Source organism: Ureibacillus sp. GCM10028918 (assembly GCF_042666115.1).
In the GTDB taxonomy this organism is placed as follows: Bacteria; Bacillota; Bacilli; order Bacillales_A; family Planococcaceae; genus Ureibacillus.
Genome location: NZ_JBHTFK010000040.1, coordinates 1 through 115343, shown reverse-complemented (window position 1 = coordinate 115343; position 115343 = coordinate 1). Strand labels below are relative to the sequence as shown.

The window sequence follows — 115343 nt, the reverse complement described above, 5'->3', positions numbered from 1 at the left end:
TAGCCACTGCCTTCATCGCTGGCGCGGTGTCCCCACCCACCTGTACGAACCAGTTTACTTTTTCCATCTGTCCCAAATACAATTGACCCTGTACCTGAAATTAATAATGCACCAGGATGATTTTCTACTAAGCCAATTAGGGTAGATTGAACATCATTCTCAATAATTAGTTTTTCAATATGAAAAGGTGTACTTTGTAAGCTTTGATTAATAATATGTGTAACTGTTTCTAAGTCAGATTTCGTATCGATGCCAGCCATAGCAAATACAGCTACATGGATCGGTTCAAGTTGTGTAGAAAGGTAAGCAGAATGGAGTATGTTACTAAGCAATTCGATAACGGCATTAACGCCTATTGTTTGATAATTAGATCCGGATGTTGATTTTTCAAAAAGGCACTGCCCTTGAATTGACCGTAACGTTAATGTAGTTTTTGTCGCTCCGCCGTCTACTGCTAAAATGATTGATTCTTTCATTCCTTCGTCCATCCTTCAAGATATTCATTAAGTTGTTCTTCACTCTTATAGATTTTATCATTTTTCTCTTTAATCCATTGAGCTAATAATGGTGTGACTTTTTCAGATTGAAGAAGAGAGTTAAGCATCGTTTCAGGCGCGGGCCCACCTTTTAGTGTCCGTATTTTGATAAAAAACTCAGGTTTTAGAGCATTATAAAAATGTTGTTTTGAAATCTTTAAGGGTTTACCGGTTTCTTCAATGGATTTTTCATTTACAAGCTCCCAAGTCAGGCTCTCAAGGGATTCTTTTTTGTCGGCAAGAAGTGTTTTAATGCTACTGCTTACAATGCGATGAGACTGTCTAAAGGATATCCCTTCTGAACGTACCAGGGAATCTGCAAGCTCTGTCACATTGGCAAAGCTGTTTTGTGCACGCTTTAGAAGTTTTTCTTTATTTACATTCATTGTGACCACTAAACTTCCAAATAGTTTATAAATCCCGCCCAACCTTTCCATAGCACGCCATAGATAAGGCTGCATATCGTCTTCTGTATCGACAATATCTCCATATGGCGTATTATGAATCATTTGTAATACAGTTTGGGAATCCCCTATGACTGAAGATAGTAAAGAACGTGTATGCTCGATGGACACCGGATTTCTCTTTTGTGGCATGATTGAACTAATTTGAACATATGGACTTGCTAAAATAAAGGCATCGAATTCTTGCGTTGCCCACTGAAGAAAGTCCTGTGATGTACGCCCAAGATTTAGGGCGGCAAGTTGTATAACACTGGCCGCTTCTGCGATGTAATCAGCCCCAGCAACAGCATCCCAAGCGTTCTCAATCACGCCATCAAATGCGAGAAGCTCCTTCATGCGTTCACGGTTAATGTTAAATCCAGTTGTGGTTAATGCCGCAGCTCCCATACTACTTTGGTTAATCGTATAAAAGGCCGCTTGCATTCTTTTAAAGTCTCTTGTTAATTGATCTATGACTGCTTTTAAATAATGAGCAAAGGTTGTGGGTTGGGCTTGTTGTGTATGCGTATACCCAATCATGATGGTATGAGTATGTTCTTTGGCAAAGAGAATAAGCGAGGAACGTAATTGCAGTAATTCATCCATTAAGGATAATAATTTTTTTCGTAATGTCATTCGGTAAATCGCAATCCCCATATCGTTTCGACTACGTCCGATGTGTAAATTTCCAGCGATATCACCAGCTAATTCAATCAGATTATGTTCAATGCGAAAAAATAAGTCTTCAAATTGAGGATGATAATCTTGTTGTTCAAAGTAATTTAAATCTAAATTTGCAATCGCTTGCCCAATTTCCTTGGCTTCTTTTTCTCCCACAAGTTTCTGTTCTTCAAGCATTTTTAAATGGGCAATGTGTATTTGTACCATTGATCTTAGAAAATGCTTCTTTGCCTCGTCATAGGAGGGTTGAAGAACCATTTGACGGTAAGTATTGGATGGAAAATGGTTTCCCTCTTGTGCATTTATTCGGCTTTTATAATCTTGAAACATAAAAACACGCCTTTCGCAAAAACATATAGCTCTTGCTTATAAGTAATGAAAGGCCGATTCAACCCGAAAGCTTCATCGACCTTAATGCTGTATATTACTATTAAATGTTAGGCGGCATTTTTCCTTTGGGCTAGGACAGTTGGCAGAACCATTCCAATTAAAACTAGTACAATTCCGAATAACTGCAGTATTGTCAGTTTTTCATGTAATATTATTACCGAAGCAATAATTGCTACAGGTAATTCCATCGCACTTAAAATAGAGGATAGGGCGCCACCGACCTTTGGAACGGCTATGGAGAGTAATAAGATTGGTAAGATAATTCCAAAAGTCCCCAAGATAACCCCGAATATCCACAAGTTTGTTTTAAATAATGTACCATCCCAAATAATCTCAGGTGATAAAAAGATTGAAATCATGATCAATGCTACAAGAGACATTAGGAAAGTACGTGTAACGTTAGACATTCCTTCTATTTGTCTAGAATTGATTTGAATAAATATCGCGAAGCTTGTAGCTGCCAGTAATCCATAAACCCATCCTTGCCATGGAATTGTTGAAAGATCTGTGTCAAGTACACCTGCTGCTAAAACTGTTCCACCGAGTAAAAAGACTAGTGACAATGCTTCGTAACGGTTGGGTAGACGTTTGTGGATGATACAGTCAATTAATAGTCCAATCCAAGTAAATTGGAAAAATAGAACTACACCAAGTGATGCAGTTACATAGTTTAAAGCCAGTCCATAAACCATCCCTGTTGTAGCAGTAATGGCACCAGCTGAAACAATCGTGATGATGCCGGATTTATTTAATTTCGGTATTTTTCTTTGTGTAAAAAGAAATAAAACCAATGCTAATAAAAAACCAATAATATATTGACTTGATACGGCTTCGTTAGAAGTGAACCCTTGACCCATTGCTACTTTAATAATGGTAGATAATAGGCCATAACTACTCGAAGCAATGACGATCAGTAATGGATATAAAAGTTGTAAATTCATGTTGTAATACCTGCATTTCTATTTAATTAATTTCACCATATGAAAAAATGGTTCATTGATAATTGTCCAGGGCTCTGTAACAACATAACCCAGACGCTCATATAATTTTTGAGCCTTCACCTTTTGTGTCTCTACATTTAGGGCAATTTTCGAATAACCTTCTAGTTGCGCGACCTTCTCAGCAAATTCTAAAAGTGCGGTCCCGATACCTAAACCTCGAGCGTTTTCATGTACACAAATCGTATCTACATAAAACTCATCAGGATAAGCTTCCATATCAATAGAAGTGATGGGAGCGTTTTTTTGTTCCAGCCAGCGTTGTAAGCTAGCATCTAACTCTGCACCAACTTGTCCGTCATACAAGACTAGTATGCCTAAAATACCCTTCGTTACTTCACTTTCCGCTACATAGGTATATAAGTAAGAATGTCGATTGTCAGTTCTTCTAAAAAGTGCCTCAAGAGTTGAAATAACTTGAGATGTTTCATTTTCACCAGTTAAACGGTTTGCAATATCCCCGATAGCTTCATAAATTAGAGGAGCTGTTTTAGGGGCATCCTCTAATATAGCCTTTCTTATGTAAAATGTCATGAGTCATCTTTCCTTTCACAAAAATTATAACAAATTCTTGAAGGAAAATATGTCCTTTTCACCTGTCTGAATAGTTTTAAATTTTAAGATTTCGTAAATTTTATGTTACGCTGAGTTAAGTAAATATTCGGAGGCCTAACAACTCATGAGTGAGTATAATAAAGATTTCGTATTAGTATACGGTGACGCTTTTGTTGATTATATAGCTAATGATAGAACCAATACATCTTTTACAACATTCCTAGGTGGAGCAACAGTAAATGTTGCAGCCGGAATTAGTAGAATCGGTGCTCCATCATCTTTAATAACGATTACAGGTGATGATGAGACCTCACAATTTGTTCGAGATGAACTTAATACAGAAGGTGTTAATATGGATTTCGCGATTATTACACCTGAAAAACGTGTGAGCGGCGTATACGTTCATTTAACGGAGGAATGTGAGCGTATTTTCAAAGATTACGTTGATGAGGCGCCAGATTTACAAGTAGCGCCCGAACAACTAAATGAAGAAGCATTTAAAAAAGCTTCTGTATTTAATGTGTGTTCAGGAACAATGTTTCATCCTACAGCACTTGCAACAACTAGAAAAGCTGTAGAAATGGCAAAGGATAAAGGGGCGGTCATCGCGATTGATGCCAATATCCGTCCATTACGTTGGAGCAGTGAAGAAAACTGTCGTGAAACAATTACAACATTTTTTGAAGATGCACATATTTTGAAATTAACTGATGAGGAACTGTTCTTCCTAACAGAAACAGATAGCATTCAAGAGGGAATTGAAAAGTTAAATCAGTATCTGGTCCCCATTATCCTAATCACTGTAGGGGCAGATGGTGCCTATGCAGTATTAAATGGAGAAGTGATCCACGTACCGACTCGTAAGGTAGAAGCAGTTGACACCACTGGAGCAGGGGATGCATTTATGGCTGGAGTGTTACGTTTTGTTCACTTTAATGGATTACCAACAACACATGATGAATTAGTGAAATGCGTAAGCTTCGGAAACCGATTAGGTGGCTTCGCAGCGACAAAACCTGGTGCCTTAACAGCTTTACCTTATTATGATGAAGTAAAAGAATGGATTTAAATCTAGAACCGACAGCAAATGCTGTCGGTTCTTTTATTTAGCGAGGAGATAGATACATTTTAATTATCCTGATTATTTAAGCTTATATAAAGTTGATTATTTTCAAGCACCTGGGCGAAGTATACATCCTTAATATCGATCTGTTTCTCTTTCAATTTATGCATAACCCATTCCTCGGTTAGTTCTAATTCCTCCAAATTTTTTCTTAATATTTTTCCGCTTCTAATAATTTCTGTAGGTAAATGTGGTGGAAGTGAGAGGTCTGCTTTTGCATCCTGTTTTGTTGCATTTGCGAAGGTTGGCTTCTTTAAAACACTTAGCTCCCCATTTGTTTCGAATACAGCATAATGGACTTCATTAAAAGAAAAAATACCTTGTTCACGTAATAACATACCTAGTTCATCTGTATGGATACGAGCCTTTTTCATTCCCTTTTTTATGACAGTTCCATTTTGTATTAGGATCGTCGGTCTATCATCAACTAATGCTCTAATTTTCGAGAAATTCAAGGTAAGAAAACTAATTAAAAGAGTAAGGAGAGTCCACCAAATTAGTGCAATAAATCCATCCCAAAAATCAGTTTCATGCTCTGTTGAAACCTCTGCTGCAATGGAACCGATTGTTATACCGGTAATATAGTGGAAAAAGGTTAATTGACTCAGTTGTTTTTTTCCAATAATTCGAGCTAGCACCAGAATGGTAAAGAAGGATAGTGTTGACCTTAAAAGCGTTTCCCAAAAATGAATAGTACTAAATCCGTCCATCAAAAAAATGCTCCTTTCGCTAATGCTTTTAGCATGAACGGAAGGAAGGAACTGTATGCAAACGAAAGAATATGGAAAATAAAAAAACTGTCCCTCAAGGGTTAGATTTGTCTCTAGCCTTTGGGGTACAGTTCTATAAATTTATACATTTGATAAGCCATAAATGGAATGAATGAGATGAGGGTTCGTAACAAAGCCTTCTTTTATTCTTACTTCATGCATTTTATTTTTGTAGGAAAACTTAAAAATACCATTATCAAAATCCGTCCCGATTTCTTTAAAGAAGATTCCTTCAATGGATACCGATTTCGGGCATGTGAAGACAATTTTATAGTTCTCCAAATCTTGGAGTACATATGCACGTACACCTTTTTCCAATGTTCCATACCCTTCATCAGCAATCGGGCGTTTTACGGCGACAATATGGAAATCGGCGAATGGCACTTCTTTAAGTAAAACATTTAAAAATGAGCCCTTTGTAATTTCTTCCCAGCGGCTTTGTGCACTTTGCCCAACGATTATTTGAGTTATATTTTTTTCTCGGGCAATCTCGGCAACTACTTTTTGAATTGGTTGCTTCTCGTTATCGCGAACAATAAATTCTTCGACTTCCAGTTCTCTAGAAAGCTCTGTCCAACTTTCAATATAGCCGGATTTTTCAGCGTCAAAGGCATCAATTGGTTTAGAATCAACCGTTAATATATAAAGTGGACAATCTAATAACGTCGCAAGTTTATGCCCTCTACGAATAAGACGCTCACCATTAAGTCCGTAATATACACAAACTAAAATACTTTCATCCATTCTTTTCGCATGCTTCATTGAAGTTTGCTCCTCTTATATAAGTTTGTTATTGTATATAACAATTATTTTTAAGCAAAAAACTGTATAAATAAGCAAAAGTAAATGCGCTTTAAGTGCATCTAATCCTTTCCTATTGTATACTTATTATTGTAATATTAAATCTTTGTTTAAGTAAAAACTTTAAAATTAATATTTTTGTAAAATAGTTGCGATTTTTGAAATCAACCTACCCTTTATGACACACTATTATGAAGTGAGTCATTTTGTAAGTCAAGGGGATAGAATGAATTCTTATAATTTTAAATTTGTGCTAGGTTACAAAATTAGGAGGTATTAGCTTGTGACAATTGAAATTGCCATCATACTAACTCCGTTTATTATGGCAGCATTAATTCCCGTATTTTATAGGCGACTTCAAAAGAGATTTATAGGTTGGGTCGTTCTGGTAATTCCCGTTAGTTTGTTCCTTATTCTGACTACATATATCCCTCGTATAGCAAATGGCGAAACATTCTCCCATACCTATGAGTGGATCCCCTCGTTTAATATAAATTTCACGACGTATATTGATGGTTTAAGCTTGATATTTAGTTTGTTAATAACCGGTGTCGGAAGTTTAGTGATATTGTATTCCATTTTTTATTTATCAATGAAAGAATCACTTCATCATTTCTATTGTTATTTACTACTCTTTATGGGAGCAATGCTTGGCGTTGTATTCTCAGATAATTTAATGATTCTCTATGCGTTTTGGGAGTTAACGAGTGTTTCATCCTTCCTCTTGATCGCATTTTGGCATCACCGAAAAGCATCTAGAGCAGGTGCCCGTAAATCTATGACGATAACGGTATCAGGTGGCGTAGCCATGCTGGTAGGCTTTTTAATGCTTTACGTCATGTCTGGAACATTCAGTATAAGAGAGATTATAGGAACTGTTGATCAGATTAGTGAACAGGCCTTATTTATTCCTGCACTTGTATTAATCCTATTCGGTGCATTTACTAAATCTGCACAGTTTCCGTTTCACATTTGGCTTCCCGATGCAATGGAAGCACCGACACCTGTCAGTGCCTACCTACACTCCGCAACAATGGTGAAGGCCGGTATTTATTTAGTCGCACGGTTTACACCTGTGTTTGGTGGAGAGATGGTTTGGTTCTGGGCGGTTACGGGAGTTGGGTTAATTACGCTGTTTTGGGGATCGTTTAATGCGGTTCGCCAATACGATTTAAAAGCGATATTAGCTTACTCTACAGTTAGTCAGCTTGGTTTGATTATGAGCTTATTAGGGTTAGGTTCCGTTGCAGTCCATTTAGGTTACTCAACAAGCGCTGTAATCTATACACAAGCCACTTTTGCCGCACTATTCCATTTAATTAATCACTCTACTTTTAAAGGTGCACTATTTATGATGGTCGGAATTGTCGATCATGAGATAGGAACACGTGATATTAGGCGTTTAGGTGGGTTAATGTCCATTTTGCCCTTTACATTTACAGTCGCTTTAATTGGCTGCTTTTCCATGGCAGGGTTACCGCCTTTTAATGGCTTTTTAAGTAAAGAAATGTTCTTTACGGCTACAGTAAAAATTACAGAATTAGATCTCTTCTCTATTGATAGCATCGGCGTATTTATTCCGATAATCGCTTGGGTGGCAAGTATTTTTACATTTGTTTACTGCGTTATTATTGTAAGTAAAACGTTCTTAGGCAAGATTAAGCCAGACATATCAGAGAAGAACCCACATGAAGCTCCAATAGGGATGTTAATTTCTCCATTTGTTCTAATCGGACTAGTAATTACAATTTTCTTTTTCCCAAATATCTTGGGTGAATATATTTTAAGACCCGCAATGGCCAGTGTATATCCTACATTCCCGGTTGATGAAATGACGCCACATATCTATGCTTGGCATGGATTTAATATAGAGTTGTATATGACGATTGGCGTTATTGTTTTGGGACTGTTCTTATATCGATTTATGAAATACTGGATAAAGATTTACCGTATTTTCCCTCAATATTTAACTCTCAATGCGTTTTATGAAAGAGCCATTAATTCGGGTGAGAATATGTCGGAAAGTATAACAAAACGATATATGAATGGTAATTTAGTGCATTACTTTATCTATTTATATGTCAGCTTTGTTGTAATTGTTGCGGGCACCTTCTTGCTATTGGAGGCATTCGCCTGGAATCCAGGCTTAGATGCACCTGTTGAAAACTATGAATTACTCTTGGTATTTGTCATGATTTTCGCCAGCTTCGCATTACTATTTGCGAAATCCCGTATTACGGCTGTTTTATTAAATGGCGTATTGGGCTATGGCATTGCGTTCTTTTTCGTGATATTCAGGGCACCAGATTTAGCCCTTACGCAACTAGTCGTTGAATCTGTCACAACTGCATTATATTTAATTTGCTTCAAATATCTAGCAGAGTTAAAACCGGAGCCGTCTTCTAAACGCGTAAAACTATGTAATGGGCTTATTTCCATTCTGGTAGGATCTACAGTGACGCTGATTGGATTAGCTGTGATCAACTACGAGAAGTTTGAATCTATTTCTGCTTATTTTGAAGATTCATATAAGCTGGCCGGAGGTAAAAATATAGTCAACACGATCCTTGGGGACTTCCGTGCTTTTGACACCATGCTGGAAGTAGTTGTTCTCTTTATAGCTGGGTTAGGGGTTTATACGCTTATTAAGCTAAAAGCAGCAAAGAAGGGGGATGCAGACACTTGAAGATTAATGATGTCATTTTAAGAACTGTCGTTAAGGGTGTAGTTTTCATTATTTTAACCCTCGGTGTATACCTCTTCTTCTCTGGACATAATGCACCAGGCGGCGGCTTTATAGGAGGGCTAGTTCTAGGTTCAGGAATTGTCCTTCTTTATATAACGTATGATCTTGAAACAGTTCATAAGAAAATGCCTTTTGACTTTAAAAAAGTAGCTGGATTAGGTGTGCTTTTAGCGACAGGTTCAGCGATAGGCGCTATCTTTTTCGATGCACCGTTTTTATCGCAAACGGATGCATACTTTACTTTTCCAGTAATAGGCGAAAAACATTTAACAACGGTTACAATTTTTGAAGCAGGCGTTGCATTAACAGTGATCGGCACGCTTGTAACGATAATTTTGAGTATAAGTGAGGATGAATAGTATGGAATCTTTAATGATGATATTAATCGGTGTTCTCGTTACAGTGGGCACCTATCTAGTCCTCTCTCGAAATTTAATACGCGTTATTTTAGGGACGGCTGTATTGTCCCATGCGGTTCATTTACTTATCTTGACTATGGGCGGCTTGAAAAAAGGTGTTGTCCCACTACTAAGTCAATCTGAAGGACCTTTTACCGATGCTTTGCCACAGGCGTTGATTTTAACAGCCATTGTAATTAGCTTTGCTACAACAGCATTTCTACTCGTTTTGGCATATCGAACATACAAAACGAACGGTTCTGATGATTTACAGGAATTGAGAGGAGTGTCTGATGAATAACTTACTCGTTTTACCGCTAATTATTCCAATCATTACTGCAGTCATTCTCGTTTTTTTGCGTGAACAGATTGTCCTGCAACGCATTATTAGTTTGATTACGATGATTTTTATAAGTGTTATTTCGTTTCTCATACTAAATCTTGTGCAAACAGAAGGTATTATCCGATTAGATTTCAGCGGATGGCTGCCCCCGTTCGGGATCCTGTTTGTAGCAGATTCATTTTCAATGATATTAGTTTTAACGGCCAGTATCATCACGTCTATTTGTCTATTATATGCGTTCTCAACGATAGGCCCTCGACACGAAAAGATGTTCTTTTACCCATTTGTTCTATTTTTAATAGCCGGTGTTAATGGATCATTTTTAACAGGGGATATTTTTAATCTATTTGTTTGTTTCGAAGTAATGCTATTAGCTTCCTATGTTTTAGTAGCCCTGGGCGGGAAAAAGAGACAGCTGCGAGAATCGCTAAAATATGTGCTCATTAATGTAGTGGCATCTTGGATGTTCTTAATCGCTCTTGCGTTTTTATACGGCACCGTGAAGACATTAAATATGGCACATATCGCCGTGCGAGTAGCTGAAGCTGGTCAAGATCCGTTACTAACAACAGTCGCTATATTGTTGTTAATGGTATTTAGTTTAAAAGCAGGGTTGCTGCTATTCTTCTGGCTGCCCGGGTCATATAGTGTGCCGCCAACGGTTGTGCAAGCTCTATTTGCAGCTCTATTAACAAAGGTAGGAATCTATGCACTCATTCGTACCTTCACGCTGATGTTCCCGCTGAATCAGGATGTAACGCATACGATTATCGGTGTTATGGCGGGTATTACAATCATGGCAGGCTGCATGGGGGCACTAGCAGGGCGTGATATTTATACAATTGCTACATATAACGTCATCATCGGTGTCGGGTTTATCTTAATAGGTTTAGCAGTAGGGACAGAGACTTCTATTACAGGGGCCATCTATTATTTAGTCCATGATATGCTCGCGAAAGCACTTCTGTTTTTATTAGTCGGTATGGTGTTCTATGTTAGCGGTGAGTCTGTTGTAAAGAAAATGAATGGACTAATCCAAAACTATCCCGTATTCGGTTGGATTTATTTCCTAGTCATGCTGGCACTTGCAGGAATTCCACCTCTTAGTGGATTTATGGGTAAAGTGTTAATCGGACAGGGAGCCATAGAATCTGGTTCTTATATATTACTAGCACTAAGTTTTGCTTCAAGCATTATCGTTCTATATTCGTTATTAAGAATTTTCCTCGCATCCTTCTTTGGGGAAACGACGATTAGTTTCGAAGATCGAAAGCCAATTCCAAAAGGGGCATACGTTGCTTTCGTTTTGCTGGCCCTATCCATTGTTTACGTGGGAGTTGGAGCAGAGTCTATTGCCATTTATGTAAAGGATGCAGCAAAAACACTAATGAATCCATCAATCTATATTGATGCCATACTAAAGGGGTGAGGTAATTGTTCGCACAGTTTTTATTGAATTTATTTCTTGCACTTTTGTGGCTGCTATTAGTGGATGAACCAGTCCCGCAACTAACAACATTCTTTACTGGATTCGTTGTCGGAATTGGAATCCTATATGTGATGCATCGATTTTTTGGAACGCAATTTTATCTTCGAAAGGTTATGAAAATTTTATATCTAATCCTATTGTTTATAAAAGAGCTACTGTCGTCCAGCTACATGGTTATTAAACAAGTGCTGACACCAAATCTTCAAATTACACCTGGTATCTTTACTTATAAAACAAGCTTAAAGGGAGAGTGGGAGGTTACTGCTTTAGCTTTGCTTCTGACGCTCACACCGGGCTCTGTGGTAATGGAAGTGTCTGAAAGTGGAGACGTCTTTTATATACATGCAATGGATTTAGAGGAGTCAAAAGAATCGATTATTCGGTCAATGGGGAAATTTGAAAAAGCAATTTTGGAGGTGACCGATAGATGAAAGAAACCATCTTATTATTGGCACTCACGTTTTTTATGATTGCCATTGCTTTGTTGCTATATCGTGTAATTGTCGGACCATCTATGCCAGATCGTGCAATCGCATTGGATACCATCGGAGTAAACTTAATTTCCGCAATAGCAATCGTTTCCATCGTTTTATCCACAAAAGCGTTTTTAGAGGCCATATTAATCTTGGGGATATTGGCCTTTATCGGAACAATCGCCTTTTCGAAGTATATTGAAAGGGGGGTTATCGTTGACCGCAAAAGAGATTCTTGAGTGGGTAGCTGTGTTTCTAGTGCTATTTGGCTCCATCATTAGTGTAATTAGTGCGTTTGGACTGATTAAATTGCCAGATGTGTATACAAGATCACATGCAGCAACGAAAAGCTCGACATTGGCTGTTTTGGCCTGCTTATTAGGTGCCTTCATCTACTTTTGGAGCCATGATGGATATGTAAGTATCCGACTCATTTTGGGGATAATATTTGTCTTTATCACGGCTCCTGTGGCTGGACATCTCGTATGTCGAGCGGCGTATCGTTCCCGGGTGCCCTTAGCGGAAAACTCGGGTGAGGATGAGTTGAAGTCCGTGTTATTTGATGGCGATCTAGCTGCTGTCACAATATCGGAAGAAGAATCCAAGGATAGGTAGTTATCCACAATTTTTAAGGGAATTCTTGAAAAGAATAGATACGCTAGTCTAAGCATCAACATTCACTTTTACTTTAAAAAGTGAATGTTTTTTTGTTTGTGGATAACTTTTTAGGTATTTTGAGGTGAATTGAAAATTTTTGATGTGGACAAGTACAGCTTCTTGGGATAAAGCTGTGGAGAAAGTCTAGAATGTGGATAGTCTGCTGAGGAATTGTGGATAAGATTTTTGGAGGGGGAAGAAAGATGGATGAATGAATTTCTTAAGTGGATAGTTAACTGGAATGGAATTGACAATTTAGACTAAATGAAATATAGTACATTACATCAGTAATGTACTAACTATCAAAGGGAATAATGCAACTCGAAAGGAAGAGCTTTTATGGATTTCAGCAATGATTCCACTACACCAATCTATATTCAAATCGCTGAATGGATTGAAAATGAGATATTGGCGGATGGCATACAAGAAATGGGAAAGGTGTATTCTCAATACCAGCTTGCGGAGCTTTTTAACATCAACCCAGCAACAGCTGGAAAGGGGTTAACAATTCTGCTTGAAAATGAAATCCTATATAAAAAACGTGGACTAGGAATGTTCGTCCAGGGAGGGGCAAAAGAATTGATACTAGCAAAACGAAGGGATGAAAAGCTGTCAAAACTTGCGAAAGAAATCGTACAGGAAGCAAAACGGTTATTTGTTTCAGATGAGGAGCTTATCGATTTAATAAAAAAGGTTCAAAAGGAGGGGTGATATCATGAGGGAAATAGTTTGCAGTCAAATTGAAAAAAGTTACCGCAATAATAGAGCGGTAAACAAACTATCTTGTTCAATTGAAGGTGGAAAAATAATTGGTTTAATCGGACGCAATGGTGCTGGGAAGTCAACATGGCTAAAGCTTTTAGCGGGTCACTTAAAACCAAGTGATGGGGAGATTCGAATTTTTGGTGAAAATCCTTTTAACAATTTGAAAGTAGCTTCAAACTTGATTTTAATAGAGGACACAATGACATTTCCATCCTTTTTGAACCTTGGGGAGTTATTTAAAATGGCAAGTGAATTTTATCTTAATTGGCAAGGAGAACTTGCTAAGAGGTTGCTAGCTTACGCGGACATTCCACTAAATAGCTATCACCATCTTCTATCAAAAGGTCAAGCATCAACATTTAATCTAATTTATGGTCTTGCTGCTAGATGTGCAATTACATTACTAGATGAACCGATGAATGGGATGGATGAGGGAATTCGTTCAGATATGTACCGTGCTATTTTAAAGGAGTATATTGCATATCCTCGTACAATTATCATTTCTAGTCATTATCTACAAGAGATTGAACATTTACTGGAGGAAATTATGCTGATTGATGGCGGGGAAATAGTGCTGCATTCATCTCTTGAAGAAGTAAATCAAATGCTGGTGCGTCTAACTGGAGAGGTAAATGCTATAAAAGAAATGACTGGTTATCAAGATATGCTCTATGAAAGACAGAGTGCTATAAGTTATGAAGCAATTATTGAAAGGAATAAGCTCGATCTAACATATGCTGAGCAGACAAATGTTCTTATCCAATCTCTATCCGCTAGTGAAGTATGTAGACTTTTAACTAATAAATCGAAGGGTGGAATTGACGATGTCTTTAAGTCATAAAACAATCTCGCAAGTTGTTTTAATGCAAACTAAATGGAAGATTAAGACTTATAGTCATTGCCTGATTCACCTATTGATTCTACAAATTTTAATGTGCTTCTTTAATTATGGTAGTGGTAGCGGCATGTCTAAAAGGGGTAATGAGACATTTACTGTACAGACAAATTTCTATAGTTTGGATGTATTTTTAATGGCTGCTTGTTTATGGGCATTTATTATAGCCTTTTTATTACAAACAAAGGGTATTCGGCAGGTTGATCTATCTATTGTAACAAATCGAGCAACGGGTAGTATTGCAAATGCTCTGGTTCTAATTATTTATAGTTTTCTCGCTACAATCGTAATCTATATGTCACTTTATATAATAGTAGCATTCATCCAGCTATTTAAGGGGATTTACATGTATCCTGATGTAAGTTTGTTTAATTTCATGTATTTCTTTATATCGTTTTTCATGATATTACTTGCGGCTTCAAGCGGCTATTTTATGTCGTCGCTTTTTAATCTCTCAATGACTATAGGTGGTTTCTTTGTGCTGATCCTTGGGTATTTCATTTTCCGCGTTTTAGATGAACAACTATTAACGCTTTTATATTTTTATCTTGAAGCAGGCTACTTATCATTTACAGTAAAGGCACTGATATCAGCTATACTCTTGTTTGTCCTACCAGTTGTATTTCTTAATTGGAAAGAGGTGGTTAGAAGATGACTTTATTATTAATACTAGTAATTTTGGTTTTTGTTTTCTTTTCTCTCTTTCTATCTGTCTCAAAAGGAAAGAAAATAAGAAAGAATTTCTGGACAGTAAAAAGAATAGGTATAGTAATCATAGTTTATATTGGGCTAGGTTTAATGGCCTTAACGTATTTATCTTTAGCTAGCAGCGATGAATACAACATTGTGTCCACAGCGGAAGTACAGGAAATTATTAAAGATGAAAGACAGTTCTATAATTATATTGCTGAAAAGCGGGAAGTTAAGTTTAATGAAAAATATCTAGTGGATGATTGGTCCATGGAATTGTCATCAGACGAGGTAACCTTTATAAGAGAATCAGAAGATACGTATGGGCGAGTTTTTGTCTTAATTGATTGGCGAGATGATGCAACTTCAAATAAGATCTATGCAAAAACCTATCAAATTCCGCATATCAATAGTGGAATCGATTTAACAAAAGAAATTACAGAAGATCAATTTGAATTTACCGGTGATCAATTTATTGTGAAGAAGCCATCTCCATCTGCTCAACAGTTTACTTTCAATAGCATCAGCGCAAAAATCGAAATGCTTGAATGGAATATTCCAACACTGTATTCAGACGAGTACGTAGTTGACAATTCTGTAACAGGTTCTACGTTTCTTCACTTGAATGTTCCAAATCATGTTACTATTATTGATGAGGGTGAGCTTCGGTTTTACCCATAATCTTTAAATGAATTGAGCGAGTGCTTTGAAAAAACTGTTTAAATTTTGCCTTTTTATAATAGCAATCTACTTATTTTTATATATAAACAACCATTGGATCGTCACGACTGAGCATGTTTATGAATCAGAGAAGGTTCCAGAAAGCTTTGATGGCTTTCGCATTACACAAGTCTCTGATTTACATGATGCCTTGTTTGGGAACCAGCAAGAAAAACTGGTGAAAAAAGTGGAGGCAACTAATCCGGATGCGATTTTTATTACGGGGGATGTCATTGACAGCAATCGCTATAATTTAGAACAGAGCCTACAAGCAGTCAGGCCATTGGTGGAAATCGCTGATGTTTACTATGTGATTGGGAATCATGAGGTGGCCACTAACAAAGTTCAAGAAATATATAATGCCCTGAAGGCAATCGGTGTTCATGTTATGCCGAATACGTCAACAACCATAGAGCGAGAAGGGGAACAAATTTCAATTATTGGAATTGAAGACCCCCTTAATGGCCATGAAACACAGGATATGTTAAGTACCGCTTTGGAAGATGTGAACCAAGAGAATCTAACAGTTCTTTTAGCCCACCGACCTGAAAAATTCAATACGTATGTCGCAAATAATATGAATCTTGTATTCTCTGGTCATGCCCATGGGGGGCAAATTCGGCTGCCTTTCGTTGGAGGGCTTGTGGCACCTGGACAAGGATTTTTGCCGAAATATACGGCTGGAACTTTTGAAGATGGGGAAACAACCATGAATGTTAGCCGAGGTTTAGGGAATAGTACAGTGCCTTTCCGGATATTTAATCTACCGCAACTTGTGGTCTTCGAGCTAAAATCGAAATAAGGGGGATGGATTCATGTTTATGTATCCGGTTGATGAAGAAATTAATTTAAGACTCGTTACCGAACGAGATGCGGAAGAAATATTTCAAATGATCGATTCCTCTCGTACACATTTACGTGAGTGGCTCGGCTGGTTAGATTATTCAACGAAAGTTCAAGATACGTTGGTCAACATCAAAAACAATCTAATTCAATTTCTATCAAATGAAGGATTGGACACGGCCATTGTTTTTAAAGGGAAAATTGTTGGGAAAATTGGTTTTAATAAAATCAATAAAGCGAACAAAACTGCCTATGTTGGTTATATGCTGGATGAAGCGTTTCAAGGAAAAGGAATTATGACAAGAGCGACTAAAGCAATTGTCAAAATAGCCTTTGAAGAATATGGGTTAAATAAAGTTGAGATTCATGTAGCTACAGAAAATATCAAAAGTCGCAATATCCCTAAAAGACTAGGTTTTAAAGAAGAAGGAACCATTCGCAGTGCCGAATGGCTATATGACCATTACGTAGACCATGTTGTATATGGCATGTTACGCGACGAGTGGAAGTAAAAAGAGGAGCCGTCATATATATCAGACGGCTCCTTTTGTTTCTATTTGTATTTTGTTTTGTGATAAAAGCCCAAAAGAGCGTACTATGAAACAAAGCGGGTCTTCAAAAGGTCGATGAAAGCCCCAAAGAGCGTAGTATGAATGAAAAGTTGCCTTCATTCATTCATTTTCATGTAACTAACACACCCTTTATAATTGGTGATATACCCAAAAAAAGTCCTTACAACTACTTTACAACCAACTTCTTCATTTCCTTCAATAACTCCACAGAAGAAATACATTTTTCCCCGCCACCTTGAACGAAAGCATCATTTCCGCCACCTTTTCCATTAATTAATGGTAGAAGGGCACCAGAAATCTCTTTCATGCTTTTATCAACCTGATTACCGCGGGCAGCGATAAATTGAAGTTTATCTTCGTTTTCTGCTGCTAGAAGACAAATTCCACCATCCAACTGTGAAACAACTGCGCGGCCAAGCCTTTGCAGAGCTTGTACGGTGCGATTTTCAAATGACGCGGCCACAATTCCAGCTTCACTCGCTGCAACAAGTTCCTTTGCTTCATACTCAAGTAATTGATTTTGTGCTTCTTCTAAAGCCTTTTCCATCGCCTTTGTATCATTAAAAATTTTGCGTAATGCTTCCGCGGCAGATTCTTCGGGTACACTCAATTGACGGGCCACGTCAGATAATACATTTTTCCGCATCGCTAGTTGTTGTAACACTCGGTTCCCGCAGACAAAGGAAACTCGTGTATTCTTTTTCATTTTTTCCGTACCCATTATTTTAATGGAACTTACTTGGCCAGTTGATGTGGGATGGGTTCCACCACACCCGTTATAATCATATTGCGGAATAATAACAAGTCGGATATCTCCATCCATGGAAATGTCTTTTCGCAAAGGATAATTAGACAATTCCTCTTTTGACACCCACTTTGTTTCTACAGGTCGATTTTCTAATACAATTTCATTTGCTCGTTTTTCTACTGCTCCTAGTTGTTCGTCGGTAATCTGGGCAGTGGCGATATCAATCGTGACAAGCTCAGTCCCTAAATGGAAGCTAACTGTAGGGATATCAAATAACTCCACGAAAGCCGCCGTTAAAATATGCTGACCACAATGCTGCTGCATAAAGTCAAAGCGGCGTTCCCAATTGATGTGGCCGGTTACTTCACCTTCAAGAGCCTCAATGTTTCCTTCAACATAATGCCGAATTTCATCTTCTACTTTTTCTACATCCACTACACAAAGATCTTCAATCATTCCAGTATCATGGGGCTGTCCACCGCCAGTTGGGTAAAATGCCGTATTTGAAAGTACAACATATGGTCGTGTATCTTCTTTAGCTGTGCGTACAACTTGTGCTGTAAATTGTCGCATCATTACATCTTGGTAATAAAATATTTCCCTCATAAAACAATTTCTCCTTTAAAACGAACCATTTTCCCTTATTGTTGCATATTCGTTAAAATGTGTCACTTGTATCGAAAAATTTATCTTCAATTAGAGATTTAACTATATCCATAGTAAAAATCATATTGTAAACTAAAATAGCGAAAAAATATCAAATATATATTGTTTTTGCATAATTTAGACAATATTTAAACGATAAAATATACATAAGTAGGAGTTATTTAAATGAAAAAATATGTCATTTTATTTACTGTTGCGATTTGTTTGGTGGTTCTTTCTGCTTGTTCAAATGATGAAGAAAGTACAGAACCAGATCGTATTAAAGTTGGAATCATGTTATCGGATGCAGGGTTAGGAGACCAATCATTCTCTGACATGGGATTCTCAGGTCTCGAACAAGCAAGGGATGATTTAGGAATTTCCTTTGATTATCGTGAATTACAAGATACGGGAACCTATGAACAAGGGCTGGAAGAATTGGTTGAGCAAGGAAACGATTTAGTTATCGGACTAGGTTTTTCAATTCAAGAAGCATTAGAAACCGTTGCTAAAAAATACCCGGATGTCTCTTTCTTAATAATTGACTCCCAATCGGAATTACCGAATGTTTATAATATTACTTTTAAGGAAGATGAAGGTTCATTTTTAGTTGGATTAGTAGCTGGTATGAAAACGAAAAGTAATGTTGTTGGATTTGTTGGTGGAGAAGACGTAGAGCTAATTCACAAATTTGAAGATGGATTTGCGGCAGGGGTGAAGGCAGTGAATCCGGAAGCGAAAATTTTATCTAGATATTCCGGAACTTTTGGTGACGATAAGCTAGGAGAAAGTATCGCCAAAGAAATGATTACTGCAGGAGCTGACTATATCTATCCTGCAGCTGGATTTACTGGAGTAGGGGTTATTCTGGAATCTCAAAGGGCCGGGACATATTCCTTTGGTGTTGACAGTGACCAGTTTTATTTAGCGGAAGGGTCAGTTGTGTCATCCATGGTTAAGCAGGTGGACGTTGCCATCTATGATACGGTAAAGGAATTAGTTGAAAAAGGCTCTATTAGTGAAAGAGATAAACAACTTGGCTTAAAGGAAAATGGAGTTGCCATTGCACCTATTCGAGTAATTAGCCTATCACCGAAAGAGCAGGATATGCTTGATCAGTACATTGAAGAAATCTCTAACGGAAAAGCTGCAATACTAGAATAGAGGGTGAAGAAGATGAAGTTAAAGCAAAAAATATTACTACTATCAATTATTCCTTTACTCCTCTCTACTGGGATTATTGGGTTTAATATAAGTCAATTATTTACGTTGCAGTCTTCAACGGAAGAAATAGTGAATTCGCTAATTTCAGTAGAAGAGTTAAATAGCTCGGCCCAGAGCTTACAAAAGTCATTGGATAGTTATGCTTTTAATATTTCCGAAAGCAATAAAAATAACATTGAACAAGATTTACAATCAGTGAAAGCTAATTATGATGAACTGGCACCATTTCTAATAAGTAAAGAACAAAAAGAATTTGGTGAAAAGATTGCACGTAAGTACGACCAAATTCTTAATGAATCTACACCAGCAGTAGAGGCGAATAACCAAGCTGAAATTAAGAGACAATCATTCAGAATAAAAGGGTTAGTCAATGATGTAATTGAGTTGAAAAGGAATATTTCCGCACAGTATAAACAAATGCAAAAACAAATACAAAGCAATATTACTTCCATCATCAATATCTCGGTTGTCTCAATTGCCATTCTGTTAATAGGAAGTATTGTCACAGCTTTCCTGCTAACTAATCGTATTGTTGGTCGTATTGAACAAGTGACGCGTAATGCCGAAGAAATTGCAAATGGCAATTTAGCGCTTGAACTTGAAGAGGCAAAAACAAAAGACGAGGTTGGTTCCCTACAGCAGGCATTTAAAAAGATGTCCGATACTTTAAGGGAATTTTTGTCCCATGTCCAAGATAGTTCAAGCCAAGTTGCGGCATCGGCCGAAGAATTAATGGCAAGTGCAGATGAAACAATGAAAGGTGCCGAATTAATTTCGGATTCAATTCAACAGGTTTCAGGTGGCGCAGAAAAGCAGTCCTTTATGTCAGTTGAATCTGTTCAATCCGCAGAAAAAAGTAAAGCTTATGTGGATGAAATCTCTATAAATGCAAACTTAGCCCAAGAATTATCCGTTTCAACAGGCAAGAAAACGGAACAAGGGTCAAATTATGTAGGAGTAACGGTTTCTCAAATGGAAAGAATTAATGAATCCGTTGAGGAAACAGATCATGCATTATCGATCTTGAACAATCAAACAAAGGAAATTGTTAAAGTCCTTTCCCAGATTACTGAGGTTGCGGATCAGACAAACCTTCTTTCATTAAACGCGTCGATTGAAGCAGCAAGAGCTGGAGAGGCAGGAAAAGGATTTGCTGTTGTAGCTGACGAAGTCAAAAAACTAGCCGATCAAACAAGACTACTGGTAGCCAATATTACAGGAATTGCAAAACAGATTGATGTAGATACTGAAAAAACGGTCACTTCTATAAATGATGTGAAGGAACGTGTTCAAAAAGGATTGGAAATCGCCTTTGATACACAAACTACTTTTGGTGAAATCCAAGAGGCGGTGGGACAAGTGCAAACACAGGTAGTGAATATCACGTCCATTTCAAATCAAATTGAAGTAGAGGTTTCAAAAGTATCGACACATGCGAAGGAAATGTCAGATGTTTCAAAACTAACTTCCGACAACTCAGCATCCGTAGCCGCTACTTCAGAGGAGCAGTTAGCCTCAATGGAAGAAATCTCTGGTGCAGCAGTTTCACTGGCAAATCTTGCGGAAGAGCTACAATTGCGATTGTCTAAATTTACAATTTAGTAAATGTATGTGTATTATAAAACTGTATACAATAACGTAATTTGCAAGAGAAGCATAAGGGAGTTTGATATATGGAGATTACACAATTTTCGATTGATGAAATTAAAGATCCAACAAACATTATTGAAGGAAAACGTTTTGAATTTCTTTTGGATATTGAAGTAGATGAAGAGGATGAGTTATATACAGAAGCAGGTATAGAGATTCGTGTCCTAGTCGGTCAAAAAACAGAAGATGAAATCTTTATCTTAAATTATTTCCTAATCGATAAAGGAGATAATTCCTATTTAGATTTCGAACTTGAAGAAGATGAAGAAGCAATGATTTTAAGCTTCTGCAAGGAAGAGTTAACGAAAGAAAATAACATATAATTTTAAGAGAGGTGCAACTAAAGGTTGTGCCTTTTTTCTATGGAGTTTTCAGGGGAGTATTAAAAATACAAATAGCCTAGCTACCAAAGTGGGCACCAGGCTATCTCACGTATAAAGGGAGCTAATGCCAGGAATGTTAGCTCTTAGCTCGTAAACAATCATACTTTATTTCTGCTGAAAATAGGGTAGTTTTACAAAGTCTTAATAATAATTAACAAAATTAATAATTGATTAAAGTGGATTTAAATTAGATATTAATGTTAATTCAAAAGTGTGCTGCATAGGGGGAAGGTACATATGTGGAAGGATATATTGATATGAGATCAACTGAATAAAAATAAAATCCTATAAAACACAGGAATAAATAAAATAAGGGAGATAAATATTAAAAAAAGCATTTCTCACCTTATTAATAATTAATAGAAGGAAAGAAATACTCTTTAAACGATATTTATCTAGTTATTTTAAGAACTATTCAGAGAACACGATATGCCATTCAGCACGTTTTTCTAAGAATTCTTGTGCTAATGCTTGTGCACCTTCCAAACTGTGGCTAGCAGCCCATCCACACTGCACTTCATTACAAGCAGGTACTGAAGTCGCTTCTAAAACGTCGTTTAATGTTTTTTCAAGTATATCTAATACTTCATCATAATTATTATGATTAATAAAAGATAAATAAAAGCCTGTTTGACAACCCATCGGTGATAAATCAACTACTTTTGAAGAGTGGTTACGAATACGATCAGCCATTAAGTGTTCTAAAGAGTGGAGCGATGGCATTTCCATGTGTCCTTTATTTGGTTGTTTAAAACGAATATCGTATTTCGTTACAACATCCCCTTTTTCTCCTTCTTTAACACCCGCTAGTCGTACATACGGTGCAACAACTTTTGTATGATCCAAATCGAAGCTTTCTACATTTGTTTTTTCTTTTGTCATATTAATCTCCTCCTAAATAAATTGCATAGAACGAATAAATGAAAGAATACGTTCGTTCTCTGTATTATTGAAAAACTGATCTGTATTTCCATTGAAAACGATTTCCCCGTTTTCCAAGAATAAAATACGGTCAGCCACGACACGTGCAAAGTTTAAATTATGCGTTACGATAATCATGGATTTATCTTCTTCTGCTAAACCTTTTAGCACCTTCAAAACTTCGCCTTCTAATTCCGGATCAAGCGCACTCGTAGGTTCATCAAATAACAGAAATTTAGGTTCCATTGCTAAAGCACGTGCGATGGCTACCCGTTGTTGTTGTCCACCTGATAATTGTGAAGGGAAGCTATCCTTTTTTTGAAGAAGTCCAACTTTATCAAGTAATTTTTCAGCAATTGGATAGATTTTATTTTTGCCTTTTTTTAGGACCGTAATTGGACCCTCTACGACATTTTCAATCACGGTCTTATGCGGGAATAAATTAAAGGATTGGAAAACCATCGCTGTACTCTGCCGAATTAATAGTTTTTCCTTTTGATTTAGCTTTTTAGAGAAATCTACTTTCAAGGTATCTATTTCTAGTATACCAGTTTGAGGTATCTCCAATAAATTGCTGCATCTTAAAAGTGTCGATTTTCCAGATCCTGATGGCCCTAGAATAACAGTTGTTGCTCCTTTTTCAAATTGTACATTGATATTTTTGAGCACATGATGTTCATTGAAATATTTGTTCATTTCTTTAAAAGCAACGATATTGTCCACTTCCTTTCTAGATATACTTAGAAGCTGATTTTTCAAGTTTATTTTGTATCGTTGTCAATACTGTAATGAATAGTAAATAAATAACTGCAACTAATGAATAGATTGCTAATGGTTCATAGGTAACTGCTGTAATTTGTTGTCCAATCATGAACATTTCCGCTATCGTAATACTCGCAGCTAAAGATGTACCTTTTACTAAATCGATAAAATTATTAGTAAGAGGTGGAAGAGAAATTCGCATTGTCTGTGGGGCAATTACTCTACTAAGCATTTGCCAATAAGTCATTCCAAGCGATTCTGCAGCTTCCCATTGACCTTTTGGGATTGATAAAATTGATGCTCGAATCGATTCAGAAGCATATGCACCGAAATTTAGCGAGAATGCAATTATGGCAGCCGCCCAAGAATCTAAGGAAAGACCTGCTTTTGGTAATCCATAGAAAACGATGAATAATTGTACGAGTAAAGGTGTTCCTCTAAAAATCCAAACATATGTACCAAAAATAAATTTTAAAATTTTAAAGTTTGATAGTTTCACGAGGGCCGTGATTATAGCAATAACTAATGCAATGGCGAACGAAATAAGAGACAATGGGATTGTTACTGTTAGTCCAGCCTTTAAAAGTGGCCAAAACGATTCTAATACAATTTCAAGTTCGCGGCTCATTTCTGTCATCCTTTCTAAACAAAAATCAATCGGCGGAGTAGATGCCGATTGATCCCGTCCTCTTATTGAGAAATAACATTTTCGCCAAAGTATTTTTCAGAGATTGCTGCAAAAGTACCATCTTCCGTACGTTTTGTAATGATATCATTTAAAGCTTCGCGAAATTCTTCATTATTTTTATTTAAAATTAAAGCAATATCCATAGCGCTTGTTTCGCCATCAATCAATTTTATCGGGGCATCAGGTTGTGTTTGTAAGTACGTTAGGAATGTCACGCGATCATGAATTGTACCATCTGCACGTTTTTGTAATACTAACTCAATTGAATTTGTTAGGTTTTCTGTTGGTACAATTTCAGCACCTAAATCACGTGCATCTTGTGCAAAATTACTTGTAACAGTTTGAGCTGCTGATTTTCCGGCAAAGTCTTCTAAACTATTGATACCAGAATCTTTAAGTACAGCTAATGTTCCAATAGACTTCATATAAGGAATTGTAAAATCATATTTTTCTTTACGTTCATCGGTAATTGAAATGTTGTTGATAACAAAATCATATTTATCCACATCAAGACCAGCGATTAAAGAATCCCATTTAACTTCAACATATTCTGCCTCAACACCTAGATCTTCTGCAATCTTAGCTGCAATTTCGTACTCAAATCCAGTTAATTCACCAGTTTTTTCATGATAGCTGAATGGTGGGAATGTACCTTCAAGGCCAATTGTAATAGTGCCTGATTCTTGAATTTGTTCTAATTTGTTTGTAGTTTCCTCTGTATCTGATTTCGCATTAGTTGTAGATTCCTCAGTACTTCCACATGCTGCTAATCCTACAACTAAAAACGTTAATAGAATCACTGATAACCATTTCTTCAACTTAATTTCCTCCTATGTAAAAACCTAGTTTGTTAATATGTTTTATATAATATTACATGGGTTATTAAATTACAATAATATTTTGAAAAAATCTAATATTCACCCAATAATCATTTGACTAAGAGTTATCTTTTAAACTATTTCGGATTTATTTTTTTTATCAACTAATTAATTAAATGAGGTATTTCATCTTGAAAACTTTCCCGTAAATAAGCTATCAATTCCTGGTGGCGAGAGGGAATGAATATGAATTTGGAGTACAACTTGGAAGCATTAGGCATCATCGCAAACTAGTTTTTGTTGTAACTGGAGACAGTAGTCTTTTGCTTTAATCTTAGCTTTATATTTGTATTTTTTATTTACCGCACCGCTAAAATTGTATATAATTTCCAAGTGGTAAAAGCGAAGTAGGAGGGAATCATGAATAATCAAAAGAGACTTAAACCTATAGGTGCAGCCAAACATTTTGTAGATAAATATTTTCCAAATTGCGAAGGTGCACTACTAGCTGGAAGTGTTGTAAGAGGAGAAGCCACGGATACTTCTGACCTTGATATTGTAATATTTGATGATAAAATTTTAACCTCTTTTAGACAATCAATTATAGATTTTGAATGGGCGATTGAGGTTTTTGTACATAATTTAACTTCGTATAAACATTTTTTCGAAGCCGACTATAAAAGGGCAAGACCTTCTTTACCAAGAATGGTATCAGAAGGTTTCATCATTAAAGACCTTGGGGTTATTCAAGAGATTAAAAGGGAAGCGAATAATATTTTAAGCGAAGGACCCGAAAAATGGTCAACGGAGGTAATAGAATTCAAAAGATATTTTATAACGGACGCTCTGGAAGATTTTATCGGGTCAACTAACAGGGCAGAGGAGCTTATGATTGCCAATACCTTGACTAATCTTATCCAGGAGTTTGTATTAAGGAGTAATGGCCGTTGGGTGGGTTCTTCAAAATGGGTTATTCGTGAATTAAATAACTTTAATGTAGATTTCACTAGTCAATATATTGATGCCTTTGACAATTATTACAAGCATGAGGATAAATTAAAAATTATTGAATTGGTAGATCAAATTTTACTCCCATACGGCGGACGTTTATTTGACGGATTTAGATTAGATTCGAATTAGAGGAGTATGGTTTTGATAAAGAGGTGACTTACTATGGAAAAGTATTGTACTAGACAAAGGCTTATTTTACTTTGTATGGTGGTAATTTTCCGATAAAGGAGTTTACAAAGGAGATAGGAATAGAGCCGACTCAAAGCTATAGAAAGGGAGAGGAATTTACACAGGGTAAAAACAAACACATCAGATACGAAACAGCTTGGGAATAAAGTACTGATACTGTACTAACGGATCATCCGGAGGAACCCATTAACAAGATTGTAGACATCTTATTTAATTCAGAAGAAATTATCAATTTATATAGAGAGAAGTACAATTTAAAATGTCGTATTATGACGGTTATTTACTTTAATCAGTATCAAACGCATGGACTTGGTATTAATTAGTATGAATTTGATATTTATAATGAAAATATTAATGAGTAGCTTCATAAAAACATCTTTGCAAAATTAACCTATAAAAAACAAAAAAATTTTAGAAAAATAAATAACATAAAAGCTATGATTTAAAGTGATTAAATTTTGCACTTAAAAATCTCTCATGACAAAGCTTCCATCGTTCATATTTTCCACTTTTCCTCCATATAATTTTCAAATAATTATAAATATAATATTCCTGTGATATACAAATTTATGGTAAAACTGTTATAATACTGATAAGAAAATGTATTGTCTGTATTATAACATGATGTATTTTGTCTTAGGGGGATGGGAAATGCCAATTTTAAAGGGGTTAAAGATTCTCGATTTTTCTTCATTATTGCCAGGTGCTTTTACGACTATGATGTTTGCAGATTATGGAGCGGATGTAATCCATATTGAATCTTCCCGAAGAGTAAATATGATGCGAATTATGCCACCATATAATGAGGATAAGGAGTCCTATATTCATCAACATTTAAACCGTTCTAAGAAATCGCTTACACTTAATTTGAAAACACCCGAAGCCCTCGAAATCGTGAAATCCTTAATTCAGGAATATGATATAGTCATTGAAGGGTTTCGACCAGGGGTAATGGAGCGTCTGGGTCTTGATTATGAGTCTTTAAGGGCAGTAAATCCTAAACTTATTTATTGTTCCATCACAGGCTATGGACAGACCGGTCCCTATCAACAACGTCCTGGGCATGATAACAACTACCTTTCAATTGCGGGGGTCCTTGATCATTCACGTTTTAAGGGTAAAAAGCCGGTTGCTATGGGGATACAAATTGCCGATATTGCCGGTGGGACATTGCATGCAGCAGTAGGGGTGCTAGCTGCAGCTCTACACCGCGAACAAACAGGTGAAGGGAAATATATTGATGTTGCCATGACAGATGCAGCATTTACTTTCAATGCTTTATATGGAACTTCCTTTTTAACAAGTGGACAATTGCCGAAGCCGGAGGAAGAAATCTTAAACGGAGGAACCTTTTATGATTATTATCAAACAAAGGATGGACGTTATTTCTCTGTCGGAAGCTTAGAGCCGCAATTTAGAAAACTATTGTGTGAGGCGCTCGATATACCGGAGTTAATTCAAAGTACATTCAATGATTCATCCTATACGCAAAAGCGGTTTAAAGAAGCCATTAAAGATGCGTTTCTAACTAAGAATTTTGACGAATGGCTCGATATTATCCAAGATTTCGAGGGCTGTGTTGAACCTGTTTTAACATTTGAAGAAGCTTGTAATCATCCACAAATTCAAGCACGCCATATGGTTGTTGACGTTCCTGAACCTAACGGAAATATTCAGAAGCAAATCGGGGCAGCCATTAAATTTGATCAAATGGAACCTGTATATAACTTTGTTGGCGCTAAGTTAGGTGAACATACACATGAAATCTTAACAACTATCGGGTATTCCGAGGAACAAATTAATTCGTTAAAAGAAAGTGGAATTTTAGAGTAATTAGTGCAAGAAAGGGGCTGTCCAGAAATTAAGTAAGTGTCTGGACAGCCAGATTTTTTCCTGTGGTTGCCACAACAAAGTGTCTTTATCCCCATCGAAATTGTGAGGTCTTATATTGGCCTTTACGTCTCCTTTTTTTGAAACTTTTTCATAATATAATACGTATGTTCATAGTAAGGTGGAAAAATTAAGGAAATCTTCATATATTTTTTAATTTATTCTTAACAATTTCTTGTTATGATAGTGAGTAGATTGATTTTAACGGGGTGATGAGATGAACAGAATGATTTATATTGTGCTAACAAAAACAAAGACGGTATTATCAAAGGCAATCCAAATCTATACACAGCATGATTATAATCATGTCTCTATCTCCTTTGATTCAGAGTTAAAAGAGATGTATAGCTTTGGACGAAAAAATGTGAATAATCCCTGGATTGGTGGTTTTGTGCATGAGAATCCATCTTCAACCCTGCTTAGAGAATCTAATTGCGTGATCCTTGCTTGTCCTGTAACAGAGCATCAATATGCGCTTCTGAAAAAAAGAATCGGTTATTATAAACAAAACAAAAATGAGTATAAGTATAATTTCATAGGGTTATTTGGTGTTGCTTGCCGTGTGAAAATAAAAAGAGAGAGAGCTTTTTTCTGCTCTCAATTCATTGCAACTTTGTTTGAAGAAGCGGGCATATCCCTATACGGAAAAAGCCCCTATTTTATGCAGCCCAATGATTTTGTCCACCTACCATACTTAACTTTTATCTACAAGGGCAAGGTGGAAAGTTTTATCGGTTATACTAGTGAAGAGAAACAAAAGAAAAAAAGACTTGCTTCTATACATGCCATTGCACTATCAGCTATTTACATGGGCAGAAACAAAGTCTCTTAAATCATCAAAATGAACATCTATTACTAAATATTTTTTGTATACCTCTATTAACTTTTCAAAAAGTTCATAGTGCTGTGTTACAAAAAGCGATTTTAGGATGTTGCACATATGCTTAGATGTCATATGAACAATTTCAAAATAAGTGCTTTGTTCTTCTTGGTAGTTCTGTAACCAGACCTCAATGGACTGTACAACGTGTTGAGGCGAGTTATGGACAATATAGGCAATATCTCGTTGGACAGTAGCTTCAATTTTAAAGATTGCATCTTGGTCAAATTGTTCCCGATTAAAATATCCATAAAGACTCGTGCATGATGCAATTTCATGTTGCTTAAGCAGTTCAATGACCTCATCAAATTTACTATTTTGTACAAGTGCATCGATAAGGATGAAAAAGATTTGTTCTAAGTAGTTTTTGTCGTAACGTTTTACAAACGTATTCGGTTCTGGCTTTAAATTCGGTAAGACATCACTGTATTCCAAGAATAACTCGATGGCATGATTGATCAAACGATCATTCGCAATTAAATAATTGCCATATTCAATAACCCTTGCACTATCATTATGCTCTGCGGCTGTAATTGCTTGAATATAAGATAAAAGTGTATATTCCTTTTCAGACAGAGCCCACTTTCCTTTTCCCCATGAAGTAATAATTTCTTCAATGAGAGAATCTACTTTTCGAAAATGACGTTTTCCGCCATTAAAGTGAGAGATTAAATTAAATATATGAAGTTCTTTTAAATGGTACGAACGAATATTTTCCTGATCAAGAAATGAAATCAGCTGATTTGTAATGATGACAGATTGATTTAAAGTAGAGCAGCTTTCTAATAACACTTTGAAATGCTTTATTAAATCGTTGGCATTATGAATATCTTCCAAAGAGGTTTGCATAAAAAGAGAATAAATTTTCTTGATAAACAAGACATCCCAAAATGTATAATGATCATTAAGAATCGTATGTAAGAAATATTTATTACCAACCTGATAGAGGTAAATCTGCCGTAGCCCGCCAACTGATTTTGCCTTAGTTATTTTATATTCCTTTCCAAAAACGAGTCCCATAAGACTATCAAACTCTAATCGATTATGTATAGTGATGTAATCCCAAATAACTTTCTTACTTATTTTGGAGGAAAAAAATGCTTCTAAACGATCATTCGCATTATCAAGATCTATTGTTGTCTCCTGTAAGGTAGCATGCAAAAATAAATCCACATTTCCCCAGTACTCTTTGGCTATTGTGAAGATAAGATTTTGAGCTCTCGTTTTCGTTACCAGTAGTAAATGAATTGGAAGCAAAGCGCCAAAAATATCATGATGAAATTCTTCACTTTGGGAAAGCTTAAAAATAGCATCCTCAAGAGGTTGTCCAATTATGCCTCTAGATTCATTACGTAATTGTTCATCAACTTTTAGCATAGCAATCTTCCTTCCAAAGAGAAATCATACTCAAAATATATCAAATAATTCTTACTCATTGTGCAAAAAGGTGAAAATTACAAAATTTATCAAGTTGTTACTATCTTTATATGAGGAAAAAACGTCTAGGTAAGGAGATGAACTCCTTCTTAGACGTCTTTTTACTTTTTGGAATTCCCTTTTAATGTGAATGCTGAAAGAATCGTTGCTATATAAACAATAGCAGTAAATATAATACTTCCAATCTGCAACTCGCCTGTATTCGAGTAGCTTCTTATTAAGCTTATAGTAAATAGGACTGAGATGAAAAGACAGATATAGAAATGCCTTTTATTATTACGTTTTTTCATGGAAAACCCCATTTAAATTTATTTACTTTGATGGTAACAGAGTAGTAGAAGAGTTAGCAATCGTTTCGTCCTTACTTAGAGAAATGAACTATAAAAATCTCTTGGCTGTGAATAAGTACAACTAAGACTGATTGTGATCTTAACGTATAGGTGAATATGAGTTTTCAGGGATATCGGTGAAATACGCACATTTTCTCGTTTCTACTTAGGGCGAATTGTATTTTCTGATATTTCATCTCAACAGAGAAAGAGGTAAAATAGGATTAAAATAGCCGTATACACGGAAAGGATAGTAAACGATGACCTACTTATCTATGATATTCTTCCAAATCGTTGCGCCAATATTAGTATTATTAGTGGTTGGTGTAGGGTTACAGAAAAAATTCCAATTTAATTTAAAAGCCATGTCGCAGTTGCTTACCTATTGTTTTATGCCAATAGCGGTTTTTCTTAATATTTATGAAACCTCCATTGAGTTAACCATACTTGGACAGGTAGCATTATTTATTACAATCTTTATCGGGAGCCAGATGATATTAAGTCACTATATTGCCAAGCTTCTTGGGCTCGAGAGAAGTGAAACAGCCGTCTTTAAAAACAGTGTCGTCCTGATAAACTCAGGGAATTACGGGATTCCGGTAGCCCAAATGGTATTTGCTACGCAACCAATAGGGGTTGCGATTCAAGTAATCCTCGTAATTTTTCAAAATATGACGACCTATACATATGGCCTCTACAATTTGATATCTGCAACCAAATCGGGTAAAGACATTTTCAGAGATTTTTTAAAAATGCCGATTGTCCATGCTCTTGTTTTAGGTGTCCTACTGAATATATTCAATATTGAAATTCCACAATTTGTCCGGATACCTCTAGATCATATTTCAGATGGGTTTGTCGCAATGGCACTGATTACGCTGGGGGCGCAGCTTGCTCAGATTGAATTGAGGACAATGTTAAATAAAACAATCCTGATCAGTTGCTTTACGCGATTAATCATTGGACCAGCAATAGCTTTAGTCACAATCTATTTACTAGGAATTGATGGGGTAGTGGCTCAGTCACTGCTAATAGCAAGCTCATTCCCAACTTCCAGAAACAGTTCAAGTCTTGCACTCGAGTATGATATAGAGTCGAACACAGCTGCCCAAACAGTTTTGTTCTCTACAATCGTTAGCTGTTTAACGGTAACGTTTGTAATCTATTTATCAACTGTTTTGTTTGGCTAGTTAATAGATAGTGATGTGAATCTAGGATAATCAAGATTCAGTTTGCAAAGAGGTATATATAATAAAGCGGGCATAGCATACTTTGCCTACAGTATAAAAGGTTGTTCCTTTAATGGAACAGCCTTTTATATTTGGCGGAGGCTTGTAAATTTCAGTGCTTAAACAGCATAATGCTGCGTAATTGAGAAAATTAAATAATTATAACTTTAGACTTATAAAACGTTTTTTGTTCTACCAATAAAGTTTGAATGTTCAAAAAAATGTTTACAACAACAAATAAGGGTGATATCATTTCGTTAAAGTAGTTATAAATATTACATTTTGTCTATAAGTTGTAATTTTTACTACATTATATCCGTTGGTGAAACCGCTAACATTAATATAAATAAAGAATTTAAGTTTTACATTATATAAAAACAAGGGAGTGTATGAATTGAGTTATACAGCACCACGTTTATCGCAAGATATTATTTTAAGAGCCAAAAAATTAAACTCAACACTTATTTCAGATGCGTTGGGTTGTACTGGTTCTATGGATTATAAAGTTAAGCCAGTTTCATCAGGGATGAAAGTAGTTGGAACTGCTCTAACAGTAGAGATGAGAGCAGGCGATAATCTATTCCTGCATCAAGGAATCTACTGCGGAGGAGAGGGTTATGTGCTTGTCGCAGATGGAAAAGGACATACCGAAAATGCTTATCTTGGGGAATTAATGGCTGGGGCAGCAAAAGCAATCGGTCTTGAGGGAATCATCATTGATGGGCTTGTCCGTGATAAAGAAATGCTAAGTGAAATTGGTTTACCGATTTTTGCAAAAGGATTCATTCCTAATGGACCATTTAAGGATGGTCCAGGTGCGATTAATATACCAATATCCTGTGCAGGAGTGACGGTCTGTCCAGGTGACCTAATTGTCGGCGATGAAGATGGGGTAGTTGTAGTGCCGAAAGAGAAAATTGAAAACACACTTGAGAAAGCTGAAGCAAAGTTGGTATATGAGGAAAAACGTATGCAGACAATTGCTAACTATGAAGATAACCGAAAAAAAGGATCTACAGATGATATCAATATAGCTCCAGAATGGCTTGCTGAAAAAATTAAAAAATTTGGATTTTAGAGTAGGAGAAGTGGATATGAATTTAGGGTTTATTGGATTTGGGGAGGCTGCCTTTGAATTAGCTTCCGGTTTAAATGAGCAAGGATTACAAAATAAGATAGCGTATGATCCACTTTTGAATGTTCCCGAATATAGCGAGCTTATCCAAAATCGGGCAAAAGCATCCAACGTTAAAATGGTAGATTCGACAGAAGAGGTATTTAAAGAAGTTGATGCTGTCATTGTTGCAGTACCTGCAGACAAGGCGCTTGGAGTAAGTCAACAATTAATGGCAAATGTTAATAGTAACAGTATATATATAGATGTTTCAGCAGCAAACCCAAATATCAAAAAGCAGATAGCATTTAATATATGCACTTCAGGTGGGAAATTTGTAGATGCTGCTATGATGGGGCCATTGCCAGTTTATAAACATAAAGTACCTATTCTTGCGAGTGGGGATGGAACAGATATTTTTATCGAAATGATGTCTGTTTATGGCATGAATATCGAGAAGGTAAGTGAAATACCTGGTGAAGCTACAGCTGCAAAATTAATTCGAAGTATTTATATGAAAGGAATAGTCGGCCTGTATATTGAACTGTTAGAAGCTGCTCACCATTTTAATGTTGAAAACCTTGTAATTGATTCACTAAGTGAAACAATTAATGGAAGGACATTTGAAGAAACAATGAATCGTCTCGTGACGGGAACTGCACTTCATGCAACTCGACGTTCCATTGAACTTGGCGGCACAATTGATATGTTAGAATCAGCTGATATTGATTCGTCGATGTCGAAAGCAGCGAAAGCCAAAATCGAAAAGCTTGCTTTATTAAATTTAAAAGAGAAGTATCATGGTGAAAAGCCAGAACATTGGCTGCAGGTAATAGAAGCGTTTAAAGTTACAAATTAAAAATAAGCAGTCAATATTGCTGTGTAATAGTCTTAAAATCTTCAAAAAGAGGGTGTATGTATGGGTGTTGGGATTTGGGCGTTATTAGTATTTATAGGGATAATTGTTTTTTGGAACCTCGTTCTTAAACGTAACATAGCAGAGGCAATGTTAGCAGGTTTCATCGCAACTTCTTTGTTTGGGGGAGCGGAGTTTTTCGAACTAATTTGGAATGGACTTGTATTTGCTGCTACAAATGAAGTTTTATATGCATCTGTGGCGTTTGTGTTTATGGCGTATGTCATTGATCATACTGCTATCATTACAAGTCTAGTGAAAATTTTAAACTCATTGCTTGGTCGTCTTCCTGGTGGTGCTGCATACGTAGATACAATCGCATCGGCTGTAATGGGAACGCTTGCAGGATCGAACTCTGGCAATACTGCTACTACAGGTTCCATTACAGCACCATGGATGGTGCAGTCCAGTTTTACAAGGGAAAGAACAGCTACTATTGTAGCCGGCAATGGTGGTCTCGGTGCAGCATTACCTCCTAGTTCTTCGATGTTCATCATGCTTGGATTCGCACCTATAGCAGCTGTTGTTTCTGAGGGTGACTTGTATGTAGCCTTGTTTATTTCAGGAGTTTATCAAGTTATTTATCGTGTGTTCCTTATCATGTATTTCGTTAAACGGGATAATATCAAACCGATTTCACCAGAGTTTATTCAACCGCTGAAAAAAGCCTTAAAGACAGGGTGGAAATCAACATTAATCTTCTTTGGAGCTTTAATACCGATTGTTGTCACGATTGGTCCCCTTGCAGATAGTTTTATGTATAACCCAAATATTGGGGAAGAAGCAATGGACAGTATCTCACTTATCACGTGGATACCGATTTTAATCATCTTGATAAGTATACTGGTTGGGTGGAAGAGTTTGCCTAAATCAGCATCTGGTTGGTCAGATTTTTTAAATAAAGCAATTCCTCGCTTCTCAACAATCGGTGCATTGCTTGTTTTCGCTTACGCATCTAGCCAAGTACTGACCGATCTCGGACTTCCTAGTGATTTAACAACTTTAATGGAGTCTATCGCAATTTCTAAATGGTTAATGGTACTGTTTATTTCGCTTCTTGTTGCACTTGTTGCGGGTCCTTTGTCATCAACAGCTACTTTAACAGCTATTGGAATAGTTGCTTTCACAGCGATGGTGTCAGCGGGCGTGGATCCATTGCTTGCAGTGGTCGCAATTCTTGTTTTTGCATCCACAGAAGGGGCATCACCGCCTGCTTCCGGATCGATATTTATTGCTGCCTCGCTTGCAGGTGCAAGTCCTGAAAAGACATTTGCGCCGTTAGTAGTATACTATGTTGTTCCTATCTTATTGATTGGCTTTTTAATTGCAATGGGAATATTACCGGTATTTGTATAAAGGAGAGTGGGAAATTTGAGAAATATAATCGCATTTTTATTTAAAACATGTCTAATGTTGTTTATTGTCGGTGGAACATGCCTTGTCCTTGGTCAGTTGGCTGGTCTCCTGTTCCAAAAAGGGGATTGGATTATAAAATCTTGGGAATTATTTGCGAATCCAACATTCATAATCAGTGCGATAGCAGGTATTTTCGGATTCATTCTCGGTTATTTTCCTAAAGAAAAAGCGAATGAAGAGACAGTATATTCTTCAGATGAGGTCAGTGAGGAACTAGAACTAGTTCGCTAAAATAAAGCAAGCAGACGTTTTTAACTGGTCTGTCTGCTCTTCTTTTTCATATAAGATTAAGTGGAAGGGCTGAGATTATGTGAAAAAAGGAAGATCAATTAATAAATATTTTATTTTTACATGCACTGTACTCTTTATGGTGAGTATTGCTGGAAGCACACCTCTTATCCCGATTTATGGGGATGAACTTGGGGCAAATCATGTAAGGGTTGCTTTATAGTTTATAAGTTGACCAGATTGTGGATTCGCTTTCATTGGTAACGGTTTTTTCTACCGTTTGGATACCTGGTATCTTTTATGTGTGAGGGGTAATAAGATTGATTCATCCAGATAAGTTTCCTTTTTACAAGAAAGTGAAATCGTGATAATATTTTCTCAAATGAATTAAGGTGGAAAATTTACCACGTGATCACATGTCTGGAGAGATATCATGGAAAATCCGATCGTAAAATTACAGCAAAAGATTGGAGAATTAACAGAAACACAACGGAAAGTTGCAGATTATATTATTAAACATCCACTGGATGTAGCCTTTTTGACAGTAGATCAACTTGCAGGTGTAGTAAAAACAAGTACAACAACGATAATGAGGCTAACGTTTAACCTCGGCTACTCGGGTTACACTGAATTTCAAAAAGGACTGCAGGAAAACTTAAGAAACCAGGCTGCTCCACAGACTAGACTTGAAGCCAATATTAAAGGAATTGAACAGGACGATCTTTGGGGTAGATATGTAGAAAAGCAGATTAATAATATACAAAATACTATTGATATGATATCACAAGAGGACCTCGAGAAAGCACAGAAAGCGATTTTGTCGGCAAAGCGGATTATTTGTACCAGTGTAAGGAGTGGGTTGCCAGTTGCGCAGTACTTAACGCATGGACTAAATCGACTTTTTGGCAATACGAGCCTTGTAGTGGCTGATGTAAGTGATTGGATAGATAATGTTGTGAATATGGATGAAAATGATTTAGTCATCGCAATAAGCTTCCCTCGCTATGCTCGAAGAATTATTGATTTTGCACAAACAGCAAAAAAAAATGGTGTAAAAATTATTTCCATTACTGACAGTTATTCATCACCACTTGCTTCCCATTCAGACTTAGTTTTGCCATGTAATTCAAGTAGTATCGCTTTTCATAATTCTGCCGTATCATCAATGTTTCTTGCTGATTATATCATCAGTGCCCTTGCAATTAATTATCCCGAACAAACCAAAGAGCGTCTTGATAAGGTTAGTGCAATATTGACAGATATTAATTATCACTCAGTGAATTAACTTTATCTTGAAGAAAATAGTAGGACAGACTGGTTATATGCTAAGCCAGTCTGTTTTTTTATTTAAAATTTTATTTTTTTTAATAAGGTTTAAAACCCCAGTCAGAACATACATACGTGCGAGTCACTTCCTGAACAAGCAACTAGTAATCCCATATAACAATATTCCTATTAGCATTCCAAGTGTAATTAAAATTTCATATAATTTTCATAAGTATCCAAAAATTCAAATTAGCTATACATAGTAAAATAGAACTAAATCTATTTTAATCTATTTTTTGTACATTTTAGATTGTTTTACTCTAAATAATTGTTACTTTGCTATTTAAAATAATAATAATTATATATTGTGCTATACTATGATATTAGTCACAAACTCACTATATAGAGGAGTATCAAAAGTAACCTAATGAATAAACAAAAGAGAATAAAAAGTCTTAAATTTACCGGAACATTGAAAACGAAGTTATGGACATCGTTTTTATTGATCCTATTTATACCGGCAATTATTGTCGGAGGATTTGCTTTTAATTTTGCAAAAGGTGTAGTTAGAGAAGACATGGCGCACACTGCGAATATTTCGGTTGAGCATCTAAATCGTACAATCGATAATTTTATTGAACCGAGAATTAGAGATATTGAAGTACTTGCGGACAGCATTAATGCTTCTGAGGTTCAAGTACAAGAGAACTCGAATATAGGCGTTAGCGAGAATGTAACGAATCAACTTGCTAACTACGCAAATACCAATTTAGATTCAGAGCTAGTATTTATTGGAACAGAAAAGGGTGTCTATATTAATGTTCCTTCTACTTTTGAAAATCCACCAGACTTTGATCCAACAACTCGTTTTTGGTACCAAGAAGCAATGGAGAATGAAGGAAAAGCTATTATCACGGCACCCTATATTTCATCATCTACTGGGAGCTTAGTTGTTTCAATCGCTAAAACTACAAAAGATGGACAAGGTGTAGTTGCTGCAAACGTTAGTTTAGAGGCGCTAAAAAAACTAGCAGCGGAAGTCACTATTGGTAATACAGGATATGCCTACGTATTAGATGAAGAACATAAATTTATATATCATCCTTCTAAAGAAATCGGTTCTGTAGCACCAGACAATGCGCAAAATAATAACTTATACAAGAGTGATTCAGGAACATTCAACTATTTGTATGAGGGTAAAGAGAAAAAGGATATGTTCTTTACAACAAATGAGTTAACTGGATGGAAAATAGCTGGAACAATGGTTTCAAATGATGTTGACGAAAATGCAATGCCAATCCTTATTAATACAATTATTGTTCTAATTATTAGTTTAATAGTAAGTAGTATTGTAATCATATTTGTCATTCGTTCAATAACAAAACCGATTAATTCATTAATTCATTCTGCAAATAAAGTTGCTGATGGCGACTTTACAGAACAGATACAAGTTCAAAATGATGATGAAATCGGTAAACTTGGCAACAGTTTCAATAGTATGGTAAACACGTTAACTGGCATTATTGCCAGATTGAAACAAACAATTGATCACTTAGCATCTTCGTCTGAGCAATTAGGAGCAAGTTCTAATCAAACAACTTATGCAACTGAACAAGTGTCTTCAGCCATCCAGGAAATTGCGAGCGGAGTCGAAAAATCTTCAGAAAAACTTGAGGAAAATGAGAAATCGCTAGAAAAAATACTTCAAAGTATCTCTAGAGTATCCGAAAAATCTAAGGGTGTAACGGAACTTGCGAGAGAATCATCAACTGAGGCCGAATTAGGTAGAAAATCAGTAGAGGCGAATCTAGACCAAATGAAATATATTAATGAGTCGGTAGGTAAATCAAATGAAATGATTCAATCGTTGGCCTCTCGCTCTAGAGAAATTGGTGAGATTCTGAATGTCATAAGCGGGATTGCAGACCAAACAAACTTACTTGCCTTAAACGCTGCAATTGAAGCAGCAAGAGCTGGGGAACATGGAAAAGGGTTCGCAGTTGTGGCAGACGAGGTTAGAAAATTAGCGGAACAATCACAATCATCTACAAAACTCATTGGAGAAATTATTACGAGTATTCAAAAAGACACAGAGATTTCAGTAAAAATGATGAGCGAAGTTCTTGAGAATGCCAATCAAGGTCTAACGGTGACCGAAGCAACATCGGATAAATTCCTGCAAATCATTGGAAATACGCGAAATATTACTCCTGAGATAGAAGAAATGACTGCAACGATGGAACGAATTTCTGCGAGTGTTCAAGATGTGGTAGCGACCGCTAAAGCCCTAACAGAGGTAGCACAGGAAAATGCCGCAAGTTCTGAAGAAGTAGCAGCGTCTACTGAGGAACAACTAGCATCAATGGAAGAAATCAATTCGTCAGCAAAATCCCTTGCGAATCTGGCTGAGGAACTTAAAACAGAAGTACAACAGTTTAAAATTTAAATTGACGCAGAGTTGCTTTTTCGTAAGCAACTCTTTTTTTTACATATATACTTTTATTATCTAAGTTTAGAAGCTAGTATAGAAAAACGAGAATTTATACAAGACGGTTTGAGGAATTACTTTTCAAGAAATGCTAAAAAGCTTCGTAATCTATTCAAACAATAGATTGCGAAGCTTTTATATTGGATTGGATATCAATGATAAGTATAGATAAGCCTTTATTTGGTCCTATCCGGTATTTAATTATTGACCTACTTTAGCTAAGTAAGGGTTTGAAAGATCCATGCCGTCTAAAGTTAAGCCAAGAGCTTTTGCAACACCTTCACCGTAAGCTGGATCAGCTAAGTAGCAGTGCAAGATGTGGCGGCGTTGAATGAACTCTTCTACACCTTGTAAGTTTTCTGCAGTGTTTTGGAATAAAGATTCTTTTTGTTCTACAGACATTAAGTTGAATAATTTACCTGGTTGCTCGAAGTAGTTGTTGTCATCTTCGCGGAAGTCATAGATGTCAGCACCACCATCTAATGCTAAAGCAGGCTCTTTATATTGTGGTTGAGCTTGCAGAGCGCCATAGCTGTTTGGATAGTAAGAAATTGCACTTCCATTGTTTCCGTCAACACGGCCTTGTCCATCGCGGTGGTATACCATGAATGGGCAACGTGGCTGGTTAACTGGAATCTGGTAATGGTTTACACCTAAACGGTAACGAGTTGCGTCTTGGTAAGCGAATAGACGAGCTTGTAACATACGGTCAGGTGAGAACCCAATACCAGGTACTACGTTAGATGGAGCAAATGCTGCTTGCTCTACATCAGCGAAGTAGTTTTCTGCGTTTTTGTTTAACTCGAATTCACCAACTGGGATTAGTGGGTACTCAGATTTGTACCAAACTTTAGTTAAATCGAATGGGTTATCTTTAGAATTACGAGCTTGCTCTTCCGTCATCACTTGGATGTACATTTTCCATTTAGGGAAATCACCATTTTCGATTGAATCGAATAGGTCACGTTGTGAAGATTCACGGTCTTGACCGATAACTTTTGCTGCTTCTTCACCAGATAAGTTTTTGATGCCTTGCTCAGTACGGAAGTGGAATTTCACATAAACGCGCTCATTGTCAGCGTTGATCATTGAGTAAGTGTGAGATCCGAATCCGTGCATGTGACGGTAACCATCTGGAATTCCGCGCTCAGACATTACAATTGTTACTTGGTGTAATGCCTCTGGTAGGCTAGTCCAGAAATCCCAGTTACTATTTGCATTGTGCATGTTAGTTTTTGGGTCACGTTTAACAACGTGGTTTAAATCTGGGAAGTGAAGGGGGTCACGGAAGAAGAATACAGGTGTGTTGTTACCAACTAAGTCCCAGTTACCTTCTTCTGTGTAAAATTTAAGTGCGAATCCACGGATATCGCGCTCTGCGTCAGCTGCTCCACGTTCACCAGCTACTGTAGAGAAACGAGCAAACATTTCTGTTTGCTTCCCAACTTCAGAGAAGATATTTGCTTTTGTATATTTTGTAATGTCATGAGTTACTGTGAACGTACCAAATGCACCTGAACCTTTAGCGTGCATACGGCGTTCTGGAATAACTTCACGGTTAAAGTTTGCTAATTTCTCAATTAAGAAAACGTCTTGTAATAGAATTGGGCCACGGCGACCAGCTGTCAATGCATTATCATTGCTTACAACTGGAGTACCAGTAGTAGTAGTCAAACGTTGATTATTGTTTGTCATGTTTGTACCTCCTAATTTAAAATAAATCTCTTCAAAAAAGAGTATAGCAAATACAAATCATAATATCTACTAAATTATAATAATTCTTTTTAAGAAATATTTATATTTAATTAACTATTTTTAAAATTGATTAATTTACATTGGGGAGATCGACTTTTTTTGAGTAATGGGTTGTAAGTGAAAGTTGTATCGTATGCTGGTTTAAGTAGGTTTAATGCGTTTGTCATCGAGAGATTCATGAGATCATTTTAGTAGAATGATATCCATATAAACTGTGAGGTAAATCACTCTTATTGAAAATAGAGTGTTCTAATTGAAAATGATAGGGCTTTGATTTTCTCGGTCAATCTTTATATCTATTATTATATAAGATAAATATTAATTATGGAAAGGAAAAAAACCCCTTTGAAAGTTGTGAGATTGTTGAGTTTGTAAGGGATGAATTTTGATATGGGATTTGAGGTTATTAGGCCGGTCGGTGTGGATGAAGCGTTTTATGGAGGTAGTTGGTGGTGGAGAAGGGCTTCATGAAGTGAATGAAGTACTTTGTAGAGGTAGTTTGTGATGAAGAAGGTCTTCATAGGATGGATGAAGCACTTTGTGAGGTAATTTATTGATGGAGAAGGCCTTCATGAGCTGATTGAAGCACTATACAAAGCTTCTAATTGGACCAAGCTCGTACTGTCACAAACTCCTTCCTAATGTAACAAACCGAAGCTCCATCAAACTCAAATAGTCCCGAACAGCCTCTTAATGTGACAAACCGAAGCTTCATCAAGCTCAAAGTGTCCCAAACTCACTCTTAATGTGACAAACCGAAGATCCACCAAGCTCAAATAGTCCCGAACAGCCTAATAATGTGACAAACCGAAGTTCCATCAAGCTAAAAGTGTCTCAAACTCAAATACAATGAGAATTCGAAGCACAATCAAGCCCAAACTGTTCCAAACCACCAGCCTCTGAACTGAACCATTTCTAAATCAACCTTCCGCTCTCACTATAATTTTGTCTATTCTTAGTCAAGTATATAAAGTACATCTTTTCGCTGACTACTCTTTCATTGAGTTCATGAATTTCGTTTCTATAAAATAGGGCTATGGAGGAACGGACTATGACCCAATACTATGAGCAAAATGAAAAACAACGTATAGAAGCAATCGAATTTTTAAGTTTATATAAGAGTGAAACCGCATTATCAGATCAATGGTTACGCAATCGGTTAGATGAAATTGAACAAGTTAAAGAGTTTATTCCAACGACTGAAGAGTTAACATTTGGTGCAAGGGTTGCGTGGAGAAATAGTAACCGTTGTATAGGAAGACTTTTTTGGAATTCGTTACAAGTATTTGACGAACGTCATTTGGAAACTGAGGAAGAGATTTACGAGGCGCTTCTTCGACATATTGAATATGCTACGAATGGTAGGAAAATTCGTCCAACGATTACAGTTTTTAAGCCGAATCTAATAAGGATATGGAATTATCAACTAATCCGTTATGCGGGATATGAAACAGAGAATGGAATTGTTGGCGATCCAGATTCTATTGATCTTACAAAGCTATGTGAGGAACTGGGATGGAATGGTGAGCGAACACCCTTTGATGTATTACCTTTAGTAATTCAAATAGGCAAGAACAAGCCTTCTCTATATGAAATTCCGAAAAAATACGTATTGGAAGTGGCTATCCGTCATCCACAATATGAGGAACTATCTCGGTTAAATTTGAAATGGTATGCTGTACCCATGGTTTCCAATATGAAGTTAAGTGTGGGTGGAATAGAATTTAAAGCGGCTCCATTTAATGGTTGGTATATGGGTACCGAAATAGGGGCGCGGAATTTTGCAGATGTGAACCGTTATAATTTATTGCCAACCGTTGCTCACGTATTGGGACTTGATACAAAATCGAATATTACACTCTGGAAGGACCGAGCTCTTGTTGAGTTGAATCTTGCCGTTCTTCATTCTTTTAAAGAGGATGGGGTTAATATAGTAGATCATCATACTGCAGCCCAACAGTTTAAATTGTTTGAACAACAGGAGGAAGAGGCGATTCGGCAAGTAACGGGAAATTGGTCATGGCTGATTCCACCGGTGTCCCCTGCAACTACACATATTTTCCATAAACCGATTGACAATCTTATAAAAAAACCAAATTACTTTTATCAAAAAAGCCCCTTTTAATAAGAAAAGGAGCAAGCTCAGTATAAAATGAGATGCTCCTTGGTTCACTCTATCGTTTCTTCAAAATCATATCGATTAATTCGTCGCGGTCAATTAAATAAACATCGTTTGACTCGGCTAATTTTTCGGCTTGTCTAGTGAAGTAGCTATTTGTCACAACCCAGCCTTGAGTTGCTTCGTACATTCTTAAGGCACCGATAATTTCCTGAACGGCTTTTACGCCAACAGTTCCAGAGTAGCGTTTTGCCTGGACAGCGATAATGTCGTCTCGGTCCTCCAGGATTAAATCGGCTCCATAATCTCCGGATGCCTTGGTATAGGAAACCTGATAGCCACGTTTATTAAAAAGGTGACCTAGATACTCCTCAAATTCTTCACCTGTCATCTCATCAATTTCTCTAATGCCGGCCTTTCTTAACCGAGCCGATCCTCTTGTACTTAGCCAGATTTTAAAAACGATGAGCAGAAGCAGGAAAATAACTACAGCAGCAATGGCGCCGTTCGTTGTTCCTGTATAGTGCCATCCAGCATAGCCAATAGCAAGTAAGCCGAGTATAGGAATTAATCGAATTCTTGATTTCTTTTTTTCTTTGTTCTTTCCCAACAAGGTAAACCCCTTTAGCTTACAATTTATACTATTGTAACATAAAAAGGGTACATACGTTTGCTTTTAACTCTGATGATCTTTATAAATAACGATTCTTTGCACTGATGAATGCAGTAATGAATAAAATCAATGCAGACACGATAAATAGGATATTCGGTGAGTTCCAGCTTCCTGTGGCATCATGAAGAAATCCGAATAATACCGGACCCGCTGCAGCAAGCAAATAGCCGATGGATTGAGCGAACCCGGAAATTTGTGCGGCTTCATAGGCTGTCTTTGTGCGTAAAGTAAAGAGCATCATGATACTCCCGAAGGAAGCCCCACCTGCTAAGCCGATACAAATCATCCATAATACAGTGAAATCAGTAAGTTCGAGGAACAATCCTGCAAATCCTATGACATAAAGTATGGAAAACATATACACAATGGGACGTTGAGAACGTAACTTCTCGGCAATAATCGGTATAAGGAATGTCATCGGTATTTGGGACATCTGCATCACGGAAGTCAACCAGCCGGCTTTATCGGCACTATATCCTTGTGAAACTAATATTTCTGGCAACCAAGAGATGGAACAATAAAATAACAGCGATTGAAATCCCATTGAAATCGCAATTGCCCAAGCTAAAGGTTTTTTCCATATTTTAATCTCTGGTGTGTTGGCTGTATTGTTTGAAAGTGTATTTAAGTCAACTTTATCTCCTCGAAGCACAGGAAGCCATACAATTAATGTAATCAGCGTTAAAATAACAGAAACCCCGAGGGCACCTTGCCAGCCCCATGAAGTATTTTTTGCGATGGGGTTACTGATACCAACAGCAACTGCAGCAGAGATATTCATCGATACTGTATAAATACCTGTTAATAATCCGATATGCAATGGGTATTTTAATTTAAAGAAGCTTGATACTAATACGTTGCCAAAAGAAATGGCAACCCCAATTAATACCGTTCCGAAAATTAATAGTGATGTTGTACCGAGTGAACGTAAAATAATTCCGATTGTAAGTAAAATAATCGAATAAAATAATGTTTTTTCCATGCCAACCCTTCGAGAAATACTCGGTGCGAAGGGGGATACCACGGCAAAAGCAAGCAAGGGAATCGTAGTTAAAAAACCGGCAAGGACATTAGAAATCCCAAGTCCTTCTCGAATAGAAGAAATAACGGGTCCAACCCCCGTTAATGGTGTTCTCATTGTGCTCGCCAGGAAAATAATAGCTACGACGAATACCCATGTCGAGGTTGTAATGTGCAACTTCTTCGTTTTATGTGTCGTATTTGTTGTAGTCATATTATTCCTCCAAAATGTATGTGAAAATTCTACAAATTAAAAAATAGTATTTTTCATGTTACACTATTATTTAAACCAACCTCTATCTTACAACTTAATGTGACTTTGGGATAGTGGTGATTTCAATAAAATCACATAGCTTCGATGTATGTACACCTATAGTTTATTTATCACAGCGGGGGCAAACTTTCATAGAAAAAAGTATGCCAAGGAATGTTAACTTTATTCTCGGGAGAGCAGTAAGGCACGAATATGGAGAAGTTTTGAACTGCAAGGCCCTTATATAAAGTTACTATCACTATTTAAGTAAACATACCATCGCATTTGTGATGGTTTTTATTTTTTACATCATATAACGTTTCTGTTGGATAAATTGGACATACTAAAGTAAGTGTATTTTAAAGGAGATTTTTTTGCATGAGTGACAAAAATAGTAAGAAAAATAATCAACCTGAGCTAAAAAGGGGATTGAAAAGTCGTCATATTGCGATGATCTCTCTTGGTGGAACAATAGGGACAGGCTTATTTTTAGCCAGTGGTGCTTCCATTGCACAGGCTGGTCCGGGTGGTGCACTTGTTGCATACGCAGTGATTGGGATCATGGTGTATTTCCTGATGACAAGTCTTGGGGAAATGGCTGCTTTCATGCCAACTTCGGGATCTTTTAGTACATATGCAACAAAGTTTGTTGATCCCGCCTTTGGATTTGCCATGGGTTGGAATTATTGGTATAACTGGGCAATTACAATTGCCGCCGAAATATCTGCTGTATCACTTATTATGAAGTATTGGTTCCCTGATAGTTCATCGGCTCTATGGACAGTATTATTTATTGCGGTTGTATTAACATTTAATCTGTTATCTGTAAGAGCTTATGGGGAAAGTGAATATTGGTTTGCGATGATCAAAGTGATTACAGTTATCGTATTTATCATTGTTTCGTTCTTAATGATCTTTGGCATTTTACAAGGTCATGATCCAATTGGATTTGGGAACTTCTTTGTGGGAGATGCTCCATTTAATGGTGGCTTCCTTGCCATTTTCGGTATTTTCTTAGCAGCAGGTTTTTCATTCCAAGGGACAGAACTGTTAGGAATTACAGCAGGGGAAACAGATGACCCGGGAAAGAATATTCCAAAAGCTGTTCGCTCAGTATTTTGGAGAATTTTATTATTTTATATTTTAGCTATTTTAGCTATTGGCTTACTGATTCCATATACAGATTCAAGATTGTTATCTGAGGATATAGCGGTTTCGCCATTTACATTAGTTTTTGATAAATTAGGAATTGCTTTTGCTGCATCAGTAATGAATGCGATTATTTTAACGGCGATGCTTTCTGCAGGAAACTCTGGACTTTATGCATCATCTCGTATGCTTTGGCAGCTGGCGGTAGATGGCAAAGCGCCTAAAATCTTTGCCAAGCTATCTAAAAGAGGGATTCCGGTCTATGCTTTACTAGCAACATTAGCTGTGGGATGTCTTGCCTTTTTATCTTCCTTCTTTGGGGATGGTGTTGTATACATGTGGCTATTGAATGCATCCGGATTATCCGGATTTATCGCTTGGGTGGGGATTGCCATCAGCCATTACCGTTTCCGTAAAGCCTATGTATTACAAGGACATGATATAAACTTGCTTCCTTATAAAGCACGATTCTATCCATTTGGACCTTTATTTGCATTAATCGTTTGTTTGATTGTTATTGTGGGGCAAAACTATACAGCATTTTCTCTAGGGTCGATTGACTGGTATGGAATTGCAGTATCCTATATCGGGATTCCGCTCTTTATTGCTTTATGGTTAGGCTATAAAATTAAATATAAAACGAAAATTGTACCTTTAAAAGAGTGCGATGTTGATACACATAGATAATTTACAATCGGTAAAATTCATTAGATGGGTTTTACCGATTTTTTTCATATGAGGAAATTAAACTTTTCTTATTATTTTGAAAGGCGTACTTGCTATAATGGATATAGTAAATTTAAGCACTAGAGGTAAAAGGAGTAGAAGAATATGGCAGTATCAGCGGGCTTTTTAAAAAAAATTCAGCGTTGGGTAATAGACGATCAATCAGGAGAAATGCTATTTTTACCATTTCAGTCACAAGGCAACCCGTATAAATCAAAAATGCTACTTGTTGGAGCTACTCCAGAACCATTGATACAAGTAAATACTTCAGATTTTGAAATCTTAGCTGAAACATTAGTTGATTCCAGTTTATTTGGTGATTTATTTCAAGATGAAATCGGGGAAGCATCGCGGGAATACAAGGGCTCTTTGAATTTTGCGTCTTGGGTAAAAGAAAACTTGAACGAACAAGTTGTCCTTTCCAGTATTAATTGTCTTAATTTGGAAAATGCAGAATTTAAACAATTGAAAAAAGATAGGGATCCTTTATATTTAAAGGGCTTCGATATATTTACAGACGTAATTAATGAACTTGAACCGGAAATTTTGGTCATTCAAGGCTCACCAGCTTATAAACTGTTTATGGAACATTTTAAAGAGCAATTAGAAGATATTGAAGTAGAAGACATGGCGATTTCTGTACAGACTTTGGAACAAAAAGGGGTCATCGCTAAACTTCGTTTGAACAATGGCCGAAATGTGAACATCTTGGTTTGCAGAAGTATGGGGGCTTTTGGAAAAGAAGGGAAAACCTTTATAGAATTTAAAGCTACTATAGAAGAATTATTGAAATAATCTGTAATAAATAGAACGTTTTAAGGGAAAAAACGAACATTATCTTCGATGTTGGTAAAATAAATAGCTAATTTCCGAATAATTAGAATCATTTTATTATTTGGTATGTTATTGCAATCAATAGAATCCATGTTTATAATGAGGACATTCTTAACGAAAACTTAACATTCAGCTGTTTCACAACAGCCTTTATATTTCACTCATATAATAGCGGGAATATGGCTCGCAAGTTTCTACCGACTTACCGTAAATAAGTTGACTATGAGAGAGACAATGTTTAGTTTCGAATGAGCTGTTATAAGCAATTTCGACTCTATTAACTTTCGAACCTTCAACTCGAAAGACTTGTTCTGCTCATAGCGGAATAAGTTTTTCGAGTTTTTTGTTTTTTAGGACAATACCTTATTGGAAATTAAATCAAGTGTATGTAACTAAAGCCTATAATCCAATAGTACAAACCACAAAGAGAGGGAATTCTAGCATGCAACTATTAAAAGATAAAATTCTTAAAGAAGGAAAGGTTCTATCAGATACAGTCTTAAAGGTAGATTCTTTTTTAAATCATCAAATCGATCCATTATTGATGAAAGAGATTGGTGAAGAATTTGCAAACCGTTATTCAAATGAAATCATTACAAAAGTCTTAACAATTGAATCTTCAGGTATTGCGCCAGCGACAATGCTGGGACTGACAATTGGAGCACCGGTTGTATTTGCGCGTAAAAGAAAATCTTTAACACTGTCAGGCAACCTTTATTCATCAGAAGTACATTCTTTTACAAAAAATGAAACAAATGAAATTTCTGTTTCAAAAGACTTCTTATCAGCAGATGACAATGTGTTGATTATTGATGACTTTTTAGCAAATGGAGAAGCGGTGAAAGGCTTGCTTGAAATCGCTCGTCAGGCTGGTTCCAATGTAATTGGTGTAGGGATTGTCATTGAAAAAGGCTTCCAGCAAGGCGGAATGCTTTTACGTGAACAAGGAATTCGGATTGAATCTTTAGCGAACATTAAATCTTTAGCAAATGGACAAGTTGAGTTTTTCGACTAATAAACAAACATCATTAGGAGGATATTGTTCCCATGAATAATGTAAAAGCAACAACACTTGGAATTCAACATTTACTTGCGATGTATGCAGGCGCCATTTTAGTTCCACTGATTATCGGAGGGGCTTTAGGGTTTGATTCAACGCAAATGACGTATTTGGTAGCAATTGATATTATGATGTGTGGTATTGCAACACTTCTGCAAGTAATGAGAGGTAAAGCATTCGGTATTGGTTTACCAGTTGTATTAGGCTGTACATTTACAGCGGTAAGTCCAATTATTGCAATTGGTTCTGATAAAGGAATTGGCGCAATTTATGGAGCCATCATTGCTTCAGGGATAATTGTAATTGTAATATCCGGGGTTTTCGGGAAACTAGTAAAGTTCTTTCCGCCTATCGTAACAGGATCTGTTGTAACAATCATTGGTATTTCATTAATTCCGGTAGCAGTAAATAACATGGGTGGAGGACAAGGTGCAGAAGATTTCGGCTCTGCAATAAACGTTTCTTTAGCTATGATTACGTTACTCTTCATTCTATTGATCTATCGCTTTACTACTGGATTTACACGCTCTATCTCAATTTTACTTGGGTTAGTAGTTGGGACAGTTCTTGCGGCTTTCTTTGGGAAAGTTGACTTTTCGCCAGTTGTCGATGCTTCTTGGTTCCATATGGTGCAACCGTTCTATTTTGGAACACCAACCTTTGATATTGGGGCAATCATTACAATGACATTGGTAGCAATGGTGTCTTTAGTAGAATCATCAGGTGTTTATTTTGCGCTTAGTGATATTACGAAAAAACCAGTAGACTCAAAAGACTTATCTCGTGGATATCGTTCAGAAGGTTTAGCTTCAATTATTGGTGGGATTTTTAATGCGTTCCCTTATACAACATTCTCTCAAAATGTAGGGCTATTAAAAATGACAGGTGTAAAAGAACGCAAAGTCATCTTCATTACAGGTGCCTTATTAGTAGTACTTGGTTTCTTGCCAAAAGTAGCAGCTTTAACAACAATTATTCCGACAGCTGTATTAGGAGGGGCAATGCTTGCCATGTTCGGTATGGTCGTAACACAAGGAATTACAATGCTGGCACCTGAAATCATGCGTTCTCCTGAGAATGCCATGGTAGCAGCAATCGCAGTCGGTTTAGGAGCAGGAGTTGTTTTTGTTCCAAATATCTTCGCGGTTTTACCGGAATGGGCTTCGGTCTTAACTTCAAACGGTATTGTTTGTGGCTCTGTAACGGCAATTATTTTAAATATTTTATTTAACATGGTTGGTCCGAAAAAAGTAGATGCCATGCACACACCAACATTAGAAGTAGAATAAAAGATATGGGTAATCTCATGGGGTGTTCGCGCCCCATGAGATTACCCTTTTTATATGCTTTGAACTTCCGCTAGAGTGGGTAAAGCTTCGATAGCCCCAACCTTTTCACAGACCTTCGCGGCTGTTTTGTTGCTAAAATGTACGATTTTTTGCCATTCCGTAAAGTTTAAAGAATGAGGGCTTTCAAACTTACTAAGTTGATAAAGGGTTGCTCCTACAAATGCATCGCCAGCACCAGTCGTATCGACTGCATGAATCGGAATACTAGGCATAATGGCAGTGGCGCCTTTGTAAGAAAGAAAAGTTCCATCTTTTCCAAGAGTGATTGCAATACATTCAGCTCCGAGGCGGTGAAGCTCGGAAACCGCTTTTGTTATATCGGTTTCATTGGTTAACAGAGTTAGCTCCTCATCACTTACCTTTAAAAAATCACATTCGGCAATTAAATCACGTGCCAACTTTACGAACTCGGCTTCTTGTCCCTTCCATAAATCAGTTCGGAAATTTGGGTCAAAGGAAATATAGGACTGGTTGTCTTTAGCCGTTTTAAATAAAGTTCTATAAGTCTGTTGCAACGGACCTGGAAGAAGGGCGGTGGCAGAGCCGAAATGGACATGCTTCATAGATTCAAATATATTTTGGGGAATTTCATCAATCGATAAATAGGCATCTGCACCACGATTGAAAATAAAATCACGCTGCCCATCTTCCTGCAATGAAACGAAGGCTAGCGTGGTTGGATGAGTATTGTCTTTCACTAAGAGAGTTGTATTTACATTTACTTTCTCCAGGGAATTTTTCAGAAAATCACCAAAGGCATCATTCCCTACTTTTCCACAAAAGTGAGCTTTCCCACCAAGTTTCGCGATAGCTGCACAGACATTTGCGGGGGCCCCACCAGCTCGTTTCGTAAACATATCGCTATCTACTAAATTGGCATTTCGATCCGTACTAAAGAAATCGATTAAAAGTTCCCCTATACATAAAATTGGTTGATTCATGTTCGTATGTCCTTTCAATAATCTACTTCTTAATTGTTTATTTCGATTAAAGAAATGAAAAATCCTCTACAAGGAAAATTTTCAAAAACTTTTCGACAATTTTTATTATATAAAAAAACCGAAAAGTAAGCACGAAAGGTAAAACTATAGAGTATTTCAAGCTATAACTATTCAATAAAGTTATATGACAATGATAATTTTATAAAATGTCGAAAAAACTCTCGAAAATGCCCAAAAATTCTTATTGAATATTTAGAAAATATTGATAATATAAAATAAAATCCAATTAAACAAAGGTGAAACCACATGCTCAAAAATATAAAATGTTGTATTTCGCCCGATTTGATGAAAATCCTTATGGAAATGGGCCATGGAGATGAAATTGTTCTTGCTGATGGCAACTTTCCAGCTGCCTCCCATGCTAAAAGACTGGTGAGATTAGATGGAAACAATATTCCGGCCATACTAGCAGGCATATTACATCTAATGCCTTTAGACACGTATGTTGAAAATCCAGTTTCCTTGATGATGCATGGAGTTGAAGTAAAACGGCCTTCTATTTGGAAAGAATATGAAGAGATTGTGAGAAATGAAGAAACCCATTTTAAAGCCCAATATCTAGAGCGTTTCGAGTTTTACGAAAGAGCAAAAAGTGCTTATGCCATTGTGGCTACAAGTGATAATGCGCTTTACGCCAATATCATCTTAAAAAAAGGTGTCGTAACAGAATAGGAGAATGTGAATGTTTGCTGAAGAAAGGCAAATACAAATAGTGAGAGAGCTTAATGCTCAAGGGAACGTTAAAGTTGCTCAGTTAAGTGAAAAGTTTAAGGTCACTGTTGAAACAATTCGTCGTGATCTTGAAAAACTAGAAGCAGAGAATAAATTGGTTCGTACTCATGGTGGAGCAATTACAGTTGAAAGTCGTGACGATGATGAAATTCCTTTTAACGACCGAACGATTTTAAATCGAGAAGAAAAAATGAGTATTGTCAATGTTGCAAAGCAGCTTATTCAAGAAAAGGATGTCATATTTTTAGATGCAAGTTCAACATCGCTCTATTTAGCTAAAGAACTACCGAATATTAATTTGACCGTTATAACTAATTCGATCTTAATTGCTTATGAATTATTTAGTCGTTCGAATATTCAAGTTGTGATGACTGGCGGCAATTTAACTAAATCATCTTTATCACTAGTAGGGCCATCAGCTATTCGGACAATCAAGTACTATCATATCAATAAAATCTTTTTCTCCTGTAAAGCATTTGATATGGATTGGGGCATTAGTGATTCAAATGAACAACAAGCCGCAGTCAAAAGAGAAGTAATAGAAATGGCTGAAGAGAAAATATTACTTCTCGATTATTCAAAAATAAATAAACGTTCGTTTGTATTTATTGAAGATATGAATGTGCTTGACTATTTGATCGTCGATAAGAAGGCAGATTTACAATACTTGCAGAAATTAGAGAACGCAGAAATTAAATTACTTGTCGGAGAATAGCGTAATAGTGAAGTTACACTAAAGTTGGGGGTGATTGGGGATGTCAAAACTGTTAGAAATGCGCGATATATCTAAAGCATTTCCAGGAGTTCAAGCCTTATCGAATGTTTCTATCGATCTAAACAAGGGGGAAGTACTTGCTTTAATTGGTGAAAATGGAGCAGGAAAGTCTACCTTAATGAAAATTTTGACAGGCATTCATAAAGCGGATCAAGGGGAAATTCTGCTAAACGGAGAAAAGGTCGAGGTAACTGACACAAAGAAAGCAACCGAATTAGGGATATCCATGATCCATCAGGAATTGAACCTAATGAAAGATTTAACTATTGCTGAGAATATTTTCATCGGAAGAGAACCCAAAGGTTTCATGAACTTATTCATAAAGGATCAGGAATTGAACCAAATGACAAGAAACCTGTTTGATCAACTATCACTCGATTTAGATCCTAAAACAAAAATTGAACACTTAACAATTGCAAAGCAACAAATGGTGGAAATCGCGAAAGCGCTTTCTTACGAATCGAAAATTTTAATAATGGATGAACCTACCACTGCTTTAACAGAGCCAGAAATCGACGTGTTATTTGAGATTATCGAAAATTTGAAAAAGTCAGGTGTAGGAATTATTTATATTTCACACCGAATGGATGAACTGAAACGTATTTCAGATCGAATTACTATTATGCGTGATGGTGAATATGTAGACACACTACAAACCAGCGAGACAGATATAAAACAAGTCATTCATTTAATGGTGGGGCGTGAAGTTTACATTGAGTCAAAACCGAACATTCAAAAGGATAATAGTGAAGTTGTATTAGAAATGAAAAATGTTTCAACTAATACGAATCTAAAAGGAGTGTCCTTTGCCCTGCGAAGGGGCGAAATTTTGGGATTCGCAGGATTGATGGGCGCTGGTCGCACAGAAGTTGCGAATGCAATCTTTGGAATCGATAAGATAAAGTCAGGTGAAATTTATTTAAATGGTAAAAAGGTGAAAATTTCAAATCCAACTCAAGCTGTACAAAAGGGGATTGGCTTTTTGACAGAGGATCGCAAGCATTTAGGTCTACTATTGGATATGGATGTAAAGACGAATGTAACCCTTGCTTCTGTACAAAATTTCCAACGAGGTGGATTTGTGCAGGAAGATAAAATTGCTAAAACAGCTGAACATTTTGTCGAGAAGCTAAAAATAAAAACGCCTTCCATTCACCAACAAATACGTTTTTTGTCAGGAGGAAATCAACAAAAAGTCGTAATTTCAAAATGGCTCTTAAGAGATTGCGATATTTTAATATTTGATGAACCAACACGAGGTATTGATGTGGGTGCAAAGGGTGAAATTTATAAACTATTGGAGGATTTAGCGAACCAAGGGAAATCCATTATTATGATTTCTTCGGAGCTGCCGGAAATTTTAAGAATGAGCCATCGAATTGCTGTCATGTCAGAAGGCAGGATGACAGGAATAATCGATGCAGTAGATGCTAGCCAAGAGAAAATTATGGAACTTGCAACAGCTTATAGAGATTGAAAAAGGGGGTGTCAATTTTGAAAGCGGATTCAATACAAGGACAATTAGAAACGCCAAAATTGAAAAAAACAACAGGGGGAAAATTGCAACAATTTTTGGCAATTGGAAGTTTAGTAGTTTTGGTTATCTTTTTCTCGATTGCTTCACCGAATTTCATGCAGTGGAGTAATGTTATCGGTATTTTACTTTCAACAGCGGTAATTGGCATTTTGGCTTTAGGGGCAACTTTCGTCATTATCACTGGTGGCATTGATTTATCGGTTGGTACAGTAATGACCTTAAGCTCAGTCATGACAGGAGTAATCATTGTAAATGCGAATTTGCCAATTATCTTTGGGATAATCGGAGGCATTTTAACAGGGGCACTATGTGGAATGCTTTGTGGATTTGCCATTACAAAACTAGGTATTCCACCATTTGTTGCAACACTTGCCATGATGATGATTGCCAAAGGGTTAGCTTTAGTAATATCAGATGCGGCTCCTATTTATTTTACGGACAATGAATTCTTCTCCAAGATTGCCCTAGGTACCATCATTCCGGGAATTGATATACCGAATGCGGTCTTAATCTTTTTCGTATTAGGTATTATTGCTGCAGTCATTTTATCTAAGACCATCCTTGGGCGATTTAATTTTGCAATTGGAAGTAATGAAGAAGCAACAAAACTATCGGGGATTAGTGTGGATCGTTGGAAAATTGCAATTTATGGTTTAGCTGGAGTATTTACAGGGATTGCTGGTGTATTAATGGCTTCACGTCTAAATTCGGCTCAACCAGCCCTTGGTCAAGGGTATGAATTGGAAGCGATTGCAGCTGTGGTAATTGGAGGAACGTCATTAAGTGGAGGAAAAGGGACTATTATCGGGACTATTATTGGTGCCTTAATAATGAGTGTACTAACAAATGGATTACGAGTACTTTCCATCCCACAAGAATGGCAAACAGTTGTAGTTGGGGTAGTCATTATCTTTGCTGTATATATGGATATTTTACGTAGAAGAAAGAAGTAATACTAATGGGGAAATGATAAAAACGGTATTAAGCCATTGTTGGCTATTATACAAGACAGTAAGATCCAAGGGGGATGTTTCTATGAAAAAACGTTTTTGGTTAATGGGTATTATGCTGTTGCTGGGTTTATTACTGGTGGCATGTAGTGAAAACGGTAGTTCATCATCTGAGTCTGCAGATTCACAAGGCTCAACTGATGCTTCTGGAGAGGGCAGCGACAAACCGTATGTAGCAATTGTATCGAAAGGTTTTCAGCATCAATTCTGGCAAGCGGTAAAACAAGGGGCTGAACAAGCTGCCGAAGAATTTGATGTAGAGATTACTTTTGAAGGTCCTGAGAGTGAATCTCAAGTCGACAAACAAATCGAAATGCTGCAAGCGGCATTAGATAAAAAGCCTGACGCAATCGGGTTTGCAGCGCTTGATTCTCAAGCATCAGTAGGGTTATTAGAAACGGCACAAAATGAGGATATTCCAGTTATTGCTTTTGACTCTGGTGTAGAGAGTGATATTCCATTAGCAACAGCTTCCACTGATAATGAAGCAGCGGCAGCACTTGCAGCAGATAAAATGGCAGAGTTGATTGGGGAAGAAGGAAAAGTCGCTTTAGTTGTTCATGACCAAACTTCTATTACAGGTATTAGTCGCCGTGATGGGTTTGTCAATCAAATTGAAGAGAAATATCCGAATATTGAAATAGTTGATATTCAATACGGTGGTGGAGATCACTTGAAATCAACAGACTTAGCAAAAGCAATTATGCAAGCACACCCAGACTTAAAAGGTATTTTTGGATCAAATGAAGGTTCAGCGATCGGTGTTATAAACGCTGTTCAAGAAATGAATAAAATTGGAGAAATTACCCTGGTTGGTTTTGATTCAGGTAAGCAACAAATCGATGCAATTAAAAATGAGGTAATGGCCGGAGCCGTAACACAAAATCCAATGGGTATTGGTTATGAAACAGTAAAAGCAGCAGTTGCAGCGATTAACGGCGAGACAGTTGAAAAGCAAATTGATACTGGATTCTATTGGTACGACAAAGATAATCTCGAAAGCGAAGAAATTCAATCAGCTATTTATGAATAAGTGATTTGAGTTGAGGAGCTGAAATTAAGCAGCTCCTCTTCTAAGGAGGTTAAGACAATGGTAATTCGGTGGGGGATATTGGGAGCAGCTACAATTGCAAAGGAAAAAGTATTACCAGCTATCCAAAAAGCAGGTGGTGAAATTGTTGCAATTGCTAGTAAATCTAAATCTGTAAGCAAACTTAAAGAGCAATACAACATATCCTACACTTTTGACGATTATGAACAGCTATTGAAAGTTGAGGAAATTGAAGCTGTCTATATTCCACTACCTAATAGTGAACATTTTCATTGGGTGATGAAATCGATTGAGTATGGAAAGCACGTTTTAGTTGAAAAACCGATTGTTCTTACAAAAAGTGAGCTTTTGCAGATTAAAGAAAAGGCAAGTGAAAAGGGTTTGTTCATCCTTGAAGCTTTTATGTACCGTTATCATCCCCAAATCAGAGAGACGAAGCGATTGCTTGATGAAGGCATAATTGGGGATATAGTAACGATTCGTAGTCAGTTTCATTTTGAACTAGTAGATTGGGAAAATGATATTCGCATTAATCCCTCCTTAGGAGGCGGCGTTCTACGAGATATTGGTTGTTACTGTATTAATATCCAACAACTTCTCCTAGAAGAAGGCGTAAAGAAATTACAAGTAATCCACTCTAAAAAGGGCCCATTAGATGTTCACATAGCAGGAAATCTTCTCTATGAAAATGATGTAGTGGGAATTATAGATTCCAGTTTTTTTGGTAGCTTCTCACAAAATGTAGATATCGTCGGTACAAAAGGCAACATCCGGCTGCCAATCGCCTTTCGAACAGATCTAAATCATCATACGGGTGTAATCGAAATTTTTAGAGATCAGGAGAAAGAGCAAATCTATCTCGAAGGAGATGCTTATCATTTGCAGATTGAACATTTCCACCAAGTACTTTTAGGAGAAACGGAATCTCGCTATACATGGAACGAAATGTTAATGCAAATAGAGTTACTAGAGCAACTTCAAAAGGAAATAGAGGGAGGGGCCAGCATATGTCAAAAGTGATACAAGAGCTTCAAAAATATGCAAAAGAATTAGTAAGTAGTGGTCTTGTTGTTGGTGCGGGAGGAAATCTAAGTATGAGAGATGGGGATTATATGTATATTTCTCCAAGTGGATTCGACCTAAAAGAAATTGCAGATCATGAGTGGGTGAAAGTGCATATTGAAACAGGGCATTATGAAAGCAAAATTCGTCCTTCCTCAGAAGTATTAATGCATCTAGAGTGTTTCCGGAAGAACCCAAGTATCAATGCATGTTTACATGCACATCCCACATACTCTGTTGCCGTTGCTACTGCCGGTAAGGATATTCCACCATTATTCCCAGACTTTCCAGCGATGGTAAAGAAAGTGGGATATATCGATTATGTTATCCCAACAACTTCGTTGCTTGCCGAAAAGGTTGCCGAACTAGTAAGTGACACGGATGTCATGATAATGCGTAATCATGGTGTATTAACCGTAGGAAAAACGATGAAGGAAGCATTCTTCTTCATGCAGTTAACAGAGGAATCTGCCAAAGTATTTACCTACAGTTCAATTTTGGGCCAGCCCCGCATCTTAACAGAGGATGAATGTAGTGCATTACGAGATTTATCTGCGGAAAAATACCGTGCGAGACTTTTAGAAAGGTAGGGAGGTGCTAATGTGACGGTCGTATTAGCCTATGATCTAGGTGCTTCCAGTGGACGATTAACTGCCCAAAAGTTTGATGGAGAAAAGTTAAGTTTATCAGAAGTCCATCGATTCAAAAACGAACCAATCCAGTTGGGAAAACATTATTACTGGGATTATCCTGCAATCTTAAAAAATATGAGTGAAGGTTTAAATAAAGTGGAAAACAATGCAGCCTCATTAGGAATTGATACTTGGGGTGTTGATATAGGTCTATTAAATACAAAAGGGAAATTAATATCCAATCCATTTTCCTATAGAGATACACATACTGTCCCTTTTGTTCAAGAATTGGAAAAGACAATCAGTCATAAAGAATTATTTAAACGAACTGGTAATGAAATATCGCCGATCAATACTTTGTTTCAGTTATTGATGATACAAGAACATCACCCATGGTTTTTGGAAGAGGCAAAGGAAATTTTATTAATGCCGAATCTATTTGTCCATGCATTATCCAATGAGATTGTAAATGAAAAAACGATTGCCTCTACGACACAGCTATTAAATATTCAATCAACTCAATGGGATGAAAACTTAATTCATTCCATATTTAATCGAACTTTACCTTTAAGTCCCATCGAAAATCCGCATCAAATTATTGGAGAGCTTTCAAGTTTACCATCCATTAAAATAGCTCTAGTTCCTGGTCATGATACTGCTTGTGCTTTATCTGCTTTACCAATTGAAGCGGAGGATGCAATTTTTATCAGTTTAGGTACATGGGGTGTGATTGGTATGGAAATTAAAGAACCTGTTCTAACAATGGAAGCCTTTAATGGCGGCTTTACAAATGAAAGAACAAGTGAAGGAGATATTCGATTCCAAAAGAATGCGACGGGATTTTGGATGATGCAACAACTTCGTAAAGAGTGGAGACAACTTGGAATGACTATCGATTTTAATGATGAAAGGGAAGTTTTTCATAAAGCAAAACCATTTCAATCTTTAATTCAACCAGAGGATGCAAGTTTCTTTAATCCAAGCTCCATGTCTAAAGCAATACAAGCATATTGTCAAAATACAAATCAACCAATTCCAAACACTGTTGGGGAGTTTATACGGTGTGTTAGCGAAAGTATGGCAATGCATTATGCAAATGTCATTAACCAAATTGAAGAACTGTCCAATCGTAGCTGTTCAACCATTTACATTGGTGGAGGCGGTGCACAAAATGAAATTATTTGCCAGCTAATTGCAAATGCAACAGGCAAAAAAGTAGTGACAGGTCCAGCAGAAGCGAGTTCTCTAGGAAATGGGGTATCTCAGCTAAGGGCATTAGGGGAAATTTCTTCACTAGAACAAGGGCGTCAACTTATAAAACAATCATTTACAACAAAAGAATATGAGCCACAACAGATAACAACATGGCAAGAAATGAGATTGCACTATGCACATATTAATAAGGAGGTTTCTTGAAAATGGGGGAAAATAGATTTATAGGTGAGTTTCCAAAAATTGGTATTCGTCCGACAGTTGATGGAAGACGTAGAGGGGTGCGTGAATCCATTGAAGAACACGCGATTGGGTTAGCAAAAGCAGTTGCTCAATTCTTGAGTGAAAACTTAAAGTATTCAAATGGCGAACCGGTTCAATGTGTGATTGCAGATACATGTATTGGTGGGGTAGCAGAAGCTGCAGCTTGCGCGGAAAAGTTTAAGCGTGAAGGTGTTGGCGTGTCGATTACAGTTACACCAAGCTGGTGTTATGGAATAGAGACGATGGATATGGATCCGCATATACCTAAAGCGGTTTGGGGTTTTAACGGGACAGAGCGACCAGGAGCAGTATATCTAGCTGCTGTATTGGCAGCCCACAATCATAAGGGTTTACCTGCATTTGGTATTTACGGGCGAGATGTTCAAGATTTAGGAGATACATCGATACCAAGTGATGTTCAGGAGAAGCTTTTGAAATTTGCTAAAGCCGGTTTAGCAGTTGCAACCTTACGCGGGAAATCCTATTTATCAATTGGCAATGTATCAATGGGGATCGCTGGGAGCATTGTAAAAGATGATTTCTTCCAAGAGTATTTAGGGATGCGTAATGAGTATGTAGAATCTGTTGAGTTTCTAAGAAGAATGGAGCTAGAAATCTATGATAATGAAGAATATGAAAAAGCATATAAATGGATAAAAGAGAATTTTGTCTTTGGCGAGGATATTAATGAGCCTAATGGTCAACGTACGCCGGAGCAGAAGGAAAAAGACTTGCAAACTTCCATTAAAATGGCAATCATTGCAAGAGATTTGATGGTAGGAAACGAAAAACTAGCAAAACAAGGATGGGAAGAAGAGGCATGGGGACATAATGCGTTTATTGCGGGATTCCAAGGACAAAGACAATGGACAGATCATTATCCGAACGGAGATTTTATGGAAGCAATCCTTAACTCATCTTTTGACTGGAATGGGAAACGAGCACCTTATATTTTAGCTACAGAAAATGATTGTATGAATGGTGTTACGATGGCGTTTGGCCATTTACTAACAAATACTGCACAAGTTTTTGCAGACGTTCGTACGTATTGGAGTCCCGATGCGGTTAGACGTGTAACAGGTAAAGCGCCAACAGGAAAAGCGGAAGGCGGATTTATCCATTTAATCAATTCCGGCCCAGCAGCACTCGATGGGACAGGACAACAGAAAATCGATGGTAATCCGGCAATCAAGCCGTTCTGGGACATTACGGACGATGAAGTGATGGCTTGTATAAAAAATACACAATTACGTCCTGGAAATACAGGTTACTTCCGTGGTGGAGGTTATTCAACTGACTTCACAACAAAAGGAGATATGCCAGTAACAATTAGCCGACTGAACTACATTAAAGGTTTAGGACCGGTATTACAAATTGCAGAAGGGTATACGGTAGAACTAGAAGATGAGATGCATGATTCGCTGGACTTAAGAACAGACCCGACTTGGCCAACAACTTGGTTCGTGCCAAATTTAACTGGCGAAGGGGCCTTTAAGGATGTTTATTCGGTGATGAATAATTGGGGCTCCAACCATTGTGTTGTAACCTACGGACATATGGGAGCGGAATTGATGACATTAGCCTCCATGCTTCGTATCCCGGTGAATATGCATAATATCGACAGCGAACGTATTTATCGTCCTAGCGCTTGGAATATGTTTGGTACACAAGAAAGTGAACAAGCTGATTTTAGAGCTTGTCAAAATTTTGGTCCTCTATACAAATAAGGAGGAATGACTATGTATGCAATCGGTTTTGACTTTGGTACGGAAACCAGCAGGGCATTACTTATTGATACTGAAACAGCTGAGATCATTGCTACTACTGAAGTCGCTTATCCCCATGGAGTAATTACAAAACATTTAAATGATCGACCTTTAAAAAACACAATGGTGCTTCAAAATCCCGAAGATTATGAATGGGCTTTAAAGGAACTTACAGAGCAAATTGTGAAGGAAACAAACATCTCCAAAGATCAAATTAAAGGTATTGGGATTGATTTTACAAGTAGCACGGTTTTGCCCATAACAAATGATTTTGAACCACTTATGAAGAAAACTGAGCTTTCAAACAATCCGCATGCATACGCAAAGTTATGGAAGAGCCATAGTGCACATAAAGAAGCTGAAATCATCACCGAGCGATTAATTGGCCATCCTTATTTAGAAAAGTACGGAAATATTATTTCATCTGAATGGCTACTACCTAAGCTTTTGGAAATTATTCATGATGAACCAATAGTGTTTAATAAAATGGACTATTTCATTGAAGCAGGTGATTGGTTAGTATCGAAGCTTACAGGTCGATTAGTTCGCAGTAACTGTATGGCTGGATATAAAGGGATATGGCAAAAGAGTGATAATTATTTAGATAAAGCAACGTTAGCTACTATCCATCCAGCTCTTGAAGCGATTTACGATACAAAACTTTTGGGCGATGTACTACCAGTTGGTACGTTTGCAGGGTATTTGCAGGAGGAGATAGCGAACTGGCTAGGTCTATCATGTGATACCGCTGTAGGAATAGGTATAATTGATGCTCATGCGGCGGTTGTAGGTGCGGGGTTAAGCGAACCAAATGAACTCCTAATTGTCGTTGGCACTTCGAGTTGTCATCTGTTGCTAAGTGAAAAAGAAACTGTTATTCCTGGCATTTCTGGTGTTGTGGAAGATGGAATTATCCCGGGCTTATTTGCTTATGAAGCAGGGCAAGTCGCGGTAGGAGATATATTTTCTTACTTTGCAAAAAATCAGTTGCCAGAAAAGTACTATATTGAAGCAAACTTAGCAAAGAAATCGGTTTTCGACGTGTTGAATGACTATGCGAGCAAGTTGGAAGTGGGTGAATCAGGGCTAGTAGCGCTTGATTGGCACAATGGAAATCGCACACCTTTCGTTAACCCGAACTTAGCAAGTGTGATGGTTGGTGAAACCATACTGACGGAAAGCTTTGAAATTTACCGGGCATTAGTGGAAAGTACTGCATTTGGTACAAAGGTGATTCTTGATTTATTTGAACGAAATCACGTTCCGGTAAATCGAGTAGTGTTAACGGGAGGAATCCCTAGAAAGAATCATTTTCTCGTTCAAGTTTATGCAGATGTACTACAAAAAGAGATTACCGTAATTAACCAAGATCATGTACCGGCATTAGGGGCAGCCATTATAGGTGTAGCAGCTGCTAAACAAGAACCATTGAATTATTTGATAAAACAATATGCTGCTAAACAAACGATGAAATTTAAACCAAATTCTCAAAACAAACAAAAATACGAACAATTATATGATATCTATCAAATGTTAAGTGAGCTATTTGGAAATAATGAAACGATATTAAAAGATTTATATGGAATGAAAATAAATGAGGGAGTGACCAATGGTTCATAGTTTATGCGAGGAAGAAACATCATCTCTAGCAGAACTACGGTATCGCTCGAATTTATTTGGAACTGATTGAGCTCTATGTTATTGGGGTAGTGAAGAGGCTACTTTCACAGGATAGTAGAATCACTTTCCAAAGACGAATAAACTCACGCCAATTTTACTTAAGATTATTAAGCTGAACTATGTTGGACAACTAGTTCAGCTTTTTTTCTTTTTCAATACAATGTTTATTCATTATATTCAAAACCGTATCTACCGAAATGCAAATAACCGCCAAAATTATTTGGCGGTTATTGTACATTTATCTACTATTCAGCATTCGGATAAATCATTTTCTTTGGATCGATATATTGCTCGAACTGTTCTTCCGTTAATAATCCAAGTGCAAGGGTAGCCTCTTTTAATGTCGTACCTTCCTTATGTGCCTTTTTTGCAATCTTGGCTGCATTTTCATAGCCGATATAAGGGTTTAGAGCTGTTACCAGCATCAATGAATTTTCAAGATTTCGTTCAAGAACTTCTTTATTTGGCTCGATGCCAATTGCACAATTATCGTTAAAGGATTTCATCGAATCGGCCAAAAGGCGAGCAGATTGTAAGAAGTTATAAATGATTACCGGTTTAAAAACATTTAACTCGAAGTTCCCTTGGGAAGCGGCAAAGGCAATTGTCGCATCGTTCCCAACTACTTGCGTGACAACCATCGTCATTGCTTCACTTTGAGTAGGGTTTACTTTACCAGGCATGATGGAACTTCCAGGTTCGTTTTCTGGAATCGTAATTTCACCTATTCCGCTACGAGGCCCACTTGCCAGCCAACGTACATCGTTCGCAATTTTCATGAGGTCCACCGCAAGAGCCTTTAACGCACCATGAGCTGATACAATTTCATCGTGGCTTGTCAGAGCATGGAATTTGTTATCCGAAGACTTAAAAGACTGACCAGTTAATGAGTTTATTTCCTCTGCAACCATGTCGCCAAATCTAGGATGTGCGTTAATGCCAGTACCAACCGCAGTTCCACCAATGGCAAGATCTTTTAAAAATTGCGTATTGACCATAATCATCTTTTCCGATTTTACGAGCATATGATGCCAGCCGCTAATTTCCTGACCTAATGTCAGAGGAGTTGCATCCTGAAGGTGAGTACGCCCAATTTTTATAATATCGTTAAATGCATCTGCTTTTTCTTTTAATGTTGCTTTTAATAATTGAAGTCGAGGCATTAGGTAGTTTTCAACAATTTCTACTGCAGCAATATGTAAAGCAGTAGGGAATGTGTCATTCGAGCTTTGAGATTTGTTGACATCATCGTTTGGATGAATTCGTTCTGAACTACCTTGTTCTTGAAGCATTTGGTTCGCACGGAATGCGATTACTTCGTTTACATTCATATTTGATTGTGTACCACTGCCTGTCTGCCAAACGACTAGGGGGAAATGCTCGTCCCATTTACCGGCAAGGATTTCATCAGCTGCAGCAACAATCGCATCCGCTTTAACTGCAGGAAGCTTGCCTAACTTATTGTTTGCAATGGCAGCTGCCTTTTTTAAGGTTGCAAATGCGTGTATAATTTCGATTGGCATTTTTTCTTCGCCAATTTGAAAGTTCTCTCTGCTTCGTTGTGTTTGAGCACCCCAAATTTTATCCGCAGGTACACGTACTTCACCTAGTGTATCTTTTTCAATTCGAAATTCCATTCTATCAACTCTCCTTTATAAATTTATATGTATGCTATACCCAAAAATAGAAGTCATTATAGTAAATGGCAAATCTATAATAGATTCGCCATTTACCATCATATTTATTCGAGAAGTCTGAGGGGTTCGTCTCGAAAGAGTAACACTATACGATAATGATAATCATTATCAGTCAAATTGTCAACATTATTCAGACTAGTTCTTCAAATTTATTAAGAAAATCTTTTTGTGAAAATTGAATAGTGCCAATTAAACTGTTCCTTTTTTTGGATACAAAAAACTATTGTAAAATATCGTCCTACAATGTATTATATTCATATCAGTTTACTAAGAATTTAATAGGGAGTGAGATTGTGTCCTACATGATAATTACCGGACTGCTTTGTGGAGCATTACTCGGCTTCGTTATGCAAAGAGGTCGTTTTTGTTTAACAGGTGGATTCCGTGATATGTATATAGCAAAAAATAACCGCATGTTTTATGCACTGCTAATTGCCATTGCCGTGCAGAGTGTGGGTGTATTTTTACTTATAGATTTAGGTGTATTTGAATATTCTGCTGGTTCGTTGCCAATTCTTTCGGTCATAATTGGATCATTTATTTTCGGGATTGGGATTATTCTAGCAGGAGGCTGTGCAACTGGTACTTGGTATCGTGCCGGGGAAGGCTTAATTGGTAGCTGGATTGCGTTAGCGGGTTATATGTTAATGAGTACGATGATGAAGTCGGGTGTTTTTGCACCTTTCAATCAACAAGCGCAGACAAGTGCAGTACTGCCAACAAACTCAATTGCAGAAACTTTCGGCATTAACCATTGGGTAGTCATTATTCCATTCGTTGCAATCGTTGGATTTATTGTATATAAACAATTAACAAAGCCGAAAGTAGTTGTTCCATCTTTAAAACCGAAGCGTACAGGATTAGCTCACATTTTATTCGAAAAACGTTGGCATCCATTCGTAACGGCTACATTAGTCGGTTTAATTGCTTTAATCGCATGGCCTTTAAGTGCCGCGACTGGACGTGTCTTTGGTCTAGGGATTACAACACCATCAGCTAATATTCTGCAATACTTAACTACAGGTGATGAAGGAAACCTTAACTGGGGTGTATTCCTGGTATTGGGTATTTTTGCGGGATCATTTATTGCAGCGAAAGCAAGTAAAGAATTCCGTTTCAGAATGCCTGATGTAAAAACTGGGATCAATAGCTTTATCGGCGGGAACTTAATGGGTGTCGGTGCAAGTCTTGCAGGTGGCTGTTCAATCGGGAACGGTTTAGTAATGACTGCGATGATGACTTGGCAAGGTTGGATTGGTCTAGTATTTATGATTTTAGGTACTTGGACAGCATCATACTTTGTGTTTGTACGCCCGCGTCAAAAAGCGAAAGCGGCAAAACTAAAAGAACAGGTAACGCCTGCATAAACGCTTAGGAAAAACTTTCGAGGAGGAAAAGACATGCAAAAGACTTTAGAGGTAAAAGGAATGGTTTGCCCATTTCCTTTAATAGAAGCACAAAATGAGATTGAAGAAATGAACTCAGGTGATGTGCTGGTAGTTGAATTTGACTGTACACAAGGAACAGAGTCAATTCCTTCTTGGGCAGCAGAAGCTGGTCATACTGTTACGAACTTCGAGCAATTAGATGAAGCTTCTTGGACAATCTCGATTCAAAAGAAATAATATAATATAAACACCGCTTGAAGCGAAGCGCCATTGGCATTCGAACAAAGCGGTGTTTTTATTTGGTATTCACCTTATTGTCACCTCAGAGAGTATTTTTAAATAATTTTAACATAGAAATCTTGGCCGATTACGTTTTTTACATTCATGTCTTTCGTATTTTGATAGTAATTTACAATACACTTCGCAAGACCTGCATGCCCATTTAGATAAGTACCCGGAGCAATTTGTTTCCCAGGATTATGGAATTCGAAGTAAAGCTTCGTATCATGGGACATGCACTCCAGAATCCCTACAAAATCATCAAATGGAATATGCACTCCACTAGTATAACAGCACTCTCTTCTGTACGTATCGTGGGATACATTAATAGGTTTAGGTTCCTTTACAAATCTGATTTGCTGCATAGCATCATCTCCTTCAAAATTCTTAATGTTTTGGATTTCATATCATTATAACAAAAAATAAATAAAAAGACAGAAAATTTAATTAATTTATTTTTATTTTTAAAAAAATCTCACGAAAAGTTGATAAAACTAGAAGGATGAAGAAAGAAGAAGTTAAGCCTGAGGACGATGAGAATCATCAACCGACACTATCAATATGGAGAAAGAATGCTACCAATCCTCTCTTTGCAGTTCTTCTGCAATTGATTGTAAATCGTAGGCATTAATTTCTATAATCCTATAGTTATGCTGCTCCTCATATTTTTGTGCAAGTTTTTTTACATATTTCGGAGAGCCTTCATTATCTTCATCATAAATCAACAGTAAGCCATCTGTGTTTTGAATAATGAATTTATCTTTTTCGATAAATTGCCAAGGTGCCTCATAAGGTCTTTTCGTTACACTGGTTACAAAATCTGCCTTTGAAACAATTTCATGATATTTTTGCTGCTTTTGTTCGTTCCAATTCTTCTCCTGATCTAAAAAAGGTGTTATAACGGAATACTTTAAATTAGGATATTCATTTTTCAACTCAATTATGACTTCTGCTGCCCAAGTTTCTACCCCTTGTTGCCCACTAATCACTACCCATTCAAGCCCTTCCTCAAACAATAATCTTAATTCATTTTCAATTGCTTTCTTAATAACCGGTATGCCAGGGTGTTTATCATTAAAAACACCAAGTTCATGAGGTCGGTATCCTGATATAAAAATCGTTTGCATTTACATGACTCCTTTAGGGTGAACTTTTTCTTATCTTAACGCAAAAAGAGGCTATTCAAAATTAATTTGAACAGCCTCGTTATAAAGTTGTTAAGCAAATACAGATCTGATTTTTTCTAAAGCCCAATCTATTTCTTCTTTTGTAATGATTAATGGTGGAGCCAACCGAATGACAAAATCATGAGTCTCTTTACATAATAAACCTAAGTCCTTTAATTGTTCACAATATGAACGAGCAGGAACCGTTAACTCTACACCAATGAATAATCCACTGCCACGCACTTCCTTAATAGAAGGATGGTTAATGGAACGTAATTGTTCTTGGAAGTAGTTACCCAATTCTAAAGAATGTTCGGTTAATTCTTCTTCTTCAAGCACTTCCAATGAAGCGATCGAAACTGCGCAGGCAAGAGGATTTCCGCCGAATGTTGAACCATGGGATCCCGGGTTTAATACTCCAAGTATATCGCTATTTGCCACTACTGCGGAAATTGGCAATACACCTCCACCAAGGGCTTTCCCGAGGATAATCACGTCTGGATTTACCTCTTCCCATTGGTGGGCGAACATTTTACCTGTACGAGCAAGTCCTGTTTGAATTTCATCAGCAATAAATAAGACATTGTTTTCTTTACAGATTTGTTCCACTTCTTTTAAGAACCCTTTTGGAGGCATTACTATTCCAGCTTCTCCCTGGATCGGCTCCACGATAAATGCAGCTGTATTTGGCGTGATAGCAGCTTTAAGAGCCTCTGCATCACCATAAGGAATTAATTTAAAACCTGGTAAAAGGGGTCCGAAGCCTTTTTTGTATTCTGCGTCAGAAGATAGGGAAACAGCGCCAATTGTACGGCCATGGAAGTTCCCGTCACAGCCGATAATTTCAGCTCTATTATCTTCTACCCCTTTTACCTCATATGCCCAACGACGTGCAACTTTAATGGCAGATTCAACAGCTTCCGCACCAGTGTTCATTGGCAACACCATATTTTTGCCAGTTATCTTTGTTAATTTTTCATACCATGGACCAAGCTGGTCATTGTGGAAAGCACGTGAAGTTAAAGTAGCACGGTTTGCTTGGTCAATGAGAGCTCTAATAATTTTAGGGTGACGATGACCTTGGTTAAGAGCAGAGTAAGCAGAGAGCATATCCATATATTTATTGCCTTCAGGATCCTGCACCCATACTCCCTCGGCCTCTGAAATCACGATTGGTAGTGGATGATAGTTATGTGCACCAAATTTTTCCGTCTGTTCAATTACACTAGCTGATTTTGTCGACATTAAAATTCCCCCTCAAAAATTCTGCTTTCTAGTATCATATTTTAATAAGCAATTATCATGCCAACTTTTTTTCTAGTAATTACAACTATTGCGTATCTATTGCCAAATAATTTTGCGCAAAATTTATTTGAAATTAACCTTTTTAGCAAAAAATTTTTACAGTATGATAGAAATGAGGTGATGCAAATTGAATCACGGTGAGAACGTTATGAAACAATTGTATGAAGAAATAATCGAGCGTGTCGGCGTAGGAATTCATGCTGTTAATCGAGATGGAAAAACCATTATCTACAATAAAAAAATGCGTGAAATGGAAGTAATGGAAAAAGAAGATGTTTTGCATAAAGATGTTCGAGATGTCTTTCAATTTCAAGAAAATCAGAGCAGTACGTTATTAAAATCATTACAGCATGGCGAGGAAATTGTTAATGTAAAACAAACGTATTTTAATAATCGTGGTGTAGAGATTACAACCGTTAATAATACATTTCCTCTAACCATTCATGGAGATATATGTGCGGCAGTAGAAATCGCAACAGACGTAACAAGAATGGAACGATTGATGCGCCAAAATCTTAGACAAACAAAGACAGACTTTACGTTTGATCATATTATAGGGAAGAGCAGTGAACTAAAAGAAATAATTGCTTTAGCAAAGCGAGCGACACGGACAAATTCCAATGTCTTAATTATTGGTGAAACAGGCACAGGAAAAGAATTGTTTGCCCAAAGCATTCATACAGAAAGTGAACGTTCAGGAGCCCCCTTTATAACACAGAACTGTGCTGCATTGCCGGATACCCTTATTGAAGGGATACTATTTGGTACTGCAAAAGGTGCATTTACAGGTGCAATTGATAGTCCCGGACTCTTTGAGCAGGCACAGGGTGGTACGTTATTGCTGGATGAATTGAATTCCTTGAATATTTCATTACAAGCAAAACTACTACGGGTTCTACAAGAGCGAAAGATACGCAGAATTGGTGGTTCTAAAGAAATTCCAATCGATGTTCGTGTTATTGCAACTGTAAACGAAGATCCAATTGATGCGATTGCAAATAATCACTTAAGGAAAGATTTATATTACCGCTTGGCAGTGGTGACTTTATTTATTCCGCCATTAAGAGAACGCAACGGGGATATACCAGTGCTCATAGAAGAATTTATACATAAGTATAATGAATTATTCAAATTGAACGTAAAGTGTGTATCAGAGGAAGTGCTTCAATTTTTTGAATCCCAAAGCTGGCCGGGAAATGTTCGTGAACTGGAGCATGTCATTGAAGCTTCTATGAATTTAGTAAATCATGAACAAAGGATTGAGTTTAATCATTTACCTTATCAGTATCGTAAAAGTGAATCGGCAAGACCTATTCCAATCCAAGTATTTAAGGAAGCACCAACAGGTAATGAAAGCATGGGTTTAACTGAACAATTAACCTTGTTTGAAAAGCAAACGATCGAGAAGTATTTAAAAGCTCATCAAAACCACATCACCAATACGGCATCGGCCCTAGGGGTAAGTAGACAAAGCCTGCAATACCGAATGAAGCGTTTAGATATACGAATTCCTGGAAGGGAGTAATTTTAATGGAGACTTCATTACATTTACAGCAAAAGCTAGAAACTAAGCTTTCCTTAACTCCTCAGGTAAAGCAGTCATTGGAGATTCTAAAATATTCAGTAGCGGAGCTTGAACATTTCATAAGAGATGAAGCAAATGCCAATCCTCTAATCGAACTGAAGGAACACAATACGGTGCATTTACTGGAAATGGCTCGTGTACCGAATTCGAGAGCTGCAAGTTTTGTGAAAGATGAGTTTTTTGATCCATTACTCCATGTTCCACATCAAGATAGATCGATTGAAACCAATTTAATGGAGCAGTTAGCGGTTCAAGGGAATCTAACGAAAAGTGAAAGAGAAATTGTGCTGTATCTGATTCGAAATTTAAATGAGGTTGGGTATTTAGAGTGTGATGCCGAGGAAACAGCAGAACGATTTCGGATATCGGTTGGAAAGTGTGAAGAGCTTATCACTGTACTTCAAAGCTTCGAGCCTGCTGGAATAGGAGCGCGTAGTTTAAGAGAGTGTCTGTATTTACAAGTCATTCGAAATCGGAATTATCCGAAACTTACAGAGGTACTTATCCAAAAGCATCTGGAGGATTTAGCTGAAGGGAATTTTCAGTTAATAACGAATCTATATGATGTTACAAAAGCAGAAGTTGAAAGTGCATTTTCATATATTAGGCAGTTGAATCCACGTCCGCTAATGGAAGTACATGCTACAAAACAAGAATATATTATTCCGGATATTATTGTGGAGGAATTTAATGGGGAGTTTATCATTCACATAAATGATCTGGATTTGCCTCAAATTTCGATTAATTCGTACTATGAAGAATTGCTTCGTACTGAAGCCATTGGGGAAACGAAGGACTATTTAAAAACAAAGCTAAATGATGCATTTCTATTAATGCGAGGGATTAAGCAACGTCACGAAACGTTGTATAAGGTGACGGAAAGTATCGTGGATAAACAATGGGCGTTTTTGCAAAAAGGGAAAAATGCTTTGGTCCCACTTCGTTTAAAGGAATTAGCAGAGAGCGTAAGTCTTCACGAATCCACTATTAGTCGTACGATCAGTAATAAATATATCCAAACACCGAAAGGGATATTTGCTTTAAAAACCTTTCTTGTTCGGGGTGTTAAAATGCAAAGTGGTGAAGTGGAATCACCAGGGTTTATTAAAGAAAAAATCAAGGCCATAATAGAAAAGGAAGACATCGCTAAACCATTATCCGATCAAAAAATAGCGAACACCTTGTTGGCTGAAAACATTCCAATTGCAAGACGCACCATTGCAAAATATAGAGAAGAGCTCGGCATTTTGCAATCTACAAAACGGGCTCGAAAGAAGTAGCATCACATCTTCAATAGAGATGGATGCTACTTTTTTACTGTAGGAATGTTGAATAAGGTTTTATGAAAGATTGTTGGCGCTGACAATGAAAATAGTCATTATCAGGTAGATAATGAGATATTACTTACGGAGTGTGGTTTAATTCACCCCTTTAATCCGATGCTCTGCACCACGTATCTGATCTAGTATAATTGTATCAATCATTTCAATGATTTCCTCTGGTGTTTGGTCCATTTCCTCCAAGAGCCAACTCTCAACTAGACCAGCCAATGACAGTGTGTAGAAATGAGTTAGAAACGCAATATGCTCCTCACTGGCATTCAATTTTTCACAAAGTGATTTAATGACTCTCCCAAAAATTGTAGAAATATCGGAGTAGAAAAATCGCTTTAAATGACCTCGGCCTAAAGATTGTAATGCACATAAACAAAATTCTTTATTGGCCTCCAAATATTTAAAAAGCTGAAGTAGTCCTTCTTTCCATACAAGTGCATCCTCATGTACATCCAGCAATTGAATCGTTTCCTGCTGGAAAGTCCACTTGAGCAAATCGTAAATATCTTCAAAATGGTAGTAAAAGGTTTGACGATTCACATTCGCATTTTCAGTCAGCTCACGAATGGAAATCTTTTCGAGTGGCTTATTTTTCATTAACTCCTTTAAAGATACAGAAAGGATTCGTTTTGTTTCATCGCTATGCTTCATTTTTCACTCCTGATTAGACTAGATTTTTTAAACAATCGGACCCTCATTGTCTATATTTTAAACTTTTTTATCATGTTAGTGTATTAATAGGCTCTTTCCTGAACGGAAGTTTAGGAGAAACGAATTATATAAAAGAAAGGTGATTAATCTTGAAAAATTGGCTAAATATGCGTACTGCATCGTTTGTAGTATGGGTAATTATTTCAATTGTAATGATTGTTACGATGCCAAATTTAGATACATTAGTACGTGAAAAAGGTCAAACAGACATTCCATCCTACACACAAAGTGAAGTAGCCTCTAAGCTGCTCACAGAAATGGCGGATGAAGGAACAGACACCTATCAGTTTATCGCTGTGTTTACGAGTGGCAGTGATGAAGCGTTGAATGAAACTCAGCTTGAAGAGGTCGATCAGGCGATTCAAACACTAAAAGATCATCGTGATGAGCTGGGAATAACAGATATGCTTGCTCCCGCTGATAGTGAAGAAGCAGAGAAGCAACTAGTTTCAGAAGATGGAACAACAATTTTATCTCAAATTTCTGTCGACAAAAAACAAGGAACAGTTGAAGAAGCTGCACAAAACTTACGAGAAAAAACGGATTTAAATTCAGTAGATTCTTATTATACAGGGACAGACATTGTCATGGATGATTTTGCGAAATCCTCGCAAGAAGGGATTAAGAAAACCGAAGTTATTGCGATAGTTTTCATTTTAGTCGTATTAGTTTTAGTTTTCCGTTCACCTGTAGTTCCATTAATTTCCTTAATTACAGTGGGCGTTTCTTATATTGTTTCGCTTGGGATTGTTACACAACTTGTTGATAAGTTTAACTTTCCATTCTCAAATTTTACTCAAGTCTTTTTAATCGTAATTTTATTTGGGATTGGAACAGATTATAATATTTTACTTTATACGCGCTTTAAAGAAGAGCTCGGTAAAGGCGAACATATTTTAAAGGCCATTACGGAAACTTACAAAACTGCCGGAAAAACAGTTATTTATAGTGGAATTGCAGTATTCATCGGATTCATTGTACTGTATTTGGCGGAATTCAAACTATATCAAGCGACATCCGCTGTTGCAATTGGGGTAGCAGTTTTATTGCTTGTATTGCTTACCTTAAATCCATTCTTTATGGCTGTATTTGGCATTAAAATGTTTTGGCCGGCTAAATCGGTAAATGGTCATAGTGAAAATAAAATTTGGTTATTCTTATCCAAACATTCATTCTTTAGACCGATCGTTGCGTTGGTTATTGTTGCAGTCATTTCAGTGCCATTTATCATAAAATATTCGGGTGAGCTAAATTATAATGATTTAGTTGAAATCAGTGATGAGTATGAATCAAAACAAGCCATCAATGTAATTGAAGATCATTTCCCATCCGGCTTTTCATCACCAACAACGTTAGTTATTGAAGCTGATGATTCTCTGGCAACGCAAAAAGGATTACAGGATCTGGACCAAATGGCGGAAGTCATTTCCAATGTGGATGGTGTCTCCCAAGTCTTATCTGTAACACGTCCGGCAGGTGAAAAAATACAGGATTTGTATATCCAAGATCAAACGAATACTTTAAATGAAGGTCTGGGTTCTGCTCAAGATGGTTTAGGCACGATTAATGAAGGCCTTTCTGAAGCGGAAGGCAAACTTGGTGAGGTAGATGAAAACAGCTTTGACAGTGTGCAGCAGCTAATCGATGGAACAGCTGCAATGGAGCAGGGGGCAGGACAACTAAGCGATGCTTTAAACCAAGTAGCGCAAGGCTTTGAAGATGGAGCAAGTGGAGCTAACGAGTTAGCAAGTGGTTTAGGTACTTTACAACAAAGTATCAATGATTTAAGTGATGGAGCAACCCGATTAGAAGAAGGGTACGGGAAAATTGAAGACGGGTTTAGTGCATTTAGTGAACTGTTCACTACAGTGGACAGTGCGATAGCAAGCAGTTTACAAGGCTACGCAGCAATTGAACAATGTATGAATGCCTTGGTCGAATCAAATCCGGAATTAGCTTCTGATGTGAATGTTCAAACAGTAATTGGTACAGCAAAATCAGCTCAAGAACAACTAGCACAGTTATCAACGAAATTGAAAGAGCTAACACCACAGTACAATGTAGCTGTTACATCATTAAAAGAAGCAAATATGGCCTTCTCTCAAATTACAAATGGCTTACAGCAGGTGGAAACGGGAGTAGGACAATTACAAACTGGTGCTAACACACTTGCCACAGGACTCCAATCAGGTCAAGCAGGAGCATACCAAATTAGTTCGAAAACGGGCGAACTAGAAAAAGGATTATCAACGGTGAATGAGGGTCAAAAGCAATTGCAGGAGGGCTTAGCGACACTACAAGATAAAATGAATCAATTGCAGGACGGGTTAGCCCAAAGTACAGATGGCCTGACTGAAATCAGTGACGGCTTATTAGATGCACAAGACTATCTTGGAGAAGTAAGTACTTCAGATGCAAATAGTGTCTTCTATATACCACAAGAAGTATTAGAAGGTGATGAATTCGTAGAAAGCTTGAATATGTATATGTCGGGGGATCGTACAATCACAAAAATGACGATTATTTTAGACGTAAACCCCTATTCAAAAGAAGCGATGTCCATTATTAAAGATATCGATGAACAGATCAACGCAACTGCTAAAAATTCGAGCCTAACTGATTCGGAAATTGCATTAGGTGGTAAATCTTCAGCCAATGTGGACTTACAGCAAATTTCCAGTGATGACTTTACACGCACAATTGTTATTATGATGATCGGCATTGCGCTCGTATTAGTGGTAATAACTCGTTCGATTTGGCAGCCGATTGTTATTATTGCATCCCTGATTTTAGCTTACTATACATCACTCGGCCTTTCTGAATTATTGAGTGAGGCATTACTTGGGCAAAGTATTTTAAGTTGGAATGTACCATTCTTTAGTTTCATCATGATTGTCACACTAGGGGTGGATTACAGTATCTTCCTAATGATGCGTTATCATGAGGTAAAGGATCAGGGAAGTGCAGGAATTATTGATGCAGCCAAACATATTGGCGGGGTTGTCTTATCCGCAGCCTTAATCTTGGGTGGTACGTTCGCAGCCTTAATTCCTTCGGGGATTGTTACCTTAATGCAAGTGGCGATTTTAGTTTTGGTCGGTCTTGTGTTATTAAGCTTCATTATGTTACCGGTCTTCATGCCAGCAGTAATGGGGCTGACTGAAAAAATGAAAAACGTATTCTCGAGAAAGAAAGATTAATTAGATTATTCATTTGGTGGAGGAGAATTTACTTTTTCCTCCACCTATTTTTTTATTAAAAATATTAATCTTGAATTCGAGATTGTTTGTTTGACAGCATTCGACAAAAGGGAATAATATGGACTTGTTAAAAGCATTTCATGACTTTAACTATCAAATTTATGTGGGGAGAGGTTAATATGACTAATTTACAAGGTAAAGTTGCAGTTGTTACTGGCGGTGCTTCTGGAATTGGACTAGCTACTGTGGAAGCGTTTTTAGAAAAAGGCGCAAAAGTAGTTATTGGAGATTTCAATAAAGATGCTGGTTTAAAAGTAGAACAAGAACTAAAAGAAAAGTATCAAGATGTTTCATTTGTAGAAGTGAATGTTGCTGAAGAACAATCAGTAGAAAACCTTGTTGCTGAGGCGGTAAAACAATTCGGACAATTAGATATTATTTTCAATAATGCAGGTATCGGAATTCAAAAGCCAACACACGAATTAACTGCTGAAGAATATAAAAGAGTTATTGCAGTTAACCAAGATGGCGTATTCTATGGTATCAAATATGCGGTCCGTGAAATGCTGAAAACTGGTGGTGGTTCAATCATCAATACAGCATCAATCTTAGGATCTGTTGGAGAACCAACTTCCATTCCATATGCAGCAAGTAAAGGTGCTGTTAACTTAATAACAAAATCGGCAGCATTAGAATATGCAGATCGCAATATCCGAGTAAATGCAGTAGCTCCTGGATTTATCGAATCAGGGTTGGTGAACAAAGAAGCTTTAGGAGATTTCTACGATGGTTTAGTTGAAAAACATCCAATTGGTCGCTTAGGAACACCAGCCGAAATTGCACATGCAGTTGTATTCTTAGCTGAGAATGACTTTGTTACTGGAACAACAGTTATGGTTGATGGTGGATATACAGCTAAGTAATTGACTCAAATAGAAATCTGTTAAAAAGAGGATCTCTATCCCTCTGTCAAAATCAAAAGACAATAAAAGAGTAAACATAAAAAAAGCTTAAAAAGATGCCTATTAGTTTTATACTAATAGGCATTAAATAGGTTGTATACAAAGGGTTTGTGGAAGAAAAATGTTGCTCTTTATCAAATTGAAAACTCAACTAATAAAGAGGTATGCCGTTTAGCGGAAAGTTCTTTTCAGAACTTCCGCATAAAATTTTAAAATACTAGTGATTGATCACATTCGTTAATAATGTCAGAAAGGAGGAGGTTTTCATCATTATTGGTGTGATCCGTTACTAGATTCTCCAATAAAACATTAGCCTACGAAATCTTTTAGATATCAGATTCTATATCAGAAAATAAAGCAGCTAGATTGAAGTATCCCTGTTTATAAGGGAGGGAAAATCCATCTGGAAGCCAAATTTTCTCATGGATTTTAACATGCTGATCCGGCTTAATTAGAGCTTGATGGGAATTCGGATTCCGTGCCCGCCAATAGAGTAAATAGACAATCGTTATAATGCTCGCATCTGCTAGGATTAGATTTAAGATTGTTTTCTTGCTAAGATTTTGTGTATCCGAACTTACTAGTTTTTTTCGAATTGTTTTCATGTTTTTTCGGCGGAATATTCAGTATCATAGCCTTTGCTCACATTACTATATTGCCATTTCTCTTTCGCATTCTCATGCTGATCCAGCATAGTTTTCAAGAAATGCTGTAGCACATTCCAATATGTTATGGAGTTTCCATTTGAGAGGATTAATAAATCAATTGTTGGAATTGAATCTACCAGGCGAGTATGTTTGCCAACATGCTCATCATTTCTTTTTGGAAGCTCCATTCTTACATAGTCATGTCGCGATTTCTTAAAAACAGAATTAAAAAATAGATTGATACTATGGCTTGTAACCATTCTTTAAGATTTTATATCATCCTTTTGCCTATTGGGAGGAGTATGAACTTGGCAAAAAGGATGGGGAGAACAATTACAAACCTTTCATTCACCTCCTTTCAGTATCATAATATTCGGTTAATAGATTTAGTTAATGGACATATAGCCATGAAAGTTAAAAATGTATTTAAGTCTAATATGAATCGTGAGAAATCAATCTACTTCTTTCCTGAATGTTGGGAGATTGTCTAGAAGTGAAGGTGGGATAAAGAGTGACAGTGAAATGGCGGGGTAACAAAAACAGTTTCCCTTTTCTAAAGAGAAACTGTTAAGAGATAAAGATTTAACTTGAGTGATGATAAACTTCAAGTGCTTTTGAAAGCTCCTTACGATTACTATACCATTTTCCTAATAACAAAATAGCAAGGGCAACCGTTACAATGAATCCTGCGAAGGAAAGTGGTGCTTTAAAGCTTTTAAAATATGATTCAACCGAGCTTGCTAGTACGGGTCCAAGAATCTGACCCAGTGCATATGCTGTTGTTAACGCAGAAACGACAACTCCACTTTGTTTAGGAAACAGCTCTCGAGCATAGGCTGTTGATAGAGAAACAATCCCAACAAAGGTAAAGCCAAATAAAAACGCTGATAGAAGAACGCTCCAGGATGTCTGTGTTATAACCGGTAATAGAATGCCGATTACTTGTAGTATATAAGCAATAGATAATAATTTTACGGTAGAATATTTTGATATTAACAGCATCCAAATCGGAGCGGCTGGTGCAGCAGCAATTCCGGCGATTACCCAACTAAAACTAGCAAAAGATCTTAAACTTTCTATATTATAAATAATATCAACTAAAAATGTCCCTGTAATAATATAACCAAGACCTTCTAAACCATAAGCAATAATTAACCAAGGCATGAAACCCCGAAGGATTTTTGTATCATTGGTTTTTTCAACTTTTTCGCCATTTTGGATGGAGATATTCCTCCAAAGAACCAGCGTTAAAGCGAGGAATATTGCAGATAAGATACCGAGTCCCAACCAAGTGCCTTCCCAACCAAAGTTACCCTCTATAAAAGGTACGAGTAATCCAGAAATCGCGATCCCTATTCCTATTCCAGAGAATAAAAAGCCCGAAAATCGAGTCTGAAAGTGTGTTGCTAAGTAATCCATAATAATGCTTGAGGTCAACACGAAAATAAAACCACTTGTTGCACCCGCAATAAATCGCAATAGCAACCAAAACAAATACGAATGTGTCATCCCCATAAAGAAAATGGAAAAGACATTAAGTATGACAGTTGCGAGTAAAAAATTCTTTTTGTTACGGAAAATAAAACCAGCACCAAGAGCACCTACAAAATAACCGATATAGTTACTTGAAGCCAAGTAGCTACCTTCTTCAAAGGAAAGTCCTTCCTCTATTCGCATAAACGGCAGAATTGGCGTAAATGCAAACCGACTGATTCCCATTGCGACAACTAAAAGCAACACGCCCCCAACTAGAACCCCTATGTGTTGTCTCTGCAAATCGTACATCCCCTTACGATCAATTAATGAAAAACCTAAAAAACTTTTCTATAATTGTAACATTCTATCATTTGGAAGCAAGATTTTAAATTGAGTAATATTGATCTAACAATAGCTAAAAAGATGAATCTAGGGTGAAAGAGTGGCCTGCTATAGATTAGATAAAGGCTTTCATAGTTGCCGTATATAAAATTTTCCTATACTACCAGAGGTGAATTCTCAACTTCTCTTTGAAGAAGATGTATATTTATTACAGTACTGCAAAATACCCAGCATATAAAAGCACAAATCCAAAATTAGCTTTAGATTGGCGTTTAAAAACAAGTAAAATTATCCAAAGTTGTTTTCCAACACTTATGTTGCGGACCTGCTAGAAAAAGAAGAAGAAGTGCATTACTAATTTTAGTAAAAAGAACTAATCGATTTAACATAATGAAAAGGGGATTAAGATGAAAATTAAAAAAGTTACGATTCGCCATTTAAGTATGCAACTCAAACATCCCTTCTCTACAAGCTTTGGCACTATTTATAACAAAGAATTTTTACTATTAGAGGTTGAAGATGAGCAGGGAACAATTGGCTTTGGGGAATCCGTAGCCTTCGAGGCGCCATGGTATACCGAGGAAACATTAAAAACCACTTGGCATATGATGGAGGATTTTTTAATCCCATTGATTTTAAATCAAGAGATAGAACATCCCGATGATACTTTAGAGTTATTCAAAGGAATTCGAAAAAATTATATGGCCAAGTCTGCAATCGAAGGGGCGCTTTGGGATATTTATGTTCAACAAACAAATCAATCGCTGGCACAGGCATTGGGTGGGAAAAAGGAAAAAATCGAAGTGGGGATTAGCCTTGGTATCCAAGAGACGATTGACAAACAAATTGAGGTTGTCGCCAAAGCTGTCAAGGACGGGTATAAACGCATTAAACTAAAAATCAAGCCGGGCTGGGACATAGAAATGATGCGGGTTCTTCGTGAAAATTTCCCGGATGTACCAATGATGGCGGATGCCAATTCGGCATATACTTTGGCGGATATTGAAAAGATCAAACAGTTGGATGAATTTAACTTGATGATGATTGAACAACCTCTTTCATCAGATGATATTATTGACCATGCCGTTTTGCAAAGACAAATCAAAACGCCGATTTGTTTAGATGAAAGCATCCATTCATTGGAGGATGCAAGAAAAGCGATAGAATTGGGTAGCTGTGGTGTCATTAATATTAAAATCGGCCGTGTTGGCGGGATATCAGAGGCGAAAAGAATCCATGATTATTGTGAAGACAAAGGGATTCCTGTTTGGTGCGGCGGTATGCTTGAGTCGGGGATTGGGCGGGCACACAATATTGCTTTAACAGCTCTTTCTAACTTTGTTATGCCTGGTGATACAGCAGGCTCTAGTCATTACTTTGAGCAGGATATTATTACACCTGAAGTGATTGCCCGGGATGGTTATATCACTGTACCTCAAGAGGTGGGTATAGGCTATACTCCAAATCTAGAAGCCATTAACAAATATACAGTAGCTAGTAAAACATATAAATGTGTTTAAAAGTCGCAGGAGGCACGATAAATCGTTTGCTTCCTGCGATTTTTTCGTCGAAATTTGGGTAACATTTCATGGCCTCACTGTACGTATGTATATAGAGAAGAATCATATCATGATAGTTTGATATATATGATTTTTTCCAATTTTAGAAATGAGGGAATTGGTGAAAAAGAGTTTTCAAATCGGCGGAGCATTTGTTGGTTTAATTGTTGGTGGAGGCTTTGCATCTGGCCAAGAAATCATGCAATTTTTTACTGGTTTCGGTACTTATGGAATTTTTGGAGCTATCGTAGCAATGATTTGTTTTTCGTTTCTTGGAATGAGTATTGCACAATTAGGCTATGAACTACATACTAAATCGCACAAAGAGGTTGTTTATCACATTGCAGGACGTTCATTTGGATCAATTCTGGATATTCTGATTACCTTCTTTTTAATTGCTGTATCGGTAGCCATGTTTGCGGGAGCAGGGGCTGCCTTTTACCAAATATTCGGCGTCGATCCGATTATCGGTAGTCTATTTATGGTTGTCATCACGGTTTTCACATTAATGCTAAACATAAATAATATTATTAATATAATTGCTATGACTACCCCTTATTTGTTGGGCATTATGCTGATTATCGCACTTTATTCTATTTTCACGATGGATTTATCAATAGCGGAACAAGAGATATTAGCTCAGCATCAGCGTGTAGCCGCTCCTAATTGGCTAATGGGTGCTCTCCTATATGTTTCCTATAATATAGCTACAGGTGTTGGGATGCTAACGGTTATTGGCAGTACAGCGAGCAGTCGAAGGGTTGCCGGATTAGGTGGACTACTTGGCGGAGTCATCTTGGGGGTATTGATTTTATTAATTAACATTGCAATGTTTGCCAAAATGGATATCGTTGCAGGTAAAGACATGCCGATCTTGGAAATTGCGGCGAATATGCATCCGATAGTAGGAATCATAATGGCCATTGCCTTGTTAGGAATGATTTATAGTACGGCAGTAGGTCTTCTTTATTCCTTTATCGTCCGCTTTGTCCCTCCAAAGGACCCAACCTACAAACCGGTTGTCATCATGGTAGGTGCCATTGGATTTATGGCCAGTTTTATAGGGTTTACTACTTTGGTAAGCAGAGTATATTCCTTAATGGGATATTTGGGATTTTTCATTATAGCGACTATAATCTTCTCTTGGATAAATAAAAGGTAACCTCCGACACATACGTGATTATTTTATTAATGAGAATTCATGCTTTAGTTAGCTGGAGCTGCATGTGTGCTAAGCTTGATATCCTCAAAAAGTCATGACACTTTTCCTTGTTCAATTACATTTAATAAGTATAAACATCATGAGCAAGGAGCATGTAGATATGAATAATCAATATTGGAGAAGAGTGCCGGGTATACCTATTCCCTCGGGCCAAACTATTGTAGCAAGTCAGGTCGGTGATGTGACGGGGGATGGTTTTCAAGACTGGGTATATCTAGTCGGTACAAAACAGCCTGATAGTCCTTATATTACAAATATCCAGATGATTATTAAATATGGTCGAACAAATCAGTTTCAGGCCTTCACTTTTTCAGAAAATGCGGGATATGAACCAACCATCTGGTTAGGGGATTTAACTGGTAACGGGGTACAAGACATTTTGGTTTCCATGGATTCGGGAGGAAGTGGAGGCATCATCCTTGCTTACGTGTATTCCTTTATCCAAGGAAGAATGACAAAAATTTTCGATTCTGTTCAATATAATGAGCAACATCCTTATAAGGTGCAATACGTAAATAATTATAAGGCGGAAGTATATAGTAAAAATCCAAGAAAAAAATATACGTTAGATCTGCAATATAAAGGTGAGGAATACTTAAGTGAAATATACAATGTAAATGGAACTTTAAAACAACCAATAGAAGGTTGGGTAGATCCAATAAGTGCGCTATATCCAATTGATTTAGCGCGTAATGGAAAATATGATTTACTCGGAATGCAACAAATAGCAGGACGTTACCATGCAGATGGATTAGGTTATGTTGAAAATCTGCTGCATTGGGATGGTCGTGAATTTTCTATTGTGCGCCAAACTGTAGCGATTTATGGAGAAAATATATAAAAAATATAAAGAAAATAAAGTATATCCTCCTTAAAACAACACATTCTATTACCATCACGTTAAGGAGGGAAATTGTGTTGAAAAAATTATTAGCAATTCCGTTTATGTTTCTTTTTGCAGGTGCTTTAGTTGGTTGTGGAATGAATGATGAAGCAGGTCAAAATGACGATATTATTAATGAAGATGTACATGATCAAGGTACAAACAATTTAAATGATGATACAAACAACGGTACAGGTACTAACAATAATACTGTTGGCGATGATGAAGCTTTGGATACAAATGATGGCATGGGCACTAACAACGGCACAACTGATGGTACGGGTGGTACTAATAATTCTACTGGTGGTACAACAAACGGTACGACTGGTGGAACAGGTGGTACTACGAATGGTGCTGGCACAGGCGGTACTACAGGTGGAACTGGAACAGGTGGTGCTGGTGGAACAGCCACTGAAGGTAATGAATCAAGTGGAACTGGAACTGGTACAGATGGAACAACGGATATGAATAGAACAGAGGACAAAGAATAATTAATTATTAAGCCGATTTCAATTAGAAATCGGTTTTTTTTAATTTCAACGCGTAAATATCAGGCGATGATAATATGCTAAAAAGAAAAGCTTTTTTACACGAAATGGGGTTATGAGATGATTAGGTATCCACTATTCAATCTGCCGGTAAAAGTTGGCGTTACTGCACCTTCATCTGGGTTACATTTGGAACAGCATTCCTTATTGGAAGAGGCCGTTTATCGTATGGAAGGAAAAGGCTATCATTTTAAAATAGGACAAACATGTTGGACTCAATATAAAGCAAAATCTGCTCCAGCAAAAATAAGAGCCGATGAATTAAATCATATGTTGCAAGATGACTCGATTCAGTTGATTTTCCCTCCTTGGGGCGGAGAATTATTAGTTGAAATACTGGAGTACATTGATTTTGCTAAAATCAAGCCTAAGTGGATCCTTGGCTATTCAGATATCAGTGTACTTTTATTAGCTATGACCTTAAAGACAGGAATTGCTACAGCACATGGGCCAAATTTAATTGATCTGCGTGGACAAACCTCTGATCCTGCAACGGCCATGTGGGAGGAAGTTTTAAGTACAAAGAGTGGGGAAGAAATCATCCAATATCCATCTGAATTGTATCAGCTTCGATGGCAGCATGATTATGTGACCGATTGGGTTTATCATTTAACCGAGCATACAAAATGGAAGACCATTAAGAATACACCTATTTTTATTAAAGGACGCTTATTAGGAGGTTGTATTGACGTAATCCGTCATTTAATCGGTACACCTTATGGGGATGTCGGGCAATTTCAGCAAAAATACATAAACAATGAACCAATCATCTGGTATCTTGAAAATTGTCAATTAACGGTGCCGGATTTACGAAGATCGCTCATTCAAATGAAGCTTGCGGGATGGTTTGAAAATTGTAGTGGGATTCTTTTCGGTAGAAGTGCTGCAAATGAAACAGTAAATGATTATCACGTTCTAGATGTCTATATGGAGCTTGCCGAAGAACTAAATGTACCAATTGCATATGATATTGATTGTGGACATATGCCCCCACAACTTACTTTTATCAACGGAGCATATGCTGAAGTGAGAGTATATAACAATAATGGAAATATGGTTAAACAGGTTTTTAAATGAGCCGAAATAACCAGCATCTCATCAAGACTGAGATGCTGGTTTGCTTTACAAACTTTTGGCTTCCTTCTATTTCACGATTAGTGCCGGACAGTTAACGCGTTTCATGACTTTATGACTTACGCTTCCTAATACCATCTCCTGTAAGCCATTCAAACCACGACTGCCAATGACAACCAATTCTACCTTTTGTTCATTTGCATATTTGACGATTTCAGGACCAGGTGTACCGTGTAAAAATGTCACTTTATAAGAAACGTTTGATTCTTTTAGTAATTGTTCTACTTTAGAAATTTTTTTGCGTCGCTCTAAATTCCTTGCTTCAGCCGAGCTTGAGTGCAAAACATCAGATTTTGATTTATCAAAGTCTACCACAAAGACGACTTCTATGATTGAATCCTCGAGACATGTTGCAATTTTAATGGCTTCTTTTGCAGCACGCACAGCATTTTCTGAACCATCAGCAGCTAGTAAAATATGTTTATACATCCCGTCAACCTCCTACTGTGTTGAAGATACACCTGCTAATTTCGATAGTATTTTCTTGCTTGGAGCATCTAGTTCAACAACTTCGACTCCAATCCCTCTTTCATTTAAGAGGGCTTCTACTTTAACGAGTGCACCTACACCTGAATCATCCCAAATTCGACTATTTGAAAAATCTATCAGAATCGTACTACTTTTAAATTCATTATATTTAAAGAAGTCGATAAAAGAGTCAGTCGAAGCAAAGAAAAGTTGCCCATTTACATAATAACGATTATCGTCTTGCGTGATTTTAAGCGAAGATATCTTAACTACAAAGAATATAGCACTTAAAATGACACCAGCGATAACACCTTTTGAAAGGTCATGTGTCCAAACTACAATGACAACTGTTGTAAGCATGACAATGGCATCAGTACGGGGAGCTTTAACGAGATACTTAAATGAAGTCCAATCAAAAGTACCTATACATACCATTATCATAATTCCTACTAAAACCGGCATTGGGATTTTAACAACTAAATCGCCTAGCACAAGAATTAAAAACATAAGGAAGATTCCAGCTATCAATGTAGAAAGACGTCCACGCCCTCCAGACTTTACATTAATAACGGATTGACCAATCATCGCACAACCAGCCATTCCTCCAAAGAATCCTGTGACAATGTTCGCAATCCCTTGTCCTCTTGCCTCCTGGTTCTTGTTGCTCTCAGTTCCTGTCATATCATCAACAATTTGAGAGGTTAATAATGATTCCACTAAACCAACAATGGCAAGTGAAATGGAGAAAGGAAATATGATTTTAAATGTGTCTAGACTGAAGGGGACATCCGGAATAATAAATGATGGCAGTGTTTGGGTGATCGTTCCTAAATCTCCGATCGTCCTTAAATTAACGCCACTAAAGATAGCGACAATTGTTAAAGAAATTATCGCAATAAGTGGTGCTGGAATCACTTTTATAAAACGTGGTAATGTATAGACAAGTAATAAAGTGATTCCTACAAAGACATAGGTCATGTTGGAAATACCGATGAAATGCGGTACTTGTGCCATAAAGATTAAGATTGCCAATGAATTTACGAAGCCAATCATGACAGCATTCGGGATAAACTTCATTAACTTGGCTACTTTTAGAACGCCAAAGAGTATTTGAATAACTCCAGTTAAAAGGGTTGCTGCAAACAGATATTCCAAGTCATAATCTCTTATTAATGGAACCATTACTAAAGCCATTGCTCCAGTTGCAGCAGAGATCATACCGGGGCGACCACCGGCAAAGGCTATTACGACAGCCATCGTAAAGGATGCATATAGACCCACCATAGGGTCAACACCGGCAATAATGGAAAAAGCAATCGCTTCGGGGATAAGTGCAAGGCCTACGACAAGACCAGATAAAATATCGCCGCGGATATTGCCGAACCATTGTTGTTTTAAACTTTGCATGGAACTCTCCTTCATAATAAAAATTCTTTGGATATCATAATATCTTTGTTCCTAAAAAGGAACCTTTTTGGGAAAGTGTGAGGAGTGAATTGAATGATTTATGGGTATACACGCCCTTTATATAACGATGAAAATTGCGAGAATCAGTTAACACAGCTTCAAAACTGTGAAGAGATTTTTCAGGAATTGCATGGCTCACCGAAAAAAAGAGAAGAACTTGAACGAATGTTAATGGGTTTACAGAAGGGCGATATCATTGTTGTTGAACGGATGTTTGCGATAGCTGACACGACAAGACACCTAATGGAACTACTAAAATTATGTGAAAAAGACGGGGTAACCATCCAATTTATAAAGGAAGGGCTACATAGTAAGGGGACAATATCCTTAGAGTTATCGGAGATCGTGGAGCATCTGCTTGGCTTCCAATCGGATATCGTCAAACAATCAACCATTCTCGGACTTGCACATGCAAAAGAACAAGGCAAATCCATTGGACGGCCAAAAAAATCGGATGAAAATATAAAAAAAGCGATTTCGATGTACCATTCAGGCAACTACACATTACTTGAGATTAAAAATGAAACCGGTATCAGTAAATCAACACTTTATCGCTATCTGGAGTCGGTTGAAGAAATATAGCTCATATAAGAAGACTAACTTCAAGAGGGGGTTTCTCGCAGCTCAATATTATTGAAAGTAGGCGCTGAGGGGAAAAGAGATTGCTTCTCGAGACCCGATGAGAACGAAAGTAGGTGACTAGGGGAAGAGATAGAACCTCTCGGTGCCCGAAGATATCAGATATAAGCGTTTAGGAGAAGAGAGGTTGCTTCTCGCTGACCAATTACAACAAAAAAAGGCGATTAGGGGAAGAGAGATAGCTTCTCAAAGCCCGATGACATCAAAAAAAGACGAATAGGGGAACAGAGGTAGCTTCTCACTACCCGATGGCATCCAAAATAGGCGAATAGGAGAAGAGAGAGCCTTCGCTACCCAATCACAGCAAATTTAAGCAGAAAAGGGAAAAGAGTCTCTGCTCGTAAAAGGTGTTGCTACTTTAACTCATTTGCTATCCATGAGAACGCCGCTCGAGGACAGGTTCAGCAATATTAGGGCTTTTAGTGTCTATGAGAACGCCGCTCGAGGACAGGTTCAGCAATATTAGGGCTTTTAGTGTCCATGAGAATGCCGCTCGAGGACAGGTTCAGCAATATTAGGGCTTTTAGTGTCTATGAGAAGGCCGCCCAAGGACAGGTTCAGCAATATTAGGGCTTCAAGTGTCCATGAGAACGCCGCTCAAGGACAGGTTCAGCAACAATAGGGCTTCAAGTGTCCATGAGAACGCCGCTCGAGGACAGGTTCAGCAACAATAGGGCTTCAAGTGTCCATGAGAACGCCGCTCAAGGACAAGTTCAGCAACAATAGGGCTTCAAGTGTCCATGAGAACGCCGCTCAAGGACAAGTTCAGCTAAATGAGGGCTTTAAGTGTCTATGAGAAAGCCTCTCATGGACACTTAAAGCTGCATCAGGGCATAAAATGTCCATGAGAAAGTCACTCGTAGTCACGTTCAAATACATTAGAACTATTACTTTTACGAAGCAGCCTATCGAGTTATAATCCTTATTTTACTATGAAATGTCACACACTAGAGACCTAAGGCAGCAGCCAAATGTAGCGCCTTATTAATCGAACGTCTCCAACAAACAAAAGTACTAAAAAAAGAGAACCCACTTCACTGGGTCCCCTTCATCAAAATAAAATACTAGTATGCAGTCCAACCTGCATCAGCAGCTATAACTTGACCATTTACAAAGCTTGACTCGTCAGAACCTAAGAATAATGCAAGCTGCGCAATTTCTTCAGCTTTACCTACTCGCGGCATTGTACTACTACCAGTCATTTGACGCCCCATTCCGAACTCTGAAATATTCATCATCGAAGCACCGATATTCGTTTCAACGCCACCTGGTGCAATCCCGTTACAACGGATGCCGGAATTAGCATACATATAAGCCGTATTTTTTGTTAAACCAGTTACCGCATGTTTTGATGCCGTATAGGCTGCACCAGCTCGAGCACCACGTAAACCGCCAGCAGAAATGTTGTTTACAATGACCCCGTGGCCTTGTTCCAAGAAGATATTTGTTGCGATACGCATAGCACGCATTACGCCAGTTGTATTTACGGCAAACACGCGATCCCATTTTTCATCTGAAATTTCACCAACCGGCTCCATGCCATCCATGATTCCGGCATTATTTACTAGAATGTCCAATTTGCCGTATGCTGCTTTTGTTTCAGCAAATAGGTTTTCTAAATCGGTTAATTCAGCGACGTTTGTACGGTTCGCAATAGCTTCTCCACCAGCAGCTTTTATGCTTTCTGCTACAGCATTAGCTCCTTCGAAATTGTAGTCGGATACAACAACTTTTGCACCCTCTTTAGCATAAGCTTCCGCGATTGCTTTCCCCATACCTGAAGCTGCACCTGTAACGATTGCCACTTTGTCCTGTAATCTCATATATAAAAACCTCCCGAATTAAATTATTGAACAGTTGTACAATAAAATTATATATGAATTAAGTAAACGCTTTCAATCAGCAAAAAAGAGTATAATGTTGAGTAATGAACACATTTGGACTTTTTGTTCAACAAGAGGTGAAAAATTTTGAACCAAATTGATTTAAGAGTTGTAAAAACAAAGGAAGCACTTCATACAGCATTAATAACGTTATTAAAAAATAAACCGTTAGAATCCATCTCAATTTCTGAAATTTGTCGAATTGCGAAAGTGAATAGGGGAACTTTTTATTTACATTACGCACAAGTAGGTGATTTATTTGAGGAATACTTTAAGGAAATCATGGATGATTTAGCAAACTCTTATCAGGAGCCCTATCGACATGTTGCAAAACTCAATCCAAAAGAATTAAATCCTTCTACGATACGAATTTTCCATCACGTTGAGAAATATAAAGAATATTATCGTATTATATTATCTAAAAGTGTACCTCTAACCTACTATTATTTGTTGCTTGAAGAGGTAAAAAGTTTATTAACGGGCAACCTAGAAAAAGATTCTATAATAGAAGAGGGTAGTGACTCAAATTACCAGGCATCCTATGCAGCCAATGCCATTTTAGGGTTAATCATCCAATGGTATCAGGATGACTTTGGGCAGAATGCGAACTACTTAAATGAACAGCTTGTAAAAATTTTAAAACTAACATAACTTTTTCTAACATTTCACCTATAGAAAGGTTAAAATAAGAAATTATGCTTCGTAAACCGAAATGAGAGGAGACTTCTATGCTTTCAAAGTTTTTTGCTTATTATAAACCGCACAAACGGTTATTTATGGTCGATTTTTCGAGTGCGATTATTGTAGCGATTTTAGAATTAGCGTTCCCAATAGCTGTTCAGTGGTTTATTGACACTTTGCTTCCGACGAATGAGTGGGGGATGATTGTTAAAGTAAGTATTTTATTACTAATGGTCTATGTGCTAAGTACAATTTTGAACTTTATCGTCAACTACTTAGGGCATAAGCTCGGGATTAATATTGAGACTGATATGCGTCAGGATTTATTTAACCATTTTCAAAAGCAATCCTTCCGATTCTTCGATAATAACAAAACAGGTCATCTAATGAGCCGTATTACAAATGATTTGTTCGACATAGGGGAATTTGCCCATCATGGACCGGAAGACTTTTTCATCGCAATTATGACCTTTATTGGGGCATTTGCAATTATGTTCAACGTCAATTCGACATTAGCTCTTGTTGCATTAGTTGTAATACCGTTTTTAGTTTGGATCGTTACATACAGTAACAAGAAAATGAATGCTGCCTGGAAAGAAATGTACGGCAAGATTGCGGATGTAAATGGCCGTATTGAAGATAGTGTTTCTGGAATCCGTGTAGTGCAATCATTTACAAATGAAAAATTTGAAATGGAACGTTTCCGCGAGCAGAACGGGTTATTCAAAACAGCAAAATTATTGGGCTATAAAGTGATGGCTGGAACTCACTCAGGAATTTATATGATGACAAGGCTATTAACTTTAGTCGTTCTAGTTTTTGGAGCTTGGTTAAGCTTTAATGGAAAACTTACCTATGGGGAACTCGTAAGCTTTGTACTTTACACAAATGTGTTAATTAAACCAATCGATAAAATTAGTGCCTTGCTTGAGTTATATCCAAAAGGAATGGCAGGATTTAAACGATTCCAGGAGATGTTAAACCAACAACCGGAAGTACAAGACAAAGAGGGAGCAGTTGACGTCTCTTACTTACATGGTGATATAAAATTTGAAAATGTTACCTTCGGCTATGAAGGAGACAAAGTCATTTTAGATGATATTTCATTTGAGTTAAGAGCCGGGGAAATGACAGCTTTTGTTGGACCTTCGGGAGCAGGAAAAACGACGATTTGTTCATTAATACCGCGTTTTTATGATGTAAACAGTGGTGCCATTTCAATTGATGGTATGGATATCCGTGATATGTCAAAAAGTTCATTGCGTGACCAAATCGGAATTGTTCAACAAGATGTATTCTTATTTACAGGGACAATTCGTGAAAATATTGCTTATGGTAAACTTGGTGCTACAGAGGAAGAAATTCAGAGAGCACTCCGAAAAGCACATTTAGAGGATTTTGTTAATAATTTATCAGATGGTTTAGAAACAGAAATTGGCGAGCGTGGCTTAAAGCTTTCGGGAGGGCAAAAACAGAGACTGGCGATTGCTCGTATGTTCTTGAAAAATCCGCCAATTCTTATTTTGGATGAGGCAACTTCTGCTCTTGATACGGAAACAGAAAAGATTATTCAAGAATCTTTAGCAGAATTGGCAGAAAATCGTACAACTCTAGTAATTGCCCATCGACTGGCTACCATTAAGGATGCGGATCGTGTAATGGTCGTAACACCTAATGGTATAGAAGAAGACGGCTCATATAATGAGCTGGTTGCTGATAATGGCATCTTTGCAAGATTGCATCAACATCAATACAGTTAGATAACAGAGAAAAAACAACCAACATACGGTTTGGTTGTTTTTTATTTATTTACATAGGTAATAAATACCTATACATTAGTGGTGACTTTTATACTAAAATGGTAGAAACTAAACATTTCCAATTTATTAATACATGTAGGAGGAAGTGGGAAATTTGAGGTATAAGGAACCAAAGTTGAGTATTATAAAACGCCTATTTAATAATGAAGAAAAAATAGAATCAATTAAATTAAATGAGGCTATCAATGAAGCTTATTTTAAGCATACACACTTAGATGAAAAAGGCATAGAAAGCGAAATTAATAATTTCCAATATATATTTGACCACTTAACAGCCGGGATTTGGATGCGTGAGGAAATAAAGGGTGACTTAGTCTATGCTTCAAAGGGGTTTGAGGAAATTCTAAGTCTTCCTTTAAATAAGATTTATGAAACACCTTCTTTAAGATTTCAAATGGTTCATCCAATGCATAAAAAAGAAGTTGCTGCCAATCTTGAAATGGTCGCTAAAGGAAAAACAGTCCAAATGCTTTATCCTATCACGGATAGAAAAGGACAGAAGAAGTGGCTACTTGAACAAATTATCCCTAGAGTTAAGGAAGATGGGGTCGTAACACAAATTTTCGGCATGATAACAGATGTCACTCATGAAATGGATATTGAAGAAAAACTGAATTTCTTGGCAAACTATGACTCGTTAACACGACTGCCAAATCAAAAAAGTTTGTTTGAGAGGCTGGATAGCTATTGCAGGGAACGAGTAAAGTTTTCACTAATTTATCTAGACATTGACCGATTCTATGTCATCAATAACTCATTGGGGTATCAAATTGGTGATGAAGCACTAAAAAAGATTGCACTTCGTCTTACTGATTTAACACCAGAAGATGGATATTTAGCACGTTTAAATAGTAATGACTTTATTATGATAGTGAAAAACTACGATGATGAAAAAGAAGTTTATCAAGTAGCAGATAAAATACTTCGATCTTTTGAAATGCCCTTCACTATACAGGAGTATGTATTACATATTACAACGAGTATTGGCATAACGTTCTTCCCTGAAGAAGGGGAAAGTAGGCTAACTTTGTTAGAAAATGCTCATACTGCTCTCTACCACGCAAAACGGCAGGGAAAAAATAATTATCAGTTGTTTTCTCACTCGAGAGATATTCCATCCTATAAAAAATATGTACTAGACCGAGATATGCGCCTAGCTTTATTGAATGACGAGTTCAACTTATACTTCCAACCTCAAGTTGAGCCTAGTAAAGGGTTCATTGTTGGTGCAGAAGTGCTCATTCGCTGGCAGCATCCTGAATGGGGAGATATTTCACCTGCAGAATTTATTCCATTGGCAGAAGAAAATCATATGGTGAACCAAATTATCGATTGGGAAATCGAAAAAGTTTGTTCCATCCTTCATGAATGGAAGCAAAAAGGTTATCGCCTCTATCCGGTATCGGTTAATATTTCGCCCATCCGTTTTATGAAAAAGGGATTGGTTAATTTTGTGCAGGCTCAATTGGAGAAGTATGATGTGAATCCTCAATATCTAGAATTAGAGATTACTGAAAGTTCTTTATTAAAAACAGATCAAACGGTTTTAACCATCTTAAAGGAATTAAAGGCGTTAGGAGTAAAAGTGGCGGTTGATGATTTTGGAACAGGGTACTCTTCCCTGGATTATTTAAGGAAAATTAAACCGGATACCATTAAAATTGACAAAACATTCATTAACAATATTAAAAGTGAAAGTGAAATCGATAAAGGCGTGATTGCTTCAATTTTATTTTTAGGTAAAAGATTGGATATGAAAGTAGTTGCTGAAGGGGTAGAAGAAAAGGATCAGCTGGAGTTTCTAAAACAGAACGAGTGCGATATGATTCAAGGTTTTCTATTTTCAGAGCCTGTACCGAAAGAAAAGTATGAAAAAATCATTCAGGTAGGATATTTAAAAGCCGTACAAAGAACGAAAAAGAAAAGTAGCTTGCGAGAAAACCGGAAATTTTACCGGTTTGAATTACCATTGCATATCCATGGCAAGATGACGATTGCAGAGGTAAATGATCAAGTTGTCCAGGTTGGCTCAACACCGATATTAATTGAAAATTTAAGCTTGGGCGGCATTAGAATCTTATCCAATTTAAAATTGCCAGTGAACTCGAATATGAAATTTAAATTTGAGTTTAAAATACTAGGAGAAGTAATTGAAGTATATGGGAATTTGCGTTGGATAGAAGACGAGCTGCAGAATATCTATTCTTATGGGGTGATATTCATTTTAAATCGGACTTTGGAGGATCACTTGGCTCGACTCATAAATCGAATGACCACTTTAAGGATAAAAAATCAACCGATTCCCAATACTGAATTTGTTTACGATCAAGTAACCAAATTTTTTAATAAATCATAATAGAAGCCATATAGAAGTGTTGTTTCAAGCGTTCTATATGGCTTTTTTAAATATTAATTGAGGTATTGGAGTACCTTCCCTACGACTTGCTCACCGGCTTGTACCCATTTGTGTTTATTCTGAATTGTCCCATCCTTATCCACAGGAGTTTGGAATTGACTAAATCCTGTTGCATCAAGGAGAGAGCCATCATCAAAGTCTAAACCATAATTGACGATATGTTTAATGACATAAGGTGTTTTAAATTGTATATGTGCATGATCAGAATCGAGCTCCCCACTAATGACAACAAAGGGTAATCTTAAATAGATTGTTTCTCCGTCTTGTTTAGATAAAATAGCATCGAAAAAACCTCGGTCATAATCCCAGTAACCCCCAAGACAAAAACCATAGTTTTTAAGTTTGTCACGCAAGTAACCAAATTGTGCATGTTTTCCTTCAAGTTCAGATTCAAATTGTAGCATTGGTGTCTAACTCCTCCATATATTTCTTGTTATAAGGATAGACAAGAATGAAAGAGGCGATACACAAAACTTACAATAGAAAAACACAAACTATCTTATGTTTGTGTTTTGATAAGGAATTCCATTTAATGCGTCTTCAGCATTTATAAATGCAGGGCGTATTAATAGCAGTCGTTCAATATAGTCGACAACTTCACGTGGGAGATGTAATTCTTCCTGCCAACTATATTCTTTCTTGTGGGTTGGGGAATAAGTGGAATAGAGTAAAAAAAGCAGGAAATGGCCAATGAAATATAAATCGCTTATATGATTTCCAGCGCGTTTCGGATTATCAATGTCTGCGATTCCAAGTTCTTTATTCATATAAGCAGCTAAACCGAAATCTATAATACTAAGCTTGTTATCTTTAAATAAGATATTTGGAATGCGTAAATCCCGATGGACGATGCCTTTTTTATGAAATTCAATTATGATCTTAATCAATTCCTTCGTTATTTGAAGGGACCGCTCAAGCGGAAATGTTTGCCCATCTATAAAAATAGCCTGCTCAAAAGTCTTTCCCTCTATATAATCCATTATATAGTAGGGGATTTCCTGTATTTCACCATGTGAAATGACGGCTGGCACATTGGGAAGTCCAATTTCTTTTAGTATTTTTATTTCTTGAGCAAATTTCTGACGTATTTTTCCCTTACGGCGATGCTTTGTTTTCATGCGTTTTAACACATATTTATTACAAGAGGCAGGATCCTCTAGCAAATAAGCTACTCCGTAAGCCCCTACACCGATTTCTTCTATAAACACGTAAGACGTTTGGGCATTTATAAAGTCTTTTACGAGTTGATCATATTTCTTTTCGGAAAAGTATTGAATGATCATTAGCTACTGAAAAAACTGCGGGAGCTTCTTGAACCAAAAAAGCCTGAACTACGTTTGTAGCCCTTTTTATAGTGCTTGTGACCATAGTAATTATGTTTATTGGAGTAATGTCTTCGGCTGCTTGAATAACGACGGCCTTTTCCATGTCCGCTACCTAGTAATTTCTTTAATATCTTATCTAACATATAATACTTCCTTCCTTAAGTACATTTGTTTAAAATAATTTATTTCGTTGATATTTATTATACGTTCAAAAGCAAAAGAAGTTTCATGATAGGTATTATAATCCTTTTGAAGAACAGATCATATGGACAGCTTTTCATAGTTGTTGTACACTATTATAGTTAGTTAGGGTAACTATTTAGTTTGGGGGATGGAAAATGAATAATTTAGAACCAACACTTTTCGATAGCTATAGAGATCTTTACAGGCCGTATGTAAATGCGGTGAACAATCGACTAGCGAAGCATCAATTATATACATCTCAGTGGGTGGTGTTACGCTTAATAAGCCTTAGGGAATCTTGCACCTTGGCACAATTGGCAAAAGAAACGAGAGTTGAAAAGCCTAGTGTTACACGGATTATTCAAAAGCTGATAGAACTTGGCTACATTGAAATTAAACAAGGTGACGACAAAAGAGAAAAATATGTTCGCCTAACTGAACAAGGAAAAGAAGTGTATACATCTCTGCAGCTCGAGTTATCTACATTTTTAAATGAGCTTACGGTTGGTATAGACGAGGCGGATTTAGAGACTACTCGAGATGTATTAAATCAAATTTTAGAAAAGTTATTAAGATAGGAGCGTTAAGACATTGGTAGACAAAGAGCCATTATGGACGAGAAATTTCATCATGATTTCGTTAACCAATTTTTTGGTTACTTTAATATTTTATTTGCTAATTGTAGTTATTGCAGGATTTGCAGTAGATGAGTTTGGTGCATCTACAAGTACAGCAGGTTTAGTCTCTAGTATCTTTATAGTTGGATCATTATTAGGGCGATTGCTAACTGGACGGGTAATCACTTCTATCGGAAGTAAAAGAACCTTCCAAATTGGATTGATCGCGTTTTTCATCACCACATGGGCATATTTTGTTGCTGCAAATTTACCGATTTTAATATTGATTCGATTATTGCACGGGATTGCAGTAGGGATTATCGGGACAACAACAGGGACATTGATCGCACAAATTATTCCTCCATCAAGACGAGGCGAAGGAATTGGCTACTTTAGTATGAGTGCGGTATTGGCGACGGCAATTGGTCCGTTCATTGGTATTCTACTTACACAAAATACAGAGAGTTTTTCTTCAATCTTTTTATTTAATTCCATACTGGTGGTTGTCTGTGTTTTAATGTACTTTACAGTGAATCTAAATAATATAAGTGCACCCGCAAAAATTATAGAAGCTTCGGATGACAAAGGTTTTAGACTTAGTAATTATATCGAACCGAAAGCATTGCCGATTTCCATTATCGTGTTGTTTATTGGTTTTGCATATTCCGGTGTCATGTCGTTTCTATCATTCTATTCGGAGAGTATTAATTTAGTAAAAGCGGGAAGTTTCTTCTTCCTTGTTTATGCCATAACAATACTATGTACCCGACCAATTACTGGCCCACTAATGGATCGCAAAGGAGCTAATATCGTTTCCTATCCGGCGTTGGCTATTTTTGCTATCGGAATGCTGTTATTTAGCCAAGCGACGAATTCACTTGTTTTTTTAATTGCAGCAGGTCTCATTGGAATTGGGTATGGCAACATGAACTCAATTGCACAAGCACTGGCAGTCAAATCAACAGAACCTCATCGTTATGGTCTAGCAACATCTACTTATTTTATATTTCTTGACATCGGATTAGGGATAGGCCCGTTTATATTAGGCCTGATTGAACCTCACACAACCTATCGTATGCTTTTCTTAGCTATGGTACCTATTATTCTAGTTGCTCTAGTTTTATACTATTTCTTAGTACATAAAAAAACCAGATCCAAGAACAAAACTAATTGTTCTTAGGCCTGGTATCTTTTATAGCTAAGAAAGTAATTAGTAAGAGAAATGCCCAGCTGCAGCACCCTAGCTCTTCGTGGTCGCCTCAATCCTCTCCTACGTGTGCGAGGGCGCTTGCGCTTTTCTTATTCTTCCATATAAACTTCACCGTCTTTGTAAGTCATTTGCTCGGGGTAGCGCAGGTTGATAACAGCGTCTTGGATTTCTTGTGAAGGTGGTTTTGTTGCAAGGGATACAATGATGTTTGTTGCAAATGCTGCTATTGCACCGAATACACCCGCACCAGTATCGATAATGCCAAGAATTGTAAAGCCGCCGTATTTAGCAGCGAAGATATAAGTTAAAGTTACACCAAGACCAACAAGTAATCCGGCGATTAAACCTTTCGAGTTCGAACGCTTCCACCATACGCCAAGGACTAATGCAGGGAAGAATGTACCTGTTGCTAATGCGAATGCCCAAGCTACAATTTGCGTAATGGCCCCAGGAGGATTTAATGCTACTAAACCAGCTAAAAGCGTAGCTATTATTATAGTGATCCGGCCAACATTTAAACGTTGTTTGTCTGTAGCATTTGGTTTTAAAATACGGTAATAAATATCATGAGCAAAAGCAGATGAGATGGCAATTAATAATCCACCTGCCGTAGAAAGGGCAGCAGCCATAGCCCCGGCAGCTACTAGACCGATTACAAATACTCCTAAATTTGCAATCTCTGGTGTTGCCATTACGACAATATCATTGGCAATAATTAACTCATTCCACTCGAGGGTTCCATTCCCACTAGTATCAGCCACTTTTAATAGTCCAGTATCTACCCAAGTTTTCGTCCAGGCAGGAAGTTCGGCGATTTTACTGCCAGCAACTTGAGTCATTAAGATGAAACGGGAAAACGCAGCATATGCAGGTGCGGAGAAGTATAATAAACCGATGAATAATAACGCCCAAGCACCTGACCAACGAGCAGCTTTCATCGTTGATACCGTGTAGAAGCGGGCAATTACGTGAGGAAGACCTGCAGTACCTGCCATTAATGTAAACATAAGAGCAAGGAATTGCCACTTGGTCCCTTTCTCAAATGGTGCAAAGTACTCAGATAAACCTAATTCACGATCAAGCTCTCCCAACTTCCCAACAATTTCACCGTAAGATAACCAAGGTAGTGGGTTACCTGTAATTTGTAGAGACATGAAAATAACAGGTACAAGATAAGCAACAATCAATACAATATACTGAGCTACTTGTGTCCAAGTAATCCCTTTCATTCCTCCAAATGCCGCATAAAATGCAATCAATACTACACCAATCATCGTTCCAAGCTTCGCATCAATTTCGAAAAGACGGCCGATTACTACGCCAGATCCGGATAATTGACCTATGGAGTAAGTGAAACTGATAATCATCGTACAAATTGCTGCGATAATAAGTGCTGTTTTACTTTTAAAGCGATCCCCGATAAATTCAGGAACAGTATAACTACCAGACTTTCTTAGTTGGGGCGCAAGCAAAAATGTTAAAAGCAAATAACCTCCAGTCCAACCCATGATATAGGCTAACCCATCGTAGCCCAGCATCATAATTGTTCCGGCCATACCGATGAAAGAAGCGGCACTCATCCAGTCAGCACCAATAGCCATCCCGTTCCAAATTGGTGGAACACCACGTCCGGCAACGTAGAATTCAGATGTTTCTTTTGCTTTATTAAAAATTGCTATAAAGATATATAAAGCAAAAGTCGCTAAAATAATCACTAACGATGTTATGAATTGTGTATCCAAAAATCATCCCCCTCTGTCGCTAGGCTCAAAAATTATTAATGATCGATAGTAGTTCCCCGTCCGATAGATTCGTTCTTGTTGTGGTCAATTCCATACTTTTTGTCAATTTTATCCCCAACAATTGCATTAACAAAAAGTAATATAATGAAGACCGCTAAAGCACCTTGTGCGCCCATATAGTAGTGTAACGGGAACCCGTTAAAGTAAATATCGCTTAAAGGCTCAGCAAATAGTACGACACCATAAGAAACAATCGCCCAAATAATAAAGTAAATAACCATATAGGTATTTTTCTCGCGGAAGTAAGCATCGGCTTTGCTTTTCTCAATTTTTTTCACTGAATCACCCCTATTTTCAATTTGAAAAAATTTGTTGTTGTAAGGATGGTTATTATTCCTCCATTGAAATGTAATTTCCCACTTCCTTTATGATAGGGTTATATTTTTACTTTGCCTCTTGCTGAGACAAAGAAAAAATTAAAACGCAAAGTACAATTTGGGTCTGCGATGATGGTGAAAAATAAGTATGAGGCTTATAGAAGGGTGATTACTGTAGGCTAAAGATAAATTTAACGGTATCTAAAAATGGGGCTGGAACGAGTACAATTTCGACAACGATATAGAGTGCAATTGCAATGAGCGGCACTGCTAAAAATCCAAAGCGTTTTTTCCTTAAAGCAATAAATAAACAGACTCCTGAAAGTAATAGAAAAATATATAAAATGGCCCATAACCTCCTTATCTTCGACAGCGTATGTTTTTATGTTTAAAACTTATGAGTAAAAACGTCACAATATTATCGATTTTAAAAGAAAAAGTGTTCGTAATAGCAAAAAAATATCTAATCTATCCATCTTTTGAATTAACGATACTTAAAAAGAATAGTTAAAAGGACTTCATCACTAAATGAAGTCCTTTTCATAGAATCAACTACCAGCTCTTTGTTTACCTAGAATTGGATTGATATCTTTATAAAATAACACAGGAAAGTAAAAGAGGGGGGGGGGATTAAAAGTATTCGTGCGTTAAACTCTAAATAAACTGGTCCAAATAATGATAAGGCGAATTATTCACTACAAAAGATATTTGCAAAAATATTCAGCCATTTCTTGATAGGTTAAGTTTAATTTTCGCATTAATCCTATACAGTTTGATAATACAATGTCCGCTCCTTCAGAATGTTCAAATTGTACGCCATAATCTGTCTGAAGAAAGTTGGCGAAATCCCACTTTTCTGGAGAGTTCTGTTTAACGCCATTGTAGTACTGATCCATTTCATTATATAAATCCTCAAAAAACTGTTCGAATAACTCGCTTCGTTCAAATAAATAACGGTAAGTACTACTATTGGTTGGAACTTTCGAAGCATACACATCTTTAGTGACAATTTGAATAATATCTTCCTCATTGATATATTCGCTTGTGGTTTCTTCGATAACCCAAATGGCCGATTGAAATAATGGATGGGATTCAAGAGTTTGCACATTATCTAGTTTTTTGCGAGAAAACTTCTTTAAAATAATGCCGTCATCTGATACATAAAGAACTTCATATTGAAAGGTTGTGTCAATTTCCCAAGTATTGTCGTCTTCTTCTAAAATGGCATAGCTCTCCCCATAGAGTATGTCAGTCTGCATTTGGACTGATTCAAACTCGTAATAAGTTGAGCCTTCAACTGCATACCCAGAATACTTAAAATAAACGTCATGAACGTCTTTTTTACTTGGATTCACAAGACACAGGCTGTATTTTTCCTTTGGAATGACAAATTGAAGAATAGCCTTCAGCTCCTTCTAGGTTGTTAATCCAGATAATTTTTGCTTTTAGAAAAAGCAATTCGATAAAAGATATTCGCAAAATTCAATATTATTCATCTTTATTAATTTTCCTTATCAGTTCTTAATTTGATGGCCATGAATTAATAAAAAAATGAAGACTTAATAAGTGAACTATTTCAAAAAATTATGGATAGAAATTTTAAAGTAGGGATGGTCAACCTATACGGGCTCCTTTTTTCTACATAAATTGATTGTAGTTCAGATAGAAAGGAGGAGTGAAATGTACCCTTTTGATTATGATGATGATTTTTTTGATGAATCCCCAAGAAGAGGTCGTGGGAGAGGTGGACGTCAACCTGGATTTCCAGGTGGATTCCCGGGTGTTCCAGGTGGATTCCCAGGTAGCCCAGGCGGGTTCCCAGGTAGTCCGGGTGGATTCCCGGGCGGAGGCGGCCAAGGTCAACTTCAAGCACCATCTTCACCGCCACCAAACTTTACACCCCAAATGACAACACTTCAACAACAAGAGTTCACTCGTGGTGGTGGAGTAGGTGGAATAAGACGTTGCTTTTTCAGAAATACCTTCGTGTGGATGAGAAACGGTAATAGTTTTTGGTTCTTCCCGATGCTTGCCTTTGGGAACCAAATTATCGGTTTCCGTTGGAGAGGAACAAGAGGATGGGTTTACGATTCCATCAACCGGAATAACATCCTGTTCTTCCAATGCTATTAATTCGCAAATAAGTACGCATCCCTAAATTTCGTATATACCCCCACTTAAAAGTGAGATGCTGTATGTATCTCACTTTTTCGAAGTTTAAGATGTTCTAAGTTGAAAAGAGAAGGAATATGAAATAATAATGACTTTTTATGGGGGAATGAGTAATGGAAGATTTACATAGAATTCGAGAGGAAATAATGAAAAGTGTTCAAACCCTAACAGATGATCAACTAAATACGGTTGTGACAGAAGGGACTTGGAGTATTGCACAAGTACTCGAGCATTTATATATGATGGAAGTAAATGTGGTGCGTCTAATTCAACTGGCACTCAGTAAAGAGGATGAGTTCGAAGCACCTGGATCTTTTCCATTGTCTGTTATCGCAGATCGTAGTATCAAGATAAGTGCTCCAGAATATTTGATCCCATCAAGCAATTTTCAGACATTACATGAGTTGAAAGAAAAATTATCTGCTTCAAGAGCTTCTATAGAGAAAGTATTACAAGAGCATAGCGAGGAAGAGTTGAATCAAAAAACATTCGCCCATCGTCGCTTCGGGGTCTTATCCTTGAATCAATGGATTGCATTAATTGGCTATCATGAACAGCGGCATATCGGACAAATAGAGGAAATTAAACAAGCATTAATAAATAAATAAGAAACCTAAAGCCACTAGTGCTGAAGCTAGTGGCTCATGTACTTGAATATAATAATTCAGCCGAACGAACAAATAATAAGAGTACAATACGCCAATATGGGTAATGAATAGAAGTAGTATATAAATTCTAAAAGAGGAGTTCTGGATGTCTAATATAATATTAATTTTAATATTGCAGCTCGTATATGTACCTCTCTTAACATTAAGAACGATATTCTTAGTAAAGAATCTTACAGTATTTGCTGCCATTTTTGGGATATTGGAAATGCTTATTTATGTATTTGGCCTTTCTTTAGTATTTAATGGAGATCAAAGCTTACTAGCAATGATTGTCTATGCAGTCGGTTTTGGTTTGGGGATGTTCTTAGGAACGAAAATAGAAAATAAATTGGCGATTGGCTATGTTTATGTGACCATTAATACACAAAATAAAAATCAAGAATTAATTGATACACTAAGAACTAATGGTTTTGCAATCACTACATATGTGGGTGAAGGGCGAGATAGCGACCGTTACAAATACGAGATATTGGCTAAACGGAATCGTGAAAAAGAAGTGTTTGCTCTTGTTGAACATATTGAACCAAAAGCATTTATCATCTCCTATGAGCCTAAGTCATTTAAAGGTGGTTTCTTGGTCGATCGAATGCGTAAACAGGCAAAACTTAAGCGATGAGAAAGAGCTAGGGAATATTCTTCCTAGCTCTAGTTTTTATTTAATTCAATATAAGCACAGGAGCTTTTTATTTATTGAGTGGGTTACTATATTAAGAATGTGGCGTCATTACTTACTTTTTAAGTATAAGAGGTTTGATGTTTATGTTATATGCTTGGATGAGCTGTTGGAGTCTTTCTGTCTTGGCAGGTCCTTTTGGGCAAGGGTGATAGTATTCGTTATTCTCGGATTGGATGCCGAATGAAGGAATTCCACTGTCCAAAATCAATTGAAGCCACTCCCTCTTTTCTTCCTCGAAATACCTCCATCTATTTCTTTTTTCAATTCCCCAGCCAATTAGTATCCAAGGGTGCTGAGTCATTTCATATAAAGAAGGAAGTGTAATCGTCGGATATTTTCCAGTGGCTTTTAAAGACTCAAAAAGATTAATGGCTTCCACGCCAATCGTATTCTTTACGTAAAATAAGTTATAAATATGAAGTCGCCCATCTAAACTTGGATGAGTGGCTTTCATGAATTGAATCAATTGCCGCATGGTATTGTCTATAGTAGTTTCATCCGTATGAGAACCATTCATAATCAGCTTTTTCCTTGCTTCTCCTTGTAACTCTGCCGATCCCGGATTCAACATAACGACGGCACCTAATGACTTGCGTGAAGAGCCGAATTGAATATACGTATTTGTTCGATAAACTTCCTCCCCCATTAGCTGAAAGGTGGCAATAGCTTTCACATTTTCCAACTCCCAAACCCCCATCTATACGTAGTGTTATTCATCATATTCATTAGGAGATGAGATTATTATCCTAAATCTATTATTATATAAACTTTTCTGAAAAAATAATCTCTTATTGAGGAAGTGCGGGTTTTAAGCTTATTTACTATAAAAAATGGTGTGAAAATTGGTTGAATTTTATTGGAAGGTATATAATGAGTTCTGTTAGAAATAATATGCTATATAATTGATACGAAAAATAACGGGGTGTATCTATTATATAGATATACCTTTTTTCTATTGAAGAGGCATATGAATTACAATTCATCATTGAGGAGACGAGTAAGGTGTTAAAAGAAGTATTTTCAACCTATGCTTCCATGTTCGATTGGCATATGTGGGCAGAAGTATTAACAAGTTCGGAAAGCTGGGGACTTATTTTATCCTTGGCGGTCATGGAATGTATTTTATCAGCAGATAACGCATTGGTGCTTTCTGCATTTGTAAAGCCACTACCAAAAGAACAGCAAAAAAAGGCACTTATTTATGGATTATGGGGAGCTTATATTTTTCGTTTTATCTTTATCGGACTAGGTACTGTATTGATTAAATTCTGGGTAATTAAATTAGTAGGGGCACTTTATTTATTGTATCTAGCTATTAAGTTTTTCCGTGAAAAAAGAAAAGGACAAGATGCGGATGAAGAGGCTGATGCGAAACCAAAGGGCTGGTTAGTCAAAGTATTCGGAGTGTTTTGGGCAACGGTTATTAGTGTAGAGCTAATGGATTTAGCTTTTTCCGTAGATAGTATTTTAACGGCACTTGCCATATCGGAACAGGTTTGGGTCGTGCTGCTTGGTGGAATGATCGGCATTCTATTAATGCGAGGGATTGCAACCTTCTTTATCGCTCTCATGAATAAAGTACCTGAATTAGAAACCACTGCCTATGTTTTGATTGTCTTTATTGCAGTCAAAATGGGGCTTACAATCATAAATATACACATTCCTAATGAATTATTTATCATCGTATTAATCTTGGCGTTTATTTTAACCTTCATTATTCATGCGTTTCGAAATAAACAAAGTAAAACGATTTAAATAGAGAGATGGTGAAAAAGTCTGAGCTTTTTCGCCGTTTTTATTTTATCGTACATTTTAATGCGGAATATGCCATTACCGAAATGTGACATCTGGATATAAATTCCAAAATTATTTCTTATATAAATCATAATGTTTGTATTTATTGGACTGAATCCACATATCTTGTGTTGATACTTCTCATCAATGTATTAACTTTTAGTAGAAAAGTGAGGTGTAGGCATGTCTGAGTATGAAAGATTTATGGAAGAGAAAAATAAAATTGATAGTTACTTTGACAGAGGCTACCAAGTCATCAGTATTTTTGAAAATTTAAGCGGCACGTTTGTTGATTTTGTTACTGGTGAAGGTGCCAGTGAGCGGGAAGTTGTCCAACTCCAACTCCTTACTACAGAAGCTAGAAAATATATTGCAACCAAGTTATTGTTCAACTAACGATATGAGTAGCGAGGGGGAGAAATACTTCCCTCTATTTTTTTTGGTTTTCCGTTGTTAAAATAAATATTTGCGAGCTTTTATTTAACTTGAGTCATACTGACTTCTTCTTAAAATTAGGAAATTTATAGATGATATAAATAGGAGCAATTGTAAGGAGTGCAGCCAATAGACGAGTTAAAGTATTCGGTTCACCAAGAATCATTTGTAAAAACCTATCAAAACCAGGTATGCCTAACCATTTGAATACAACTGGAATTATGATCATTCCAGTTAAAATTCCTAAAAAACAATAGAAGGTATATTTATTTTGCATTTAACTCCTCTCCTTCACTTTAAATTTTCCACTTATTTCCGTATCTGTTTAGTTGCACGAGAAGAGATAGTTCTTTAATGTGTCTTTTTATTAAGCCTAATCGCGTGTTTGTGAACTCAATAGACTAAACACCATTCTGAAGATAGAAAAAGCAAAGCCCACCAATCCAATGATTCCAACTAACGTCAATAGGGCTTTTTGGTCAGAGTAAAGCATCCCTATAACAAACAATGCAAAACAAATCGTTGCCCCACTCAGGTATAAAAGTAATCTGCCTTTTTTCGTAGTTTGATCACTTCCTTTTAGTTTGTACTATATACGTTCTTATAGATGGATAGGTTTCAAGAGTGATTGAGGATTTTTCCCTTAGTTACTCTTTTTTATTGTAACTGCAAATAAATCGGTCTATTCACTTTGCTAATCTTCCCCTTGACACTATACCAACACTTTGCTAAATTGTTAGTAATTAATGTAAACGGATTTAAGTTATGTTTATCTTTTGAATAAACGTTTCTGTTTTACGTTTGTTAGGAGGGGTGTTAATCTATGAGTCAATCAGAAATACTATGGAGTGCAACGTTAGAGGAAATGAAGAAAGGCTATAGGGAAGATGGGAACCAATATACATGCCTGTTGTGCGGGGAAAGGGTAGAAAAGGGCATAATCTACCCCGAGGGGAACGTTCTTTATGAAGCCAAGCGTTTTATTCGCCTACATGTTGAGCAAGCGCATGGCTCGGTGTTTGAATATTTAGTTGGTCTAGATAAAAAAATTACAGGGTTAACAGAGCATCAAACAGCACTTCTTCGTCATTTTTATGATGGAAAAAGTGATAAAGACATTCAGGAAGAGATGGGAATCGGTAGCAGCTCGACAATCCGACATCATCGTTTTGTATTGAAAGAGAAGGAACGACAGGCGAAAACATTGCTCGCGATAATGGAGTTGTTAAAGGAAAAAGATCAAAATGCACCTGCATTTGTACCACCTCATAAAAATGCAACAATGGTGGATGATCGTTATTCTGTTACGACAGATGAACAGGCAAAAATTCTTGAAAAATACTTTACTAATGGACTAAATGGTCCAATAGCAAAATTTCCCCCAAAAGAGAAGCAACGTATTGTTATTTTGCGAGCAATCGTAGACCGTTTTGATGCATCTGCTATATATACAGAGAAAGAAATGAACGCAATTTTAAAGGAAGTGTACGAAGACTTTGTATTACTAAGAAGGTACCTAATCGAATATGGATTTTTTGATCGAAAAGCAGATGGAAGTGCTTATTGGGTAAAAAAATAGAGCAAGAAAAGCAGAAAGTGAGTGAGGCGTATGGATAGAAAAAAACAATTGAAGCAACAATTTCAAGAAATTGAGACTGTTGCAGGTGTTTATCAAATTAAAAATAAAGTGAACGGGAAGCTATTTGTCGAGAGTACAAGAAATTTAAAAACGATTAACGGAGTGAAATTTACGCTTAACAACAATACACATATGAATAAAAAACTTCAATCAGATTGGAATGAGGTTGGAAAAGAAGCGTTTACTATAGAGATTTTAGATACATTAAAAAATGATGAGGATAACCCGTATTATAACGAAAAAGAGGCTTTAAAAGAGTTGGAACAAAAATGGCTGGATCAGTTGAAACCTTTTGGGGAAAATGGATACAACTAAAAAGGATAACAAAAGTGTACACTTTCCAGAATTGGAAGTTGTGCACTTTTTTACTGTTAAGTAAAGTATTCCTATGCTAGATAACTATTTGAAAAAGTTTATATTTCATTCATTTCAAATCATTAAATTTAGTAATATATAGTGACATGTGTGAAAGGAGGGTACCTTTTTGAAGTTTCTCCGCTTTCTCTTAGTTTCCATCATTGTACTATTAGTTGGTTGTGAAGAGTCGGTGGAAGAAAATCCAGTTGTTACGGTATATGCCAAACCAGTGAGCGAAGCAAGTTCGATTATTGAAATTTCAGAACAAGATCTAGAATTGGAGTCTTCCGGTGACCAGATTGAGTTAGTGAATGTTTGTTATAATGATGAGATCTATATCGAAGAAGAAAAAACTTGTTCTTTGAAAATTGATTGTAACGATACCAACTCCTGTATTGAGTGGGGAAATAAAGTAATTACAGATCTTGAAGCTGATTATGGCTCTCTAGTATATGAAGAATCTGTTGCAACTGGAAATGAAGGGATATCCTTGCTCGCTAGCTATAATGTCGATCATGAGGGAGAAATGATTTACACGGAAGAAAAAGTTTCTGAAGAGATGATGGAGTATCATTCCCGCCTTTGGTATAGCTTTAGTTGGCTAATACCCGAACAATATCGGAAAGCAATCGACCAATTTGAAGTGTTTGAAAGTGGAGACACACTAGCCTATGTATCCTTACACGATAAATATGGACGATATTGGACGTTAGGGATGAATAATAAAGACATTGAACTTGCTTCTGAAACCCTCGTTACATATTTACATGAATATGCACACTTTCTTTCTTTGAATGGAAGTCAAATTGATTATTGGGTAGCAAAAGAAGAGTGTACCTCTTTATTTTTGAAGGATTCCGGGTGTTTTTATGAGGATGCCTATCTAGATGCATTTTACAAAAAATTTTGGGAGTCTGGTGGTCATGGTAAGATAGAAGACTTTTATGTTTCGAGATATGCGATGTATTCTCCTGAAGAAGATTTTTCGGAATCCTTTGCTCATTTTATCTTAACAAAAACGCCCAGTGGACAAAACGTAATGGAAGAAAAGCTTTTATTCTTTTATGAGTACGAAGAACTTGTCCAATTACGAACGGAAATATTAGCTCGCACGGCTACCTGGCTTGTCCGAAGTGCTGGATATAAACCTAAAATATAAGTGCTAGCTTCCCCACAAACGATTTTGTCGAACCTTTATGAATATGTATTTAAAAAGCAAAAAACCCCCTTCGCCTATTGCGTCGGGGATGTTATTTTCTGCAGCCATCTATCCAATATATTATGAAAAGCGTCTTAAAGGGAGGCGCTTTTTGAATTAAAGTACATATTTTATGAACAGTGTCTAGCGCAAGCAACTGAGCCCATTGAGTTCCCTAGGAAGGTAAAAAGCGCCTTCTTGTCGAATGAACCTGCAGCTTGGGGCTTACACGATGTGAGTCATGTCGATTTTTCCATACGATCTGGCGCAGGTCGCTCTCGCTTTTCAGTGTACAGTTATAGTACCCGCAAATTCAGAAATCATAATTGTTATTTTAAACCATCGATAAAGGCTTCAATCTCTTCTTGGGTTTTACGATCCTTGCTTACAAAACGTCCTGTTTCTTCATTCTCGTTAAAAGCAATGAAGCTTGGGATGCCAAATACATCTAGTTCAATACATAAATCGATGAATTCATCACGGTCCACCTTGACGAATTTATATGTGGGCGCATATTTCTCTTCAATTGTTGGCATAACAGGATCGATGAAACGACAATCACCACACCAATCGGCAGAAAACATAAAGATTGTCTTTCCGTCTGATTTTAGCTGTTCAAATTGTTCAACTGATTGTAAATTTTCCACAAAAATTCCCCCTATACTATTTCCCTCATCTTACCATAAATGAATGGTCATTTCCTAGAAGTTGAGTAAGGAATGACAAAAACTTCTTTAAATAATATCCCATAAAACGAACAAAATATTTACGTAAAAAGATTGATTTATTGCCAAACCTTTTAGCAATCAGTTTTCTGTCTCATGCATCATAGAACCAATTCTTTCTCTACTCATGGATTATAAATTACTGCACATTCTAATTGTTGAAAGGAGGGTTCTATTTGGTTCGGCATTTGATTTCATTATTTATCGCCTTGTTCATTGGCAGTTCTGTTCTTTCCGAAGATGTAAAAGCTAATGAAGCGCCAGCGCCTTCGCGGGAACAAGTAGTCGAACAACGTATGTCCATGTATGTTCAATTTCAAGACCATATTGTTCCTTGGTATAATTTAGCGGCTATTGACCAATATGAAAGAAACATTCAAGCGGTTAGACCGGACATTCCCAAACGAGAAAGCACCATTGCCATTCAGTTTTCTAAAGAGTCGTGGGTGGGGGCCATGAACCCTCAACCGGATGATACTTCCACTTTTTCGATAGAATATTTTGGGGGTTTAGGACTTGATGGGAATGGTGATGGCGATGCGAGTCGTGATAATGATGAAGACGTGATGTTTACAGTAGTAAATTATTTGAGTCAATTTGGTCCAACAGAAGATGATTTTAAACTTGCTTTGTACGATTATTATCAGAGCGAGGAGGCTGTTAATCAAATACTAACAATTGCTAAAATGTACAAACACTACGACACAATAGACTTAGATACACATGTTTTCCCTGTTCCTGTACGTGGATATAACTATAGCTATAGAGGAACATGGGGTGCCAATCGAGGCTGGGGCGGAAGACGTATACATGAAGGAACGGATATATTTGCAGGGTACAGTACACCTGTAGTTTCTACATCGTATGGTGTTGTTGAAGTTATGGGATGGAATGAATTTGGTGGTTGGCGCGTAGGAATACGAGATAATCACAATACGTATCATTACTATGCCCATTTAGCATACTTTAATAAGGATTTAAAGGTTGGCGATATTGTAGAACCGGGAATGCTACTTGGTGGAGTAGGTAGCTCGGGTTATGGGAAAGAAGGTACTTCCGGTAAATTCCCACCACATCTACATTACGGGATGTATAAGTTTAACGGTCGTACGGAATGGGCATTTGATCCGTATCCATCACTTACTCAATGGGAGAAATTCTCGAGACAGCAAAAGAAATAAACATGGGGTTGCTCTGAAATGGGCAACCTTTTTTAAAATTTAAAGAACTTTTATTGACAAGAGGGAATATACTGTGGTAAATTTATCTCGAATTAAAGATAAATTAATTCTAACTATAAATCTGAATTTGTAAGTAAAATATTTTTTTAATATAATATCTCGATTTCGAGATAAACAAAATGGAGGAATTTAAAATGGCAAAGTGGACAGTAGATCAATCTCACTCAAGCGTTGGTTTTGAAGTGAAACATATGATGGTTTCTAAAGTGAAAGGAACTTTCGATTCTTATACAGCAGAAGTAGAAGCAGCAGATTTAGCTGATCTAACTACAGCAACAATTGAATTTAAATTTGATATAGCTAGCATCAACACTCGTAGCGAAGACCGTGATAATCACTTAAAAGGTGCGGATTTCTTTGAGGCGGAATCATTCCCGACAATTAACTTCAAGTCTACTAACATCACAAAAGATGGTGATGACTACAAAGTAACTGGTGATTTAACGATCAAAGACGTAACAAAACCAGTAACATTTGATGTAGAGTATGGTGGTAAAGGTACAAACCCATGGGGCGTAGAAGTATATGGTTTCGAAGCAGAAGCTAAAATCAACCGTGAAGAGTTCGGTTTAACTTGGAATGCAGCTCTTGAAACAGGTGGAGTTTTAGTAGGAAAAGACATTAAAATCAAAGTTGAATTAGAGGTTAACCCAGCGGCATAAGGTTAAGCAGGCGAAAATATGAGGGCAGTACAGAGTTTTGGTTGCCCTCTTTTTTAATTGAAAAGGATTTTCTTTTTTAAATGGAGCATTTGCAGAATAAAAACAAAATCAAAAAACCATATTAATATTGTAAATTAAAGTGAAATATTTTTTTAACTAAATATCTCGAATTCGAGATATTATACAGGAGGATTTCTGATGGATGAATTAAAAGGTCTGCACCATGTAACGGCAATTACAAGTAGTGCGGAAAAAATTTATGATTTCTTTACTTATATATTGGGTCTTCGTTTAGTAAAGAAAACAGTTAACCAGGATGATATTAAGACGTATCACTTATTTTTTAGTGATGACGTTGGAAGTGCCGGGACAGATATGACATTCTTTGATTTCCCCGGTATTTCTAAAGGTGTTCACGGTACAAATGAGATTTCCAAGACGTCATTCCGTGTTCCAAATGATGCCGCATTAGAATATTGGGAGAAACGCTTTAATCGTTTAGAAGTAAACCATACGGGAATTAAAGAACAATTCGGTAAAAAGGTTATATCCTTTGTTGACTTTGATGATCAACAATATCAACTGATTTCAGATGAGTTCAATGAAGGTGTGGAATCTGGAACGCCGTGGCAAAAGGGTCCAATTCCTTTAGAATATGCAATTACAGGATTGGGACCAATCTTTATTCGTACCTCTTACTTTGACTACTTTAAAGAGGTTCTTGAAAATGTGTTCTTTATGAAAGAAGTTGCCTCGGAAGAATCATTCCACTTGTTCGAAATGGGGGAAGGTGGAAATGGTGCGCAGGTAGTAGTTGAGTACAATACAATCCTTCCACAAGCTAGACAAGGATTTGGTACAGTTCACCATACGGCGTTCCGTGTAAATAATCGAGCTGATCTAGAAGCATGGCAACAAAGATTGCAAGGCTTTAAAATACCGAATTCCGGATATGTAGAACGTTACTTTTTCGGTTCTTTATATTCGAATGTAGCACCATCCATTTTATTTGAACTAGCAACGGATGGTCCAGGATTTATGGGAGATGAACCATATGAAACACTTGGCGAAAAATTATCGTTGCCACCATTCTTCGAAGAAAAGCGCGACCAAATCGAAAAATTAGTAAGACCAATCGACACAGTTCGCAGTACGAAAAACTTTGAAAAGGAATATGAATAAGGAGGTGACTATAAATAAATGGGATTTTTAAATAAATTATTCGGAACAAAACAAGAGGAGGAACAAACAATGACGAAATTAAACATCGGTATTATTTTAGGTTCAACTCGTGAAGGACGTGTCAGCCCTCAAGTAGGTGCATGGGTAAAAGAATTGGCAGAAAAACGCGGAGACGCTAATTACACAATTATCGATATTGCAGATTACAAATTACCTTTACTGGGTGAAGCTGGCGGTGACACTTCAGGAGTAGCAGCATGGTCACAAGCAATTGCGGCTCAAGACGGTTTCGTATTCATCGTACAAGAATATAATCACTCTATTACGGGAGCTCTTAAAAATGCACTAGATTTCTTACGTGAGGAATGGAATAACAAAGCAGCAGGTATCGTGTCATACGGTTCTGTTGGTGGAGCACGTGCAGCAGAGCATTTACGTGGAATATTAGGTGAATTATCAGTAGCGGATGTACGTGTACACCCTGCATTATCATTATTCACAGACTTCGAAAATGGAACTGACTTTAAACCAAAAGAAGTTCAAGCCGATTCCGTAAATCAAATGTTAGACCAAGTAATCCCTTGGGCTACAGCATTAAAAACAATTCGCTAATAGAAAAGCGGAAGGTGCTCTCTCGGCTCCGACGACAACTGGAGGAATCGACCAAAGGACGCAATAAAGTAAACTTCTTACAATTACAACATGTGCACAGGGTTTGTGTGCATGTTGTATACGAGTCGAAGGTATAAAGTTTGAGCAAATCAATTAAATTGTTTTGAAGGATGTGCTCAGATTTTATACAGACGTAAATTTAGGAGGGAAATCTTTTGAAAAAACAAACGACAGGGATACACCACATCACGGCAATTGTTGGTCATCCGCAAGAAAACATAGATTTTTATGCAGGTGTATTAGGGCTAAGATTAGTGAAACAAACGGTTAACTTTGATGATCCGGGAACATACCACTTATATTTTGGTAACGAAGGTGGAAAACCTGGTTCAATTATTACCTTCTTCCCTTGGGCAAATGCGTATCAAGGTAGAATTGGCGACGGTCAAGTTGGTGTAACTACTTATGTAGTACCTACCGGAGCAATGGATTTTTGGAAAAATCGCTTAAATAAGTTTGATGTTGAATATATAGAAGCAGAACGATTCGGGGAAATCTATCTTCAATTTGACGACCCACATGGCCTGCATCTTGAAATCGTGGAACGTGAAGAAGGTGAATTAAACCCGTGGACTTTTGGTGAAGTATCAAAGGAAGTAGCGATTAAAGGCTTAGGAGGAGCTATTTTATACTCAACTCGGCCACAAGAAACAGCAGCTACACTGGTTGATGTAATGGGTCTGGAAATTGTTGGGACAGAAGGGGATTATACTCGCTTTAAAGCAACAGGTGATATTGGAAATATTATAGATGTAAAAATGTTAACGGGCGTACGTGGAACAATGGGCGTGGGGACAGTCCATCATATTGCATGGCGTGCCAAAGATGCTGTGGATCATCAAGAGTGGCAAGAATACGCTATGAATCATGGCCAACGCGTTACTGAAATAAAAGATCGGAACTACTTTGATGCACTTTACTTCCGCGAGTCAGGGGAAATTTTATTTGAAATCGCTACAGATCCACCTGGTTTTGCTCATGACGAATCTTATGAGACAATGGGAAAACAGTTAATGTTGCCAGAACAATACGAACATACAAGAGAACGTTTACAGATGTCTCTTATTCCAATTGAAGTTAGACCACTTGATTAAGGAGTGTTAGCATGATTGCCATCAACCCCAAGGATATAACTGAACACGAAATTTCTAAAATTCTTAAAGGCTCTATTATTCCGAGACCTATTGCTTTTGTTACAACAATTTCAAATGAAAAGATCGTTAACGGAGCACCCTTTAGTTACTTCAATATTGTATGTGCTTATCCTCCAATGATTTCTTTAGCAATCCAACGTGAGAATGGGGATATAAAGGATACCGCAAGAAATATAAAGAGTAATGAAGAATTTGTCGTTCATATTGTAGATCAGGATAATGTGGCGAAGGTAAATGAAACAGCTGCGCCATTACCTTACAACAAAAGTGAACTAGAACTTGCAAAAATGACGCAAGTTACAAGTAAATTAATTAGCGTACCAGGGATAATAGAAGCGAAAGTTCGCATGGAGTGCAAATTGATTCAAGCCATTCCTTTAGAATCTGACGGGAAAGTGATTTGTGACCTATTGATAGGTGAAGTAATCCAATTCCATCTAAATGATGAGGTTTACGAAGAAAATGGTAGAATAAATGCAGAAAAATTAAACCCGGTTAGCCGATTGGCGGGATCCGAATATGCAAAAATAGGTGAGTTATTCTCAATCAAAAGACCTGAATAATGGGCTAGGAGGTATAAACATGAGACATATATTTAAAGAGGGTACAAATCCAAATAAGCCTGTATTACTTTTACTCCATGGTACAGGTGGAGACGAAAATGGATTAGTACAACTAGCAGAAATTGTAGATCCGGAGGCCTCTTATTTAAGTGTAAGAGGGAATGTATTAGAAAATGGCATGCCCCGTTTCTTCAGACGTTTAGCAGAAGGTGTGTTTGATGAAGAGGATTTAATCTTCCGTACAAAGGAATTAAATGAATTTTTAGAGGATGCATCAAAAGAGTATAAGTTTGAACGACAAAATATCGTTGCAATTGGGTATTCAAATGGAGCTAATATTGCCGCAAGTCTCTTATTTCATTATAAAGATGCTTTAAAAGGTGCAATTTTACACCATCCAATGGTACCTAGACGTGGAATTGGTTTGCCGGATTTAATAGATACGAAAGTATTTATTGCGGCAGGTACAAACGACCCGATATGTCCACAACAAGAATCAGAGGATCTTAAACAATTATTAGAAGCGGCCGGAGCTTCCGTAGACGTACATTGGGAAAATCGCGGGCACCAATTAACGATGAATGAAGTTCAAGCTGCGAAACAATGGTATGAACAAAATTTATAATTTGTGATTGTTTTGTATTAAAGTGCAGATAAATCTAGCTAGAATTTATCTGCACTTTTTTAAACTTTAGGTGCTTTGAAGGGTAGAAAAAATACTGTCGGAGCAAAATGACTTTGTTTTTCTTCTATTAAGAGTAAAAAAACACAAATTGGTATCGTTAGAGAAAAATAAAAATGGAGAATATCATCATGATTTTTTTATCTCAAACTTATTGACATATATTATCGAACAATGTAATATAGTAAAAGTCGCTGCGGTGACGTGAAGAAAACTTATTATATATCGAAAAAAATAATTGACTTCGAGTTGATAAGTTGATATTATATAAAAGTTGTCTCAATTAGTCATCAAAACTTATTTTAAAAAAGTTGTTGACACTAAAGAGATAGCGTGATAATATATAAAGGTCGCTGTTGAAAAGTGACAAAAGATGAACCTTGAAAACTGAACAACAAAACGTTAATGAAACATAGTTTCTTCTATTAATTTAGAGAAACAAAATTTTGGACATCAAAATTGATGCCAGCAGATGTT

Annotated in this window: 110 protein-coding genes, 1 pseudogene and 1 riboswitch (1 of these 112 running past the window's edge); of the genes and pseudogenes, 76 read left to right on the top strand and 35 right to left on the bottom strand. The window is 37.1% G+C overall.

The features are described 5' to 3' along the window. The 4 genes from ACFQU5_RS19195 to ACFQU5_RS19180 all read right to left on the bottom strand — a co-directional run. Window positions 1-476: the 5' portion of an N-acetylglucosamine kinase gene (locus ACFQU5_RS19195; RefSeq protein ID WP_390291658.1), read on the bottom strand. Its footprint begins 466 nt before the window's first position; only the first 476 of its 942 coding nucleotides appear in the window; it begins with the start codon at window positions 474-476; its stop codon lies off the left edge, out of view. Further along, window positions 473-1990, bottom strand: a complete 1518-nt coding sequence (gene argH / locus ACFQU5_RS19190) for an argininosuccinate lyase (protein ID WP_390291656.1) — start codon at window positions 1988-1990, stop codon at window positions 473-475. The genes ACFQU5_RS19195 and argH overlap by 4 nt, the downstream gene beginning before the upstream one ends. A 107-nt stretch (window positions 1991-2097) precedes the next feature. Continuing rightward, complete coding sequence (locus ACFQU5_RS19185) at window positions 2098-2991, bottom strand: EamA family transporter (protein ID WP_390291654.1); 894 nt, start codon at window positions 2989-2991, stop codon at window positions 2098-2100. Window positions 2992-3009: 18 nt separating this feature from the next. After that, on the bottom strand, window positions 3010-3582 hold the full coding sequence (locus ACFQU5_RS19180) for a GNAT family N-acetyltransferase (protein WP_390291652.1): 573 nt from the start codon (window positions 3580-3582) through the stop codon (window positions 3010-3012). Window positions 3583-3727: 145 nt separating this feature from the next. Between ACFQU5_RS19180 and ACFQU5_RS19175 the strand changes: the two genes are divergently transcribed. Beyond that, window positions 3728-4672, top strand: a complete 945-nt coding sequence (locus tag ACFQU5_RS19175) for a carbohydrate kinase family protein (RefSeq protein WP_390291650.1) — start codon at window positions 3728-3730, stop codon at window positions 4670-4672. Between the two features lie 59 nt (window positions 4673-4731). On the opposite strand, the gene ACFQU5_RS19170 is transcribed toward ACFQU5_RS19175, so the two are convergent. Both ACFQU5_RS19170 and ACFQU5_RS19165 read right to left on the bottom strand, forming a co-directional pair. After that, window positions 4732-5436: a DUF421 domain-containing protein gene (locus ACFQU5_RS19170; protein WP_390291648.1), complete on the bottom strand. Its 705-nt coding sequence runs from the start codon at window positions 5434-5436 to the stop codon at window positions 4732-4734. Between the two features lie 141 nt (window positions 5437-5577). After that, a complete protein-coding gene (locus ACFQU5_RS19165) occupies window positions 5578-6258 on the bottom strand; it encodes a histidine kinase (protein WP_390291646.1) in 681 nt (226 codons plus the stop codon). A gap of 322 nt (window positions 6259-6580) precedes the next feature. Between ACFQU5_RS19165 and ACFQU5_RS19160 the strand changes: the two genes are divergently transcribed. The 13 genes from ACFQU5_RS19160 (at window position 6581) to ACFQU5_RS19100 (ending at window position 16828) form a co-directional block, all read left to right on the top strand. Beyond that, entirely contained in the window at window positions 6581-8983 is a 2403-nt protein-coding gene (locus tag ACFQU5_RS19160) for a Na+/H+ antiporter subunit A (RefSeq protein ID WP_390291644.1), read from the top strand. After that, window positions 8980-9402, top strand: coding sequence for a Na(+)/H(+) antiporter subunit B (locus tag ACFQU5_RS19155; RefSeq protein ID WP_390291642.1), 423 nt, complete (start codon window positions 8980-8982; stop codon window positions 9400-9402). The genes ACFQU5_RS19160 and ACFQU5_RS19155 overlap by 4 nt, the downstream gene beginning before the upstream one ends. A gap of 1 nt (window position 9403) precedes the next feature. Continuing rightward, window positions 9404-9742, top strand: coding sequence for a Na(+)/H(+) antiporter subunit C (locus ACFQU5_RS19150; protein ID WP_390291640.1), 339 nt, complete (start codon window positions 9404-9406; stop codon window positions 9740-9742). After that, window positions 9735-11213 (top strand): Na+/H+ antiporter subunit D, encoded by a 1479-nt coding sequence (locus ACFQU5_RS19145; RefSeq protein ID WP_390291638.1) that lies wholly within the window; start codon window positions 9735-9737, stop codon window positions 11211-11213. The genes ACFQU5_RS19150 and ACFQU5_RS19145 overlap by 8 nt, the downstream gene beginning before the upstream one ends. A 5-nt stretch (window positions 11214-11218) precedes the next feature. Next, a complete protein-coding gene (locus tag ACFQU5_RS19140; RefSeq protein ID WP_390291636.1) occupies window positions 11219-11704 on the top strand; it encodes a Na+/H+ antiporter subunit E in 486 nt (161 codons plus the stop codon). Next, window positions 11701-11985 (top strand): Na(+)/H(+) antiporter subunit F1, encoded by a 285-nt coding sequence (locus ACFQU5_RS19135; protein ID WP_390291634.1) that lies wholly within the window; start codon window positions 11701-11703, stop codon window positions 11983-11985. Before ACFQU5_RS19140 ends, ACFQU5_RS19135 begins: the two co-directional genes overlap by 4 nt. After that, window positions 11963-12361 (top strand): Na+/H+ antiporter subunit G, encoded by a 399-nt coding sequence (locus tag ACFQU5_RS19130; RefSeq protein ID WP_390291632.1) that lies wholly within the window; start codon window positions 11963-11965, stop codon window positions 12359-12361. The genes ACFQU5_RS19135 and ACFQU5_RS19130 overlap by 23 nt, the downstream gene beginning before the upstream one ends. A 381-nt stretch (window positions 12362-12742) precedes the next feature. Further along, window positions 12743-13114 (top strand): GntR family transcriptional regulator, encoded by a 372-nt coding sequence (locus ACFQU5_RS19125; protein ID WP_390291630.1) that lies wholly within the window; start codon window positions 12743-12745, stop codon window positions 13112-13114. A gap of 4 nt (window positions 13115-13118) precedes the next feature. Continuing rightward, entirely contained in the window at window positions 13119-14009 is an 891-nt protein-coding gene (locus ACFQU5_RS19120) for an ATP-binding cassette domain-containing protein (RefSeq protein WP_390291629.1), read from the top strand. Continuing rightward, window positions 13993-14718 (top strand): hypothetical protein, encoded by a 726-nt coding sequence (locus ACFQU5_RS19115; RefSeq protein ID WP_390291628.1) that lies wholly within the window; start codon window positions 13993-13995, stop codon window positions 14716-14718. Before ACFQU5_RS19120 ends, ACFQU5_RS19115 begins: the two co-directional genes overlap by 17 nt. Continuing rightward, a complete protein-coding gene (locus ACFQU5_RS19110; protein WP_390291626.1) occupies window positions 14715-15434 on the top strand; it encodes a hypothetical protein in 720 nt (239 codons plus the stop codon). The genes ACFQU5_RS19115 and ACFQU5_RS19110 overlap by 4 nt, the downstream gene beginning before the upstream one ends. Window positions 15435-15459: 25 nt before the next feature. Further along, entirely contained in the window at window positions 15460-16275 is an 816-nt protein-coding gene (locus tag ACFQU5_RS19105) for a metallophosphoesterase (RefSeq protein ID WP_390291625.1), read from the top strand. 13 nt (window positions 16276-16288) lie between these two features. Then, window positions 16289-16828: a GNAT family N-acetyltransferase gene (locus ACFQU5_RS19100; RefSeq protein WP_390291623.1), complete on the top strand. Its 540-nt coding sequence runs from the start codon at window positions 16289-16291 to the stop codon at window positions 16826-16828. A gap of 226 nt (window positions 16829-17054) precedes the next feature. On the opposite strand, the gene ACFQU5_RS19095 is transcribed toward ACFQU5_RS19100, so the two are convergent. Then, the gene (locus ACFQU5_RS19095; RefSeq protein WP_390291621.1) at window positions 17055-18242 is read right to left on the bottom strand and encodes an alanyl-tRNA editing protein; all 1188 of its coding nucleotides are present in this window, start codon (window positions 18240-18242) and stop codon (window positions 17055-17057) included. 225 nt (window positions 18243-18467) lie between these two features. On the opposite strand from ACFQU5_RS19095, the gene ACFQU5_RS19090 reads away from it, so the two are divergent. The 3 genes from ACFQU5_RS19090 (at window position 18468) to ACFQU5_RS19080 (ending at window position 21478) form a co-directional block, all read left to right on the top strand. Beyond that, window positions 18468-19445 carry a BMP family lipoprotein gene (locus ACFQU5_RS19090; RefSeq protein ID WP_390291619.1) on the top strand — a complete coding sequence of 326 codons (978 nt, stop codon included), beginning with the start codon at window positions 18468-18470 and terminating at the stop codon, window positions 19443-19445. Window positions 19446-19457: 12 nt separating this feature from the next. Continuing rightward, window positions 19458-21107: a methyl-accepting chemotaxis protein gene (locus ACFQU5_RS19085; RefSeq protein ID WP_390291617.1), complete on the top strand. Its 1650-nt coding sequence runs from the start codon at window positions 19458-19460 to the stop codon at window positions 21105-21107. A gap of 71 nt (window positions 21108-21178) precedes the next feature. Next, complete coding sequence (locus tag ACFQU5_RS19080) at window positions 21179-21478, top strand: DUF6509 family protein (RefSeq protein WP_390291615.1); 300 nt, start codon at window positions 21179-21181, stop codon at window positions 21476-21478. A gap of 471 nt (window positions 21479-21949) precedes the next feature. Here the strand turns inward: ACFQU5_RS19080 and ACFQU5_RS19075 are convergent, their stop codons facing one another. The 4 genes from ACFQU5_RS19075 to ACFQU5_RS19060 form a co-directional block, all read right to left on the bottom strand. Next, window positions 21950-22420 carry an S-ribosylhomocysteine lyase gene (locus tag ACFQU5_RS19075; protein ID WP_390291613.1) on the bottom strand — a complete coding sequence of 157 codons (471 nt, stop codon included), beginning with the start codon at window positions 22418-22420 and terminating at the stop codon, window positions 21950-21952. 12 nt (window positions 22421-22432) lie between these two features. Then, window positions 22433-23173 carry an amino acid ABC transporter ATP-binding protein gene (locus ACFQU5_RS19070; RefSeq protein ID WP_390291689.1) on the bottom strand — a complete coding sequence of 247 codons (741 nt, stop codon included), beginning with the start codon at window positions 23171-23173 and terminating at the stop codon, window positions 22433-22435. Window positions 23174-23189: 16 nt separating this feature from the next. Next, window positions 23190-23849 carry an amino acid ABC transporter permease gene (locus tag ACFQU5_RS19065; RefSeq protein WP_390291611.1) on the bottom strand — a complete coding sequence of 220 codons (660 nt, stop codon included), beginning with the start codon at window positions 23847-23849 and terminating at the stop codon, window positions 23190-23192. Between the two features lie 62 nt (window positions 23850-23911). Continuing rightward, window positions 23912-24727: a transporter substrate-binding domain-containing protein gene (locus ACFQU5_RS19060; RefSeq protein WP_390291609.1), complete on the bottom strand. Its 816-nt coding sequence runs from the start codon at window positions 24725-24727 to the stop codon at window positions 23912-23914. 420 nt (window positions 24728-25147) lie between these two features. On the opposite strand from ACFQU5_RS19060, the gene ACFQU5_RS19055 reads away from it, so the two are divergent. From ACFQU5_RS19055 to ACFQU5_RS19040, 4 genes and pseudogenes are all read left to right on the top strand, one after another. Beyond that, window positions 25148-25867: a nucleotidyltransferase domain-containing protein gene (locus tag ACFQU5_RS19055; RefSeq protein WP_390291607.1), complete on the top strand. Its 720-nt coding sequence runs from the start codon at window positions 25148-25150 to the stop codon at window positions 25865-25867. A 71-nt stretch (window positions 25868-25938) separates the two neighbouring features. Continuing rightward, window positions 25939-26250, top strand: a pseudogene (locus ACFQU5_RS19050) (DUF4279 domain-containing protein). Window positions 26251-26578: 328 nt separating this feature from the next. Beyond that, window positions 26579-27760, top strand: a complete 1182-nt coding sequence (locus ACFQU5_RS19045) for a CaiB/BaiF CoA transferase family protein (protein WP_390291605.1) — start codon at window positions 26579-26581, stop codon at window positions 27758-27760. A gap of 274 nt (window positions 27761-28034) precedes the next feature. Further along, on the top strand, window positions 28035-28649 hold the full coding sequence (locus tag ACFQU5_RS19040; protein ID WP_390291603.1) for a hypothetical protein: 615 nt from the start codon (window positions 28035-28037) through the stop codon (window positions 28647-28649). Here the strand turns inward: ACFQU5_RS19040 and ACFQU5_RS19035 are convergent. Continuing rightward, window positions 28614-30074, bottom strand: coding sequence for a hypothetical protein (locus tag ACFQU5_RS19035; protein WP_390291601.1), 1461 nt, complete (start codon window positions 30072-30074; stop codon window positions 28614-28616). The genes ACFQU5_RS19040 and ACFQU5_RS19035 overlap by 36 nt on opposite strands. A 649-nt stretch (window positions 30075-30723) precedes the next feature. Between ACFQU5_RS19035 and ACFQU5_RS19030 the strand changes: the two genes are divergently transcribed. From ACFQU5_RS19030 to ACFQU5_RS19000, 7 genes are all read left to right on the top strand, one after another. Continuing rightward, window positions 30724-31653, top strand: coding sequence for an AEC family transporter (locus ACFQU5_RS19030; RefSeq protein ID WP_390291599.1), 930 nt, complete (start codon window positions 30724-30726; stop codon window positions 31651-31653). Between the two features lie 424 nt (window positions 31654-32077). Then, entirely contained in the window at window positions 32078-32770 is a 693-nt protein-coding gene (locus ACFQU5_RS19025; RefSeq protein ID WP_390291596.1) for an RraA family protein, read from the top strand. A 16-nt stretch (window positions 32771-32786) separates the two neighbouring features. Continuing rightward, complete coding sequence (locus ACFQU5_RS19020) at window positions 32787-33665, top strand: DUF1932 domain-containing protein (RefSeq protein WP_390291593.1); 879 nt, start codon at window positions 32787-32789, stop codon at window positions 33663-33665. A gap of 60 nt (window positions 33666-33725) precedes the next feature. After that, entirely contained in the window at window positions 33726-35078 is a 1353-nt protein-coding gene (locus ACFQU5_RS19015) for a TRAP transporter large permease subunit (RefSeq protein WP_390291590.1), read from the top strand. A gap of 15 nt (window positions 35079-35093) precedes the next feature. After that, on the top strand, window positions 35094-35369 hold the full coding sequence (locus ACFQU5_RS19010) for a hypothetical protein (RefSeq protein WP_390291587.1): 276 nt from the start codon (window positions 35094-35096) through the stop codon (window positions 35367-35369). A 430-nt stretch (window positions 35370-35799) separates the two neighbouring features. After that, window positions 35800-36651, top strand: coding sequence for a MurR/RpiR family transcriptional regulator (locus tag ACFQU5_RS19005; protein WP_390291584.1), 852 nt, complete (start codon window positions 35800-35802; stop codon window positions 36649-36651). Between the two features lie 408 nt (window positions 36652-37059). Then, window positions 37060-39078: a methyl-accepting chemotaxis protein gene (locus ACFQU5_RS19000; protein ID WP_390291581.1), complete on the top strand. Its 2019-nt coding sequence runs from the start codon at window positions 37060-37062 to the stop codon at window positions 39076-39078. 243 nt (window positions 39079-39321) lie between these two features. On the opposite strand, the gene ACFQU5_RS18995 is transcribed toward ACFQU5_RS19000, so the two are convergent. Beyond that, window positions 39322-40815, bottom strand: a complete 1494-nt coding sequence (locus ACFQU5_RS18995) for a catalase (protein ID WP_390291578.1) — start codon at window positions 40813-40815, stop codon at window positions 39322-39324. A gap of 1111 nt (window positions 40816-41926) precedes the next feature. Here ACFQU5_RS18995 and ACFQU5_RS18990 point away from each other — a divergent pair. Beyond that, window positions 41927-43000 (top strand): nitric oxide synthase oxygenase, encoded by a 1074-nt coding sequence (locus ACFQU5_RS18990; RefSeq protein ID WP_390291575.1) that lies wholly within the window; start codon window positions 41927-41929, stop codon window positions 42998-43000. Window positions 43001-43049: 49 nt separating this feature from the next. Here the strand turns inward: ACFQU5_RS18990 and ACFQU5_RS18985 are convergent, their stop codons facing one another. After that, window positions 43050-43604, bottom strand: a complete 555-nt coding sequence (locus tag ACFQU5_RS18985) for a restriction endonuclease (protein ID WP_390291572.1) — start codon at window positions 43602-43604, stop codon at window positions 43050-43052. Window positions 43605-43686: 82 nt separating this feature from the next. Then, the gene (locus ACFQU5_RS18980; protein WP_390291569.1) at window positions 43687-44901 is read right to left on the bottom strand and encodes a CynX/NimT family MFS transporter; all 1215 of its coding nucleotides are present in this window, start codon (window positions 44899-44901) and stop codon (window positions 43687-43689) included. Window positions 44902-45318: 417 nt separating this feature from the next. On the opposite strand from ACFQU5_RS18980, the gene ACFQU5_RS18975 reads away from it, so the two are divergent. From ACFQU5_RS18975 to ACFQU5_RS18960, 4 genes are all read left to right on the top strand, one after another. Beyond that, window positions 45319-46776, top strand: a complete 1458-nt coding sequence (locus ACFQU5_RS18975; RefSeq protein ID WP_390291566.1) for an amino acid permease — start codon at window positions 45319-45321, stop codon at window positions 46774-46776. 144 nt (window positions 46777-46920) lie between these two features. Continuing rightward, entirely contained in the window at window positions 46921-47610 is a 690-nt protein-coding gene (locus tag ACFQU5_RS18970) for a hypothetical protein (RefSeq protein WP_390291563.1), read from the top strand. Window positions 47611-47790: 180 nt separating this feature from the next. Further along, a riboswitch (purine riboswitch) is annotated at window positions 47791-47892 on the top strand. 199 nt (window positions 47893-48091) lie between these two features. After that, window positions 48092-48664 (top strand): xanthine phosphoribosyltransferase, encoded by a 573-nt coding sequence (locus tag ACFQU5_RS18965; protein ID WP_390291560.1) that lies wholly within the window; start codon window positions 48092-48094, stop codon window positions 48662-48664. Between the two features lie 32 nt (window positions 48665-48696). Beyond that, window positions 48697-49998 carry a nucleobase:cation symporter-2 family protein gene (locus ACFQU5_RS18960; protein WP_390291557.1) on the top strand — a complete coding sequence of 434 codons (1302 nt, stop codon included), beginning with the start codon at window positions 48697-48699 and terminating at the stop codon, window positions 49996-49998. A gap of 50 nt (window positions 49999-50048) precedes the next feature. Here ACFQU5_RS18960 and ACFQU5_RS18955 read toward each other — a convergent pair whose 3' ends face one another. Next, the gene (locus tag ACFQU5_RS18955) at window positions 50049-50999 is read right to left on the bottom strand and encodes a carbohydrate kinase family protein (RefSeq protein ID WP_390291553.1); all 951 of its coding nucleotides are present in this window, start codon (window positions 50997-50999) and stop codon (window positions 50049-50051) included. Between the two features lie 306 nt (window positions 51000-51305). Here ACFQU5_RS18955 and ACFQU5_RS18950 point away from each other — a divergent pair, with 306 nt between their 5' ends. The 10 genes from ACFQU5_RS18950 to ACFQU5_RS18905 all read left to right on the top strand — a co-directional run bounded on the left by ACFQU5_RS18950 (window position 51306) and on the right by ACFQU5_RS18905 (window position 62720). After that, window positions 51306-51731 (top strand): RbsD/FucU family protein, encoded by a 426-nt coding sequence (locus ACFQU5_RS18950; RefSeq protein ID WP_390291550.1) that lies wholly within the window; start codon window positions 51306-51308, stop codon window positions 51729-51731. A gap of 10 nt (window positions 51732-51741) precedes the next feature. Beyond that, the gene (locus ACFQU5_RS18945) at window positions 51742-52506 is read left to right on the top strand and encodes a DeoR/GlpR family DNA-binding transcription regulator (protein WP_390291547.1); all 765 of its coding nucleotides are present in this window, start codon (window positions 51742-51744) and stop codon (window positions 52504-52506) included. Window positions 52507-52546: 40 nt separating this feature from the next. Next, the gene (locus ACFQU5_RS18940; protein WP_390291544.1) at window positions 52547-54043 is read left to right on the top strand and encodes a sugar ABC transporter ATP-binding protein; all 1497 of its coding nucleotides are present in this window, start codon (window positions 52547-52549) and stop codon (window positions 54041-54043) included. A gap of 17 nt (window positions 54044-54060) precedes the next feature. Continuing rightward, the gene (locus ACFQU5_RS18935; RefSeq protein WP_390291541.1) at window positions 54061-55056 is read left to right on the top strand and encodes an ABC transporter permease; all 996 of its coding nucleotides are present in this window, start codon (window positions 54061-54063) and stop codon (window positions 55054-55056) included. A gap of 82 nt (window positions 55057-55138) precedes the next feature. Continuing rightward, a complete protein-coding gene (locus tag ACFQU5_RS18930; RefSeq protein ID WP_390291538.1) occupies window positions 55139-56146 on the top strand; it encodes an ABC transporter substrate-binding protein in 1008 nt (335 codons plus the stop codon). A 57-nt stretch (window positions 56147-56203) separates the two neighbouring features. Next, window positions 56204-57184 carry a Gfo/Idh/MocA family protein gene (locus tag ACFQU5_RS18925; protein ID WP_390291535.1) on the top strand — a complete coding sequence of 327 codons (981 nt, stop codon included), beginning with the start codon at window positions 56204-56206 and terminating at the stop codon, window positions 57182-57184. Further along, on the top strand, window positions 57172-57816 hold the full coding sequence (locus tag ACFQU5_RS18920) for a class II aldolase/adducin family protein (protein ID WP_390291532.1): 645 nt from the start codon (window positions 57172-57174) through the stop codon (window positions 57814-57816). The genes ACFQU5_RS18925 and ACFQU5_RS18920 overlap by 13 nt, the downstream gene beginning before the upstream one ends. A 12-nt stretch (window positions 57817-57828) precedes the next feature. Further along, window positions 57829-59274 carry a rhamnulokinase gene (locus ACFQU5_RS18915; RefSeq protein WP_390291529.1) on the top strand — a complete coding sequence of 482 codons (1446 nt, stop codon included), beginning with the start codon at window positions 57829-57831 and terminating at the stop codon, window positions 59272-59274. Then, complete coding sequence (locus ACFQU5_RS18910) at window positions 59271-61061, top strand: L-fucose isomerase (RefSeq protein WP_390291525.1); 1791 nt, start codon at window positions 59271-59273, stop codon at window positions 61059-61061. The genes ACFQU5_RS18915 and ACFQU5_RS18910 overlap by 4 nt, the downstream gene beginning before the upstream one ends. 12 nt (window positions 61062-61073) lie before the next feature. Further along, on the top strand, window positions 61074-62720 hold the full coding sequence (locus ACFQU5_RS18905) for a ribulokinase (RefSeq protein ID WP_390291522.1): 1647 nt from the start codon (window positions 61074-61076) through the stop codon (window positions 62718-62720). Between the two features lie 305 nt (window positions 62721-63025). Here the strand turns inward: ACFQU5_RS18905 and fumC are convergent, their stop codons facing one another. After that, on the bottom strand, window positions 63026-64417 hold the full coding sequence (fumC, locus tag ACFQU5_RS18900; RefSeq protein ID WP_390291519.1) for a class II fumarate hydratase: 1392 nt from the start codon (window positions 64415-64417) through the stop codon (window positions 63026-63028). A gap of 362 nt (window positions 64418-64779) precedes the next feature. Here fumC and ACFQU5_RS18895 point away from each other — a divergent pair, with 362 nt between their 5' ends. Further along, window positions 64780-65844 (top strand): YeeE/YedE thiosulfate transporter family protein, encoded by a 1065-nt coding sequence (locus tag ACFQU5_RS18895; protein WP_390291686.1) that lies wholly within the window; start codon window positions 64780-64782, stop codon window positions 65842-65844. 33 nt (window positions 65845-65877) lie between these two features. Then, window positions 65878-66102, top strand: a complete 225-nt coding sequence (locus ACFQU5_RS18890; RefSeq protein WP_301138951.1) for a sulfurtransferase TusA family protein — start codon at window positions 65878-65880, stop codon at window positions 66100-66102. A gap of 98 nt (window positions 66103-66200) precedes the next feature. Here ACFQU5_RS18890 and ACFQU5_RS18885 read toward each other — a convergent pair whose 3' ends face one another. The 3 genes from ACFQU5_RS18885 to ACFQU5_RS18875 all read right to left on the bottom strand — a co-directional run bounded on the left by ACFQU5_RS18885 (window position 66201) and on the right by ACFQU5_RS18875 (window position 68555). Beyond that, window positions 66201-66509 (bottom strand): hypothetical protein, encoded by a 309-nt coding sequence (locus ACFQU5_RS18885; protein WP_390291515.1) that lies wholly within the window; start codon window positions 66507-66509, stop codon window positions 66201-66203. Window positions 66510-66719: 210 nt separating this feature from the next. Then, entirely contained in the window at window positions 66720-67271 is a 552-nt protein-coding gene (locus tag ACFQU5_RS18880) for an SLOG family protein (RefSeq protein WP_390291512.1), read from the bottom strand. Window positions 67272-67361: 90 nt separating this feature from the next. Next, window positions 67362-68555, bottom strand: a complete 1194-nt coding sequence (locus tag ACFQU5_RS18875) for an ornithine--oxo-acid transaminase (protein ID WP_390291509.1) — start codon at window positions 68553-68555, stop codon at window positions 67362-67364. A gap of 208 nt (window positions 68556-68763) precedes the next feature. Here ACFQU5_RS18875 and ACFQU5_RS18870 point away from each other — a divergent pair, with 208 nt between their 5' ends. Together ACFQU5_RS18870 and rpoN are read left to right on the top strand one after the other, a co-directional pair. Continuing rightward, window positions 68764-70140: a sigma-54 interaction domain-containing protein gene (locus ACFQU5_RS18870; RefSeq protein WP_390291506.1), complete on the top strand. Its 1377-nt coding sequence runs from the start codon at window positions 68764-68766 to the stop codon at window positions 70138-70140. A gap of 5 nt (window positions 70141-70145) precedes the next feature. After that, window positions 70146-71480, top strand: a complete 1335-nt coding sequence (rpoN, locus tag ACFQU5_RS18865) for an RNA polymerase factor sigma-54 (RefSeq protein ID WP_390291503.1) — start codon at window positions 70146-70148, stop codon at window positions 71478-71480. Between the two features lie 138 nt (window positions 71481-71618). Here the strand turns inward: rpoN and ACFQU5_RS18860 are convergent, their stop codons facing one another. Next, window positions 71619-72185 (bottom strand): TetR/AcrR family transcriptional regulator, encoded by a 567-nt coding sequence (locus ACFQU5_RS18860; RefSeq protein ID WP_390291500.1) that lies wholly within the window; start codon window positions 72183-72185, stop codon window positions 71619-71621. Window positions 72186-72352: 167 nt separating this feature from the next. On the opposite strand from ACFQU5_RS18860, the gene ACFQU5_RS18855 reads away from it, so the two are divergent. Further along, entirely contained in the window at window positions 72353-75445 is a 3093-nt protein-coding gene (locus ACFQU5_RS18855; protein WP_390291684.1) for an MMPL family transporter, read from the top strand. A 179-nt stretch (window positions 75446-75624) separates the two neighbouring features. Continuing rightward, window positions 75625-76368, top strand: coding sequence for an SDR family NAD(P)-dependent oxidoreductase (locus ACFQU5_RS18850; protein WP_390291496.1), 744 nt, complete (start codon window positions 75625-75627; stop codon window positions 76366-76368). A gap of 365 nt (window positions 76369-76733) precedes the next feature. On the opposite strand, the gene ACFQU5_RS18845 is transcribed toward ACFQU5_RS18850, so the two are convergent. Both ACFQU5_RS18845 and ACFQU5_RS18840 read right to left on the bottom strand, forming a co-directional pair. Next, window positions 76734-77012, bottom strand: coding sequence for a hypothetical protein (locus tag ACFQU5_RS18845; protein ID WP_390291493.1), 279 nt, complete (start codon window positions 77010-77012; stop codon window positions 76734-76736). Continuing rightward, window positions 77009-77242, bottom strand: a complete 234-nt coding sequence (locus ACFQU5_RS18840; RefSeq protein WP_390291490.1) for a hypothetical protein — start codon at window positions 77240-77242, stop codon at window positions 77009-77011. The genes ACFQU5_RS18845 and ACFQU5_RS18840 overlap by 4 nt, the downstream gene beginning before the upstream one ends. A 120-nt stretch (window positions 77243-77362) precedes the next feature. Here ACFQU5_RS18840 and ACFQU5_RS18835 point away from each other — a divergent pair, with 120 nt between their 5' ends. After that, window positions 77363-77545 carry a hypothetical protein gene (locus ACFQU5_RS18835; protein ID WP_390291487.1) on the top strand — a complete coding sequence of 61 codons (183 nt, stop codon included), beginning with the start codon at window positions 77363-77365 and terminating at the stop codon, window positions 77543-77545. 91 nt (window positions 77546-77636) lie between these two features. On the opposite strand, the gene ACFQU5_RS18830 is transcribed toward ACFQU5_RS18835, so the two are convergent. After that, window positions 77637-78830: a YbfB/YjiJ family MFS transporter gene (locus ACFQU5_RS18830; protein WP_390291484.1), complete on the bottom strand. Its 1194-nt coding sequence runs from the start codon at window positions 78828-78830 to the stop codon at window positions 77637-77639. A gap of 449 nt (window positions 78831-79279) precedes the next feature. Here ACFQU5_RS18830 and menC point away from each other — a divergent pair, with 449 nt between their 5' ends. From menC to ACFQU5_RS18805, 5 genes are all read left to right on the top strand, one after another. Next, on the top strand, window positions 79280-80392 hold the full coding sequence (gene menC, locus ACFQU5_RS18825; protein WP_390291481.1) for an o-succinylbenzoate synthase: 1113 nt from the start codon (window positions 79280-79282) through the stop codon (window positions 80390-80392). A 160-nt stretch (window positions 80393-80552) separates the two neighbouring features. Next, a complete protein-coding gene (locus ACFQU5_RS18820; protein ID WP_390291478.1) occupies window positions 80553-81593 on the top strand; it encodes a YkvI family membrane protein in 1041 nt (346 codons plus the stop codon). Window positions 81594-81753: 160 nt separating this feature from the next. Next, entirely contained in the window at window positions 81754-82494 is a 741-nt protein-coding gene (locus ACFQU5_RS18815) for a hypothetical protein (protein ID WP_390291475.1), read from the top strand. A 77-nt stretch (window positions 82495-82571) separates the two neighbouring features. Beyond that, window positions 82572-83027: a hypothetical protein gene (locus ACFQU5_RS18810; RefSeq protein WP_390291472.1), complete on the top strand. Its 456-nt coding sequence runs from the start codon at window positions 82572-82574 to the stop codon at window positions 83025-83027. Between the two features lie 117 nt (window positions 83028-83144). Continuing rightward, a complete protein-coding gene (locus ACFQU5_RS18805; RefSeq protein WP_390291469.1) occupies window positions 83145-84161 on the top strand; it encodes a S66 family peptidase in 1017 nt (338 codons plus the stop codon). 66 nt (window positions 84162-84227) lie between these two features. Here the strand turns inward: ACFQU5_RS18805 and ACFQU5_RS18800 are convergent, their stop codons facing one another. Together ACFQU5_RS18800 and ACFQU5_RS18795 are read right to left on the bottom strand one after the other, a co-directional pair. Then, window positions 84228-84647, bottom strand: a complete 420-nt coding sequence (locus ACFQU5_RS18800) for a universal stress protein (RefSeq protein WP_390291466.1) — start codon at window positions 84645-84647, stop codon at window positions 84228-84230. A gap of 12 nt (window positions 84648-84659) precedes the next feature. Further along, a complete protein-coding gene (locus ACFQU5_RS18795) occupies window positions 84660-86093 on the bottom strand; it encodes a SulP family inorganic anion transporter (protein ID WP_390291463.1) in 1434 nt (477 codons plus the stop codon). A 93-nt stretch (window positions 86094-86186) separates the two neighbouring features. On the opposite strand from ACFQU5_RS18795, the gene ACFQU5_RS18790 reads away from it, so the two are divergent. Next, complete coding sequence (locus ACFQU5_RS18790; RefSeq protein ID WP_390291460.1) at window positions 86187-86735, top strand: recombinase family protein; 549 nt, start codon at window positions 86187-86189, stop codon at window positions 86733-86735. Between the two features lie 1121 nt (window positions 86736-87856). Here the strand turns inward: ACFQU5_RS18790 and ACFQU5_RS18785 are convergent. Further along, complete coding sequence (locus tag ACFQU5_RS18785) at window positions 87857-88615, bottom strand: SDR family oxidoreductase (protein WP_390291457.1); 759 nt, start codon at window positions 88613-88615, stop codon at window positions 87857-87859. Between the two features lie 147 nt (window positions 88616-88762). Between ACFQU5_RS18785 and ACFQU5_RS18780 the strand changes: the two genes are divergently transcribed. The 3 genes from ACFQU5_RS18780 to ACFQU5_RS18770 all read left to right on the top strand — a co-directional run bounded on the left by ACFQU5_RS18780 (window position 88763) and on the right by ACFQU5_RS18770 (window position 93532). Next, the gene (locus ACFQU5_RS18780; RefSeq protein WP_390291454.1) at window positions 88763-89326 is read left to right on the top strand and encodes a TetR/AcrR family transcriptional regulator; all 564 of its coding nucleotides are present in this window, start codon (window positions 88763-88765) and stop codon (window positions 89324-89326) included. 77 nt (window positions 89327-89403) lie between these two features. Further along, window positions 89404-91116, top strand: coding sequence for an ABC transporter ATP-binding protein (locus ACFQU5_RS18775; protein ID WP_390291451.1), 1713 nt, complete (start codon window positions 89404-89406; stop codon window positions 91114-91116). 154 nt (window positions 91117-91270) lie between these two features. Further along, window positions 91271-93532, top strand: coding sequence for an EAL domain-containing protein (locus ACFQU5_RS18770; protein WP_390291448.1), 2262 nt, complete (start codon window positions 91271-91273; stop codon window positions 93530-93532). 53 nt (window positions 93533-93585) lie between these two features. Here the strand turns inward: ACFQU5_RS18770 and ACFQU5_RS18765 are convergent, their stop codons facing one another. Together ACFQU5_RS18765 and ACFQU5_RS18760 are read right to left on the bottom strand one after the other, a co-directional pair. Next, a complete protein-coding gene (locus tag ACFQU5_RS18765) occupies window positions 93586-93996 on the bottom strand; it encodes a YugN family protein (protein WP_390291445.1) in 411 nt (136 codons plus the stop codon). Between the two features lie 90 nt (window positions 93997-94086). Beyond that, entirely contained in the window at window positions 94087-94800 is a 714-nt protein-coding gene (locus ACFQU5_RS18760; RefSeq protein ID WP_390291442.1) for a serine/threonine-protein kinase, read from the bottom strand. Window positions 94801-95255: 455 nt separating this feature from the next. Between ACFQU5_RS18760 and ACFQU5_RS18755 the strand changes: the two genes are divergently transcribed. Together ACFQU5_RS18755 and ACFQU5_RS18750 are read left to right on the top strand one after the other, a co-directional pair. Then, window positions 95256-95678 carry a MarR family winged helix-turn-helix transcriptional regulator gene (locus tag ACFQU5_RS18755; RefSeq protein WP_390291439.1) on the top strand — a complete coding sequence of 141 codons (423 nt, stop codon included), beginning with the start codon at window positions 95256-95258 and terminating at the stop codon, window positions 95676-95678. A gap of 52 nt (window positions 95679-95730) precedes the next feature. Next, window positions 95731-96897 carry an MFS transporter gene (locus tag ACFQU5_RS18750; protein WP_408063441.1) on the top strand — a complete coding sequence of 389 codons (1167 nt, stop codon included), beginning with the start codon at window positions 95731-95733 and terminating at the stop codon, window positions 96895-96897. A 119-nt stretch (window positions 96898-97016) separates the two neighbouring features. Here ACFQU5_RS18750 and ACFQU5_RS18745 read toward each other — a convergent pair whose 3' ends face one another. From ACFQU5_RS18745 to ACFQU5_RS18735, 3 genes are all read right to left on the bottom strand, one after another. Beyond that, window positions 97017-98669, bottom strand: a complete 1653-nt coding sequence (locus tag ACFQU5_RS18745) for a sodium:solute symporter family protein (protein WP_390291433.1) — start codon at window positions 98667-98669, stop codon at window positions 97017-97019. A 35-nt stretch (window positions 98670-98704) separates the two neighbouring features. After that, entirely contained in the window at window positions 98705-99007 is a 303-nt protein-coding gene (locus tag ACFQU5_RS18740) for a DUF4212 domain-containing protein (RefSeq protein WP_390291430.1), read from the bottom strand. A gap of 734 nt (window positions 99008-99741) precedes the next feature. Continuing rightward, entirely contained in the window at window positions 99742-100401 is a 660-nt protein-coding gene (locus tag ACFQU5_RS18735) for a hypothetical protein (RefSeq protein WP_390291427.1), read from the bottom strand. Between the two features lie 325 nt (window positions 100402-100726). On the opposite strand from ACFQU5_RS18735, the gene ACFQU5_RS18730 reads away from it, so the two are divergent. From ACFQU5_RS18730 to ACFQU5_RS18720, 3 genes are all read left to right on the top strand, one after another. Continuing rightward, a complete protein-coding gene (locus ACFQU5_RS18730) occupies window positions 100727-101179 on the top strand; it encodes a hypothetical protein (protein WP_390291424.1) in 453 nt (150 codons plus the stop codon). A 152-nt stretch (window positions 101180-101331) separates the two neighbouring features. After that, the gene (locus ACFQU5_RS18725) at window positions 101332-101826 is read left to right on the top strand and encodes a DinB family protein (RefSeq protein WP_390291421.1); all 495 of its coding nucleotides are present in this window, start codon (window positions 101332-101334) and stop codon (window positions 101824-101826) included. Between the two features lie 145 nt (window positions 101827-101971). Next, window positions 101972-102502, top strand: a complete 531-nt coding sequence (locus ACFQU5_RS18720; RefSeq protein ID WP_390291418.1) for a DUF2179 domain-containing protein — start codon at window positions 101972-101974, stop codon at window positions 102500-102502. A 112-nt stretch (window positions 102503-102614) separates the two neighbouring features. Here ACFQU5_RS18720 and ACFQU5_RS18715 read toward each other — a convergent pair whose 3' ends face one another. Then, window positions 102615-103244: a hypothetical protein gene (locus tag ACFQU5_RS18715; RefSeq protein ID WP_486395339.1), complete on the bottom strand. Its 630-nt coding sequence runs from the start codon at window positions 103242-103244 to the stop codon at window positions 102615-102617. A 353-nt stretch (window positions 103245-103597) separates the two neighbouring features. On the opposite strand from ACFQU5_RS18715, the gene ACFQU5_RS18710 reads away from it, so the two are divergent. Continuing rightward, window positions 103598-104317: a TerC family protein gene (locus tag ACFQU5_RS18710; RefSeq protein ID WP_390291680.1), complete on the top strand. Its 720-nt coding sequence runs from the start codon at window positions 103598-103600 to the stop codon at window positions 104315-104317. Window positions 104318-104539: 222 nt separating this feature from the next. Further along, on the top strand, window positions 104540-104752 hold the full coding sequence (locus tag ACFQU5_RS18705) for a hypothetical protein (RefSeq protein WP_390291415.1): 213 nt from the start codon (window positions 104540-104542) through the stop codon (window positions 104750-104752). A 94-nt stretch (window positions 104753-104846) separates the two neighbouring features. On the opposite strand, the gene ACFQU5_RS18700 is transcribed toward ACFQU5_RS18705, so the two are convergent. Beyond that, entirely contained in the window at window positions 104847-105068 is a 222-nt protein-coding gene (locus ACFQU5_RS18700) for a hypothetical protein (protein ID WP_390291412.1), read from the bottom strand. A gap of 546 nt (window positions 105069-105614) precedes the next feature. Here ACFQU5_RS18700 and ACFQU5_RS18695 point away from each other — a divergent pair. The 3 genes from ACFQU5_RS18695 to ACFQU5_RS18685 all read left to right on the top strand — a co-directional run bounded on the left by ACFQU5_RS18695 (window position 105615) and on the right by ACFQU5_RS18685 (window position 107946). After that, complete coding sequence (locus ACFQU5_RS18695) at window positions 105615-106370, top strand: DUF2087 domain-containing protein (RefSeq protein ID WP_390291409.1); 756 nt, start codon at window positions 105615-105617, stop codon at window positions 106368-106370. Between the two features lie 30 nt (window positions 106371-106400). Beyond that, complete coding sequence (locus tag ACFQU5_RS18690) at window positions 106401-106745, top strand: GIY-YIG nuclease family protein (protein ID WP_390291406.1); 345 nt, start codon at window positions 106401-106403, stop codon at window positions 106743-106745. Window positions 106746-106914: 169 nt separating this feature from the next. Continuing rightward, window positions 106915-107946 (top strand): putative zinc-binding metallopeptidase, encoded by a 1032-nt coding sequence (locus tag ACFQU5_RS18685; protein WP_390291403.1) that lies wholly within the window; start codon window positions 106915-106917, stop codon window positions 107944-107946. A gap of 368 nt (window positions 107947-108314) precedes the next feature. Here the strand turns inward: ACFQU5_RS18685 and ACFQU5_RS18680 are convergent, their stop codons facing one another. Then, window positions 108315-108632, bottom strand: coding sequence for a thioredoxin family protein (locus ACFQU5_RS18680; protein ID WP_390291401.1), 318 nt, complete (start codon window positions 108630-108632; stop codon window positions 108315-108317). A 254-nt stretch (window positions 108633-108886) separates the two neighbouring features. Here ACFQU5_RS18680 and ACFQU5_RS18675 point away from each other — a divergent pair, with 254 nt between their 5' ends. From ACFQU5_RS18675 to ACFQU5_RS18645, 7 genes are all read left to right on the top strand, one after another. After that, window positions 108887-109891, top strand: coding sequence for a M23 family metallopeptidase (locus ACFQU5_RS18675; protein WP_390291398.1), 1005 nt, complete (start codon window positions 108887-108889; stop codon window positions 109889-109891). Window positions 109892-110085: 194 nt separating this feature from the next. Then, window positions 110086-110613 carry a YceI family protein gene (locus ACFQU5_RS18670; RefSeq protein ID WP_390291396.1) on the top strand — a complete coding sequence of 176 codons (528 nt, stop codon included), beginning with the start codon at window positions 110086-110088 and terminating at the stop codon, window positions 110611-110613. Window positions 110614-110811: 198 nt separating this feature from the next. Further along, a complete protein-coding gene (locus tag ACFQU5_RS18665; RefSeq protein ID WP_390291394.1) occupies window positions 110812-111795 on the top strand; it encodes a ring-cleaving dioxygenase in 984 nt (327 codons plus the stop codon). A gap of 18 nt (window positions 111796-111813) precedes the next feature. Further along, complete coding sequence (locus tag ACFQU5_RS18660; protein ID WP_390291391.1) at window positions 111814-112407, top strand: NADPH-dependent FMN reductase; 594 nt, start codon at window positions 111814-111816, stop codon at window positions 112405-112407. A 215-nt stretch (window positions 112408-112622) separates the two neighbouring features. Next, window positions 112623-113561, top strand: coding sequence for a ring-cleaving dioxygenase (locus ACFQU5_RS18655; protein ID WP_390291388.1), 939 nt, complete (start codon window positions 112623-112625; stop codon window positions 113559-113561). Between the two features lie 11 nt (window positions 113562-113572). Further along, entirely contained in the window at window positions 113573-114184 is a 612-nt protein-coding gene (locus ACFQU5_RS18650; RefSeq protein ID WP_390291385.1) for a flavin reductase family protein, read from the top strand. A gap of 19 nt (window positions 114185-114203) precedes the next feature. After that, window positions 114204-114809, top strand: a complete 606-nt coding sequence (locus tag ACFQU5_RS18645) for an alpha/beta hydrolase (RefSeq protein WP_390291382.1) — start codon at window positions 114204-114206, stop codon at window positions 114807-114809. The last annotated feature ends 534 nt before the right edge of the window (window positions 114810-115343 follow it).

Bases quoted from the DNA above. Each gene is read 5' to 3' on its own strand.
- argH (WP_390291656.1), bottom strand. From the start codon at position 1,990: ATGTTTCAAGATTATAAAAGCCGAATAAATGCACAAGAGGGAAACCAT.
- ACFQU5_RS19185 (WP_390291654.1), bottom strand. From the start codon at position 2,991: ATGAATTTACAACTTTTATATCCATTACTGATCGTCATTGCTTCGAGT.
- ACFQU5_RS19180 (WP_390291652.1), bottom strand. From the start codon at position 3,582: ATGACATTTTACATAAGAAAGGCTATATTAGAGGATGCCCCTAAAACA.
- ACFQU5_RS19175 (WP_390291650.1), top strand. From the start codon at position 3,728: ATGAGTGAGTATAATAAAGATTTCGTATTAGTATACGGTGACGCTTTT.
- ACFQU5_RS19170 (WP_390291648.1), bottom strand. From the start codon at position 5,436: ATGGACGGATTTAGTACTATTCATTTTTGGGAAACGCTTTTAAGGTCA.
- ACFQU5_RS19165 (WP_390291646.1), bottom strand. From the start codon at position 6,258: ATGAAGCATGCGAAAAGAATGGATGAAAGTATTTTAGTTTGTGTATAT.
- ACFQU5_RS19150 (WP_390291640.1), top strand. From the start codon at position 9,404: ATGGAATCTTTAATGATGATATTAATCGGTGTTCTCGTTACAGTGGGC.
- ACFQU5_RS19145 (WP_390291638.1), top strand. From the start codon at position 9,735: ATGAATAACTTACTCGTTTTACCGCTAATTATTCCAATCATTACTGCA.
- ACFQU5_RS19135 (WP_390291634.1), top strand. From the start codon at position 11,701: ATGAAAGAAACCATCTTATTATTGGCACTCACGTTTTTTATGATTGCC.
- ACFQU5_RS19125 (WP_390291630.1), top strand. From the start codon at position 12,743: ATGGATTTCAGCAATGATTCCACTACACCAATCTATATTCAAATCGCT.
- ACFQU5_RS19120 (WP_390291629.1), top strand. From the start codon at position 13,119: ATGAGGGAAATAGTTTGCAGTCAAATTGAAAAAAGTTACCGCAATAAT.
- ACFQU5_RS19115 (WP_390291628.1), top strand. From the start codon at position 13,993: ATGTCTTTAAGTCATAAAACAATCTCGCAAGTTGTTTTAATGCAAACT.
- ACFQU5_RS19110 (WP_390291626.1), top strand. From the start codon at position 14,715: ATGACTTTATTATTAATACTAGTAATTTTGGTTTTTGTTTTCTTTTCT.
- ACFQU5_RS19100 (WP_390291623.1), top strand. From the start codon at position 16,289: ATGTTTATGTATCCGGTTGATGAAGAAATTAATTTAAGACTCGTTACC.
- ACFQU5_RS19095 (WP_390291621.1), bottom strand. From the start codon at position 18,242: ATGAGGGAAATATTTTATTACCAAGATGTAATGATGCGACAATTTACA.
- ACFQU5_RS19090 (WP_390291619.1), top strand. From the start codon at position 18,468: ATGAAAAAATATGTCATTTTATTTACTGTTGCGATTTGTTTGGTGGTT.
- ACFQU5_RS19085 (WP_390291617.1), top strand. From the start codon at position 19,458: ATGAAGTTAAAGCAAAAAATATTACTACTATCAATTATTCCTTTACTC.
- ACFQU5_RS19080 (WP_390291615.1), top strand. From the start codon at position 21,179: ATGGAGATTACACAATTTTCGATTGATGAAATTAAAGATCCAACAAAC.
- ACFQU5_RS19075 (WP_390291613.1), bottom strand. From the start codon at position 22,420: ATGACAAAAGAAAAAACAAATGTAGAAAGCTTCGATTTGGATCATACA.
- ACFQU5_RS19065 (WP_390291611.1), bottom strand. From the start codon at position 23,849: ATGAGCCGCGAACTTGAAATTGTATTAGAATCGTTTTGGCCACTTTTA.
- ACFQU5_RS19055 (WP_390291607.1), top strand. From the start codon at position 25,148: ATGAATAATCAAAAGAGACTTAAACCTATAGGTGCAGCCAAACATTTT.
- ACFQU5_RS19045 (WP_390291605.1), top strand. From the start codon at position 26,579: ATGCCAATTTTAAAGGGGTTAAAGATTCTCGATTTTTCTTCATTATTG.
- ACFQU5_RS19040 (WP_390291603.1), top strand. From the start codon at position 28,035: ATGAACAGAATGATTTATATTGTGCTAACAAAAACAAAGACGGTATTA.
- ACFQU5_RS19035 (WP_390291601.1), bottom strand. From the start codon at position 30,074: ATGCTAAAAGTTGATGAACAATTACGTAATGAATCTAGAGGCATAATT.
- ACFQU5_RS19030 (WP_390291599.1), top strand. From the start codon at position 30,724: ATGACCTACTTATCTATGATATTCTTCCAAATCGTTGCGCCAATATTA.
- ACFQU5_RS19020 (WP_390291593.1), top strand. From the start codon at position 32,787: ATGAATTTAGGGTTTATTGGATTTGGGGAGGCTGCCTTTGAATTAGCT.
- ACFQU5_RS19015 (WP_390291590.1), top strand. From the start codon at position 33,726: ATGGGTGTTGGGATTTGGGCGTTATTAGTATTTATAGGGATAATTGTT.
- ACFQU5_RS19005 (WP_390291584.1), top strand. From the start codon at position 35,800: ATGGAAAATCCGATCGTAAAATTACAGCAAAAGATTGGAGAATTAACA.
- ACFQU5_RS19000 (WP_390291581.1), top strand. From the start codon at position 37,060: ATGAATAAACAAAAGAGAATAAAAAGTCTTAAATTTACCGGAACATTG.
- ACFQU5_RS18995 (WP_390291578.1), bottom strand. From the start codon at position 40,815: ATGACAAACAATAATCAACGTTTGACTACTACTACTGGTACTCCAGTT.
- ACFQU5_RS18990 (WP_390291575.1), top strand. From the start codon at position 41,927: ATGACCCAATACTATGAGCAAAATGAAAAACAACGTATAGAAGCAATC.
- ACFQU5_RS18980 (WP_390291569.1), bottom strand. From the start codon at position 44,901: ATGACTACAACAAATACGACACATAAAACGAAGAAGTTGCACATTACA.
- ACFQU5_RS18975 (WP_390291566.1), top strand. From the start codon at position 45,319: ATGAGTGACAAAAATAGTAAGAAAAATAATCAACCTGAGCTAAAAAGG.
- ACFQU5_RS18970 (WP_390291563.1), top strand. From the start codon at position 46,921: ATGGCAGTATCAGCGGGCTTTTTAAAAAAAATTCAGCGTTGGGTAATA.
- ACFQU5_RS18965 (WP_390291560.1), top strand. From the start codon at position 48,092: ATGCAACTATTAAAAGATAAAATTCTTAAAGAAGGAAAGGTTCTATCA.
- ACFQU5_RS18960 (WP_390291557.1), top strand. From the start codon at position 48,697: ATGAATAATGTAAAAGCAACAACACTTGGAATTCAACATTTACTTGCG.
- ACFQU5_RS18955 (WP_390291553.1), bottom strand. From the start codon at position 50,999: ATGAATCAACCAATTTTATGTATAGGGGAACTTTTAATCGATTTCTTT.
- ACFQU5_RS18950 (WP_390291550.1), top strand. From the start codon at position 51,306: ATGCTCAAAAATATAAAATGTTGTATTTCGCCCGATTTGATGAAAATC.
- ACFQU5_RS18945 (WP_390291547.1), top strand. From the start codon at position 51,742: ATGTTTGCTGAAGAAAGGCAAATACAAATAGTGAGAGAGCTTAATGCT.
- ACFQU5_RS18940 (WP_390291544.1), top strand. From the start codon at position 52,547: ATGTCAAAACTGTTAGAAATGCGCGATATATCTAAAGCATTTCCAGGA.
- ACFQU5_RS18930 (WP_390291538.1), top strand. From the start codon at position 55,139: ATGAAAAAACGTTTTTGGTTAATGGGTATTATGCTGTTGCTGGGTTTA.
- ACFQU5_RS18925 (WP_390291535.1), top strand. From the start codon at position 56,204: ATGGTAATTCGGTGGGGGATATTGGGAGCAGCTACAATTGCAAAGGAA.
- ACFQU5_RS18920 (WP_390291532.1), top strand. From the start codon at position 57,172: ATGTCAAAAGTGATACAAGAGCTTCAAAAATATGCAAAAGAATTAGTA.
- ACFQU5_RS18905 (WP_390291522.1), top strand. From the start codon at position 61,074: ATGTATGCAATCGGTTTTGACTTTGGTACGGAAACCAGCAGGGCATTA.
- fumC (WP_390291519.1), bottom strand. From the start codon at position 64,417: ATGGAATTTCGAATTGAAAAAGATACACTAGGTGAAGTACGTGTACCT.
- ACFQU5_RS18895 (WP_390291686.1), top strand. From the start codon at position 64,780: ATGATAATTACCGGACTGCTTTGTGGAGCATTACTCGGCTTCGTTATG.
- ACFQU5_RS18890 (WP_301138951.1), top strand. From the start codon at position 65,878: ATGCAAAAGACTTTAGAGGTAAAAGGAATGGTTTGCCCATTTCCTTTA.
- ACFQU5_RS18885 (WP_390291515.1), bottom strand. From the start codon at position 66,509: ATGCAGCAAATCAGATTTGTAAAGGAACCTAAACCTATTAATGTATCC.
- ACFQU5_RS18880 (WP_390291512.1), bottom strand. From the start codon at position 67,271: ATGCAAACGATTTTTATATCAGGATACCGACCTCATGAACTTGGTGTT.
- ACFQU5_RS18875 (WP_390291509.1), bottom strand. From the start codon at position 68,555: ATGTCGACAAAATCAGCTAGTGTAATTGAACAGACGGAAAAATTTGGT.
- ACFQU5_RS18870 (WP_390291506.1), top strand. From the start codon at position 68,764: ATGAAACAATTGTATGAAGAAATAATCGAGCGTGTCGGCGTAGGAATT.
- rpoN (WP_390291503.1), top strand. From the start codon at position 70,146: ATGGAGACTTCATTACATTTACAGCAAAAGCTAGAAACTAAGCTTTCC.
- ACFQU5_RS18860 (WP_390291500.1), bottom strand. From the start codon at position 72,185: ATGAAGCATAGCGATGAAACAAAACGAATCCTTTCTGTATCTTTAAAG.
- ACFQU5_RS18855 (WP_390291684.1), top strand. From the start codon at position 72,353: ATGCGTACTGCATCGTTTGTAGTATGGGTAATTATTTCAATTGTAATG.
- ACFQU5_RS18850 (WP_390291496.1), top strand. From the start codon at position 75,625: ATGACTAATTTACAAGGTAAAGTTGCAGTTGTTACTGGCGGTGCTTCT.
- ACFQU5_RS18845 (WP_390291493.1), bottom strand. From the start codon at position 77,012: ATGAAAACAATTCGAAAAAAACTAGTAAGTTCGGATACACAAAATCTT.
- ACFQU5_RS18840 (WP_390291490.1), bottom strand. From the start codon at position 77,242: ATGGAGCTTCCAAAAAGAAATGATGAGCATGTTGGCAAACATACTCGC.
- menC (WP_390291481.1), top strand. From the start codon at position 79,280: ATGAAAATTAAAAAAGTTACGATTCGCCATTTAAGTATGCAACTCAAA.
- ACFQU5_RS18815 (WP_390291475.1), top strand. From the start codon at position 81,754: ATGAATAATCAATATTGGAGAAGAGTGCCGGGTATACCTATTCCCTCG.
- ACFQU5_RS18805 (WP_390291469.1), top strand. From the start codon at position 83,145: ATGATTAGGTATCCACTATTCAATCTGCCGGTAAAAGTTGGCGTTACT.
- ACFQU5_RS18800 (WP_390291466.1), bottom strand. From the start codon at position 84,647: ATGTATAAACATATTTTACTAGCTGCTGATGGTTCAGAAAATGCTGTG.
- ACFQU5_RS18795 (WP_390291463.1), bottom strand. From the start codon at position 86,093: ATGCAAAGTTTAAAACAACAATGGTTCGGCAATATCCGCGGCGATATT.
- ACFQU5_RS18790 (WP_390291460.1), top strand. From the start codon at position 86,187: ATGATTTATGGGTATACACGCCCTTTATATAACGATGAAAATTGCGAG.
- ACFQU5_RS18785 (WP_390291457.1), bottom strand. From the start codon at position 88,615: ATGAGATTACAGGACAAAGTGGCAATCGTTACAGGTGCAGCTTCAGGT.
- ACFQU5_RS18775 (WP_390291451.1), top strand. From the start codon at position 89,404: ATGCTTTCAAAGTTTTTTGCTTATTATAAACCGCACAAACGGTTATTT.
- ACFQU5_RS18765 (WP_390291445.1), bottom strand. From the start codon at position 93,996: ATGCTACAATTTGAATCTGAACTTGAAGGAAAACATGCACAATTTGGT.
- ACFQU5_RS18755 (WP_390291439.1), top strand. From the start codon at position 95,256: ATGAATAATTTAGAACCAACACTTTTCGATAGCTATAGAGATCTTTAC.
- ACFQU5_RS18750 (WP_408063441.1), top strand. From the start codon at position 95,731: ATGATTTCGTTAACCAATTTTTTGGTTACTTTAATATTTTATTTGCTA.
- ACFQU5_RS18730 (WP_390291424.1), top strand. From the start codon at position 100,727: ATGTACCCTTTTGATTATGATGATGATTTTTTTGATGAATCCCCAAGA.
- ACFQU5_RS18725 (WP_390291421.1), top strand. From the start codon at position 101,332: ATGGAAGATTTACATAGAATTCGAGAGGAAATAATGAAAAGTGTTCAA.
- ACFQU5_RS18720 (WP_390291418.1), top strand. From the start codon at position 101,972: ATGTCTAATATAATATTAATTTTAATATTGCAGCTCGTATATGTACCT.
- ACFQU5_RS18710 (WP_390291680.1), top strand. From the start codon at position 103,598: ATGTTCGATTGGCATATGTGGGCAGAAGTATTAACAAGTTCGGAAAGC.
- ACFQU5_RS18705 (WP_390291415.1), top strand. From the start codon at position 104,540: ATGTCTGAGTATGAAAGATTTATGGAAGAGAAAAATAAAATTGATAGT.
- ACFQU5_RS18700 (WP_390291412.1), bottom strand. From the start codon at position 105,068: ATGCAAAATAAATATACCTTCTATTGTTTTTTAGGAATTTTAACTGGA.
- ACFQU5_RS18695 (WP_390291409.1), top strand. From the start codon at position 105,615: ATGAGTCAATCAGAAATACTATGGAGTGCAACGTTAGAGGAAATGAAG.
- ACFQU5_RS18690 (WP_390291406.1), top strand. From the start codon at position 106,401: ATGGATAGAAAAAAACAATTGAAGCAACAATTTCAAGAAATTGAGACT.
- ACFQU5_RS18670 (WP_390291396.1), top strand. From the start codon at position 110,086: ATGGCAAAGTGGACAGTAGATCAATCTCACTCAAGCGTTGGTTTTGAA.
- ACFQU5_RS18665 (WP_390291394.1), top strand. From the start codon at position 110,812: ATGGATGAATTAAAAGGTCTGCACCATGTAACGGCAATTACAAGTAGT.
- ACFQU5_RS18660 (WP_390291391.1), top strand. From the start codon at position 111,814: ATGGGATTTTTAAATAAATTATTCGGAACAAAACAAGAGGAGGAACAA.
- ACFQU5_RS18650 (WP_390291385.1), top strand. From the start codon at position 113,573: ATGATTGCCATCAACCCCAAGGATATAACTGAACACGAAATTTCTAAA.
- ACFQU5_RS18645 (WP_390291382.1), top strand. From the start codon at position 114,204: ATGAGACATATATTTAAAGAGGGTACAAATCCAAATAAGCCTGTATTA.